Origin of the sequence: Janthinobacterium breve (assembly GCF_051380895.1) — a bacterium.
In the GTDB taxonomy this organism is placed as follows: domain Bacteria; phylum Pseudomonadota; class Gammaproteobacteria; order Burkholderiales; family Burkholderiaceae_D; genus Janthinobacterium.
The window spans coordinates 1-115343 of sequence record NZ_JBNYXY010000015.1; the positions used below are offsets into that span (position 1 = coordinate 1).

The window sequence follows — 115343 nt, forward strand, 5'->3', positions numbered from 1 at the left end:
TAACCGACCTCCTGAATGAAGAACGGCCCGGTCGAAAATTCGACCGGGCCGTCAAAGCCGTGCCTCAGCGTTACACTGTCCGGGTCTTGAAACGAGACCTTAACTGAACGGCATTAGCACCGCAGTGCCGCTTTTATCTTGCTTGAACGTCTTAGCTGACCATCGCCAGGCGCGGACCTGCTGCCGGGAAACGCTGCTCGATCGACGCGGCGATGCCGGTGGCGTCCAGGCCCACGCTTTTCAGCAACTGCACGGGGTCGCCATGGTCGATGAAGACGTCTGGCAAGCCCAGCATCAAAATCGGCTTGACGATGCCTTCGGCCGCCAGGGCTTCGGCCACGGCCGAACCGGCGCCACCCATGATGCAGCCCTCTTCCACCGTCACCAGGTAATCATGCTCAGCGGCAAGCTGTTTCACCAGCGCCACGTCGAGCGGCTTGACGAAACGCATATTGGCCACCGTCGCGTCGAGCTTCTCGCCCGCTGCCACGCTAAGCGCCACCATGGAACCGAAGGCCAGGATGGCGATGCGCTTGCCGTGGCGCTTGATCTCGCCCTTGCCGATCTCGATGCCCTTCAGTTCCGGCACGATGGCCACGCCGGCACCGGCGCCGCGCGGATAGCGGATGGCTGCCGGGCCCGGATAGTGGTAGCCCGTGGTGAGCATTTGGCGGCATTCGTTTTCGTCGGACGCGGCCATGATGACCATGTTCGGGATGCAGCGCAAGAACGCCATGTCGTAGTTGCCCGCATGCGTGGCGCCATCGGCGCCCACGAGGCCGGCGCGATCCAGCGCGAACGTCACGTCCAGGTTTTGCAGCGCCACGTCGTGGATCAGCTGATCGTAGGCGCGCTGCAGGAACGTGGAATAGATGGCCACGACAGGCTTCAAGCCTTCGCAAGCCAGGCCGGCGGCAAACGTCACGGAGTGCTGCTCGGCGATGCCGACGTCAAAATAACGGTTGGGGAACTGCTGTTCGAATTTCACCATGCCCGAGCCTTCGCGCATGGCGGGCGTGATGCCCACCAGGCGCTTGTCGTGCGCGGCCATGTCGCACAGCCAGTTGCCGAACACTTCCGTGTACGTCATCTTGGCCGGCGCCGTGGCCGGCTTGATGCCCTCGGCCGGATTGAACTTGCCCGTGCCGTGGTACAGGATCGGTTCCGCCTCGGCCAGCTTGTAGCCCTGGCCTTTTTTGGTGACCACGTGCAAGAATTGCGGGCCCTTCAATTGCTTGATATTTTGCAAGGTCGGGATCAGCGAATCGAGGTCGTGGCCGTCGATGGGACCGATATAGTTGAAACCGAATTCTTCGAACATGGTGGCGGGCACGACCATGCCCTTGGCGTGCTCTTCGAAGCGCTTCGCCAATTCCAGCACGGGGCCGGGCAAGACGGACTTGCCGACATTTTTGGCCGCCGCATAGAACTGGCCCGACATCAAACGCGCCAGGTGGCGGTTCAGCGCGCCCACGGGCGGCGAGATCGACATGTCGTTGTCGTTCAAAATCACCAGCAGGTTGACGTCTTCCTGCACGCCCGCATTGTTCATCGCCTCGAAAGCCATGCCGGCCGTCATCGAACCGTCGCCGATCACGGCGATCGCGTGCAGCGGGTCGCCCTTGATCTTGGCAGCCTGCGCCATGCCCAGCGCGGCCGAGATCGACGTCGACGAATGCGCCGTGCCAAACGTATCGTATTCGCTCTCGTCGCGCTTCGGGAAGCCGGAAATGCCATCTTTCTGGCGCAAGGTATGCATGCGCTCGCGCCGGCCCGTCAGGATCTTGTGCGAATACGTCTGGTGGCCCACGTCCCACACGATGCGGTCGTGCGGCGTATTGAACACGTAGTGCAACGCGACGGTCAGCTCGACCGTGCCCAGGTTGGACGACAGATGGCCGCCCGTCTTGGAAACGGAGTCGAGCAGGAAGCTGCGCAGTTCCTGCGCCAGCGGCACCAGTTGCGAGCGGGCCAGCTTGCGCACTTGCGCTGGTTCATTGATGGTTTCTAACAGTTTCATTTATGCCTTCCGCTGCACGACCAGGTCTGCCAGCTCGCGCAGGCGGCGTGCCTTGTCCCCGAATGGCGCCAGCGCCGCATGGGCGTCGCACCGCAATTGTTCTGCCAGGGCTCTCGATGGTTCCAGCCCCAGTATCGATACGTAGGTGGGCTTGTTGGCCGCCGCATCCTTGCCCGCCGTCTTGCCCAGGGTGGCCGAATCGGCCGTCGCGTCAAGCACGTCGTCGACCACCTGGAACGCCAGTCCGACGGCGCGCGCATAGGCGTTCAGCGCCGTCATCTCGTCTGGCGTCAAGTCCTTGCCCGCCAGCGCGCCGAGAATCACGGCCGCGCGCAGCAAGGCGCCCGTTTTGAGTTGGTGCATCTGTTCCAGCTGCGGCAGGCTCAAGGCCAGGCCGACGCTGTCGAGGTCGATCGCCTGGCCGCCGCACATGCCCGCGGAACCGGAAGCGTGCGCCAGCAGCTTGAGCATGGCCATCTGGCGCGCGGGAGGAATCGCCGCGCCGTCGGCCAGCAGCATGAACGCTTGCGATTGCAGCGCGTCGCCCACCAGCAGCGCCGTCGCTTCATCGTAGGCGATGTGCACGGTAGGCTTGCCACGGCGCAAGGCATCGTCATCCATGCAAGGCATGTCGTCGTGCACGAGCGAATACACGTGAATCATTTCCAGCGCGCACGCGGCGCGCGCCAGGGTATCTTGATCGGCATCAAACAGTTCGCCGGCCGCCATCACCAGCAGCGGACGCACGCGCTTGCCGCCGCCCAAGAGCGCATAACGCATGGCCGCGTGCAGCTTGTGCGGCACGGTGTCCGCCGAAGGCAAAAACTGGTCGAGCCGGCCTTCCACGCCGGACTGGGTCGCTTGCATCCAGTCGCCGAAGGTCACGCCGTCTTGCTGCATGCTGGCCGTCATAGCGCGGCCTCGCCGGCATCCACGAACGGTTTCAACATGTCGCCTTCCAATACTTTCACCTGCGCTTCGACGCTATCGAGCTGGGTGGCGCAATACTTGACCAGTTCCGAGCCACGCTGATACGCCGCGACCGATGCTTCCAGCGGCAACTGGCCCGCTTCCATTTGCGTTACCAGCTGCGCCAGTTCCGCCATTGCCTCTTCAAACGAGGCCGGCGCTGCGGCAGCGGCAGTTAATTTCTTCGACATAGACTCAGATCTCTTCGTGGCACGAGGGGTATGTAGGGAGACGCCGGGGACTCCCGGCCAGCATAGAAGCGTTATTTTAGAACAAACCACACTATTAAGTGAAAACTAAAGCGCAATCGGCGTGCTCAAAGGGAAAGACGTTGCCAGCTTGGCAGACAATTCTAGCGCAATCGCCCCCATCGGCCGGAAATTGCACGGTGAATGACAATGTTTCTCATTAATAGCGTATTTGCCGGAGGGGTTTGGCAATGCCGAGGCCGATCCGCGCTATAATCGCCGGTTCTGTCCGAAATACCGTTTCAACAAATTTGAATTCAGGTCTTTGCGGATTCTTTCTCTCTGTAGCGGTTGCCCAGGGATAGGCCTGGGGCACTGCTGACCGTTGTACATTTATGGGGGGTTGGGATGTCCGATCTGGCTACTCACGCCAAGCTGGCGCGTTCAAACGCGCAACTTCCGGTCCACGTCTATTTTGACGAAACGCTGTTGCAGCGTGAAATGCAGCAATTGTTCCAAGCCGGCCCGCGTTATGTCGGGCACGCGCTGATGGTGCCGGAAACCGGCGATTTTGCGACCCTGGCGTCTGAGAACGAAGGGCGCATGCTCGTGCGCAACGCCAATGGCATCGAAGTGCTGTCCAACGTGTGCCGCCACCGGCAGGCGCTGATGTTCAATGGCCGCGGCAATGCGAACCATATCGTCTGCCCGCTGCACCGCTGGACCTACGACCTCAAGGGTGAATTGATCGGCGCGCCGCATTTCCCCGAGACGCCGTGCCTGAACCTGTCGAAAACGCCGCTGCAAAGCTGGAACGGCTTGCTGTTCGAGCAAAATGGCTACAACGTGATGGAAAAATTGAAAGATTTGTCCGTCTCGAAAGACCTCGATTTTTCCGGCTATATGTTCGACCACGTGGAAATCCACGAGTGCGACTACAACTGGAAGACCTTCATCGAAGTCTACCTCGAGGATTATCACGTGGAACCGTTCCACCCGGGGCTGGGCAGCTTTGTCAGCTGCGACGACCTGCGCTGGGAATTCGGCAAGGATTACAGCGTGCAAACGGTGGGCGTGCACCGCGGCCTGCAGCAGGCCGGTTCGCCCGCCTATAAAAAATGGCAGGAGCAGGTACTGCAATTCCGCGGTGGAGAAGTGCCACCGTATGGCGCCATCTGGCTGACCTTGTATCCGAACATCATGGTCGAATGGTATCCGCACGTGCTGATCGTCTCGACCCTGTGGCCGGACGGCCCGCAAAAGACGCGCAATGTGGTGGAGTTCTATTACCCGGAGGAAATCGTGTTGTTCGAGCGCGACTTCGTCGAGGCAGAACGGGCCGCCTACATGGAAACCTGCGTCGAGGACGATGAAATCGCCCTGCGCATGGATGCGGGCCGCAAGGCCCTGATGGCGCGCGGCGAAAACGAAGTGGGGCCTTACCAGTCGCCCATGGAAGACGGCATGCAGCACTTCCACGAGTGGTACCGCAACAATATCGAACTGTAATGAGTAGGGGGCCGCATTGCGCGGCCTTTTTTTATCCCCGCGTTTTTCAGGAATCAAATGCAATCTTTGTGGATGCTGTTTGCCAGCTTTATGTTCGCCATCATGGGCGTGTGCGTGAAACTGGCGTCGGATTTGTATTCGACCTCCGAAATCGTCATGTACCGCGGCATCATCGGCATGACCGTCATGAGCTGCACGATTTTGTACCAGGGCGGCAGCTTTAAAACGACGATGCCGGGCCAGCATCTGTGGCGCGGCGTGGTGGGCGTGATCGCCCTGTGGCTGTGGTTTTATGCCATCGCCATCCTGCCGCTGGCCACCGCCATGACCCTGAACTACATGGCGCCCATCTGGATCGCCGTGATCCTGCTGGCCGGTGGCTGGTGGAAAGGCATGCAACAGGTCGAGTGGCCGCTGGTGGCGGCCATTGCCATGAGCTTTGTCGGCGTGACCCTGCTGCTGCAACCCGTGTTCGAGACGGACCAGGTGGGTGGCGCCGTCACGGCCTTGATTTCCGGCATGCTGTCAGCCCTCGCCTACTTGCAGGTGCGCAAGCTGGGCTTGCTAGGCGAACCCGAATACCGCGTCGTGTTTTATTTCTCGGTCGTCAATTTCCTGGCCGGCGTGATCGGCCATGTGGCCAGCGCTGGCGGCGGTCCCGTCATCTGGCACGCGCACACGAGCGGCTACGGCATCGGTTTGCTGGCCGCCATCGGCCTGTGCGCCACCATGGCACAGATGGCCATGACGCGCGCCTATCGCCTGGGCAAGACCCTCGTTGTTGCTAATTTACAATATACGGGCATCGTTTTTTCCAGCTTCTGGGGCGTGGTCATCTTTGGCGACCTGTTCGACTGGCATGGCTGGGCCGGCATCGGCATCATCCTCGCTTCCGGTATCGCAGCAACCTATTACAATACCCGCAACACGGCCCGTGGCGCCGCCATCGCGCGCACGGATCCCATCGCCAGCGAAGTGTAAGGAGTCTTTACCTTGTATACGACCTTGATCCAGGCCAACGAACTGGCCAGCCACCTGCAGGACAGCGACTGGGTGATTCTCGATTGCCGCCACGACTTGCTCAAGCCCACGGCCGGCAGCGACGCGTTTGCCGCCGGCCATATCCAGAACGCGCAGTTCGCCGATATCGACACGGCCCTGTCCGGTCCCAAGACGGCGCGCGGCGCGGACTTTACGGGCCGGCATCCCTTGCCCGACCGTACCGCCCTGCTGGCCAAGCTGCGCGGCTGGGGCATCCATGACGACACGCAAGTCATCGCCTATGACGGGCAAGGCGGCATGTTCGCCGCCCGCCTGTGGTGGCTGTTGCGCTGGGTCGGTCATCCGGCCGTCGCCGTGCTCGACGGCGGCCTGGCTGCCTGGGAGGCGCAAGGCTTGCCGCTGGTCACGCCGGTGGCACCCCGCCCTATTGGCAAGCTCACGGAAAAAGCCAGCCTGACGCGCACGGTCAGCGTGCAGGACGTCGTCGCCAACCTGGAAACCCAGGCCTTGAGCGTCATCGACGCGCGCGCACCTGACCGTTATCGCGGCGAAAACGAAACCATCGATCCCGTGGGCGGCCATATCCCCGGCGCGAAAAACCGTTTCTTCAAGGATAACTTGCAGGCGGACGGCCGCTTCAAATCCGCTAAAGAACTGGAGCAGGAATTCGCGGGCCTAATCAGCACGGCTGAATCTACTATCATGCAGTGCGGCTCCGGCGTGACGGCGTGCCACAACCTGCTGGCCCTGGAAGTGGCTGGCTTGCCTGGCGCGGCCCTGTATCCGGGGTCGTGGAGCGAATGGTGCGCCGATCCGGCACGGCCGGTGGTGACGGGGAATTAAAAAAATGGCGGACCATGCGGTCCGCCATTTTTTTCACCCTTGGATAACTACGCCGTTATCCCCAGCGCTTGATTCAGCTGCTCCAGTTCCGCCTGCCACGCCTGCTGGCTGGCCGGCTTCTGGTGGCGCGGCTTGCGGGCTAGGTCCTCGGCCAGCAATTGCTCCAGTTCGCACAAGCGCTCTAATTGCAGATCGACATCGGTTTGCGCTGGAGCAAGCGGTGAGTTTACCGGCCGCGCCACCGGCAACAACGCCTGCCCATCCTCAAGACTCAGCCGTGCATACGCGCTGGCCGCATCCGGCCACTCCTCCAGCTGACCATCGGCCACTACCCAAAAACGGTTGCACGCCGTCTCGATCAGGTCGCGGTCGTGCGACACCAGCAGGCAGCCGCCCGCAAAACCGCGCAGCGCTTGCCCCAGTTCCCCCTTGCCCTGCATGTCCAGGTGGTTGCTCGGTTCGTCGAGCAGCAGCAAGTGATAACTGGCCAGGGACAGCCCCAGGAACAGCAGCCGCGCCCGCTCGCCGCCGCTCAGGGTCGCCACCGTCTGGCCATGGCGCGCATACGGGAAACCGGCCGCAATCAAGGCTTGCTTGCGCGCCACCTGGCTGCGCGCCGCCTCGTTTTGCACGGCAAACGGATACAGCGCGTCGGACAGGTCGGCCCCGTCGGACAGCTGCCTGAGCGACTGGTCGTAATAGCCGATGTTCGCCGCCTTGTGATAACGCAAGTCGGGCCGTTCGTCCTGCGCCTGTATCGCCTGCCAGCACAGGCGCAGCAGGGACGACTTGCCGCTGCCATTGGCGCCCAGCAAGGCGACCCTGTCGCCCGGTTTCAGCCACAGCTGGCCGACCTGGAACAGCAGCGGCGAGGCGGGCAAGGCGCGCACGTCGAGGGAGTCCAGCGCCAGCAGCTGGTCGGCCGCCAGCGCCTTGCCGCGCAGGCTCAAGCGCCAGGGCGCACCATCGCTGACGAACGATTGCTCATCCTTCAATTTATCGATGCGCCGCTGCATGGTTTTGGCCTTGCGCGCCAGGTCTTCATTGTCATAGGTGCGGCCCCACAGGGCCAGGCGGGCGCTGCTGGCCGACAGGCGGTCGATTTCCTTCTGTTCGGCCGCATGTCTGGCGGCAGCGGCAATATCGGCTTCGGCCAGCGCCGCCAGCGCGGGGCCGCACGGCAAATCGAAATCGTACAGCCGGCTATCGCGCAAGATCCAGCTGCGCGTGGCCACGTTGTCGAGCAGGCGCTGGTCATGCGAGACGAGGATGAAGGCACCGCGCCAGCTCAGCAGGAATTGCTCCAGCCACAGCAGCGATGGCAGGTCGAGGTGATTGCTCGGTTCGTCCAGCAGCAGCACGTTCGGTTCCTGCAGCAGGGCGCGCCCCAACAACAGCCGCGTATGCTGGCCGCCGGACAGCGAATGCACGGGCACTTGCGCCGTATCAAGGTCAAAGCCCAGTTCGGCCAGCAGGCTGTCGACGCGCCAATGCAGCTCGGGCTGCTCCAGCACGGGCGCCAACAAGGCGTCGTACAGGCTCAGGCTGGCAAGTTCGGCCGGCAAGTGCTGCTCCACGTGCTGCAAGCGGCAGGCACGGGCAACATGGATGGTGCCGGACGTGGCCTCGCGCATGCCGCTGAGCAAGCCCAGCAAGGTGGATTTGCCGCAACCATTGTGGCCGATCAGGCCGATGCGGTCGCCCTGGCGCAAGGTAAAGGCGAGTTCGTTGAACAGGAAACCGTCGTGGGTATCCAGCTGTAAAGCTTGGGTAGAGATAAGGGTAGTCATGGCTCTTGTCTTTGTTCGGGATGCAAGCATCCGCGTTAACAGGAGCGCTAACGAAAACCGTGAGCCGAGAAAGGACTCTAGAGAAAAACTCTATTCAGGAGGGTGGCTTTGCTCTGGCCAGGTTATCGCAGCGCGATAGAACGTGGGCAAGAGCTGGCAAATGCGCTTAAAGAGCGTGCGCGCCACAAGGCGAGCAACAAGTTTTCTTCCATTAAATTTTCCTCCTTTCTGTACAAGTTAGTCAGAAAGGCAATACTACACGCACCAGGTCTGTGCATCAACCGCCGTGGCGCTTGTGCGTCAGGAACAGCACGATGCACACGCCCAGCGCGATCAACAGCACTTGCGGGATGGTTTCGCGCAAGGTGGCGCGGCGCTGCATCTGAGGCATCAGGTCGCTCAAGGCGATATAGATGAAGCCGGACGAGGCGAACACGAGCACGTAAGGAATCAGATTGCTGGCGCGGTCCAGGGTGAAATAGCCGAGCAAGCCACCGGCCACCGCCATCAGGCTGCACAGCAGATTGAAGATGTAGGCGCGCAAGCGCGAGAAGCCCGCATTGAGCAGCACGATGAAGTCGCCGATTTCCTGTGGAATTTCATGCGCGATGATGGCCAGGCCCGTCACCAGACCCAGTTTCGGGTCGGCCAGGAAGGCGGCGGCGATCAGGATGCCATCCGTAAAATTGTGCATGCCGTCGCCGACGAGGATCATCCAGCCGGCCTTGCCCGCTTCGTGCTTGTCGTGGCCGTGCGCATGGTGGTGGCCATCGCCTTCGTGGTGGTGCGAATGGCGCAGGATGGCGAATTTTTCCAGCATGAAAAAGGCCAGCAAGCCCGCCAGCAGGGTCGCGAACAGGCTGCGCGGATCGGCCTGCGACTCGAACGCTTCGGGCAAGGCGTGCAGCAATGACGTCGACAGCATGATGCCGACGGACAAGCTGACCATGCGCTCGACCACCTTGGACAGGAATGCAAACGAAAAGATCGCCGCCGCAGTAATGCTCAACACGCCCGCGAGCGTGGTCGCGAGCAAAATGGATATAAGGACGGGATCGATGATTTTCTTACCTCAAAATGGCGCCGGGTCACTGGCGCCCGCGATGCTGGCGTCTGGCCTGATGAATGCGTTGTTATCTATTATTTAATTTTTTGCGCGTCTGGCGGCAGCGTAGCGCGATGAAGATGCAATTGTACTGCATTGACGCGCACCGGGCATTTTACAGCCCGGTGCGCCTTTCGGTTCAACTTCTGGAAAATTTAACTATTCTCATGCTTTCGACGTCGGATAAAACCGTCGCGAGCGGCAGCGAATTGTGGCCGAGAAGCGGAACTGTACTGAAGTACAGTGAGCATCGCAGGCCGCAAGTCGCAACGCGCAGCAGGTTTAATCAGACGTCGTCACGCCACACCGTGTGTCTTGAACCAGGCCAGGCAGCGCGCATAGCCGTCTTTCGCATCGGCGGCCACATAGCTGGGGCGGTAATCGGCGTTGAAGGCGTGGCCCGCATCGGCGTAGACGACAAATTCCGACTTGTTGCCGCCCTTGGCCAGCGCGTCCTTCATCTTGGCGATCGATTCCTGCGTAATGCCCGTATCCTTGCCGCCATACAAGCCCAGCACGGGGACTTTCAAGCTGGCGGCAATATCGATGGGGTTGCTCGGCTGCAAGGGGGTCGGTTCGCCCACCAGGCGGCCATACCAGGCCACGCCCGCCTTGACGGCCGGATTGTGCGCCGCGTACAGCCAGGTGATGCGCCCGCCCCAGCAAAAGCCCGTGATGCCCAGGCGGCTTGTATCGCCGCCATTCTGTTTCGCCCACGCAACAACAGCATCGAGGTCCGTCATCACTTGCGCGTCCGGCGTCTTGGCGATAATGCCTTTCATCAACTCCGGGATGCTGGCCACCTTGGTCGCGTCGCCCTGGCGCACGAACAAATCGGGCGCCAGGGCCAGATAGCCCTGTTTGGCGAAGCGGCGCGCCATGTCGGCGATATGTTCATGCACGCCAAAGATTTCCGAAATGACCAGGACTACAGGCAAACCCGTCTTGCCTTCCGGCTGGGCCGCATACACGGGCACGGCCTGGCCATCGACCATGACGGTCACGCTGGCCGTGACGAGCCCGGCAGAATCGGTCTTAATGACGTTTTGCGCCGCCACGGGCAACACGGCCACGGCAAAGCCCGTCCCCAGCGCCACCTTCAGGAAACCACGCCGGCCATCCGGCCCTGACAAGCTGCTCTGGCCCAGCAAACTTTCACAATCGGTGATCATGTCGCTCATGCGTTTCTCCTGAAAATGTTGCGTTTAAATTTAGTGCGCTTCGTCCCAGTTTTTCCCAATTCCTACTTCGGCCGTCAGAGGTACTTTCAACGCAGCCACGCCGGCCATCAATTCCGGCAGCTTGCGCTTGACCAATTCCAGCTCCGCGTCCGGCACTTCCAGCACCAGTTCATCGTGTACCTGCATGATCATCTTCGTCTGCAAGCCGTCCGTTTCCAGCCAGCCTTGCACGGCGATCATGGCCAGCTTGATCAAGTCGGCAGCCGTGCCCTGCATGGGCGCGTTAATCGCCGCCCGTTCCGCGCCCTGGCGGCGCGGGCCGTTCGGTGAATTAATTTCCGGCAACCACAAACGGCGGCCGAACACGGTTTCCACGTAGCCGCGCGCCTTGGCTTGCTGGCGCGTGTCTTCCATGTACTGTTTCACGCCGGAAAAACGCGCGAAGTAACGGTCGATATAGCTTTGCGCGGCCGTGCGGTCCACGCCCAGGTTACCGGCCAAGCCAAACGCGCTCATGCCGTAGATCAAGCCGAAGTTGATGACCTTGGCGTAGCGGCGCTGCTCGCTCTGCACTTCCGCGGCCGGCACGCCAAAGATTTCAGCGGCCGTGGCGCGGTGAATGTCGATGCCGTCGGCAAACGCGCGCAGCATGGCTTCATCGCCCGAGATATGCGCCATGATGCGCAATTCGATCTGCGAATAGTCGGCCGAGACGATGTGGCTGCCTGGTGGCGCAATGAAGGCTTCGCGGATGCGGCGGCCTTCCGCGCTGCGGATGGGGATATTCTGCAAGTTCGGGTCGTTCGACGCCAAGCGCCCCGTCACGGCCACGGCTTGCGCATAGTTCGTGTGCACCCTGCCCGTGGTGACGTTGATCATCTTCGGCAATTTGTCCGTGTATGTCGATTTCAGCTTGGCCATGCCGCGGTATTCCAGCAGCACTTTCGGCAGCGGATAATCCTCTGCCAGCTTTTGCAGCACTTCTTCATCCGTCGATGGCGCACCCGTCGGGGTTTTCTTAACCACCGGCAACTTCAGCTTCTCGAAGAAGATTTCGCCGATCTGCTTGGGCGAACCTAAATTAAACGGCTGCTCGGCCAGTTCATACGCCTTCTTTTCCAGCTCGAGGATTTTCACGGCCAGCTCGGCCGACTGGATGTTGAGCAACTCGTCGTCGATCAGCACACCGTTGCGCTCGATCTTTTGCAAGACCACAGCCGTCGGCATCTCGATCTTTTCATAGATGAAGGTCAGCTTTTCATCGTTCGCCACGTTGCCCCACATATTATTATGCAAACGCAAGGTGATGTCGGCATCCTCGGCCGCATATTTCGCCGCCTGCTCCACTTCCACCTGATTAAACGTGATCTGCTTGACGCCCTTGCCGCACACATCTTCGAAAGGAATCGTCGTGTAGTTCAGGTGGCGCAGGGCAAGGCTGTCCATGTCGTGTTTCTTGTGCGATTCGAACACATACGATTCGAGCAGGGTATCGTGGGCGATGCCGCGCAACGTCACACCATGGTTGGCGAAGATGTGGCTGTCGTATTTGAGGTTCTGGCCCAGCTTGGGCTTGTTCGCATCTTCCAGCCACGGACGCAGTTTCGCCAGCACGTGTTCGCGCGTCAACTGGTCCGGCGCGCCCGCGTAATCGTGCGCCAGCGGAATGTAGCAGGCGGCGTGCTCGGCCACGGAGAGGGAAATACCGACCATTTGCGCCGTCATCGGTTCCAGCGAGGTGGTTTCCGTGTCCACGGCGCTCAAAGGCGCCGCATCGATCAGGGCAATCCATTTATCGAGCTGTTCGTCCGTCAGCACGGTTTCATATACGGCTTCCATCGCCGGGGCAGCATCGGCAAACATGTCGCCCGTGGTATTCGATACTGCACCAGTAGCCGCCGGTGCGCCGACAGGCGACATCGGCGGCGGCGTGGCGCCCAGTTCGCGCAGCAGGGCCTTGAAGCCGTAGCGGTTGAAGAAGGCCAGCAGCGCTTCCTTGTCCTCGTGTTTCGCCACCAGCGAATCGGCGATCGTTGTCATGTGGCCAGACAGATCACAATCGGTCTTGACGGTGATCAAGGCGCGCGCCTGCGGCAGCCATGGCAGGGCCGTGCGCAGGTGTTCGCCCACGGCGCCGCCCACCTTGGCCGCGTTTTCCATCACGCCTTCCAGGCTGTCGTACAAGGTCAGCCATTTGACAGCCGTTTTCGGGCCGCATTTCGACACGCCCGGCACGTTGTCGACCGTATCTCCGATCAGCGACAGATAATCGATGATGCGGTTGGGCGGCACGCCGAACTTGGCCAGCACGCCCGCTTCGTCGAGCTTTTCATTGCTCATGGTATTGATCAGGGTCACCTGGCTGTTGACCAGCTGCGCCAGATCCTTGTCGCCCGTCGACACCACCACGTTCATGCCGGCGGCAGCCGCCTGCACGGCTAAAGTCCCAATCACGTCATCGGCTTCCACGCCGTCGACCATCAAAATAGGCCAGCCCATGGCGCGCACGGCTTCGTGGATGGGTTCGATCTGCAGGCGCAGGTCGTCCGGCATCGAGGCGCGCGTGGCCTTGTATTCGGGATACATGTCGTCGCGAAACGTTTTACCCTTGGCATCGAACACGCAGGCGATGTAGGCGGCCGGGTAATCGGCGCGCAGGCGGCGCAACATGTTGACCATGCCGTGCATGGCGCCCGTGGGATAGCCGTCCGGGCTGCGCAGGTCGGGCAGCGCATGGAAGGCACGATAAAGGTAACTGGAACCGTCGACTAACAGCAGGGTGTTTTGCATAATGCCAATAAAATAAGGTGAGCCGCGCCAGCCGGGGAAACAGCGGCAGACGGGTGAAATATCGCCCAATTATCGCAGAGTTTAGGCCCTTGCCACCGGGGACACGGCCCGCGTTTTTTACGCTGTTTGCCACGGCTGGCGCCCCGCCTGGCCGCCCGGCCGGCGCCCGGGCCCTATTTCCGCTCATTTAAACAGCATTGCCTACCAGTTTGTTACAATGCCTTATAGATAAATTGACGGCAATACACCACTGCATGCGCTGCAGTCCCACACATGGAAGCGAACCTATCATGATGCGTACATCGACACTCTGGACATTCCTCGCCCTGCCCCTGCTGGCAGCTTCGGCCATTGCCAGCGCCCAGACGCCGGCCAAACCGAGCGAAGCGCCGCCACAACTCGAACGCATCGAGGAAATGGGCGAAGCGCCCATCACCGTGGCACCGGCCGCCGCCAAGCAGCAGATTACCGAGAAACGCGAAGCGGGCGTGACGTCCGAGGTGAAAGTCACCACGGGCGGCAGCACCTATTACATGAAGCCAGCCGCCGGCGCCGACCAGGCCAACGGCAACGCCCTGCGCGGCCCGCAATGGAAAGTGCTGGAATTCGACCTGGGCAAGAAGAAACAGAAACAACGCGATGAAGAGGCAGCGGATGCGCCAGCACCGCCCGCAGCAGCGAAGTAAGCAGCCACTCTCCTCTGCCCTGCCCCGGCCACCTGCTGGGCAGCCGGCTTTTTTTGACCTTTTAGACCATTCCTCTCTTTCCCATGGCAGTTTTTACCGCGCTACACCTGGACGATATCGGCCAGTGGATCACGCAGTTTCCACTCGGCAAACCTCTGGCGCTCAAGGGCATCGCGTCCGGCATCGAAAACAGCAACTTCTTCCTGAGCACGGAGCGTGGCGAGTATGTGCTGACGATCTTTGAGAATCTCAGCTTCGAGCAATTGCCGTTTTATCTGCAACTGATGCGTCATTTGGCGGACCGGGGCGTCTTGGTGCCCGCGCCGATCGCCAATGCCGATGGCGAACTGGTGACGGCCTTGCAAGGCAAGCCGGCCGCCATCGTCAGCAAACTCGACGGCAGCTCGCAGATGGCGCCGCAAGCCGTGCATTGCGCAGCTGTCGGCGCCATGCTGGCGAAGATGCACCTGGCGGGGCGCGATTTCCCCCTGCAGCAGCCGAATCTGCGGGGCCTGCAGTGGTGGAACGCCACCACGCCGCTGGTCTTGCACCACCTCGATGATGCCAGGGCGCATCTGCTGCGCGCGGAAATCCATTTCCAGGACGCCTTTGCTGCCTGCGATACGTATAAAGCCATCCCGCGCGGTCCCGTGCATGCCGACTTGTTCCGCAACAATGTCATGTTTGACGGCGAGCAACTGACGGGCTTTTTCGACTTTTACTTTGCCGGCTGCGAAACCTGGCTGTTCGATGTCGCCGTCACCGTCAACGATTGGTGCGTGGACCTGGCCACGGGCGTGCTCGACACGGTGCGCGTGCGCGCCCTGCTCGACGCCTACCGGGCCGTGCGCCCGTTCACGCATGAAGAACAGTCGGCATGGCAAGCGATGCTGCGCGCTGCCGCGCTGCGCTTCTGGCTGTCACGCCTGTACGATTATTACCAGCCGCGCGAAGCGGAAATGCTGACCCCGCACGATCCGGCGCATTTCGAACGCATTCTGCGCGAACGTATCGCCACACCTGCTCCGGAACTGTTTTAAACATGGAAAAATTACCTGCAAGTACAGGTTGGCAATGGGTGAAACAAGGCTTCTCCCTGTTTCGCAAGCAACCTGGCGGCATGTCGATGCTGTTTCTCGGCTATATGTTCTGCATGCTGGCCGTCAGCATCGTGCCCCTGCTCGGCCAATTGCTGCCTGTCATCCTGGTCCCCGTGTTTTCCGTGGCCTTCGTGCAAGGCTGCCTGAATATCGACCAGGGCAAGCGCGTCATGCCCAGCCTGTTGATCTCGGGCTTCCGCAAGCCGGCGTTTCCATCCCTGCTGGGCCTGGGCGTGCTGTACATCCTGATGGCCATCGTTGCCATCGGCGCCTCGACCCTGGTGGACGACGGCTTGCTGTGGCAACTGGTCACCGGGCAACTGTCGGAAGAAGCGGCGCGCACTGCCATCCCCGAATCGCGTCTGGGCCTGGGCATCCTCCTGGCCATCGTGCTGTATGTGCCGGCCGCCATGGCCTTCTGCTTTGCGGCGCCGCTGATCTACTGGCGAAAAACCGGCCTGGGCAAGTCGCTGTTCTTCAGCTTTTTCGCCGTCTGGCGCTCGCTGTCGGCCTTCATCGTCTTCGCCGCCACCTGGTTCGCCATCAGCGTCGTCACCAGCCAGTTGCTGGCCGTCATCTTTGGCCGCACGCCGCTGATGATGCAGGTGATGATGCCGCTGTCGATGCTACTCACCATCATCATGCATTGCTCGTTCTACGCCGCCTACCGCCAGATCTTCGGCGTACCCGTCGATGAGAGCAAGACGGTGTCGCTGGACAAGCAGTAATCCCACCAGCAAAAAAACTGGGGTCAGTCCTGACGGATTGGAATGCCTTCCATTGGAAGGCATTCCCCCAGGCGGGTCTGACCCCGGCATTCCTCAGCTAACTTAGCGGCCCAGGCGTTCCAATTTGGCGATGCCAAGATCGAGCACCTTCATGCCGTGCTGGCCAAAATTGATCTGCGCGCGCGCATTGCCGCCACCGCCTTCGATATTGACGATCACGCCTTCGCCGAACTTGGCGTGCGCCACCGATTCACCGATGCGCCAGCCGCCGCCCGTGGCTTTTTGCGCGATCTTTTGCGCAATCGCATTGTCCGAACCCAGGCTGGCCAGGCGCGGCGCCTCGTCCCAGGCCGACTTGCGGTTGCCAAACCAGTTCGCCTGCACCTTCGGCGACAGCCATTTCAGCGCTTCTTCCGGCAATTCATCGAAGAAACGCGACTTCATGTTGTAGCGCGTCTGGCCATGCAGCATGCGCGTCTGAGAAAAGCTCATATATAGCCGCTTGCGCGCGCGCGTGATGGCCACGTACATCAGCCGGCGTTCCTCTTCCACGCCGTTGTCTTCCTTCGAGCTGCTTTCGTGCGGGAACAGGCCCTCTTCCAGGCCAGTGATGAACACGTTGTCGAATTCCAGACCCTTGGCCGAGTGCACCGTCATCATCTGCAGCGCATCCTGGCCCGCCTGCGCCTGGTTGTCGCCCGCTTCCAGCGACGCGTGCGATAAAAACGCCGACAGGGGCGACATCACGGCCGGCAACGGCGCATCGGCATCCAGGATCTCGATGCCATCCTGGTTCACCACGGGCGCGCCCGACTGCGCCTGGGCGGCCGGCCCCAGATGGGCCGGTGCTGCCTGGCCGAAACCTTCTTCGGAAACGAACTGGCTGGCCGCGCTGACCATCTGTTCCAGATTTTCGATGCGGTCGGCGCCTTCCTTTTCATTCTGATAATGCTGCAGCAAGGTACTCGCTTCCAGCACCACTCTGACCATTTCCGGCAACGACAATTGCTGCGTTTCGAAACGCACGCCTTCGATCAGCTTGACGAAGCCGGCCAGCACACTGCCCGCCTTGCCCGCCACATAGGGCACGGACGCATACAGCGAGATGCCGTACTGTTCCGACGCGGCCTGCAATTGCTCGATCGAGCGCATGCCGATGCCCCGTGTGGGGAAATTGACCACGCGCAAGAACGCCGAATCGTTGTGCGGATTGTCCATCAATTGCAAATAAGCAATCGCGTGCTTGACCTCGGCGCGCTGGAAGTAGCGCTGGCCACCATACACGTGATAGGGAATGCTGGCTGAAAACAGCGCATGCTCGATCACGCGCGACTGCGCATTCGAGCGGTACAAAATGGCGATTTCACTGCGCGAGGCGCCATCGGCGATCAGGCTTTTCGCCTCTTCGATGATCCACTGCGCTTCCTGCAAGTCGGAACTGGCTTCGTACACGCGCACCTGCTCGCCATGGCCCGCGTCCGTGCGCAGATTCTTGCCCAGGCGCTTGCTATTGTTCGCGATCAACACGTTAGCGCTGTCGAGAATGTGACCGTGCGAGCGGTAGTTCTGCTCCAGCTTGATCAAGTTCTTGACCTGAAACTCGTGCTCGAAGGCGCTCATATTGCCCACGTTGGCGCCACGGAAGGCGTAAATGCTCTGGTCGTCGTCGCCTACGGCGAACAGGGCGCCGCAATCGCGGCTGCCGTGGCCGGCCAGCAACTTGAGCCAGTTATATTGCAGGTTGTTCGTATCCTGGAACTCGTCGACCAGAATGTGGCGGAAGCGCGCCTGGTAGTGCTCGCGCAGCGGCTGGTTGCGACTCAACAATTCGTACGTGCGCAGCAGCAATTCGGCAAAATCGACCACGCCTTCGCGCTGGCACTGGTCGTCGTAGATCTGGTACAGCTCGACCATCTTGCGCTCGTGCGCGTCGTACGCTTCCACGTCCGTGGCGCGCAAGCCCTGGTCCTTGGCGTTGTTGATGAAATACATCACCGTCTTCGGCGGGAATTTTTCATCGTCAATGTTATTTGCCTTCAACAAGCGCTTGATCACCGACAACTGATCCTGCGAATCGAGGATCTGGAAGGTCTGCGGCAAGGCGGCGTCGCGGTAGTGCGTGCGCAGCAAGCGGTTGCACAGGCCGTGGAAGGTGCCTATCCACATGCCGCGCGTGTTGATCGGCAGCATGGCCGACAGGCGCGTGAGCATTTCCTTGGCGGCTTTATTCGTGAAGGTCACGGCCAGGATGCCGGGCGGCGATACCTGCTGGGTCTGGATCAGCCACGCGATGCGGGTGGTCAGCACGCGGGTCTTGCCCGAACCGGCGCCAGCCAGGATCAGCGCATGCTGGGCCGGCAAGGTGACGGCAGCCAATTGTTCGGGATTGAGGTTGTGAAGAAGATTTTGCATCCGGTGATTATACCGGCATGGCTAAAAATACTGTGCATTTGTCCAGCGGTCGCGCCAGTTTTCCATGTGCGCGCTACAATCGGCGTCCCGACACAGCGGCCTGTATCCCATGACACCACCCACTCACCTCGACGGCGCCCGCGTACTGGCCTGGGCCTGGTCCGACCTGCCCTTCGGCCACGTCGCCGCCGACGATGACGCCGGCCCCATCGCCGTCCACGGCCTGGCCGTCTGCCGCTACGGCGACGAGGCGCGCGTCTACCGTTTCAGCTGCGATGCGCACTGGGAAACGCTGCAAGATGAGGTGTATGCCAGCGTGGACGAGGCCAGGCAGCAGTTGCCGGCGCAATACCGCGCCGTGGCCGCCGTGTGGAACACGCCGTGAGTTACGCCATTCGTGCAGCCACCAGCGCCGACCTGCCCCTGCTGGCCCAGGTCGAGCTTAGCGCCGCGGCCCTGTTTGCCCAGGCCGGCCCCGGACTGGCGTGGCTGGCGCAAGGAGAACCCTTGCCACTGAGCACCTTGCAGACGCTGCAGCAGCATGGCGGTGTTTGGGTAGCCGCCGATGACCAGGACAGGCCATCGGGTTTCCTGGCTGCCCAGCCACTCGACGGCCAGTGGTTTATCGTGGAATTGTCCGTTGCACTGCCGCATCAACGGCAGGGCCTGGGCGCGCGCCTGCTCGACGCGGCGGCGGCCCATGCCCAGGCGCTGGGCTGCGCCTGCCTGACATTGAGCACGTATCGCCACCTGTCATGGAACGCGCTCTACTATGCGCGCCACGGTTTCAGCGAAATCGAGGCCGCGGCGCTGGGCACGGGTCACGCGCTCAAGCTGGCGCACGAAGCGCAGGACGGGCACGACCCGGCGCTGCGCTGCCTGATGCGCAAGCCACTGGCCCGCTGACTCAGCGCACCAGCTTTGCCTTGCCTTCGCTGAGCGCCTGGGCGATCACCTGGCGCGTGGTCTTGTCGGCCGCTTTCGATGCCTTTTCCTGCTGGCGTCCCAGCACTTCCATTTGCTTGCCCAGGGTTTCCATCGGCTTGCCGCGTTGATCCATCTGGCGCGACAGCGCGTCCGCCTTGGCCGCTTCGACCTCTTGCTTGGCAGTAATGCGGTCGTTGACCTCTTCCATGGCGTCCTGCGCATCTTCCATCTGCTGCTGCAAACGCGCCACGTCGCGCACTGCCGCGCGGCGCGCCGTCTCCGTGCCAGCCTGCGCCTGGCGCCGCGCCGCCTCGCCCAGCTTGCGGCCCAGTTCCTGCTGCTGGCGGCCCAGCGTTTGCAACTGCTCCGCATCGCGCGTGCCGCCATTCGCCTGCGCCTGGCCATGGGCACCCATCTTGCTGCCCAGTTCGCCCATCGCCTTGCCATGCTCGCTCATCTGCTTGCCCAGGCCGCTCATTTCCTGCCCCAGTTGCTGCGACGGTTTCCAGGCGTCGCGCACGCGGGCCAGCAGCGCGGCATCCTGCATCACATAGTTCTTGCCCTGGTCGCGGAACCACAGGAACTGCCCCTTGAGCGAGTGCTGCAACTGCTTGATCTGCTGGCCATCGACATCGGTGCCGGCCATGGTGACGCTGTCCTTGCTGCTGTCGACGAGCGCATAACCATCGCTGCTGCCCATGGAAATACTGATTTGTTTGCTGGGCGGCGCGGGCGGCGCAGGTGGCGCTGGCGGCTCGGGTGGCTGCACGGCCAGCGCACTGCCGCCAAGCAGGATACCGGCCAGGCTGAGGATCAAACGGTGGGAAGTGGACATGGCTGCCTCGTGTGTATGGTTGGAGCGTCTACTCTAACCAGGCACGGCGGGCGGCTCCAGCGCGGTGCGACAGGCTGCAAAAAGGCGCGCCTGGACGGCAGGCTTGCGCGATGAATGGCAAAGCACGGGTAAAAAAAGGAGGCCAGGGGCCTCCGTAAAGCCGCTGTGGTACAGCGACGAGAATCACGATAAGCGCTGGCGGCCGGCACCGCCAGCGCCGTGCGATGAATTGCCGGGATGAAGGGTCAGGCGACAGCCATGCCCGATGGATGGCAAACGCGGCGGCAAAAAAAACGGAGGCCGCAGCCTCCGCAAAAACGCCGTGATACGGCGTATCTGACATCAGTACAGCACGACGGAGCGGATCGATTCACCGCTCTTCATCAAGTCGAAACCCTGGTTGATATCTTCGAGTTTCAAACGGTGCGTGATCAAATCATCGATATTGAGCTTGCCTTCCATGTACCAGTCGACGATCTTCGGCACGTCCGTGCGACCGCGCGCGCCGCCGAAAGCGGAACCTTTCCACACGCGCCCCGTCACCAGCTGGAATGGACGGGTGGAGATTTCCTGGCCGGCTGCCGCCACGCCGATGATGATGGACTGGCCCCAGCCCTTGTGGCAGCACTCGAGCGATTGGCGCATGGTGGTGGTATTGCCGATACATTCAAAACTGTAGTCGGCGCCGCCGTCCGTCAGTTGCACGATGGTGTCGACCACGTTTTCCACCTCGTTGGCGTTGACGAAATGCGTCATGCCGAACTTGCGCGCGATGGCCTGGCGCGCCGGGTTGATGTCCACGCCGATGATTTTATCGGCGCCGACCATCTTCGCCGCCTGGATCACGTTCAGGCCGATGCCGCCCAGGCCGAACACCACCACGTTGGCGCCCGCCTCGACCTTGGCAGTAAACAGCACGGCGCCCACGCCCGTCGTCACGCCGCAACCGATGTAGCAAACCTTGTCGAATGGCGCGTCTTCGCGAATCTTGGCCAGGGCGATTTCCGGCACGACGATGTAATTCGAGAAGGTGGACGTGCCCATGTAGTGGAAAATGGGCTTGCCGTCGATGGAAAAGCGCGAGGTCGCGTCCGGCATCAGGCCGCGGCCCTGCGTGGAGCGGATCGACTGGCACAGATTGGTTTTCTGCGACAGGCAGAACTTGCACTGGCGGCATTCCGGCGTGTACAGGGGAATGACGTGGTCATCCTTTTTCAGGCTTTTCACGCCCGGGCCCACGTCGACGACGATGCCGGCGCCTTCATGGCCCAGGATAGCCGGGAAGATGCCTTCCGGGTCGGCGCCCGACAGGGTGTAGTAATCGGTGTGGCAAATGCCCGTGGCCTTGATCTCGACCAGTACCTCGCCCTCGCGCGGGCCGGCCAGGTCGACTTCTTCGACGCTCAAAGGTGCGCCCGCCTTCCATGCAATCGCTGCTTTGGTTTTCATGTGTGTCCTGTCAGTTATGGGATATGGCGCGCATTGCCTGCAATAGGCGCCAGCATCTGTCCATGATAACAAGGCACGCACCGGTGTGCCACACCGGCGCAAGCGGTTTACTTGGTTTTTGCCCTGTTCAGGAATGCGCCATGCAGGCCATTCAGGGTTTCCTCGGCCAGCAGCAGCTGGCTGGCGATCTCATTGATCTTGCGGCGGCTGGAGCGGGCATGGTCGCGCAGCACTTCGAAGGCCGTGTTGCGGTCCGTCTGGAACTTGCCCATCAGCAAACCCACGGCCAAACTCGTTTCGCGGCCGGCGGCCAGCGCCGCGTTCAGGTTCAGCTCGGTGCGACGCAGCTGGCGGATTTCATCGGCGCGCGCCAGGCCCGCTTCGAAGGCGGGCATCAAGCGGCCTTCATCGACGGGTTTCACCACGTAGCCGACGGCGCCGTAGGCGGCCGCCTGCTTGCCCGATTCGCTGTCGCCACTGCCGGACAGGAACATGAACGGCACGCCCGTCTCGCCATGCAGGCGCTTGGCAAGTTCCAGGCCGGACATGCCCGGCATGTGGATGTCGAGCAAGGCCAGGTCCGGCTCGCGCTGGGCGACCATTTGCAGCGCCACTTCGGCCGAATTGGCCAGGGCCGTCTCGTAGCCGGCATGGCGCAGGACTTCGCCGAGGAACTCCAACAGGAGCTGGTCATCGTCAACGATCAGGATAAGGCGTTTCGCGGCGGCTGGCTGACTCATGGGTAAAGGAACCTCGGTAATGAATGATGCTCTTATTATATGCCGATTATTCGCCCAAATCAGCCCCCCGTGCCCATGCTCACGCCACAAACATTTGATTAAATTGCTGCACTGCAATAGTCACATCGTCCGCCTGGGAGACCTTGCTCAATACGTTGCCAAATACGCTGCTGATGGCCGCCACCATGTCGGCGCCACGCGCGATCAGCGGCGCCGCGTTCTCGGGCGTCATGCCGCCGATCACCACGCACGGCAAGCTGATCTCGCGTTTGGCTTGCAGCACGATATCGAGGGGCGTCGTCACCGGGTACTTTTTCACCAGCGAAGGGTAAAAACCGCCGAAGGCCACATAGCTGGCGCCGCCGGCCTCGGCCGTCCGTGCCAGGGCCATATCGCCATAACAGGAAGCGCCGACGATCTTGCCTGCCCCCAGGCGCGCGCGCACCTGCGCCACGGAAGCGTCCGTACCGCCCACATGCACGCCATCGGCGTCGAGCTCTTCGCACAGCTCGATAAAATCGTTGATGATGAAGGGCACGCCATACTTGCGGGCCAGGGCCAGCAAGGCGCCCGCCTGCTCGCGCCGTTGGTCCGCCTCGGCGCTCTTGTGGCGATATTGCAGCAGGGCCACGCCTTCCTGCAAGGCTTGCTCGCTCACGTCGAGCAGGCGGTCGGTGTCATCCCAGTCGGGGGTGACCAGATACAGTCCACGCATGATGTTTTCCTTAGTCATTGAATCGTTGCGGTATCAGCTGACCTGGCGCAATCGCATACGCGCCGGCCAGGGCCGCATGGCAATAGCTTTGCGCCAGCGCAAGCGCTTCCGCCAGCGGCTGGCCCAATGCCATACGCGCCGCGATGGCGGAGGCTAACGTACAGCCGCTGCCGTGGAAGGCGCCGGGCAGGCGTGGCCAGCGCCATGTCTGCTCCCCGCCTCCAGCATCAAGCCAACGGTTGAGCACTTCCTCACCGTCGCCATGCCCGCCCGTCACCAGCACGTTCTTGCAGCCTTGCGCGCGCAAGTGTCCTTCGCCACCGAGAGCCAGCGCTTCGGGGCCGTTCGGCACGATCACGGTCGTCAGCGGCAGCAAGGGCGCCAGCACCAGCACGGCATCACCCGTGCTGAGCACGTCGCCATGGCCGCTGGCCAGCACGGGGTCGAGCACGACAGGTAAATCCGGCCGGGCCAGCCGCAATTGCGCGATCAGTTGCGCAATTGCGGCCGCATTCGCGGCGCTGCCCGGGATGCCGATTTTCACGGCGCTGATCACCATCTTGTCGATCAGCGCCTGCGCCTGGCGGCGCAGCAATTCCGGCGCCACCGGTTCGACAGCAAACACGCGGTCGTTGTCCTGCACCGTCAGCGCCGTGATCACGGGCAGCGCATGCGCGCCCTGCGCCGCAATGGCCACGATATCGGCGGCCAGGCCGGCGCCGCCCGACGGGTCGAGGCCGGCAAACACCAGCACAACCGGACGACACGGCAGACGCTGTTGCACCATCACGCCAGGCGGCCCGCCATCGGCGACGACGGCGAAGCGGCGAATTTACGGGGCATGCGTCCCGCCAGAAACGCTTCGCGTCCGGCCCGCACGGCCAGCTTCATCGCATGCGCCATGCGCACGGGGTCGCGCGCGCCGGCAATGGCCGTGTTCATCAGCACGCCATCGCAGCCAAGCTCCATGGCAATCGCCGCATCGGACGCCGTACCCACGCCTGCATCGACGAGCACGGGCACTTTCGCCTGGTCTATGATCAGCGACAAATTCCACGGATTCAAGATGCCCATGCCCGAACCGATCAGGGATGCCAGCGGCATGACGGCCACGCAGCCAATATCTTCCAGAATCTTTGCCTGGATGGGGTCGTCGCTGCAATAGACCATCACGTCAAAGCCATCCTTGACCAGCGCTTCGGCGGCGATCAGCGTTTCCGGCATATGCGGAAACAGGGTCTTTTCATCGCCCAGCACTTCCAGTTTCACCAGATTGCGTCCACCCAAGAGTTCCCGCGCCAGTTGCAAGGTGTAGACGGCATCCTTCGCGTTGTAGCAGCCGGCTGTGTTCGGCAAAATCGTGTACTGGTCGGGCGGCACGAAATCGAGCAGGCTGGGCGCGTTAGGGTCTTGCCCGATATTCACGCGGCGTATCGCCACCGTGATGATTTGCGCTTCCGCAGCGTCCGTCGCTTCGCGCGTCTGCGGCAAGTCCTTGTACTTGCCGCTGCCCACCAGCAAGCGCGATTGGTACTGTTTGCCTGCGATGGTCAGCAGGTCGTCATTGTTATTACTTGTCATTGCTTTTTCCTTAGTCTAGCCGCCGCCGATGGCGCGGACGATTTCCACTTGGTCTTGCACCTGCAAGACCTGTCCAGGCCACGCCTTGCGCGGAACGACGTTGCGGTTGACGGCCAGCGCCAGCGCCTGGTTTTCCAGCGACAGCGCGGCAATCAGTTGATCCAGGGTTTGCCCCGGCGGCACCTGATGCGGCGCGCCGTTGAGCGTGATGGATATCAATGCAGGCATCACGCTCTCCTTCAGACCTTGCGGTACAGCTCGGCGCCGTTCTTGATGAACTCGATGGCCTTGATTTCCATGCCCTGCTTGAGCGCCTTGTCTTCCGCGATGCCCATGCCGGCCGCGTATTCGCGCACTTCCTGCGTGATCTTCATCGAGCAGAAATGCGGGCCGCACATGGAGCAGAAATGCGCCACCTTGGCCGAATCCTTGGGCAAAGTTTCATCGTGGAATTCGCGCGCCTTGTCCGGGTCCAGGCCGATGTTGAACTGGTCGTCCCAGCGGAATTCGAAGCGCGCTTTCGACAGGGCATTGTCGCGGATTTGCGCGCCCGGATGGCCCTTCGCCAGGTCGGCCGCGTGCGCCGCGATTTTATACGTGATGATGCCGTCCTTGACGTCGGCCTTGTTGGGCAGGCCCAGGTGTTCCTTCGGCGTCACGTAGCACAGCATGGCCGTGCCATACCAGCCGATCATGGCCGCGCCAATGCCGGACGTGATGTGGTCGTAGCCGGGCGCGATGTCGGTGGTCAACGGCCCCAGCGTGTAGAACGGCGCTTCGCCGCACTGCTCCAGCTGCAAGTCCATGTTTTCCTTGATCAGCTGCATGGGCACGTGGCCCGGGCCCTCGATCATCACTTGCACGTCGTGCTTCCAGGCAACTTGCGTCAGTTCGCCCAGGGTTTTCAGTTCGCCCAGTTGCGCTTCGTCGTTGGCGTCGTAGATGGAGCCGGGGCGCAAGCCGTCGCCCAGCGAGAACGAGACGTCATACGCCTTCATGATGTCGCAGATATCTTCGAAATGCGTGTACAGGAACGATTCCTGGTGGTGCGCCAGACACCATTTCGCCATGATGGAACCGCCGCGCGAGACGATGCCGGTCAGGCGCTTGGCCGTCATTGGCACGTAGCGCAGCAGCACGCCCGCGTGGATGGTGAAGTAATCGACGCCCTGCTCGGCCTGTTCGATCAGGGTGTCGCGGAAGATTTCCCACGTCAGATCTTCCGCCTTGCCATTGACCTTTTCCAGCGCCTGGTAAATGGGCACGGTGCCGATGGGCACGGGGCTGTTGCGCACGATCCATTCGCGCGTTTCATGGATGTGCTTGCCGGTGGACAAGTCCATCACATTGTCGCCGCCCCAGCGGATGGCCCAGGTCATCTTTTCCACTTCCTCGCCAATCGACGAGGTGACGGCCGAGTTGCCGATGTTCGCGTTGATTTTCACCAGAAAATTGCGGCCGATAATCATCGGTTCGACTTCCGGGTGGTTGATGTTGGCGGGAATAATGGCGCGGCCGCGGGCGATTTCCTCGCGCACGAATTCAGGCGTGATTTCGGCCGGGATGCTGGCGCCAAACGACTGACCCGGGTGCTGGCGACCCATCAGTTCGGCCAGGCGTTCGCCCATGGGACCGGAAGCCTTGAGCTCGCGCAAGTATTCCTGGCGACGCATGTTTTCGCGGATGGCGACGAACTCCATTTCCGGCGTGATGATGCCCTGGCGCGCATAGTGCATTTGCGTCACATTCTTGCCGGCAATGGCGCGGCGCGGCTTGCGGTGCAGGTTGAAGCGCAGCTCGGCCAGTTTCGGGTCCGCTAGGCGGGCGATGCCGTAGTCGGAGGTGGGGCCGGGCAATTCTTCCGTGTCGGCCCGCTCCAGGATCCACGGCAGGCGCGGCGTATCGAGGCCCGAGCGGATGTCGATGTTCACGTCCGGGTCCGTGTAGGGCCCGGACGTGTCGTAGACGTAGATCGGTGGATTCTTTTCGCCGCCGAACGACGCTTCCGTGTCGGACTGGCTGATCTGGCGCATGGGCACGCGGATGTCGGGGCGGCTGCCTTCGACGTAAATCTTGCGCGAATTGGGCAGCGGCGCGATGGCGGCTTCGTCGACCGTGGCGGTGGCGGAGAGGAATTTCGGGTTGGCGTTCATTTTGGCTCCTTGGCTAGACTATTTTTAAGCCTGGAGCCAGCTAAGGAGGTTCGGCTGCGCGCACGCGGAAAAGCGTGGTGCGTTCATCCTAAAGCTTCCCTTCGCTGGCATTATCCAGATCAGGTTCGGAGGGTATTTCTCACCCGCGCTTGCACTGTGTTTCCACAGCGAAAGGCAGGACCCCTAGCGTTTGCCGCCTTGCGGCAGCGAGCCAATTATACGCGGTTCGCGCCGCGTGGCCAGATGATTTCTTGGTTTGTCGTCTATGTGCATCTGCTGCAATGCAGCAGATGCCAGCACGCTTATTTCTTCTTGCCCCAGCGCCAGCTGGTCGGTTCGCCCTTCAGCTGGCAGATGAAAATGAGCACGGCAACGACGGCCACTTCATACACGATGTAGCCGACCAGCATGGTTTGAGGGGGAAACAGGAAGGCGCCGCAGGCGAACAGCGCCAGCGCGGCCAGAAACACCAGCCAGCCCTGCCAGGTGATGGGCAAGCCCCAGCCCCAGCCATAGGTCTTGGCGGGGAACCAGTAGTGGGGTGGTGATTTGTCTGCCATGGTGCTTTCCTTGTCGATATCGATAGCAACAAGTATAAATCAGGCGCTTCGATGGCGCTCCGTGACATCGAGGCCGATGCCGCGGTAGCCGATGAAGCGGCTGCCATTGTCGAACATCGGTTCGCCGCTGACTTGCAGGTACTGCGTGCTGCCATCGAGGTTGGCGCGGCTGTAGATGAAGTCGAGGAAGGGTTCGCGCGCGGCAATTTTTGCGTCGAGCGAGGCGCGCTCGGCCGCGTTCCAGCGTTGCGGCTGTTCTTCGCTGCCGATGCCCAGCATTTCGGCCACGGGGCCGGAAAAGCGCGTCAGATTGCCCTGCGCATCCTGTTCCCAGTACCAGTCGGACGACAGCTCCGTGAAGCGCTGGAAGCGCGCTTCGCTTTCGCGCAACTCCGCCGTGCGCTCTTCCACCATCTGTTCCAGCGACTTGTTGTATTCGGCCAGCTTCTGGTACAGCAAACGCACTTCCAGCATGTTGTGGATGCGCGTCTTCACTTCCACCAGGTCGAAGGGCTTGCTGACGAAATCCTTGGCGCCCGCCTGCAGCGCGCGCAGCTTGTGGCCGGGCTGGGCCGTGATCACCAGCACGGGCAGATAGCTGCCCGCCTCGATGTCGCGCAAGCCTTCCATGACTTCGAAGCCATCCATTTCCGGCATCTGCAAGTCGAGCAGGATCAGGTCGTAGCGGTGCTGCTGGTGCAGCGCGTGCACGGCTTGCGGGTCCATGGTGGACGTAATGCGGGTGTAGCCGGCATTGCGCAGCATCTGTTCCAGCAGCATGACGTTGGCCTCCTGGTCGTCAACGATGAGGATGCTGGCGTTCAGGATCTCGGTGGCTTGAAGCATGGCGGTATTCCTAAAATGAAGTGCTGAATTAGCGTACTGCGTGAGTGTCGTCGGCCAGGCCATGCGCGGCCGCATGGTGCAGGGCCACGTCGAGCGCCTCCATGAATTCGACGACCTTGATCGGCTTGGTCAGGTAGCGGAAGAAGCCCGCCTCCAACCCTTTTTCTATGTCGCGCGGCACTGCATTGGCCGACAGCGCCATGACGGGAATATGACTGGTCAGCGGATCGTCGTGCAGGATGTGCAGCGCGCCGTAGCCGCTGATGCCGGGCAGGTTGATATCCATCAAGATCACGTCCGGCTGATACGTGCGCGCCAGATCGATGCCCAGGTGCGCATCGATGGCGGTCAGCAGTTTCAAATCGCTGCGACGGGCGATCAATTGCTCCACCAGTGCCAGGTTGGCCGGATTGTCTTCCACGTACAGCAAGGTGCGCTGGCTTTCCTGGTCTTCCTGCACCACGGGCAGCACTCCACCCTCTTCCAGGTGCAGTTCCGGCGCGCGCGAGGCTTTGAATTCCACCCAGAAGGTAGTGCCCAGGCCCACCGTGCTGTCGACGCCAATCTGGCCGCCCATTAGTTCGACCAGCTGCTTGGTGACGACCAGGCCGATGCCCGTGCCCTCTTCCGTGCTGCTTTCCTGGCCCAGGCGGTTGAAAGGCTGGAACAGCTGCGCCATCTGCTCGGCATCCAGGCCGGCGCCGGTGTCGGTGACGCTGGTGCGCACCTTGTCGCCGTGCTGGCGGCAATCGACCTTCACGCTGCCGCCGCTCTGGTTGTATTTGATGGCGTTCGACAGCAGATTGATCATCACCTGTTTTACGCGCGTGCGGTCGGCATGCACATAAAAGGCCTTGCCGCAGCGGGGGAAATGCATGCTGATGCCGCGTTTTTCCGCCTGTGGCGCGATCATCGCCTGGCAATCCTGCAGCACGTCGAGCAAGGACATCGCCTCTTCCGACATGGTGACCTTGCCCGATTCGATCATGGCCAGGTCGAGGATTTCATTAATCAAACGCAACAGATACCAGCCGCCCTTGAGGATCTGGTCGATCGAGCGCTGCTGCGGCAAGCTGGGCGCCGGCGTCTCGGATGCCATCAACTGGGCAAAGCCCAGCACGGCGTTCAAGGGCGTGCGCAATTCATGGCTCATGCTCGACAGGAATTCGGACTTCGCCAGGTTGGCCTTTTCCGCCGCCTCGCGGGCTTTTTCCATCTCGATATTCGTGTCCTGCAAGGCCTGTTCAAATTGCTTGCGCTCCGTGACATCGCGCGCGGCGGCAAACACGCCCTGCAGCTTGCGGTCGCGGTCGTGGAAGGTCGAGGCGTTGTAGGAAACAAAAGTCTGCTTGCCGTCACGCGCCAGGGCTGTCAGCTCGTAATTGGTCAATTTTCCTTCACGCAACACGCGCACGATGGCTTCCTCGGCCCGTTCCGGTTCCGTAAAGTAATTTTTGCATGGCGCGCCGATCAGCTCGTCGCGGGTGCAGCCCGTCAACGCTTCCATCTGCTGATTGACGTCGCTGATGATGCCGCGCGGGTCCGTCGTCATCAAGGCATCGATATTCGATTCGATCAGCGAGCGCGTATAAAACTGCTGGTCGCGCAAGCGCTGGTCCAGCAGCGCCTGTTCCGCCTCGACCTGCTTGCGCGCCGTGTTATCGGTGCCGATCAGCAAGTAGCCGATGACCTTGCTCTGCGCGTCGCGCAGGGCCGTCACGGAGACGATGGCGGGGAAGCGGCTACCATCCTTGCGGATATAAGTCAGCTCATAAATGTCTTCGATGCCGCGCATAGCCTTGAACACCAGCGCTTCGACGCCGGGCGTGATGACAGTGTCGAGTTCAGCACTGAGGGCGGCGGCGCGCGCGATAATTTCTTGCGCGTCGGAAATACCGGCCGGCGTCAGCTTGTCGACCACGTCGCTGGCTTCATAGCCGAGCATGCGTTCGGCGCCCACATTGAAAATCTGGATCACGCCCTGGGCATCGGTGGCGATGCAGGAGAAATTGGCGCTGTTGAAGATCGCATCCTGCAAGGCGCCCGCCTTGAGCAGTTGGCGTGGCAGGCTGGCCGCCACCGTGCGTCGGTACAGTGCCACCAGCAGCATCAGCAGCAGGAAGGCCAGCGCGTCAATGGCGCATGCCGTCTCGAACGGCGCGCGCCAGGCCAGCACGCCGACGGCCAGCAGCACGACGGCGCTGAACGAAAATGCCAGCGCCATGGGCCAGCGCGAGGGTGCGCGCGGGGGAGTGTTTTCGACAGATTGCATGATGAGCCTGGGCAATGACAACGATAAAAAGGGAAATGCGGTATTAGGAACCCTGACGCTGGCGCACGTCCGATAGCAGGCGCGTGAATTCCTTCTTCACCACGCCATAGCATTCGCACACATGGCCTTCGAGCCCGGCGCGGTCCAGCACGGAAATATGGCCGCGCCGGTAACTGATGAAGCCGCGCGCCTGCAAGCGCCCGGCCGCTTCCGTCACGCCTTCGCGGCGCACGCCCAGCATATTGGCGATCAATTCCTGGGTCATGGTCAGTTCGCGGCCCGGCAAGCGATCCATGGTCAGCAGCAGCCAGCGGCACAGCTGCTGTTCCACCGTATGGTGGCGGTTGCACACGGCCGTCTGCGACATTTGCGTGATCAAGGCTTGCGTATAGCGCAGCAGCAAGCGCATGACGGGGCCGGCGCGGTCGAATTCTTCCATCAGCAAGTGCGCCTTCAGGCGATAGCCGACACCGCCCGTCTGCACCACGGCGCGGCTGGGGGTCGAGTTGCCGCCCATAAACAGCGACACGCCCACCACGCCCTCATTGCCCACGCCGGCAATTTCCGACGAACCGCCGTTTTCCAGCAGGTAATGCAGAGAAACGATGGCGGTGGTGGGAAAGTACACATGCTGCAGCTTGTCGCCCGAGTCGTAGATTACGTCGCCCAGCAGCATGGAGACTTGCTCCAGATGGGGGGCCAGGCGCGCGAAATCGGCGTCGAGCATGGCGGCGAGCAAATGATTTTAATTCGGGTTGTGTAGCTGGGCATGCGGACTCGACATGGGCAGGATTCCTGGTTTCCAGTCGTCAGCTAGGAGATAAATGAAAGACGTCCGAACGAGGGCCGCCATATGCTGGAGCCTAACACGGCGTTTGCACAATGATGCGACTATATTTCTTGCGGGTCTGGTTGTCTGTTCGCCAGCGAACGGACAGCCACGTGCCCCGGGCCCTACAGTCAGTCACTGCCAGGACTGCCGGATCATGGATCGGCACCGGCGCTGCCTACCGGACGCCATCATGCAATCATTCTTCAAACGCATTTCCATTTCCGTTTCCACCTCGGCCCTGATCACGCTGGCGGTCGGGCTGTGCCTGACGGCCCTGTGCTACGCCTCGGCGCGCCAGATCGAGTCGGAAAGTACCCGGCGGCTGCTGCAGTACTACGCCAGCGCTCACGCGCCGGGAGCGGCCCTGCTGCCGGCCAGCGGCATGAGCCTGGACGCCAACCATCGCGGTTCCCTGTACGTGCTGCTGGGCGGATTACTGTCGAGTCTGCTGGCAACGGCGTATGTGTTTCAGCTGGTGTCGCGCAATTCGGTGATTGCCCGCATCACGGGCGAACGCACGGCGGCGCTGCAGTTTGCCAACTTGCGCCTGTCCGAAGACATCGCCGCGCGCATGCACAATGAAAAGTCGCTGCGTTTGCGCGAACGCATCATCGAAGTGTCGGCCAATGCCGTCATTCTGTGCAGCGCCGATGCGCCGGGCTTCCTGATCGAATACGTCAACCCCGCCTTCGAGCGCATCACCGGCTATGCGGCCGGCGAAGTCATAGGCCAGCGCCTGGAAGACTTGCAGGGTCCCGAGCAAGGGCGGCAAGACATGCATGAGATTACAGCCGCCCTGCGCGAACAGCGCGAAGGCAAGGCCATCGTACGCAATTTCCGCAAGGATGGCAGTTGCTACTGGAGCGAACTGTTCGTCGCGCCCGTGCGCGAAGATGGCGATGGCCCCGTCAGCCACTTTGTCGTAGCGCAATACGACATCAGTACCGTCATGCGCTTCGAACAGGAGATGGAATTCCAGGCCAGGCACGATATCCTCACAGGCCTGGCCAACCGGGCACTACTGCGAGAACGGCTGGAGCAGGCGATGGCCGTGACGCGCCGCAGCGACCTGCCCCTGTGGGTGGTATTCATCGACCTCGACCGTTTTAAATTCGTCAACGATACCCTGGGCCACGACGCCGGCGACCAGGTGCTGAAAAACGTGGCCAGGCGCCTGCGCGACGCCACGCGCGAAGTCGACACGGTGGCGCGCCTGGGCGGCGACGAATTCGTGCTGCTGTTGCCCCAGCATGGCACTGGCGAACCGGGTGCCGCCATCCTGCAGCGCATCCTGGACGCCGTAGCACAGCCGCTGCAACTGGGCGAGTATGAATTCATTCTCAGCTGCTGCATGGGTGTGGCCGTGTATCCCGACGACGGCCAGAATGCCGACACCTTGATCAAGCATGCCGACATCGCCATGTACCGCGCCAAGGAGCAGGGACGGGGCCAGTGGCAATTTTATGCATCCAGCATGAATGAGGGTACCCTGGAGCGGCTGGGACTGGAAAGCGAGTTGCGCCACGCCCTGGAGCGCGGACAGTTCCATCTCGAATACCAGCCCCAGCTGGATCTGGCCAGCGGCGCGGTGGTGGGCATGGAAGCGCTGTTGCGCTGGCAACATCCGCAACTGGGGCGCATTCCGCCTGCCAGCTTTATCGGCCTGGCCGAGGAAATGGGCTTGATCATCGCCATCGGCGACTGGGCCCTGCGCACGGCGTGCGCACAGGCACACGCCTGGCAACTGGCCGGCCATGGCCCGCTGCGCCTGGCCGTCAACTTGTCGGCGCGGCAATTCAAGCAAAGGAATCTGCTGCACGCGGTGGCGCAGGCACTGGCCGAGACCGGCCTCGATGCCGCCCATCTGGAACTGGAATTGACGGAAAGCATGGTCATGCATAACGTGGAGCAAGCCACGGCCATCATGAGCAAGCTGAAGGGACTGGGCGTGCAACTGTCCATCGACGACTTCGGCACCGGCTATTCCAGCCTGGCCTACCTGCGCCACTTCCCCATCGACGTACTAAAAATCGACAAGACCTTCGTCAGCGACATCACGCACAGCGACGACGATGCGGCCATCGTGCGCGCCATCATTTCGCTGGCGCACAGTCTGCGCCTGAAAGTCATCGCGGAGGGCGTGGAAACGGCGCAGCAACTGGCCTTCCTGCGCCAGCACGGCTGCGACCAGATGCAGGGCTACCTGTTCAGCCGCCCGCTGACCGCCACCGCCTTCGAAGCGCTGCTGCACGAAGGCAGCATGCTGGCCGCTGCTTAAAACGCGTGACGCAAGCCGATGTTCAGCGCGCGGTTGCCGCTGCCCACCTCCGTGGCATTGCCCACCATATAGGCGGCATCGTTGCGGTTGCGGATATGCGCGTAGGCCAGATACACCTTGCTGCGCGTCGACAAGGCGTACGTGGCGCCAATGGCCAGCTGCTGCGCGTCGCGGTTGGCCGCGTCGCGGTCATCCTTGTGGATGAAAGAGGCCAGCAAGGTGGTCGCGCCCAGCGGCACGGACACGCCGACGATGGCGTCGCGGCTGTCGCTCGACTGGGCCGGCGCCTGCGCTGCGCCATACGGGTTTTCCGCAAAGAACATGCTGCTGCCGTCGCCCGTGTTGCGGCCATAACCGGCAAACGCGGTGGCCACGCCGAAGTTGTAGTTGCCGGCCAGAATGGTGTTGTTGACGTCGGCCTTGCCGAATTCGCCGCCCCGGCTCTGGCGTGCCAGGCGCAGGGTCAGGGGACCGTTGACATAGCCCAGGGCCAGGCCCAGCGAACGTTGATCTGCCGCAATCCCCGTGTGTTCGCCAGCGCCGACCATGACGGTGCCCGTCACGCCGCGCCATTCCGGCGAGGTGTAGCGCACGGTATTGTCGATGCGCGTGGCCGAATAGCCGGCCAGGTTGGTCGACGCACCGGCCATGCCGCCCTCGAACGGGTCGGCCACGTCCGTCAGCGCCTGGCTTTGCAGGTTGTACTGGCGGCCCACGGTCAGCATGCCCAGCGGGCTGCTCAGGCCGACAAAGGCCTGGCGGCCGAACAACTGGCCTGCCTGGTCGGAGCGGCCCGTATCGCTCAACAAGCCTGCTTCCAGCGTGAACACGGCTTGCCAGCCATCGCCCAACGACTCCGTGCCGCGCAGGCCCAGGCGCGAGCCGGCCGACACGCCACTGGTGAGCTTGCTGATGCCGCGTTCCTGCACCAGGGCCGCGTCCATCAAGCCATACACATCGACGGACGACTGGGCGTGGGCGGCAGGCGGGGCGCCCAGGGCGGCGATGGTCGACACAAGGCCGACGGTGATCGAGATTGTTTTCATGCTGGTTTCCTTGTAAAAGCCAAACCGGGAAAGCGCGCGGCCATGGCACAGCCACAGGCGGTCAGGCGCTGCGGGACGTGCCGTATCGAAAGACGACGGGCCAGATAACAACATTCCTGGCTAAGCTGTGGCGGCGCGGCCGGTCAAGACGAGGGCGCGCGGTAGTCCGCCGTGAATGGTGCACCGCTGGCGGTGCGCGTGGCTCAGGCGCCCTGCCCGAAGGGGACGCTCTGAGATGGCTGGCATCGCAGATGCACTGGCCTTGTGACGCGGACGGGAGCTGGCATGAAGTAGATGCAACTGCGTCTGCTGGCGCCGTCCGCAAAGATGGGGCAGGAGGCGCCGAGGCCAGCATTATAACATCGGCAGCGTTTTACTCCCCGTTCTGTTGCGGGAAAACGGCCCGCAAAGCCGCCAAAACACTGAAAAAGGCCGCATGCCACGCTGCAGGCGATGCCGCGTCATCTATAATGGTTCCTTTTGCCAATCACACGCCAAATCATGGAATTAGCCAAGTCTTTCGAGCCCGCCGACATTGAACAATTCTGGCGCACCGAGTGGGAACAGCGCGGTTACTTTACCGCCACCCTCGATGCGGGAAAACCTTCCTTCAGCATCCAGTTGCCGCCGCCGAACGTCACCGGCACCCTGCACATGGGCCATGCGTTCAACCAGACCATCATGGATGGCCTGACCCGCTACCACCGCATGCTGGGCCACAACACGGCCTGGATTCCCGGCACCGACCACGCGGGCATCGCCACGCAAATCGTCGTGCAACGCCAGTTGGACGCGCAAAAGATTTCGCGCCATGACCTGGGCCGCGAGAAATTCGTGGAAAAAGTGTGGGAATGGAAAGAAAAATCCGGTTCCATCATCACCGGGCAAATGCGTCGCCTGGGCGCCTCGGCCGACTGGCAGCGCGAATACTTCACGATGGACGAGCCACGCTCGAAAGTCGTCACCGACGTCTTCGTGCGCCTGTTCGAGCAAGGCCTGATCTACCGGGGCAAGCGCCTGGTCAACTGGGACCCCGTGCTGGGCACGGCTGTCTCGGACCTGGAAGTGGTGTCCGAAGAAGAAGACGGCTCCATGTGGTACATCAAGTACCCGCTGGTCGATGGCAGCGGTTTCCTGACGGTGGCCACCACGCGTCCTGAAACCATGCTGGGCGACGTGGCCGTGGCCGTCGATCCGACGGACGAGCGCTACCTGCCACTGGTGGGCAAGATGCTGAAACTGCCGCTGACCGACCGCGAAATTCCCATCATCGCCGACGAATACGTCGACAAGGAATTCGGCACGGGCTGCGTCAAAATTACCCCAGCGCACGACATGAACGATTACGCCGTGGGCCAGCGCCACAAACTGGCGCAGATCGTCATCCTGACGCTGGACGCGAAGATTACCGACGACGCGCCGGAAGCGTATCGCGGCCTGGACCGCTTCGCCGCGCGCAAGCAGATCGTCGCCGACCTCGATGCGCAAGGCTTGCTGGAGCAGGTCAAGCCGCATAAACTGATGGTGCCTCGCGGCGACCGCACGGGCGTCGTCATCGAGCCGATGCTGACGGACCAGTGGTTTGTCGCCATGAGCAAACCGGCCCCGGAAGGCACCTTCTTCCCAGGCAAATCGATCGCGGAAACGGCGCTGGACAAGGTCGCCAATGGCGAAATCAAGTTCGTGCCGGAAAACTGGAGCACCACCTACAACCAGTGGCTCAACAACATCCAGGACTGGTGCATCTCGCGCCAGCTGTGGTGGGGCCATCAAATCCCGGCCTGGTATGACGACAAGGGCAATATTTTTGTTGCCAAGACGGAAGCTGAAGCGCAAGCCAAGGCCCTGGCCGCCGGCAGCACGGGCCCGTTGAAACGCGACGACGACGTGCTCGACACGTGGTTCTCGTCGGCTCTCGTGCCGTTCTCGACCATGGGTTGGCCTGAAGAAACGCCGGACATGAAGGCTTTCCTGCCGTCGTCCGTGCTGGTGACAGGTTTCGACATCATCTTCTTCTGGGTCGCGCGCATGGTCATGATGACGGCGCACTTCACGGGCAAGGTGCCGTTTGAAACCGTCTACGTGCACGGCCTGGTGCGCGATTCGACAGGACAGAAAATGTCCAAGTCGAAGGGCAACACGCTGGACCCTATCGACCTGATCGACGGCATCGACCTGGAAGGCTTGATCGTCAAGCGCACCACGGGCCTGATGAATCCGCGCGACGCGGAAAAGATCACCAAGGCAACGCGCAAGGAATTCCCGGAAGGCATTTCGGCCTACGGCACGGATGCCGTGCGCTTCACCATGGCCAGCTATGCATCGCTGGGCCGCAACATCAATTTCGACCTGGGCCGCTGCGAAGGCTACCGCAACTTCTGCAACAAGATGTGGAACGCCACCCGTTTCGTCATGATGAATACGGAAGGCAAGGACTGCACCCCGAACGAGGCCGACCTGTCGCAAGCGGACAAGTGGATCATTTCCCTGCTGCAAAAGGCGGAACTGGACGTGGCCAAGGGCTTCGAAGATTTCCGTTTCGACAACATCGCCGCCACCATCTACAAATTCGTCTGGGACGAGTATTGCGACTGGTACCTGGAAGTCGCGAAAGTCCAAGTGCAACAGGGCACGGAAGGCCAGCAGCGCGCCACCCGCCACACCCTGCTGCGCGTGCTGGAAGTGGTGCTGCGCCTGGCCCATCCGATCATCCCGTTCGTCACGGAAGCCCTGTGGCAAACCGTGGCCCCATTGGCTGGCAAGACGCTCAAGCCAGAGGGTGATTCCATCATGATGCAGCCGTACCCGATCGCCAACACCGACAAGATCGACGAGTCGGCCGAAGCGTGGATGCAGCAGTTGAAAGCCTTGACGGATGCCACGCGCAACCTGCGCGGCGAAATGCAAATTTCTCCTTCCGTGCGCGTGCCGCTGATCGTCGAAGCGGGCAATGCAACGGAAAAGGCCGCGCTGGCTTCGTACGCACCCTACATCCAGTCGCTGGGCAAGCTGGCCGAAGTGCAGATCGTCGATGCGTTGCCGGACTCGCCTGCGGCCGTCGCCATCGTCGGCACCACCAAGCTGATGCTGAAAGTGGAAATCGACGTGGCGGCCGAACGCGAACGCCTGGGCAAGGAAATCGCCCGCATCGAAGCTGAAATTGCCAAAGTAAATGGCAAATTAGGCAATGAAAGCTTTGTCGCGCGCGCCCCGGCTGCCATCGTTGCACAAGAAAACGAGCGCTTGCTCAGTTTTTCGGCGACAATTGAAAAACTGCGCGAACAGTTTGCTAAACTAGCCAGCGCATAAGGCAAGTTTGGAAGGATTGCGCGGCGTCATCCGTGACGCCGCGCAGCACTGCTGGTCTTGCCTTGGTATATAAACTGTTCGTGACCCGATCAAAAAAACCATAGGAGACTAGCGATGCATACACTATTCAAAGCAAGCGTCACAGCAAGCATCATGGTGGCCGCCCTGGCCATCGCCGGCAGCGCCAGCGCGCGCGACGACAATCACACCCCAGTGGGCACGTGGAAAACCATCGACGACGCCACCGGCAAGCCGAAATCGCTCGTCGTCATCACGGAAAACAACGGCGTCTTGCAAGGCAAGATCGACAAGCTGTTCCGCGGCCCGAATGAAGATCAAAACCCCAAGTGCGACAAGTGCACGGGCGCCAACAAGGACCAGCCCATCATCGGCCTGGTGATCCTGTCCGGCCTGAAATATGACGGCAAGGAATGGACGGGCGGCGAAATCACGGACCCGGCCAATGGCAAGACCTACAAGAGCAAGGCCGAACTGACGGAAGGCGGCAGCAAGCTGCAAGTGCGCGGCTATATCGGCGTGCCGATGTTTGGCCGCTCGCAGACGTGGGTGCGCGAAGAATAAGCAGCGCCCCCAGCCCTATCGAAGCCGGCCCTGCGCCGGCTTTTTTACGTCCACCTGCGCCACACCTGTTGTTTTCCAGGCCGAATTCCTCTTCTTTCAAGGTATTTCCCTATGTGGGGAAGCTAAGCGCGCCAGCGCACATACCTCCAGTTTCCTAAATGAAATAGTGCATGCCAGTGACGCCATCGCCCAGTAGCGATGGGCGGCATGGCTCTGCTGGATGACCTCATCCGCGGATGCCCGGCAGTGACTGCCATGCACAAAGGAAACACATGAACCTCTTCAAACGATATCTGAACCCGCTGCTCGTCGCGGCAGGTTTGCTGGCCATGGCCGCCCTGGCCGGTTGCGGCGGCGGCGACCAGGGACGCGATCCCATCCTCGGCTTGCCGGGCGCCACCCTGTCCAGCCTGGCCGTCACGCCAGCCACGGCGACGGTCGCCATCGGTGCCGGCCAGCAATTCACGGCCATCGCCACGTATAGCGACGGTTCCGCGCAAGACGTCAGCGCCAAGGCGGCCTGGACGTCGGCCACGCCGGCCAGCGCGACCGTCAATGCCGCCACGGGCATGAGCAGCGGCATCGCTGCCGGCACCTCGAACATTGCTGCCGCGTTCGGCGGCAAGAGCGCCAGCGCCGTGCTGACCGTCACGCCAGCGACCTTGCTGTCGATTGCCGTCACGCCGCAAAACCCTGTCATCCCCGTCGCCGCGACGCGCCAGCTGGCCGTCCTTGCCACGTATTCGGATGGCAGCACCGTGAATGTCACGGCCAGCAGCAGCTTCCTTGCGGCCACGCCCGCGTTCGCCACCGTTGCCAGCGGTGGCCTGGTCACCGGCGTTGCCTTTGGTAACAGCGTCATGAGCGCCAGCTTCAACGGCAAGACGGCCAGCACCACCGTCACCGTGCCTGCCCTCGCCCTGGTCAGCATCGCCGTCACGCCGGCTACCGCCAGCATCGCTGTCGGTGCTCAGCAGCAATTCGTTGCCACCGCAACGTATTCGAACAATTCGAACGCCATCGTCACGGCCGGCGCCAGCTGGACTTCGGGCACCGTTGCCACCGCTAGCGTGCTGAACACGGGCGTCGCCACCGGCATCGCCACCGGCACCAGCAACATCACCGCCACGGCCGGCGGCCAGTCGGGCAGCGCGCTGCTGACTGTCACGGCAGTGGCCATCCCGCCCGTATTCAACTCGATCATCCTGGGCCGCGCGGCACCGTTCGGCGTGCTGGCCGGCACCTCGATCACGAACAATTCGGGCGGCACCACCCTGATCACGGGCGACGTGGGCGCGCCATCGCAGACCACCGATCCGACGCAGGCGGCCGGTTTTACCAACTACAAGTCGGGCGCCATCCTGGCCGGCGCCATGACGGATTTGCAAGCGGCGATCACCGATGGCAATAGCCGGACCTGCGACGTCAGCTTTGCCGGCGGCATCGATCTGGGCGGCCAGACCTTTGGTCCCGGCGTGTATTGCTATGCAGGCGCCATCAGCATTACGGGCACCCTGACACTAAACGGTCCCGGCGTGTACATCTTCCGCACGGCATTGACCCTGGATTCGACCGTCAATTCCATCGTCGCCCTGAACAATGGCGCCACGGCCGACAACGTCAGCTGGCTGCCTGTCGGCCCCACCACCTTGGCCGCCAACAGCGTCTTCAAGGGCAATATCCTGGGCCAGTCTGCCGCCATCACGGTAGGCGACAACACGACCCTGCTCAATGGCCGCGTGCTGACGGCTGCCGCCGTCACCCTGCGCAACAACCAGATCACCAAATAATCGGGACATGACCATGACTATTGCACACACACTGGGCGCCCTGAGCGTGATGGCCGGCGCCTTGCTGGCGGCGCAAGCGGCGCAAGCGCAGGACAACACCTTCATCAATCCGGACTGGGCCAACAGCGCCTGGTACCTCGGTGCGGGCGTGGGCCAGTCGCGCGCCACGATCGACGAGCCACGCCTGCGCGCCAGCCTGGCCGCGAATGGCGAAAGCGTCACCGCTTTTACCAAGGACCAGCGCGACACGGGCTACAAATTGTTTGTCGGCCGGCAGCTGAACCAGTATTTCGCCGTGGAAGCGGGTTACTTTGACCTGGGCAAGTTCGATTTCAAGTCGACCACCAGCGGCAATGGCGTACTCAACGGACAAGCGGCCTTTCGCGGCGTGAACCTGGACTTGCTGGGCCAGCTGCCGCTGTCGCAGCGTTTTTCCCTGCTGGGCCGGGTCGGCATGCACTACACCAAGACGAACACGGAGTTCAGCGGCAATCGCCTGCTGGGTTCGACGAATACGCATGCCAGCGAGCGCAAGCTCAACGCCAAGCTGGGCCTGGGCCTGGAATACAAGTTCAGCGAAGCGCTGGCCCTGCGCGGCGAAGTCGAGCGTTATCGCTTGAACGACGCCGTCGGCAACCGCGGCGATGCGGACCTGTATTCCGTCAGCCTCGTGTACAAGCTGGGCCGCCCGGCCAGCGCCACGCCCGCCTACCAGCCGGCGCCCGAAGTCGCCCCTGTCGTCGCCATGCCGGCGCCCGTCGTCGTGGCCGCACCGGCACCTGTCCCCGTGGCGGAAAAAGTGTCGTTTGCTTCGGAGGCATTGTTTGATTTCGATCAATCGACGCTCAAGCCGCAAGGCAAAGCCGCGCTGGACCAGTTGCTGGGCCAGCTGACGGGCATGGACCTGGAAGTCATCGTCACGGTCGGCCATACGGATGCCGTCGGTTCCGACGCCTACAACCAGAAACTGTCGCAGCGCCGCGCCGAAGCCGTCAAGGCTTACCTGGTAGCGCAAGGCGTGGAAACGCACCGCGTCTACACGGAAGGCAAGGGAGAAACGCAACCCGTAGCCGACAACACCAGTGCCGCCGGCCGCGCCAAGAACCGCCGCGTGACGGTGGAAGTGGTGGGCACGAGAAAAGTCATGCGCTAAGTTTCATGCGCACGTAAAAAACCGGCTTGCGCCGGTTTTTTTACGTCTGGCGCAAGGCCACCGCCGGCTTGCGGTGATGCTTGCTCAAATGCCTGTCGAGGCTGTTGGCGAACTGCTGCCGGTCGGACTGGCTGAAGGCGGCCGGGCCGCCCGTGTCCACGCCGCCGCTGCGCAATTCTTCCATGAAGGCGCGCATCGTCAGTTGCTGGGCGATATTGTCCTTCGTGTAAAACTCACCGCGCGGATTCAAGGCATAGCCGCCCTTGGTCAAGACATCGGCCGCCAGCGGAATGTCGCCCGTGATGACCAGGTCGCCAGGATTGAGCAAGCGCACGATTTCCTGGTCGGCCACGTCGGCGCCGGACGGCACTTGCACGGTGCGGATAAAACGCGAGGGAGGCACGCGCAAACCCTGGTTGGCCACCAAAGTGAGCGGTAACTCCAGGCGCTCGGCGACTCTGTATAAAATTTCCTTGATAACCACGGGACAGGCATCGGCGTCGATCCAAATTTGCATACCCGGCATGCCCGGCCTTCCCTCGTCCGCCATCACAGTTCCCACGCTTCGCCGCCGGGGCCCATGCGCGGCGCGCTGACGCCGAAGTGCAAATAGGCGGCCGGCGTGGCCACGCGGCCACGCGGCGTGCGCTGCAAAAAGCCTTGCTGGATCAGGTATGGTTCCAGCACGTCTTCGATGGTATCGGCCGCTTCGCCGATGGCAGCCGCCAAATTCCCTATGCCGACGGGGCCGCCGCCGAACTTGAACAGCACGGCTTCGAGCAGCTTGCGGTCCATCACGTCAAAGCCGGCGGAATCGACGTCGAGCATGGCCAGCGCGCGGTCGGCCACCACCTTGGTGATCTCGCCATTGCTTTTGACTTCCGCGAAATCGCGCACGCGGCGCAACAGGCGGTTGGCGATACGGGGCGTGCCGCGCGCGCGCTGGGCGATCTCGTGCGCGCCTTCCGGGTCGATCGGCGCTTTCAGCAAGGCGGCGCTGCGCGTAACGATCTTGGTCAATTCGCTCGTGTTATAAAACTCCAGCCGCGCGACGATGCCGAAACGGTCGCGCAGCGGGTTGGTCAGCATGCCGGCGCGCGTAGTGGCGCCGACCAATGTAAATGGTTGCAAATCGAGCTTCACGGAACGGGCAGCCGGGCCTTCGCCGATCATGATATCGATTTGATAATCTTCAAGGGCCGGATATAAAATCTCTTCCACGACAGGCGACAGGCGGTGGATTTCATCGATGAACAGGACATCATTCGCTTCCAGGTTCGTCAAAATCGCCGCCAAGTCGCCCGGGCGCTCCAGCACGGGACCGGAGGTCTGGCGCAGATTCACGCCCATTTCACGCGCGATGATGTGCGCCAAGGTGGTCTTGCCCAGGCCCGGCGGGCCGAACAGCAAGGTGTGATCGAGCGCTTCCTTGCGCTGGCGCGCGGCCGTGATGAAGATTTCCAGCTGGTCGCGGATCTTTTCCTGTCCCACATATTCATCAAGTTGCTTGGGGCGCAAGGCGCGCTCGATGGCTTCTTCGTTATGCGAGATGGGCGCCGCGTCGATGATGCGCTGTTCCGTGAAGCTGTCGGTCTGAATGCTCATGCCTTATCAGCCTTTCGACAGCGCTTTCAGCGCCAGTTTGATGCCGTCAGAGACACTGCTGCCGGCAGGCACGTTCTTCACGGCAGCCAGCGCTTCCTTGTCCGAATAGCCGAGCGCCACCAGGGCGTTCAAAATGTCCGATTTCGCATCGGGCGCCGCATGCGCGCCGCCAGCGCCGATGTCGGCCCCCAGCTTGCCCTTCAATTCCAGCAATAGCCGTTCCGCCGTCTTCTTGCCGATGCCCGGTACTTTCACGAGACGGCCGGAATCCTGCAGGGTGATGGCCTGCGCCAGGTCGGCAATCGTCATGCCGGACAGGATGGACAAGGCCATGCGCGCGCCCACGCCCGTGATCTTGATCAACTGGCGAAATACGGCCCGCTCGGCGGCATTGCCGAAACCAAACAACAGATGCGCATCTTCGCGGATGGCCTGGTGCGTGAACAACACGACTTTTTCGCCCACGTGGGGCAAGTTGTAAAACGTGCTCATCGGCACATCGACTTCATAGCCGACGCCCTGGCAATCGACCAGCAATTGTGGCGGATTCTTTTCAAGCAAAATACCGGAGAGACGGCCTATCATCGCGTGTTCCTAATGAAATTAAATTGTAAACAAAAGCTTGCTGGAGTATTGCGGCTGTCAGGCCATGTTCAGGGCAAGGCAGTCGCAACTATCCGACGAGGCGGCCGCGCTTCATACGCAAGCCCTGCAATTGGGGCGCCAGCGCGCCGATCATGGCCAGCGCATCGATGCTGTTGGCGTGGCAAATGGCCACGCCCAGGGCATCGGCCGCATCCGTGCCGGGCAAGCCGGGCAAGGATAACAGCCGGGACACCATCTCCTGCACCTGCTCCTTGGCCGCCTTGCCGTGGCCCGTGACAGCCTGCTTCACTTGCAGCGCCGTATATTCGGCCACCGACAGGTCGGCATGCACGAGCGCGCAAATGGCCGCGCCGCGCGCCTGGCCCAGTAGCAGGGTCGATTGGGGATTGACGTTGACAAACACTTTTTCAATGGCCGCGCAATCGGGCTGGTAGGTGCCGACGATTTCGCTCACGCCCTGCAGGATGATCTTCAGGCGCGGCGGCAATTCCCCTTCGGAACCCGTCTTGACGGTCCCCGACGCGATATAGCGCAGCTTGTTGCCGTGTTTTTCAATGACCCCAAAGCCGGTGGTGCGCAGGCCAGGATCGATGCCAAGAATAATCATCGCCAGATTCTATAATGAATACGGCAGGCACCGGTGAATAACCGATGCCTGCCGTTTAAGTTACCGCTCGCTTGGGGTCAGACCCGCCGGGTCTGACCCCAGCCTTCATCAATGACGGAAGTGACGCGTGCCTGTGTACAACATCACGACGCCGCGTTCGTCCGCCGCGTCAATCACTTCCTGGTCGCGCATGGAGCCGCCCGGGTGGATCACGCAAGTCGCGCCCGCGTCGACGACGACGTCGAGGCCGTCGCGGAACGGGAAGAAGGCGTCCGACGCCACCACGGAGCCCGTCAGCGACAGGCCCGCGTTTTGCGCCTTGATGGAAGCGATGCGGGCCGAGTCGATACGGCTCATCTGGCCAGCACCTACGCCCAGGGTCATGTTATTGCCGCAGAAAACGATGGCGTTCGACTTGACGAATTTCGCCACTTTCCAGGCGAACATCAGGTCGGACAATTGCTGCGGCGTAGGCTGCAGCTTGCTGACCACGCGCAAGTCGCCGATACCGACGTTTTTCGCGTCCGGCGATTGCACCAGCAAGCCGCCACCCACGCGCTTGAAGTCCATGGCATTGACGCCGGAACCCAGCGGGATTTCCAGCATGCGCACGTTCTGCTTGCTCGACAGAATCTGTTTCGCTTCGGCGGAGAACGACGGAGCGATCAGCACTTCGACGAACAGCTTGGCGATTTCACCGGCCGTGGCACCGTCGAGTTCCGTGTTGAAGGCGATGATGCCGCCAAACGCGGAAGTCGGGTCCGTCTGCAGGGCGCGCGCATACGCTTCGGCCACATTCTTGCCCAGGGCGACGCCGCATGGGTTCGCGTGCTTGACGATCACGCAGGCGACGCTTTGCTCGAAACCGCCCAGGCTCTTCACGCATTCCCAGGCCGCATCGGCATCGGCGATGTTGTTGTAAGACAATTCCTTGCCTTGCAGCTGGCGGTAGTTGGCCAGCGCGCCATCGATGGTGACGAGGTCGCGGTAGAAGGCGGCGCTCTGGTGCGGGTTTTCACCGTAACGCATGTCTTGCACTTTCTCAAATGCAACATTCAATACTTGCGGATAGGTGCCGCGCTCAGCGTGCACTTTCGTCGGGCCCAGGCTGGTCAGGTAGTTGGTGATGGCGCCATCGTATTGCGCCGTGTGCGCAAAGACTTTTTTCGCCAGCATGAACTTGGTGTCGTAGCTGACCGTGCCGGCCGTACCATCGGCCGAGCGCAACTCCGCCAGCACGGCGTCGTAGTCGGTCGGATCACAGATGACGACCACGTCCTTGTGGTTCTTGGCTGCCGAACGCAGCATGGTCGGGCCGCCGATATCGATGTTTTCGATCGCGTCTTCCAGTGTGCAATCGGCCTTGGCGACCGTGCCCTGGAACGGATACAGGTTGACCACCACCATGTCGATGGTTGGCATGTCGTGCTCGACCAGTTTCGACATGTGCTCAGGGAAATCGCGGCGCGCCAGGATACCGCCATGCACTTTCGGGTGCAGGGTTTTCACACGGCCATCGAGCATCTCCGGGAAACCCGTGTAATCGGCAACTTCCGTGACGGGAACACCGTTGTCTGCCAGCAATTTGGCGGTGCCGCCGGTGGACAGGAGGTTGACGCCGAGTGCGGACAGGGCGCGGGCGAATTCGAGAACGCCGGTCTTGTCGGAAACGGAGAGGAGAGCTTGTTTGATCATGGCTGTGGCTAGGTGGTTAAGTGTTCTTGGCGAATGGCGCAGTTCAGTCCTCAGACGAAGACTGCTGCGGCGGATTCAAATCTTGGCGTCACTTGCATGCCGGCATTACAGCAAACCGTGCTCCTGCAATTTCTTGCGCAGGGTATTGCGGTTGATGCCCAGCATCTGCGCGGCGTGCGACTGGTTGCCATCGGCGCGTGTCATCACGACTTCCAGGATGGGCTTTTCCACGGTCAGCACGACCATGTCATAGATATTCGATGCTTGCTGTTCGCCCAGGTCATTGAAGTAATCTTCTAGACTTTTCTGTACGACTTCCTGAATGCTTTCTTTGCTCATTTTTATGCTTCAACCGGCTGAACACCTGACCATCCGCTGCCGCGCCGCTCATGCGGTCCGCCTGCTGCCGTCTTGCCTCGGTGTTGTAATTAATATTGCATGACGCTCTGTATATAGGCGCTCGCCCTTGTACTGCTGGTAACTGATTTACCCTGCTTGTTGCTATCTGCTCATGCTGCCGTGGCCGTAAGTTTGATCACATCGAGCAGACCACTTTCACTGGATTCGGAGAGGCGGTATTGTAACCGTTCGCCAAATTTCCATTGCGACTCAAAAAATTGATCGACGGCCAGCAACTGCGCGTCCGTCGACTCCAGCAAGTTCATCTGCTGTCGGAACGCTTCGCCGCCTTCCAGGTCTTTTACATACCAGCCGATGTGCTTGCGCGCCGTGCGCACGCCCAGAAATTCGCCATAAAACGCGTAATGGGCGCGCAAATGCTCATCCATCAAGGTACGCACTTCATCCACGTAGGGTGCCGGCAGCAAAGTGCCGGTGCGCAAGAAATGGTCGATCTCGCGGCAAATCCACGGCCGGCCCTGCGCCGCGCGGCCGATCATGACGGCATCGGCGCCCGTTTGATCGAGCACAAAGCGGGCTTTCTGTGGACTGGTAATGTCGCCATTGGCCACCACGGGTATGCCCACCGACGCTTTCACGGCGGCAATCGTTTCATATTCGGCATCGCCCTTGTAGCCATCGGCGCGCGTGCGGCCGTGCAAGGTCAGCATCTGGATGCCGGCTTGCTCGGCGATGCGGGCGATTCTCAGGGCATTCTTGTTTTCGCGGTTCCAGCCCGTGCGAAATTTCAGGGTGACGGGCACGTCGACGGCGTTGACGACGGCATGCAAGATCTTTTCGACCAGGCTTTCGTTTTGCAACAAGGCTGAACCGCACCAGCTGTTGCACACCTTCTTCACGGGGCAACCCATGTTGATGTCGATGATCTGCGCACCCCGGTCCACGTTGAACTTGGCGCAATCGGCCAGGTCTTGCGGATCGGCACCGGCGATTTGCACGGCTTTCGGCTCCATTTCGCCCTCGTGGTCCGTGCGGCGCGCGCTTTTTTCCGTCGCCCACAGGCGCGGATTCGACGCCGCCATCTCCGACACGGCATAGCCGGCGCCCAGCTGCTTGCACAACTGGCGGAAAGGCCGATCCGTCACGCCCGCCATGGGAGCGACGAAAACGTTGTTGCGCAGAATGTGAGGGCCGATTTGCACTGAAGAACCTGGAATGGACGGGGGAGCCTGCTATTTTAACCGATTCCCTGCCTATTTAATAAGCACTATTTTTTTGTTTCAGTGCGCCAGAGTGGGCGCCACGCTTGTGCAGCACAACAAAACGGACCGCTGGCGGCCCGGTCCGGCAGTTCGCCCGGACTGTTAGCTCAGCTCGTCCATTGCGGGCACGCTCAGGTGGTCGATGTCACCCCAGTGCTCTAATTGCAGCTTGCCATCCGCATACAAGAAGCGGTTGACGCTGGCATTTTGAACCTGGAAGTCGCGCGGACTGTCGAGCGTCATGCCGACCGCCTCGCGATAAGCGCACTCGAGCACGCCACCGTGGGCCACGATGGCAATCGTCTGGCCGTCATACTGCCCGGCCCAGCGGGCGATGGCGCCGTTCGCGCGCGCATAGAACTGGCGGAAACTTTCGGCTTCGCGCTCGCCCGACGGCATCACGGCATCGATCTGCCGCGATTGCCACTGCGCATACTCATGCGGATAGCGCGCGGCGATGTCCGCATACAGCAAGCCTTCGAAGGCGCCATAGCAGCGCTCGCGCAGCAAGGGATCGGTCTGCACGGGCAACTGGTTCATGTTCGCCACAGCGTGCGCCGTCTGCTGCGCGCGCTGCAGATCGCTGGCGATGATGGCGGCCAGCGGTGCATCCGCCAGCGCCTGCCCCAGTGCCGCCGCTTGCGCCAGGCCCGCCTCGTTCAAGGCGATGTCGATATGGCCCTGCAGGCGGCGGCCCGCATTCCAGGCCGTTTCGCCATGGCGTATCAATAAGATCGTGGTGCTCATGCTTTATTTCTTCAGGGTAAGTGCCAGCTCGGGGTTGAGCGAGTAGGCAACGACGAGCTGTGCTTCGTCGAGGATATGGCCGTACATGGCGGCATGCGCTTGCTGCCCCGTAAAACGCTCGGGCAAGGCAAGGCGCGGCACGTCGAGCGCATACAGGCGGAAAATGTAATGGTGGATGCGCTCGTCATTCCACGGCGGGCACGGACCATCATAGCCGTAATAATCGCCGGCCATGTCAGGATCGCCCGCAAACCAGCCCGTGTAATCGTTGAGGCCCTGGCGCAATTGCAGCCCAGAAACAGTGCCGGCGGCCTTGCCGCGCGGCGTGATGCCGCTGGAAAATTCACCGGCGGCAATCGAGCGCATGGCCGACGGCAAGTCGAGCAAGCTCCAGTGATAAAAGTCGCCGCGCGACGCCGTCAGCGGCAGGGCCTGGTCATCGCGATTGGCCAGGCTGGCGTCTTGCGGCGCATCAGGGTCGATGCAGAACAGGGCCTGCGACTCGGTGCCGTTCGGCACCTCGTCCCAGGCCAGATGGGGATTGCGGTTGCCTGCAAGGCGCACGCGGCTGGCCGGCTCGATCTCGGCAAACGCATACTCGGCCGGCATCAAGCCGCCATCACGAAACGTCTCGCTCCACAATTTCATCGCTTGCTCCCCTTTATAATTAAAATTTCAGCAATAAACCGTAGCGAGCGGCAGCCAGTTGTGGCCGAGAAGCGCAACTGTGCTGAAGCACAGTGAGCATCGCAGGCCGCAAATGGCGACGCGCAGTAGGTTTATTTGGCATTCACTTGCAGCCAGAACGTGACGGGGCCATCATTCGTCAGCGACACCTGCATGTCGGCGCCAAACTGCCCCGTTTGCACGGTCGCATGGCGGTGGCGCGCCTGCTCCACGAAATGCGTGAACAGGCGCAAGCCGTCCTGTGGCGCGGCCGCCGGCGTAAACGACGGGCGCGTGCCGGACTTGGTGTCGGCGGCCAGGGTGAACTGGGGCACCAGCAACAAGCCGCCGGCCACGTCCGTCACGCTGCGGTTCATCTTGCCCGCCTCGTCGGCAAAGACGCGATAGCCGAGCAATTTGCTCAGCAAGGCGTCCGCTTCCTTCTCCGTATCACCCCGCTCGGCGCACACGAGCACCATCAGGCCGGCGTCGATGGCGCCGATGGTGGCGCCGCCGACATCGACTTTTGCCTGCGTAACGCGTTGCAGCAGCGCGATCATGCCGCCAGGGTGACGCGCGCAAATTTGCGCTTGCCAACTTGCAACACGAATTCGCCTGCCGCCACTTGCAGCGCCTTGTCGCTGATAACGGTGCCGTCGATGCGCACGCCGCCTTGCTCGATCATGCGCATGGCTTCCGACGTCGATGGGCACAGGCCAGCCTGCTTGAGCAATTGCGGGATGCCCAGCGGCGCGCCAGCCAGGCTCACTTCCGGGATATCGTCGGGAATGCCGCCCTTCGAACGGTTGACGAAGTCGGCCAGCGCATCTTCCGCTGCCTGCTGCGAATGGAAACGGGCGACGATTTCTTGCGCCAGGGCAACCTTGGCATCGCGTGGATTGCGCCCGCCTTCCACTTCGCTCTTCAGCTGCGCCAGTTCGGCGATCGAGCGCCACGACAGCAGCTCGTAGTAGCGCCACATCATGACGTCGGAAATGCTCATCAGCTTGGCGAACATGGTGTTGCCCGGTTCCGTGATACCGATGTAGTTATTCTTCGACTTGGACATTTTTTCCACGCCATCCAAACCTTCCAGCAGCGGCATGGTCAAAATACACTGCTGCTCCTGTCCGTACTGCTTTTGCAGTTCGCGGCCCACCAGCAGGTTGAACTTCTGGTCCGTGCCGCCCAGTTCCAGGTCCGATTTCAGGGCCACCGAGTCGTAACCTTGCATCAGCGGGTACAGGAATTCATGCACGGAAATAGGAATGCCGCCCTGGAAGCGCTTGGTGAAGTCGTCGCGCTCGATCATGCGCGCCACCGTGTAGTGGGAAGCGAGTTGGATGATGCCGCGCGCACCCAGCGGATCGCACCACTCGGAGTTATAGCGGATTTCAGTCTTGCTGGCGTCCAACACTAAAGACGCTTGCGCGAAATACGTCATCGCGTTAATCTCGATCTGTTCCTTGGTCAGCGGCGGGCGCGTGACGTTGCGGCCCGAAGGGTCGCCGATCATCGAAGTGAAGTCGCCGATGAGGAAAATGACTTGATGGCCCAGGTTTTGCAGCTGGCGCATCTTGTTCAGCACGACAGTGTGGCCCAGATGCAAGTCGGGTGCAGTCGGGTCCAGGCCCAGTTTGATGCGCAGTGGAACACCGGTTTTCTCGGAACGTGCTAATTTTTGCGCAAATTCGCTTTCGATCAAGAGTTCGTCGACGCCACGCTTGGTAATCGCGAGGGCTTCTTGTACTCTGTCCGACAGTGGAAGTGCGGTCTGAGCGGCGTTAGCCTTTATAGGCGATGCGGTGGTGTTGATTTCCATAAAATTTGACTGTAGATCTCAAAATGGTAGTAGGTTTGCGGAGTTTGCTATAATGCTCGATCCCATCAATCTTGCCGTATGAAAACGAACCAAAATAACAATAACAAAGAGCATTAGTTCAGGTCACGTTCAAGGGCAAATTTTAACTGATTGCATGAACCCTATACATAAAATCACAGGCTCACGCTTGTACACACAGCTGACGACGACACGCAAGGCGCGCATTATTGGCGCGTCGGCAGTGCTGCTCGCCGTTGCCGCCTTCGGCGCTGTCGCTGTGTCTCCCATGGCACCGGACGCATCCGACTTGCCGGTCACGTCCATCGCCCAGAACCTGGAGATGCCTGATCTCGCCTCGCAAATTTCCGCGATGGAACAGGTAGACCAGAATTTCACCCACGAAGAAAAAGTCCGCGCTGGCGATACCCTCGCCACCCTGCTGACCCGTCTCGGCGTGGATGATACGGCGGCCGCCAATTTCATCAAGACCGACAAGATTGCGCGCGGCGTGATGTTGCTCAAATCGGGCAAGCGCGTGCAAGCGCAAACGTCCGAAAACGGCGACCTCAACTGGATGCGCGCCACCCTCGTCGATGGCACGGACAAATCAGTCAAGAACATCCTGATCACCCGCAAGGGCGACAAGTTCGTGGCCACGGAAGTGGCAGCCCAGCTGGAACGCCGCGTTGAAATGCACGCGCGCAAGATTACTTCCACCCTGTTCGCCGCCACCGACTCCAGCCTGGACGGCACCCGCCTGCCAGACTCGATTTCCGCGCAAATCGTGGAAATGTTCTCCACCAATATCGACTTCCGCTCCGACCTGAAACGCGGTGACTCGTTCAACGTGGTCTACGAAACGTTCTGGCAAGATGGCGAATTTGTCCGAGCGGGCCGCATCCTGGCCGGTGAATTCACCAACCGCGGCACGACTTACCAGTCCGTTTGGTTCCAGGACCCAGCCAGCAAGCAAGGCGGCGGTTACTACAGTTTCGACGGCAAGTCCCTCAAAAAAGCCTTCCTGAAATCCCCCCTCGAATTCTCCCGCATCTCGTCCGGCTTCTCCATGCGCGTGCACCCGATTTCCGGCAACTGGAAAGCCCACAAGGGCATCGATTTCGCCGCTGCAACGGGCACGCCTATCCGCGCCTCGGGCGACGGCGTGGTCGATACCGTCGGCAGTCAAAACGGCTACGGCAATGTTGTTGTTCTGAAACACTGGGCCAACTACACCACCGCCTACGCCCACATGAGCCGTTTCGCTTCGGGCTTGAAAAAAGGTCAAAAAGTGAGCCAGGGCGATGTGATCGGCTACGTCGGCACCACCGGCTGGTCCACGGGCGCCCATTTGCACTATGAATTCCGCGTCGGCGGCGTGGCACAAGACCCAAGCAAACTGAACGTCCAAGCCCAGGCGCCGCTGACGGCAGCCGAGCTGAGCCGCTTCCGCATGGTGTCCAATGACATGATGCACCGCTTCACCCTGCTGCGTCCTAACGACACGGCACTGGCTTCACGCTAAGCAATACTGCCCTCGGGCAACGAACAAAGGCACCGCCCATGCAGATGGCCGGTGCCTTTGTTTTATGTGCGCAGGAAAATGCGGCACAATGCATCCATCACTTACGCATTCAAGGAAACACCCATGCTGTATATCGGTTTGATGTCGGGCACCAGCCTCGATGGCGTCGACGGCGCCTTGGTCGATTTTTCCGACGATGGCAGCGTGCGCAGCCTGGACGACGCCTATATTGCCTTTCCCGCCAGCCTGCGCGCCGACCTGATGGCACTGCAAAGTGCCGGCCAGAATGAAATCGAACGCGAAGCGCTGGCGGCCAATCAACTCGTGCGCCACTACGCCGACTGCGTCACCATGCTATTGAGTAACGCTGGCATCGGCCCGGACGCCATCGTCGCCATCGGCGCACATGGCCAGACCATCCGCCACCGCCCCGAGCTGGGCTTTACGCGCCAGTTGAACAACCCGGCCTTGCTGGCCGAACTGACGGGCATCGATGTCATCGCCGACTTGCGCAGCCGCGACGTGGCGGCCGGCGGCCAGGGGGCGCCGCTGGTGCCGGCTTTCCATCAAGCCATTTTCAATGTCCCCGGCCACACGCGTGTGCTGGCCAATATCGGCGGCATCAGCAATATCAGCGTGCTGCACGCGGACGACACGGTAACGGGCTACGACACGGGCCCCGGCAATGCGCTGATGGATGGCTGGGTCTTGCGACACCTGGGCCAGCCGTACGACGCCAACGGCGCCTGGGCCGCCACGGGCAAGGTCATCCCTGCCCTGCTGGCAGAATTACTCAATGAAGCGTATTTTGACTTGCCGGCGCCGAAAAGCACGGGACGCGACCTGTTCCATGCCGACTGGCTGCAAGGCAAGCTGGCCAGGCATCCAGCCGCCCGGCCGGCCGACGTGCAGGCGACCTTGACGCAACTGACGGCCGCCAGCCTGGCGCACGCCATTGCGCGCGACGGGGCGCAGGCGGAAACGGTGTATGTGTGTGGCGGCGGCGCGCAGAACGCCAGCCTGATGGCGGCGCTGGCGCGCGAACTGCCGGGCATGGCGGTGGCATCGACGGAAGCGCTGGGCGTGGCGCCCAGCCAGGTCGAGGCGCTGGCGTTCGCCTGGCTGGCCTGGCGCTTCACGCAGCGCAAGCCGGGCAACTTGCCGGCCGTGACAGGCGCGCAAGGTTTACGAGTGCTGGGTGCGCTGTATCCGCGTTGAGCAGACCTAGAAACACAAATAGCGGATCATCGATCCGCTATTTTCTTACTTGCTCCGCTTAATACTTAAACGGAGAAGGACGAACCGCAACCGCAGGTAGAAGTAGCCGTTGGGTTTTTAATCACGAACTGCGCACCTTCCAGATCATCCTTGTAATCGATTTCCGCGCCGACCAGATACTGGTAGCTCATGGAATCGATCAACAGCTGGACGCCGTTCTTAACCATGGTGGTGTCATCTTCATTGACGATTTCGTCGAAGGTGAAGCCATACTGGAAGCCGGAACAGCCGCCACCCTGCACGAAGACGCGCAATTTCAGGTCGGGATTGCCTTCTTCTTCGATCAGCTGCGCGACTTTTTCAGCGGCGCTATCGGTAAAGATAATGGGTGAAGGGATCACATCTTGCATTTCAGCGACGGCATTCATATCGGACACTCCTACTAGAAAACATTAACTCATTATAGACTGTTGCCGCAAGTCGCGCTGCGGCCGCCGCCGATGCGGCTGGACGGTGTTGTTCCTGCTCACATTTCAGACACGGCCAGGTGCAGCACGGGGTCGGCGCTGTCGTGGCGACTGAGCTTGCCTTGCACCAAGGCGCCGCTGTGCATTTCCAGCACCTTGTAATAGACCTCTCCTACAATGCGGGCTTTCGGCTGGATTTCAAGCATTTCGGACACATACACGGGGCCATTGATCTCGCCGCTGACGACCAGGCTGGAGCAGCGCACCTCGCCATCGATGCGGCCCGCCTCGCCCAGCACCACGTACGTGGGCTCGCCTGCTTCGCCAGTGACATTGCCGCGCACATGGCCATCGATGCGCAAGCCGCCGCAAAACAGCAAGTCGCCCTCAATCCGCGTGGAGGCGCCGATCAGGGTGTCGATGGGGTTTTTCGCGTTGCGCTCGAACATGAACGTCATCCTGTCGGGGTAGGTGGCAGTCCAATTTAGCACAGGTCCGGCAAAAAGGCGCCGGACCTGCGCAAGCACGGCTGCCTATTTTTACGGCAGCAGGGCGATGTGTTGCAAACCGGCCGTTTCTTTCAAGCCAAACATCAAGTTCATGCACTGCACGGCCTGGCCCGATGCGCCCTTGACCAGATTGTCCTGCACCACCAGCACGATGACGGTATTGCCGCCTTCAGGGCGGTGCAAGGCCAGGCGCAGCATGTTCGAGCCACGCGTGGAGCGCGTTTCCGGGTGCGAACCGAACGGCATCACATCGACGAAAGGTTCATCCTTGTATTGCTCTTCGAACAAGGCTTGCAATTCCTCATTGCTGACATCCTTGTTCAGCTGCGCGTACAGGGTCGAGTGCATGCCGCGTATCATCGGCACCAGGTGCGGCGTAAAGGTCAGCGCCACTTTTTCGTCCGTGAAACGCTGCAATTGCGCCGTCGTTTCCGGCAAGTGGCGGTGGCCGGCCACGCCGTAGGCTTTGAAACTGTCGCTGCTTTCCGAGAACAGGATGCCGATTTCCGCCTTGCGGCCGGCGCCGGACACGCCCGACTTGCAGTCTGCGATCAAGCCGCCCGCGTTGACCAGGCCCGCCTTGAGCAGCGGGTAAAAGCCCAGCTGCATGGTGGTCGGGTAGCAACCGGGATTGGCGATCAGGCTGGCTTTTTTAATATCTTCACGGTTCAGTTCCGGCAAGCCGTACACGGCTTGCTCGATCAGCTCGGGCGCCGTGTGGGGAATCTTGTACCACTGTTCGAACTTGGCCTGGTCTTTCAGGCGGAAGTCGGCGGCCAGGTCGATGACTTTCACGCCGGCGGCCAGCAGGGCTGGTGCTTGCGCCATGGCAACGCCGTGTGGCGTGGCAAAGAAGACCACGTCGCACTGTTCCAGGTTGGCCTTGTCCGGCGAGGAAAAAGCCAGTTTGACGTGGCCACGCAGGGAAGGATACATGTCAGCAACGGGCAAGCCATCTTCCTTGCGCGAGGTAATCGCCGTCAACTCGACATCTGGATGGGTTGCCAGCAAGCGCAGCAATTCCACGCCCGTGTATCCAGTGCCGCCGACGATGCCAACTTTGATCATGTTCTTTCCTTGTGTATAGATTGCATAAAGATGAGGGGAAACGCTACCCCTGCGGGTTTTCCGCGTATTTTACAGCGCAACGGCGCATCCCGCTGAAATGCAAAAAAGCCGCAGGACCGAAGTCCAGCGGCTTTTCGACCAGCACCCGAAGGTGCTGTAGCGTAGAAATTAACGCTTCGAGAATTGCTTTGCGCGACGTGCTTTGCGCAGACCAACTTTTTTACGCTCGACTTCACGTGCATCGCGGGTAACGAAGCCGGCTTTCGCCAGTTCCGGTTTCAGCGCTGCATCGTAGTCGATCAGAGCGCGGGTGATGCCGTGACGAACTGCACCAGCCTGGCCCGACTCACCGCCGCCATGGACGTTGACTTTGATGTCGAAACGCTCGACATTGCCGGTCAGTTCCAGAGGTTGACGGATGACCATCAGACCCGTTTCGCGCGAAAAGTATTCGTTTGCTGGTTTGCCGTTAACAACGATCAAGCCTGTGCCAACTTTGATAAAAACCCGAGCCACTGCACTTTTGCGACGGCCGGTTCCATAATTGTAATTACCGATCATGTCAGTTCCTTAGAGAACAAGTGCTTTAGGTTGCTGAGCAGCGTGCGGATGGGAACCTTCCGCGTACACTTTCAGCTTCTTGATCATTGCGTAGCCGAGTGGGCCTTTAGGCAGCATGCCCTTGACCGCTTTCTCAAGCGCGCGACCTGGAAAACGCTGTTGCATTTTCTGGAAGTTGGTTTCATAGATGCCGCCTGGATAGCCAGAGTGACGGTAGTAAATTTTCTCAGTAGCTTTGGTACCGGTCACACGCAGTTTGCCTGCGTTGATGACGACGATAAAGTCGCCGGTATCGACGTGAGGAGTAAATTCTGGTTTGTGTTTGCCGCGCAGTCGGAGTGCCACTTCGCTGGCAACACGTCCGAGGACTTTGTCCGTCGCGTCAACCACGAACCAATCGCGCTGGACTTCATGTCCTTTAGCGGAAAATGTTTTCATGTTGACTTCCTAATAGATTACACGCTCAAATGGTGGTTCCGCCGATGTTGCTATGCGGACTCTGCCTTATTTACTTTTCCTGAGCGAACGGAAAGCCGACAAGTATAAGCGGCTTTGCCTTGCCGCGTCAAGCCACGATGCAGACCCGCTGCGGGCTGGCGGGCGGCACATGGACAGGCATTCCTCTATTACAATACAAAACGCTTACAATTTTCGGAGAGTACGATGGAATGCAAAGTCAGCTGGAATGGCCCGTCGGGCATGAGTTTTCGGGCAGAAACCGGCTCCGGCCACCTGGTGACCATGGATGGCGCGCCCGATGGCGGCGGCCACAACCTGGCGCCACGCCCCATGGAAATGGTCTTGCTGGGCACGGGCGGCTGCACCGCCTATGACGTGGTGCTGATCCTGAAACGGGGGCGCGAAGCCGTCAGTGGCTGCGAAGTGACCCTGAAGGCCGAGCGCGCCGACACCGACCCGAAAGTGTTTACCAAGATCCACTTCCATTTCACCGTGCGGGGCAAGGCCCTGAAACCGACGGCCGTGGAACGGGCCGTGACTTTGTCGCATGACAAGTATTGCTCGGCATCAATCATGCTGGCGAAAACCGCGGAAATTACGCATTCCTTCGAAATCATCGAGGAATAATCGGCACAATTTGCTTGGATGCAGCAGAAAACTGGGGTCAGACCCGACGGGTCTGACCCCGGCTCTTTTCTGCGCCTAAATATAGTAAGCCGTTTTTGTCATCACTTTACCCATCAGCCCCATCAGCGCCTTGACGGGCGCCGGGGTGTCGATGGCGCCTAATCTCTGGGCGGCGGCGCCATGTTCCACTTCGTCGATGGCCATCTGCTTGACGATGGCGCGCGACTTGGCGTCCTGCGGCGGCAATTCTTGCAAGTGGCTGGCCAGGTGCGCTTCCACCTGGCGCTCCGTTTCCACCACAAAACCCAGGCTGCGGCCATCGCCCATGCGCGCGGCAATGGTGCCCAGCGCAAAGGAACCCGCGTACCACAGGGGATTGAGCAGACTCAAGCGCGAGCCCAGCTCCGTCAGGCGCTGCGCCGTCCAAGCCAGGTGGTCTTCCTCTTCCCGCCCCGCTTCATCGAACTGGGCGCGGATGGCCGGGCTGTGCGCATAGCGCGCCTGCGAGTTGTACAGGGCCTGCGCGCAGACTTCGCCCACGTGGTTGACGCGCATCAAACCGGCGCTGTGGCGCTGCTCGGCCGCGCTCAGCGCCGCATCGGGCGCGTGCGCGGCCGGCGACGGGCGCGAGGCCGAAGCCACGCCCGCGATGACGCGCAGGGCCTTGTCGGCGCCAACAATCAAACGATCCAGGGGGTCAAAATGGCGGTTCGCGGTCATCGTGGCTATTCATATAAGGGAAAACATGAATTATAGGACGATCGGGGCCAGCCGTACCCACGCCGCGTGCAGGGTGAACGGGGCTTTATTGACTTGTGCGCGCTTTTTCCTGCTCGATCCAATCGACCACGGGACCCACGGCGTCCAGGCCGGACAGGCTTTTCGCCACGCCCAGGTTCAATGAAATCAGGAAAGAAATGCTATCGACGGGGATGTCCGGGCAATGCTCGGCAAACGCGGCGCGAAAACGCTCCGATTGCAGCACGCGCAAGACTTTCTCGCCGCTCATGAATTGCAGCACGCTGGCGATGCTGTGCCCGCCACCTATCGAGTGATAAATAAAACGGTTGTACTTTGCGTCGATCTGCTTGAAATCGAGGGCTTCTTCCGTCATCAGGCCAGCCAGGTAGTACAAGCCCAGGCTGACGCGGAAGAAACCGATGGCTTCGGCACTGGTCATGCCGGCGCGCGCCATGGCCAGTACCTTGTCCTGCATTGCCTGATCGATCGTTCGCATTGCGCTCTCCCGCGCCGTCCGCCGGCGCCCACCAGGCCAGCTTGCATGAAGATGCTGTTTTTTTCAATAGACCAAACGATATTTCCATCTTGCAAGTTACATTTTTTGCATGCTACTCTCGTTCTTCACCGTTGAATGGATGAAACACATGATTGAGGTCAAACACCTGGCAAAACGTTTCCGCATGCCGTCCCACAAGGGCAAGGGCGTGCACGTCAGCGATCCGCGCGAACATGAGGGCTGGTTTCACGCCGTGCGCGACGTCAGTTTCAGCTGCGCCCCGGGCGAAGTGTTGGGCCTGCTAGGTCCGAATGGCGCCGGCAAGACCACCACCTTGCGCCTGCTGTCGACGGCCCTGCAAGCGGACGCAGGCAGCGCCCTGGTGAACGGCATCGATGTGCTGCGCCAGCCGCTGGTGGCGCGCCAGAGCATCGGTTTCCTGTCCGGTTCGACGGGGCTGTATGGCCGCCTGACGGCGCGCGAGAACGTCGAGTACTTTGGCCGCCTGCATGGCATGCCGGCCGACAAGCTGAAACGCCGCTGCGACGAGCTGTTTGCCCTGCTGCAAATGGAGGAATACGGCAGCAAGCGGGCCGATCAATTGTCGACGGGCATGAAACAGAAATGCGCGATCGCCCGCACCGTCGTGCATGAGCCCCAAGTGGTGATCCTCGACGAACCGACGACGGGCCTGGACGTGATGTCGGCCAAGATCCTGCTCGACTTCATCGCCAGCTACAAGGCGCTGCGCGTGCCGCTGATCTTTTCCACGCACCATCTGCACGAGGTGGAAAAGCTGTGCGACCGCGTCTGCATCATCAACCGCGGCACCACCGCCTTCCATGGCACGGTCAAGGAACTGCGCCAATTGGGCGGCAGTGCCGATCTGTACGATGCCTTTGTCAGCGTCATCAACCAGGGAACCTGAGCCATGTGGACCATTTATCTGAAAGAGTTGCTGGAACTCACGCGCGACCGCAAGACGCTGATTTTCACCATCCTCATCCCCATCTTTGCCATGCCGCTGATCTTTGGTGGCTTCGCTTATGTTTCAAGCAATATGTTCAAGAGCGCCAAGACGGCAGAAATGCGCTACGCCCTGTTCGGCAAGGACTATTCGCCGGGCTTGAGCGCGCGTTTTGCGCAGCAGCACAACTTGCGCGAAGTGCCGCTGGCCAGCGAAACGGAGATCCGGCGCGCCATCGGCGACGACAGCATCAAGTTCGCCGTGGTCATTCCGCCCCATTTTGAAGAAGCGCTGCAGCAACATCAGCAAGCCAAGGTGACCCTGCATTACAACAGCGCCAGCACGGTCGACGTGACCCAGCAGCGGGTGCGCGACATTGTCGATACCTACAACGCCAGCCTGCGCGAAGGGGCGCTGTCGGCCCTGAACCTGAGCCCGGCCCAGCTGGCCTTTGCCCTGCACCCCATCGTGCTCGACAAGCAGTCGACGGCCAACGAGCGTGAGCAGATGGGTGCCATCGTCGGCGGCATGCTGCCCTATTTGCTGCTGATGGTGTGCCTGACGGCGGCCATGTACCCGGCCATCGACCTGGGCGCCGGCGAAAAGGAGCGGGGCACGCTGGAAACCCTGCTGCTGGCGCCCGTGCCGCGCAGCGCCATCGTGCTGGCCAAGTTCCTCGTGCTGTTTACCGTCGGCATGACCTCGGCCGTGCTGATGGTGGGCAGCATGGGCGCCCTGCTGGCCATCTTCGGCAGTTCACTGGAAGGCCACATGGCCATCATGGTGCGCAGCATCGGCTTGCCCGACCTGGCCATGGTGACCCTGATGCTGGTGCCGACGGCCGCCATCTTTGCCTCGCTGCTTCTGTCGATCTCGATCTACGCGAAAAGCTACAAGGAAGCGGCCGGCATGATCACGCCATTGATGCTGTTTGTCATCCTGCCTACCGTGGCGGCCATGCTACCCGGCGTCGAGCTGAACTGGATGTGGGCCATGGTGCCGCTGACCAACGTGTCGCTGGCCATGAAGGAACTGGTGAAAGGCACCATGGATTACCGCATGTTCGGCGTGATCCTGGCTTCGACCACGGTGATCGCGGGCGCGCTGCTGATGCTGTGCCGCTGGTGGTTTAACCGGGAATCGGTCCTATTCCGTAATTGATAGTCACGCGGCGCGCCCGCGGGGCAAAACAGCCTCCGATATGGCGCGCCATCCACCCCGCCCATCTGCACTCTGGGCACACGAAAATACCGTGTATCGCATGCAACTGCCCAGTACGTCTTAAATTCAATACAATGCCAGCATAGAGTAGCCCTGTAGCATCGGGCAGCAACGCATGAGTTAGGAGTTGTATGGAATTGCAGATCCGTAAATTGTCGAAGACCTACGCGAATGGCGTGGTGGCGCTGGATAACGTATCGCTGACGATACCGCCCGGGATGTTTGGCTTGCTGGGCCCGAACGGCGCCGGCAAGTCGACCCTGATGCGCACCCTGGCCACCTTGCAGGAATGCGATTCCGGCTCCATCTTCTTCGGCGACTATGACGTGCTCGACGACAAGGACGAGATCCGCCGCATGCTGGGCTACCTGCCGCAAGACTTCGGCCTGTACCCGAAAGTGACGGCCTACGAGCTGCTCGACCACTTCGCCACCTTGAAAGGGCTGTCGCAGCGGGCGCGCCGGCGCGAAGTTGTCGATGGCCTGTTGCAGCAAACCAACCTGTTCGACGTGCGCCACCAGCGCCTGGGCAGCTTTTCCGGCGGCATGCGCCAGCGCTTCGGCATCGCCCAGGCCCTGCTGGGCGACCCGAAACTGATCATCGTCGACGAGCCGACTGCCGGCCTCGACCCGCAGGAGCGCGTGCGCTTCCACAACTTGCTGTCCGACATAGGCGAAGACAAGACGGTGATCCTGTCGACCCACATCGTCTCCGACGTGGCCGACCTGTGCGCCAACATGGCCATCATCAACAAGGGCCATTTGCTGCTGTGCGGCAAGACCCTGGAACTCATCGACGAAGTCAGCTGCAAGATCTGGGCGCGCTTTGTCGAAAAGAAGGAGCTGGCCAGCTTTCAGCAGCGCCACGCCGTCATTTCCACACGCTTGCTGTCGGGCCGCACCTTGATCCACGTCTACAGCGACGATGATCCGGGCGACGGCTTCGAGGAAGCCATAGGCGACCTGGAAGACCTGTATTTCGCCACCATTGCCGGGCGCCACCGCGTCGCCCCGCAGTGCGACTGAGGGGGCGGCCATGTTTGCCATCGCCCGCTTTGAAGCGCGACAGCGGCTCAAGCTGCTGTCCACCTGGGTGTATTTCGTCATGTTTTTGGCGCTGGCCATGCTGTGGATGGCCGCCGCCGGCGGCGTCTTCAAGGAAGCGAGCATCAGTTTTGGCGGCAAGTTCCTGATCAACGCGCCCCGCTCGCTGGCGTTCACCTGCAGCCTGCTGGGCTGCTTCGGCGCCGTGGTGGTGGCCGCCATGATGGGCCGCTCGGTGCAGCAGGATTTCGAGTACGGCATGCAGCATTTCTTCTTCAGCGCGCCGATCAAAAAATACCAGTATGTCTTTGGCCGCTTCCTGGGCGCCTATCTGGTACTGGCCGTGGTGTTTTCCAGTATCGTGATCGGTGCGTGGCTGGGCGCCTGGCTGCCCGGCATCGACCCGGAACGGCTGGGCCCGCAACGCGCGCTGGCCTACCTGATGCCGTATGTGTTTACCCTGCTGCCGAACCTGTTCATCTTCGGCGCCATCTTCTTCGTCATCGCCGCCCTGACGCGGCGCATGTTGCCCGTGTACATCAGCTCGGTAGTCATGCTGATCGGCTACCTGGTGGCGCCCTCGCTGGCGCGCGACCTCGACTACAAGACCCTGGCCGCCCTGATCGATCCCTTTGGCACGACGGCGCTGATACGCCTGACGGAATACTGGCCAAACGCGGAGCGCAATACGCGCCTGGTGACATTAGAGGGCGTGTATTTGCTGAACCGCGCCATCTGGTCCGGCTTTGCCCTGGTGGCCTTGCTGCTCGGCTACTGGCGCTTCCAGTTCCACGCCACGACGGACGCGGGCGCCAGCAAGCGCCGCAGCGACGGTGACGTGCCGCTGCGCCTGTCGAACGCCTCACTGTCCACGCAGGAAGCGCCGGACTTCGCGCAGCGCAACCTGGCCACCCTGCTCGTCAAGATGAGCTGGCTGAACCTGCGCGAAACCATCAAGAACATCTATTTTGTCGTCATCGTGCTGGCCGGCGTGCTGACCATGTATGGCGGCGCGCTCGACATGGGCTCCATCTACGGCACGAATACCTATCCGGTGACGGAAAAGGTGCTGGAAATGGTCAACGCCTCGTTCGCCCTGTTCATGCTGATCATTACCACCTTCTACGCGGGCGAACTGGTGTGGCGCGAGCGCGAGGCGGGCACGCACTTGATGCTCGACGCCCTGCCCGTGCCGAACTGGCTGCCCCTGCTGTCGAAACTGTTTGCGCTGATCGGCCTGCAAACCTTGCTAAGCCTGGTCATCATGCTGTGCGGCATGTCAATCCAGGTGTTCAAGGGCTATTACCGCCTCGACCCCGGCCTGTATGTGGAATCGCTGTTCCTGTCGCACCTGCCCTATTACGCGCTGATCGCCGTGCTGGCCATCTTCCTGCAGGTGTTGATCAATCACAAATATCTGGCGTATTTCGCCATGATTCTGTACCACATCGCCAGCATCAGCTTTTCCTCGCTGGGCTTGGGCGACCCGCTGCTGCTGTACGGCAGCACGCCGGACTTCATGTATTCGGCCATGAACGGCGCCGACCACTATGTGTTGCGCGAGCGCTGGTACTTGCTGTACTGGAGCGGCGCGGCCGTCATGCTGACGGTGCTGTCGCTGCTGTTCTGGCCCCGCGGCGCGCAGGACAGCTGGCGCATCCGCCTGCGCCTGGCGCGCCACGACCTGACGCAAGGCGTGCTGGCCAGTTTTTCCGGCGGCGCCCTGATCTTCGTCGGCGCCGGCGCGGTGCTGTTCTACGTCTTCCACGTGGCCAACGATTACAAGTCCGAATTCGCCCGCGATGCGGACCGCGCCAGTGTCGAGCGCCAGTACCGCAAGTTTGCCGCCACGCCACAGCCGAGAATCACCGACGTGAAACTCGACGTGGCCATCTACCCGGCGCAGCGCACCCTGGCCGTCACGGGCCGCTATGTGCTGCAAAACAAGACCAGCCTGCCGATCAGCCACATTTTTGTGCAGCAAGACCCGACCTCCACCATGCGCCTGCGTTTCGATGCGCGCGTGCATCCCGGCCTCGATGACGGCAAGCTGGGCTTTTACAGCTATCGCCTGGCCGCGCCGCTGGCGCCCGGCGCCAGCCTGGGCCTCGATTTCGACATTTCCTATGCGCCACGCGGCATCTTCGGCCTGGGCCAGGACACGCCCGTGGTGGCCAACGGCACCTTCTTCACGAATGCCGTGCTGCCGCACATCGGCTACCAGCCGCAGCTGGAATTGACGGACCCGCGCGACCGCAAGAAACACGGCTTGCCCGCGCGCGAACGGGCCTTGCCGCGCGACGATGCACGGGGGCTGGCCGACAATTACGTCAGCAACGACGCCGACCGCATCAACTTTGACGCCACCGTCAGCACCGTCGACGGCCAGACGGCCATCGCGCCGGGCATGCTGGACAACGACTGGATCGCCAAGGGCCGCCATTACTTCCATTACACGATGGAGCAGCCGATCCTGAATTTCTACGCGTTCCAGTCGGCCCGCTACGCCGTCAGGCACGAGCGCTGGCAGGATGTGGCCATCGACGTGTATTACCATCCTGGCCATGAATACAACCTCGATCGTTTCGTGCGCGGCAGCAAGGAAGCGCTCGAGTACTACACGAAGAACTTCGGCCCCTACCAGCACAAAGTCTTGCGCATAGTCGAATTTCCCCGCTACGCCACCTTTGCGCAATCGTTTCCGAACACGATTCCGTATTCGGAAGGCCTGGGTTTCATCGCCAAGGTGGACGACAAGAATCCGAAAGATATCGACTATCCGTTCTACATCACGGCGCATGAGGTGGCGCATCAGTGGTGGGCGCATCAATTGGTCGGCGGCAACACACGGGGCGCCACCGTGCTCAGCGAAACCCTGGCCGAATATTCGGCCCTGATGGTGATGAAGAAAACCGTGGGGCCGGCCAAGATGCGCCGCTTCCTGCGTTATGACTTGAATCAATACCTGATGGGGCGCAGCGAAGAGCGCAAGAAGGAACTGCCGCTGGCCGAGAATGAAAACCAGGCCTACATCCATTACCACAAGGGCAGCCTGGCCATGTACTTGCTGCAAGACATCATCGGCGAAGACAAGGTCAACGGCGTGCTGCGCGAGCTGCTCAAGACCCATGGCCAGAAAGGCCCGCCATATGCCAGCGTGACGGCCCTGATTGCCGGCTTGCGCCAGGTCACGCCGCCCGAGCAGGCTTACCTGATCGACGATCTGTTCGAGAAAATTGTTCTGTTCGACAACCGCGCCCTGTCGGCCACCGCCACCAAACGCAGCGATGGCAAATACGTCGTCACCCTCAAGGTGCAGGCGAGCAAATTGACGGCAGGTGAACAGGGAGAGGAACACGACGCGCCCCTGCACGACTGGATCGAGATCGGCGTCGACGACGCGAATGGCCATCCGCTGCTGCGCGAACGCCTGCGCATGACGGCGCGTGAAGCAAGCTACACCGTCATCGTCAGCAGCCGGCCCGGCAAGGCCGGCATCGATCCCGACAACAAGCTGATCGACCGCAAACCCGATGACAATATGGTCACCGTCGAGCTCGAAGAACCATGACGAAAAATGGCCGCCCTGAACAGGCGGCCATTCTTCTATGCATCCACGTCAGGCCCAGGTATCAGGCTGCCGCGCAGCGCGTCACCAGGCTCAGGCTGATGCCCATTTCCGTCAGGTGCTGCATGTCGGTCAGGGTCAGGTCCAGCGGCGCGTCGACCGTGTCGTCGCCATTCAACTCCAGTTGCAACTCGGCCACGATGCGCGGCATGGTGAATGTGACGCCGCGCGAGCGGCATTCGGCCAGGTAGCTGCGTATGCGTGAGGGCAACACTTGCGCTTTGGACGCCTGTGCGATCAGTACGTCGAAGCCGGAATCGAGATGCACGCGGCCAGCGCCCTTCGCCTCGCCCTTGCGCCATTGCCGTTCCGGATCGGTGGGCAAGACTTCGAGGATGGATTTGAGCGTGGGGTCGTCCCCATGCACCGACAGCTTCACCATATTCATATTACAAGACTTTCTAGTCAGGACGCCGCCAGGACGACGGTGCGATCATCAGACAGACAAGTCTACGCAGGGAAGGCAAATATGTCCATACGGCAATATTTGATATCACCCTTTAATTTGTGCTATATCAACAACAGGCGGAACAGGATAGGTCCGCCTGCAACACATGATTACAGCGCCACGGCGCGTGCCTGCAAGGCGGCACGCACGCCGGCGCCATAGGCCGGGTCGGCCCGGTCGAAGTGCGCCAGCTGACGCTGCAAGGTTTCCGCGCGCACCTGGCTCAAGGGACCGGCCAGGTTGTCGAACAGGTTCTGTTTCGCCTGGACCGACATCAGACGGAACAGATTGCCGGCCTGCGTGTAATCGTCTTCCACGCCGCGCCCATCGTAGCGCGCCGCGCCGCCGTCGAGCGCCAGCGCCCCCTCGCCATGGCCCAGGCCTTGCGGCTGCGTGCCTGCCGCCGCCACGTTCGCGTAGTTCTGCGCCGCGCCGCCATTGTTGATCGCCATGCTGCCGTCGCGCTGCTGGTTATGGAAGGGGCAGCGGGCCGCATTCACGGGCAGATGCTGGTGGTTGGTGCCGACCCTGTACAGCTGGGCGTCGTGGTAGGCGAACAGCCGGCCTTGCAGCATCTTGTCCGGAGAGTATCCCATGCCCGGCACGGCGTTGGCGGGCGAAAAGGCTGCCTGCTCGACTTCCGCGTGGTAATTGTCCGGGTTGCGGTTCAGCTCGAAAATACCCACCGGCAGCAGCGGGAAGTCCGCGTGCGGCCACACTTTCGTCAAGTCGAACGGGTTCCAGCCCGTGCGCTGCTCCCATGCATCGAGTTGCTCCTGCGTCGCCACCTGCAGCTTGACTTCCCACTGCGGGAAATCACCGCGCTCGATGGCGCCGAACAGGTCGCGCTGGGCGTAGTCGGGATCGGCACCGGCCAGGCGGCCCGCTTCCGCCGCCGGCAGATTTTTGATGCCCTGGCGCGTCTTGAAGTGCCATTTCACGTACACGCGCTGGCCATCGGCGTTGATCAGGCTATACGTGTGGCTGCCGAAGCCGTCCATGTGGCGGTAACCGTCCGGCGTGCCGCGGTCCGAGAACAGCATGGTGACCTGGTGCAGGCTTTCCGGCGCATGGCTCCAGAAGTCGAACATCATCTCGGCCGATTTCAGATTGCTTTGCGGATCGCGCTTTTGCGTGTGGACAAAGTCGGGGAACTTGATCGGGTCCTTGATGAAGAACATGGGCGTGTTGTTGCCGACCAAATCCCAATTGCCTTCTTCCGTATAGAAGCGTACGGCGAAGCCGCGCGGGTCGCGTTCCGTATCAGCACTGCCGCGTTCGCCACCGACGGTGGAAAAGCGCGCGAAGGTGGCCGTCTGCTTGCCCACTTCGGCAAACAATTTGGCCTTGGTATAACGCGCGATGTCGTGCGTGACGGTAAAAGTGCCGTAGGCGCCCGAACCTTTTGCATGCACGACGCGCTCGGGAATGCGCTCGCGGTTGAAATGCTGGAGTTTTTCGATCAGGTGGAAGTCTTGCAGCAGCAGCGGGCCGCGGGGACCGGCGCTGATGGAATTCTGCTTGTCGGCGACGGGGATGCCCGAGGCGGTACTGAATGGCGGCTGTTGGCGCATGGCGGCTTTTCCTTCGTTGTTGACTAATAGATGCAGTGTAACGAGGTCAACAACAAAGGAAAAGCTAATTGATTTTATCGATGTGATAGATATTTACAATGAACAGCCATGGGCGTCGCATACGCCGCCCAATTGCGCCTGCAACTTCGCCGGCTGGCCCAAAAAGCCCCCGATATCGATCACGGACAACTTGCCGCTGCCATCGTCGAGCACGAACGTGGGAAAGCCCTGCCCGCCCACCTGCGCCAGCAAGGCGCGGCTGGCGTCGATGTGCTGCTGCGTGGCGGCGCCCGCCTGCTGCGCATATGCCGTTTGGAAAGCGGCGCCATCCATGCCCAGTTCTTGCGCCAGCGCCAGCAGCACGGGCAAGTCGGCGATGCGCAAGCCGTCCACGTAATGGGCGCGCTGCACGCGCTGCAGCATGTCCAGGCCCTTGCCGGCCAATACTTTAGCCGCCAGGATGGCCGTGATCGGCGGTTCGGAATCCATCATGGCCGTGGTGTCGTTCAGCAAGCCGTTGACATAGGCATCGCCAAATGGCTGGCCGGACAGTTGCTCGATGCGCCGGTCATGCGGCAAGACGTAGCCGCGCCATTCGGGCGTGATCCGGCGGCGATTGCTGCCCGTCATCATGCCGCCGCCGTGAAAGGCCACCGTCAGGCCGGGCACGGCGCGCGCCGCCTCGACCAGCGGCGCGGCGCCGTAGCACCAGCCGCACAGGGGATCGAAAATGTAGTGCAGTGTAGGCTTAACAGGCTCCTGGTTGCCGCTTACCATTTCATTTCACCTTTGGCCACTTTCGCGCTCGTTTCTAAAGCGCCTTCGAGGCCCAGGCTTGGGTAGTGCTGTTTCATGGCCTCGATCAGGGCGGCGGAATTGGCGGCCTTGGCCGTTTCCGCTTCGAACGTCACCAGGTAATCGCGCGTAAAGCCGATGCTGTCGGGCGTCAGGCTGGAACCGACCTTGAAGTGGCCGGGCACGACGGTGACAGGTTTCAGCGCGGCGATGCCATCGAGCGTCTTGAGCCAGTCCTGGCGCGATTGCAGGCTTTGCGTATCGGCGGTCCACACATGCAAGTTGCCAAACAGCACCACGCCGCCCACGACAGCCTTGATCGAGGGAATCCACACATAGGTGCGCGCTGGCGTCGGGCCGGCGATGTCCAGCGACTGGCCTTCCAGGGTGATGCGCTGGCCTTTCAACGCTTCGGGAATGACGATGCTGTGCGGCGCGTTGTCTTTCAGGATAGGACCCCAGTAGGCGACCTTGGCATCGGCCTTGCGGCGGATTTCCGCCACCGTTTCCGGCGTGGCGACGATTTTTGCCTGCGGGAAAGCGGCCTTGATCACATCGAGGCCAAAGTAAAAATCGGGATCGCTGTGGCTGATATACACGGTCGTCAGTTTCTTGCCGCTGGCGCGGATCTTCTCCACCAGCTTTTGCGCTTCGGCGCGCGAAAATTGCGCATCGATCAGCACCGCGTCATGCTTGCCCGCGACCAGCACGGAGGCGACAGGAAAGATGGCCGCTTCGCCCGGGTTGAATACGTCCAGGGTCAGGGGGGCGCTGGTGGCAGCCGAGGCGGCGCCGGCGGCAAACAGGGTGGAAACAAGAACGCTGCTGATGGATTTGGAGAACATGATGCGCCTTCACAAGATGATTGGGATGACTGCATCTTACGTTGCTCAATCCGGTAGAAAAACCCGATAAACCGCAATAGTTTATTGCACAATTCGATCAAATCGTCGATGTCATCGACAATTTCTCGGCCACCGTGTGCAGCCATTGCCCCGCCAGCACGCCATCCCACACGAGCAGCACCTGTTCGCTGCAATCGACGCTACCGGCCAGCTCGACCTGCAACAAATCGTGCGCGCGCACGGCGAAGTCGGGCAGATAGGCCAGCGCCCGGCCAGACTGCACGTAGCCCAGCAGCAACTGCACATCGTCGCTCCAGTAGCGGATGGTGCGCCCGGCCACGCCACGCCAGCCATCAGCATGACGGCCACGCTCTTCGCCGCACAGCAGCGAATGCGTGGGACTGGCAAACGCATGCGGCAAGACGCCCTGCATGCTGCAGGGCACGGACACAGACGCTGGCGGTACGCCGCGCGCCAGCACATGGCTGCGCCCGGCCGCCAGCAGCATGCGCATGCTGCCCAGTGCCGTGCATTGCCAGGCGGCAGGCCAGTCGCCACCGCGCTGGGCGATGGCTTCCTGCGTCACCAGTGCCGCGTGACAATCACCGCGCGCCAGGGCCGCCAGCGCCGCATCCTCGAACTGCGGTTGCAGACGCAAACTGGCTTGCGGATACGCGTCCAGCGCCGCCGCCAGGGTGTCCGCGTGGCGCCACAGCAGCAAGGCCGGGCCGGCGATGCGGGCGTCGATGGCGCCCCGCTCGCCCATCACGTCCAGCTGCGCCTGTTCGGCCAACGCCAGCAGGGTGTGCGCCCGCGCCAGCAGCAGGCGGCCATTGTCGTTGAGCAGCAATTGCTTGCCGCTCCGGTCAAACTGGGAGACGCCCATGTCCCCCTCCAGGCGGCGCAAGGCTTTCGACACGGCCGATGGCGTCAGGTGCAGTTCCAGCGCCGCCGCACCCAGCGTCGGCTGGCGCGCGGCGCTGCAAAACACGCGCAGGTCGCTGAGGCTCATGGTCATAATGATTTCCAAGCTGGACACAAAAAGTGAAAAATGGTTGCTGTACCGTCCATGATACCGCCTCTATCATCCTGACATTGCCACTTATCGCTTATCCCCATGCTGCGTTCCCTTGCCCTGTTCCTGTTTCTTATCACGTCCACCCTCGCCCACGCCGCGCCCCTGACCTGGGGCGTGCACGGCATGGTGCTGTTTGGCGGCAAGCAGGGGTTGTATGCTTCGCATCTGCCCATGTTCCATGCGCCGCACGATTACCAGGTGGTGCTGCAAGTACGGCTGGCCGACCCTGCCCTCGATGCGCGGCTGCGGGGGCAGCTCGACGGCAAGACGGCGCTGTGGACCCTGGCGCCGGAGCGCTTCGAGCTGGCGCGCTTGCTGCCCGCCGCGCCGCTGCCGCTGCGCCAGTTCCAGGCGACGGTGGTGCGCGGGCATTTCGAGAAGCATGGAAAGGCCGAACCCGGCTATGGCGCTGCCGCCATCATCGTCGAGCGCGTGCTGCTGATGCGCCAGCTGTCGCCCGCACCCGCCGTGAACGCCAGCGCGCGCTATCTGCAAGTGGGCGACGGCACGCAGCGCTTCCTCGTCAAGCGCATCGACAGCCGGCCTGACTTCGAGCATATCGTCGCCTGGACCAGCCCTGCCCAGGCGCCGCACGGCGACATCGTGGTAGCCAAGTCGGGCGTGCGGGAAACCCCGGCCGCCACCTTGCAACAGGCCTTGCGCTCGCAGCTGGGACAAACGGCCCGCTTGCGCGATACGCTGTATTTTTCTACCGAGGACGTGCGCTAAAGCCGCACCAGCATCCACCGCGTGGCGGTGTCACAAAACGTGTCACAGCGTCATGAGGGTGTCACATTGGATTGTTATCTTGCTAGCTCTTTCAAACCTAGCCGGATGAACCACATGACACGCAGAAAAATTTCCGTCGCTGGCTGCAGCGTCGCCATTACCCTGATGCTGGCCGCCTGCGGCAGCGACGCCAAAAAAGAAGACGTGGCGCCCGAAGCACCACCGAAAAACGTCATCTTCTTCCTCGGCGATGGCATGGGCCTGACCACCATGACGGCCGCGCGCATCTATTCGGTGGGCGAAGAGGGTGCGCTGACCATGGACACGCTGCCGGAAACGGCCTTCGTCAAGACCTTCTCGAACGATGCGCAAGTCACCGACAGCGCGCCATCGATGGCCGCCTACATGACGGGCGTCAAAATGAACAATGAAGTCATTTCCATGTCGGCCAACACGCTCGCCATCGATCCGGGCAAGGATGCCAACGGCAACAAGCTGGTCAACAAATGCGGCACCGGCAACGGCACGCCCGCCACCACCTTGCTGGAACTGGCCAAGGCCAAGGGCTACGCGGCCGGCGTCGTCAGCACGGCGCGCGTGACGCACGCCACGCCGGCGGCCACCTACTCGCACATCTGCCACCGCGACCTGGAAAACGATATCGCTGCGGCCCTCGTGCCAGGCGGCACGGGCTACAACAGCGCCCTGGGCACCACCGGCCTGGAAGTGGTACTCGGCGGCGGCGCGCAATTCTTTACGCCATTCAAGAACGGCGGCAAGCGTTCCGACGACCGCGATCTGGTGGCCGAGCTGAAAGCGAAGAGCTACACCGTCGCCAACAACGCCACCGACTTCAAGGCCGTCGATGCGGCCAAGACGGACCGCCTGTTCGGCGTGTTCACCTCCAGCCACATGAGCTACGACCTGGACCGCGATGCGGCCAAGGAACCTAGCCTGGCGGAAATGACCACCAAGGCCATGGATGTATTGGCCAAGAACAAGAAGGGTTATTTCCTGATGGTCGAAGGCGGCCGCATCGACCATGCGCTGCACGAAACCACGGCCAAGAAGGCCCTGCAAGACACCGTCGCTTTTGACAACGCCATCAAGGCCGCCATCGAAAAAGCCAAGCTCACCGACCCGACCTTGGCCAATACCCTGATCGTCGTCACGGCCGACCATGACCACACCCTGGTGCTGAACGGCTACGCCAAACGCACGGGCAAGACGGCTGCCGGCAACCCTGGCGTGCTGGGCCTGGTGAAGAACTACGTCACCGGCGCGGTCGAGAAAGACCTGGACGGCGCACCGTATTCGATCATCGGCTTCGGCAATGGCGAAAACCGCACGCAATCGAGCCGCGCGGCCATGGCCAGCCTCGATGACACCGTCACCAGCGCCAACTCCTACCATCAGGAAGCGGTGATCCGCACTGCGGTCGGCAATGAAACCCACGGCGGCACCGACGTCTTCCTGGGCGCCATCGGCAAGGGTTCGGAAACCTTCCTGGGCACCATCGACAACACCACAGTATTCGGCCTGGTCAAGACCGCCGGCGGTCTGTAATCCCCAAGAGACAAGAATTGGACAAGCACATGAAACTTGCATCGAAACCCGCCGCACTGAAATCGGCCCTGAAACTCTCCTTCCTGACCACGCTCGTGGCCGCCAGCGTCGCCAGCGCCTACGCCGCCGACGCCAAGAACGTCATCTTCTTCCTCGGCGACGGCATGGGTCCTTCCGTCGTGACGGCAGCGCGCATCTTCAAGTACAAGGAAGAGGGCAGCCTGAACATGGACAAGCTGGAACGCACGGCGCGCATCAAGACGTTCTCGAACGATGCGCAGACGACGGACAGCGCCCCATCGATGGCCGCCTACATGACCGGCGTCAAGATGAACAATGAAGTCATCTCGATGGCGCAGGAGACCATCGCCAAGGAACCGGGCCGCGACGCCAACGGCAACCTGGGCGTGGACAACTGCCCGGCCGGCGGCAAGAGCGTGCCCACCATCCTGGAACTGGCGAAAGCCAAGGGCAAGGCCGTGGGCGCCATCACCACCACGGAATTGACGCATGCCACGCCGGCGACGACCTTCTCGCACATCTGCAACCGCAATGCGCAATACGCCATCGCCGCGCAAACGGCGCCGGGCGGCGCCGGCTACAACGCAGCCCTGGGCGACGGCGTGGACGTGCTGATGGGTGGCGGACGCAACCACTTCACGCCATGGTCCGCCAGCAACAAGGGCGGCCGCGCCGACGGCCGCGACCTGCTGGCCGAATTCGCGGCCAAGGGCTACACCGTGGCCGCCAACAAGACAGAAATGGCAGCCGCGCCGAGCAACAAGAAGTTCATCGGCCTGTACAGCGCGAAGAGCCACCTCGACTATGAACTGGACCGCACCTCGTCCAAGCCATCGGCCGACGGCGCCAACCAGCCTAGCCTGTCGGAAATGACGCTGAAAGCCATCGACCTGCTGTCGAAAAACAACGCCGGCTACTTCCTGATGGTCGAAGGCGGCCGCATCGACCACGCCTTGCACGGCATCAATGCCAAGCGCGCACTGGTCGACACCATCGCCTTCGACGACGCCATCAAGGCGGCCATCGACAAGGTCAGGGAAACCGATCCAAAGCTGGAAAATACCCTGATCGTCGTCACGGCCGACCACGACCACACGCTGGCGTTCAACGGCTACGGCAAGCGCGGCAATCCTATCCTCGACATCAACCGCGGCTACAAGGATAACCAGCCGAGCAAGGATGAAGACGGCAATACCTACACCACCCTGGTGTTCGGCAACGGCCCGAACCGCCCTGACCTGCGCACCAACGTCGACAGCGCCACGGCCCTGTCCGACAATTACCTGCAAGAAACAGGCGTGCGCCTGGCCAGCGAAACCCACGGCGGCGGCGACGTCAAGCTGCTAGCCACGGGCGCCGGCGCCAAGGCCTTCAAGGGCACGCTGGACAACACCAAGGTATTTGACTTGCTGAAGGCGGCATTCGGCTTCTGATCTGCATCAACACGGTAACCCCACCGGGGCGGAAGGCAGTTTTGCCTTCCGCCCCCTTTGCACGATAAAGGCAACACCATGAAATCGACCCTGATCGCCGTCCTCCTCGCCGCCGGCTTTGCCGCCAGCGCGCAAGCCGCTCCTGCAACACCTTCTGCTCCCGCCGACCTGGACCTGGGCATCACCTATTACAGCCGCGTGCTGACGCCGGAAGGCGTGACGCGCGAAAGCCGCTACGAAGAAAAGATGTTGCGCCGCCCCGGCCACGTGTGGGTCGAGCGCGTGCTGGCGCCGTCGACGGACGCGCATGCGGGCCACAAGCATGGCGAAAATACCAAAGTAGCACTGAAGGCCACGCAGCATGAGCACAAGCACTTCAATCCCGTGCTGATTCCCCGCCACGTGATGCTGGAAAAGAACACCCTGCGCGTGGAATACATCGATGCACACGACAAGATCGTCGTCTCCATCCCCAAGGCCGAGTACGAAAATGTCAATTTCGACGGTTCCTGGGAAAACAGTTTTTATCTGCTGGACCCGAAACTGGTGGCCGCCATGCCGCTGTCGAAACAGGCATCGAACGTGACGGGCGCGCGCTGGCGCGAAGTGGAAAAAAATGGCGTGTTCCAGCGCATCCTGTGGGATGAGCAAAAGCAGATTCCCCTGGTCATCGAGAGCGGCGACCGCGCGAACACCTTCTATCGCAGGGTCGACGTCAAGCTGCAGCCGACCGTCAGCAAGGCGCAACCATGGGCGAATCTGCAAAACTACGCGCAGCGCGAGTATTCGGACTACCTGGACTAAGCCCTTGACCAGGTCCATGCCCGCTCGCTAGTATCGACAAGGTACAGCAACGGGAGCGCGGCATGGATGAACAATTCGAGAATGGTTTGCGCATGCGCAAACAAGTGATGGGCGACGCCTTTGTCGAGCGCGCCTTCGCCCAGGTGGACGCCTTCACGGCGCCCCTGCAAGACTTCGTCACGCGCAACGCCTGGGGTACGACCTGGTGCCGCGACGGCTTGGACTTGAAAACGCGCAGCCTGGCGACGATAGCCATGCTGACGGCCATGGGCCGCGCCCAGGAGCTGCGCGGCCACGTGCGCGGCGCCGTCAACAATGGCGCATCGATGTAGGAAATCCAGGAAGTGCTGCTGCACGCGGCCGTGTATTGCGGCATGCCGCTGGCCATCGACGCCTTCCGCTCGGCGCATGAAGTGCTCAAGGAAATGGGGCTGGTGACACCTGCCGCGCCGCCAGGCTGAGCATCGATGCATAAAATCGGGACGTAAAAAAAGCCAGGGAGCGATCCCTGGCTTTCGTCTGGCTGGCGCCGGATTACTCCGCTGCCGCTGCCTTCTTCGCCGGCGCCTTCTTGGCGGCCGGCTTTTTCACAGCCGCAGCCTTCTTCGCCGGCGCTTTCTTCACGGCCGCCTTCTTGACCGCCGTTTTCTTCGCTGGCGCCGCGCCTTCTTCGCCTTCCACCTCAGTGGCTGCCGCCTTGGGTTTTGCGCCCGGCTTGGCCTTGCGTTCTTCAAACTCGAAGCTCACTTTGCCATCCTTGCCGCGCACGAGGAAGGCCTTGAACGGGCGACGGGTACGCTGCGAAACAAAGCCCGGCAACAAGTCCGTCTTGCCATCGTTGAGCAGTTTTGCCATTTGTTCCGGCAAGATTTCCTGCTGCAAGATGATGCGGCCGCTGCGGAAATCGCACGTCTTCGGCTTGGCCATGCTGTGTTCGCACACATAGGCCAGGCCCATTTCATACACGCCGGCGTTGCACTTGGGGCAAGGTCCCACGGGTGTCTGGCCCGTGAAATCGACGCCTTCGCCATCTTCGCTTTCGTCGTTCTGGCCGAAATCGAATTCCAGCTTGAAATTCTTGATCTCTTCATCGCGTACGATGCGCAGGATGGCGGCGAACGGACGGCCCATCTTCGAACGGAAGCCTTGCAGCGGGCCGATGGTGCGGTCCTTCAGCAATTGTTCCACTTCGGCGATTTCGAACTGGCGCGAACCCGGCGTCTTGCTCATCGAGAATTCGCACTTGGTGCAGGCGAAACGACGGTAATTTTCCTTCACCACGCTGCTGCAATTCGGGCAGGGCGTTTCCAACGTAGCGTAATCGCCGGGAATCGTATCGTTGTCGTATTCCTTGGCGCGCTTGACGATGATTTGCGTCATCTGCGCGATTTCACGCATGAATTCTTCGCGCGAAATCTTGCCTTTTTCCATCTGCGACAGCTTGTATTCCCACTCGCCCGTCAGCTCCGGCGCCGTCAATTCATTGACGCCCAGGCCTTTGAGCAAAGTCATCAGCTGCGACGCCTTGGCGGTCGGGATCAGTTCGCGGCCTTCGCGGATCAGGTAGCGTTCCGTCAGCAAGCCCTCGATGGTGGCCGCGCGCGTCGCTGGCGTGCCCAGGCCCTTGCCAGCCATCGCGTCGCGCAGCTCGTCGTCGTCGATCAGCTTGCCGGCGCCTTCCATGGCCGACAGCAAGGTCGCCTCCGTGAAGCGCGCAGGCGGTTTCGTTACCAGGCCGTTGGCGTTGACGCTTTCCGTCTGTACTTTCTCGCCCTTGGCGACGGGCACCAGGTTGCCGTTGCCATTGTTTTCCTTGTCGGCGTCCGTCGACGCTTCCTTGCCGTAGATGGCCAGCCAGCCCGGATTGGTCATGACCTTGCCTTCAGTCTTGAACTGATGGCCCGACACTTCCGTGTAACGCGTGGTGACCTGGAATTCCGCAGGCGGGAAGAACACGGCCATGAAGCGGCGCGTGACCAGGTCGTACAATTTTTGTTCCGGCTCGGACAGGTTCTTCGGCGCGATCGTCGTCGGGATGATCGCGAAGTGATCCGAGATCTTGGTGTTATCGAAGATGCGCTTGTTCGGCTTGACCCAGCCCTTGTCGACGATCTGCTTGGCGAACTGGTGGTAGTTGCTGTTTTCCTTGACCGTTTCCAGCGCCTGCAGCACGGTCGGGATGTAGTCTTCCGGCAGGTGGCGCGAATCGGTACGCGGATACGTCAATACCTTGTGTTTTTCGTACAACGCCTGGGCCAGGCCCAGCGTGTTCTTGGCGGAGAAGCCGAAACGCGAGTTCGCTTCGCGCTGCAAACTGGTCAGGTCGAACAGGCCCGGCGCCATCGAGGTGGTCGGTTTCGATTCTTCCGTGACGATGCCTTGGCGGCCGCGGCAGGCGGTGGCGATCGAGTCGGCAGCCGTCTTGCTCCACAGGCGCTCGGCGCGCTTCTCGGGATCGTTTTCGTCCTTCTTGAACTTGGTGTCGAGCCAGCGGCCTTCATAGATGCCGGCCGCGCAGACGAATTCTGCGCGCACTTCCCAGAAGTCGCGCGGCACGAATTTCTTGATCTTGTCTTCACGTTCAACGACGATCGACAGCGTTGGCGTCTGCACGCGGCCCACGGTGGTCAGATAGAAGCCGCCTTCTTTCGAATTAAACGCCGTCATGGCACGCGTGCCATTGATGCCGATCAACCAATCGGCTTCCGAACGGCAGCGGGCTGCATCGGCCAGCGGCAGCATTTCTTCATCGCTGCGCAGGTGCGAGAAACCGTCGCGGATGGCGCCCGGCGTCATCGACTGCAGCCACAGGCGCTTGACCGGTTGCTTGGCCTTGGCGTTTTGCGCGATCAGGCGGAAAATCAGCTCGCCTTCGCGCCCCGCATCGCATGCGTTGATGAGGGTGGTGACGTCTTTACGTTTGATCAGCTTGTTTAATACTTTGAGGCGCGCTTCCGTCTTGGCGATCGGGTTCAGCGCGAAATACGGTGGAATCATCGGCAAGTGCGCGAAACTCCATTTGCCGCGCTTCACGTCGAATTCTTCCGGTACGGCGATCTCCAGCAAGTGGCCGACCGCCGACGACAGGACGTATTCATCCGATTCAAAGTACTCATCGTGCTTGGTGAAGCCGCCAAGCGTCTTCGCGATATCGTTCGCGACAGAAGGCTTCTCGGCGATGATGAGGGTTTTTGTCATATTTTTTGGTCTCGAAAAATGCTCTAGGATAGTTTCAGCATGCGCATCATACAGTGCATTGCCAGGCGCCGACGCTTTTGTCTGCGCAAGGCCCTGTGACTTGTGGTCTTGTCAAGCGGCCAATGATAAGCGCCTATTGAAGAATTCGGCAAGTTATCTGCAAGCAAGAATGCGCAGGCGCAAACACAACGGGCTAGCGTGTGCGCCGGTGCAGTACATAGTAAAGGGGATGGCGCGGCAGCGGCGCCAGGATCGGGCAGGCAGCGACAGTGGCCGCCAGCGACGTCTATATATTAGTGCAACAAGCGCGGCGGGAGGTCTTCGTCGTCGACGAATAAATCATCGAACATCAGGGCATCCGGTTCCTTGCCCTGGCTCCACAGCAGCATCAGCACGATGACTTTCAGCTTGCCCAGCGATACAGGCGCCTCGTCGAGCGCCAGCGCCCGTTCGATGACGATTTCGCGCTGCAGCGGCGAGAGCACCTTGGCGCTTTCCAAAAACTGGATGAAACCGATGGCGGCCGTGCCCAGCACGTCGCTTTCCTGCTTGACATAGAAGCGCGTGCCCTTGGAACTGGCCGTCAGGGTTTGCTCGACACCGGCCATGGCGTTCAAGTCCGTCAGCCAGACAAGCGCTTCGGAAATCTCCACGTCGTCGAAACCGACGGCCGACAGTTTGCGCGCCAGGACTGCCGGCTCGGGGCAGGCGTCGGGGCGATAGTAAGTCTCGTAGAGGTACACCAGGATATCGAACATGGCTCTACTCTATCAGCTAAGTTCGCTGCGACACAAGGGTGTGCGCCGACAAAGCGCGCCCGTGCGGCAAGGCCGCCACACAAGTGACAAGCTGTCATTTACAGCGTTGAAACAGTCCTCCCGGCAGGCGTTCGACCAGGCCCGCCAGCTCCAGCGCCAGCAACTCCCCCATCAGCACGCCCATGGCCAGGCCGCTGCGCGCGGCCAGGGTATCGGCATCGTGGGGATCGTGGCCCAGCGCGGCCAGCAGCGGCGTGTCCACGGGCGCCGCATCCTGCGCCGCCGGAATGTCCGCCGGCATCCCCAGCCAGGACAATTCCTGCAGCACGTCATCGGCCGACTCGACCAGCTTGGCGCCCTGCTTGATGAGCGCATGGCAACCCTTGGCCAGGGTGGCATGGATGGAGCCGGGCAAGGCATACACATCGCGCCCCTGCTCGCCGGCCAGGCGCGCCGTGATCAAGGAACCCGATTGCGCCGCCGCCTCGATCACCAGCACGCCGCGCGCCAGGCCGCTGATCAGACGATTGCGACGCGGAAAGTTACCTGGCATGGCCGGCAAGCCCAGCGCATATTCGCTGACGATGCAACCCTGCTCGGCAATTCTTTGCGCCAGATCAAGGTTGCGTCGCGGATACACCAGATCGGCGCCCGTGCCGATCACGGCCACGGTAGCGCCCGCGCCGCGCAAGCCACCCTCGTGCGCATGCGTGTCGATGCCCAGCGCCAGCCCGGAAATAATGGTCAAGCCCGCCGTGCTGAGGGCCTGCGCAAAGGCAGCCGCATTCTGCATGCCCTGCGCGCTGGCATTGCGGCTGCCGATGATGGCCACGCCGGGACGCGACAGCAGTTCCGCCCGCCCCCGTATATATAACAATAGCGGCGGATCGGCGATTTCCAGCAGCAGGGGCGGATACGCCGAATCGGCCAGGGTCAGCACGGCATTGCCGGGCCGCTGCAGCCACTGCAGGGTGAGCGCCAGCTGGCTGTTGGCCACCGGCTTGGGCGGCTGCACGATGGCACGCGCCACGCTGGCCGGCACCACCTCGCGCAAGGCCTCGAACGGCGTGGAAAAAATATTCGGCGGCAAGCCGAAGCGGGCCAGCAAGGCGCGCGCCGCCACCGGACCCACGCCGGGAAGATGCTGCAGGCGCAACCAGCCCGCCAGTTCCGTGGCCGCGTCTGCCGTCGTTGCAATTGCATGCATGACAACCTCACTGTGTACTGTGCCATCCCATGCTAGCGCCATGGCGCGCACGCGATACCGACGCGCGCAAGGATGCGTGCAATGGCGCTGCAAAACGGTCCCTCATCCACAGCGTCATGGGCGTCTGTGATAAAATTTCCCTTTGCAGCAAACGAATAGCGCACTGGCAAACGCATCTGCCGCGTCGTTGCGCCATACGCGCCCAACCGTAGCGTACTCAAAATAAATAGCCCTGCCATCGTCCGCATGGCCCAGGCATGAATAATCAGGCGCACCGGCGCCCACCTTAACCAGTCGAATCCGTATGTCCATATTAAATATCCTGCGTTACCCCGATCCTCGCCTGCACACGATCGCCAAGCCCGTCACCGAATTTGGCGAGCGCCTGCAAACCCTGATCGACGACATGGCCGAAACCATGTACGACGCCCCTGGCGTCGGCCTGGCCGCGTCGCAAGTGGACGCGCATATCCAGATGATGGTGATCGACATCACCGAAGAGAAAAACCAGCTGCAAGTATTCCTCAACCCGGAAATCACCTGGGCCAGCGAAGAAACGCAGGTCTACGACGAAGGCTGTTTGTCCGTGCCTGGCGTCTACGATGGCGTCGAGCGTCCGGCCCGCATCAAGGTGCGCGCCCTGGACCGTCACGGCAAGCAGTTCGAGCTGGAAGCCGATGGCTTGCTGGCTGTCTGCATCCAGCATGAGATGGATCATCTGCTGGGCAAGGTATTCGTCGAATACCTGTCGCCGCTCAAGCGCAACCGCATCAAGGCCAAGATGATCAAGGAAATCCGTGGTCTCGAGCGCGAAGCGAGCCTGCGCGCACAGAATCGCCGTTTCTAAGCCAGTATTTCAGTACTGCTGATAGACTAAGCAGCAACAGTAGTCGCCACACCACGCCAGCCTGGCGCCCTCCGGCGCAGGCCTGCGCACCTCACGTCAAGGAACCATATGAAAGTGATCTTCGCAGGCACGCCTGAATTTGCCGCCACGGCCCTGAAAGACTTGCACGAAGCGGGTTTTGAGATTCCGCTGGTGCTGACCCAGCCCGACCGCCCTGCCGGACGCGGCATGCAGATGCACGCCTCGGCCGTCAAGCAATACGCGCAGGAACACGGCATCGAAGTGCTGCAGCCGCTGTCCCTGCGCATGGACAGCAAGGACCCGCAGCGCGCAGCCGAGGCAAAGGCAGCCCACGAGCGCCTGCTGGCCACCGATTACGACGTGATGGTAGTGGCGGCCTACGGCTTGATCTTGCCGCGCAGCACGCTCGATATCAAACCTTGCATCAATATCCACGGTTCATTGCTGCCGCGCTGGCGCGGTGCGGCGCCGATTCACCGCGCCATCGAGGCCGGTGACGATGAAACGGGCGTGACCATCATGCAAATGGAAGAAGGCCTCGATACGGGCCCCATGCTGGCCATCGAGCGCACGCCCATCGAAGCGGGCGATTCCACCGCCAGCCTGCACGACAAGCTGGCCACGCTGGGCGGCAAGATGATCGTCGAGACCCTGCGCAAGATGCAGCAGCAGCCGCTCGAAGCCGTGCCGCAACCGGAAGCGGGCGTCACCTACGCGGCAAAAATCGCCAAGGATGAGGCGGCGCTCGATTTCAGCCAGCCGGCGCTGGAACTGGGCCTGAAAATCCGCGCCTTCAATCCGTTTCCCGGCGCCTGCGGCCAGGTCGATGGCGTGACCATCAAGATCTGGTCCGCCGAGGTAATTGAAGCGGACAGCAAGGAAGCGCCAGGCCAGGTGCTGGCGGCCGACGCCCAGCACGGCATCGTCGTGGCCTGCGGCAATGGTTCCTTGCGCCTGACGGAATTGCAAAAACCGGGCGGCAAGCGCCTGCCCGCAGTTGAATTCATCAAGGGCTTCCCGCTGGAAGGCAAACGTTTCGTTTAATTCACACCCCAACTAGCCCGGCGGCAAGCGCCCCGTGGACCAGCTGACCGCCCTGCGCGCCTTGCGCCGCGTCGTGGAACTTGGCAGTTTTACGGCCGCCGGCGCCGCGCTGGGCATTTCCCACTCCATCGTATCGCGCCAGATCCGCCAGCTGGAAAACCAGCTGGGCGCCCAGTTGCTCAATCGCACCACGCGCCGCTTCGCCCTGACGGCCGCCGGCCAGGAATACTATCTGGCCAGCCGCGACATTCTCGACGCGCTCGATGCGGCCGACCGCGCCATCGCCAGGCACCAGGCGCAGCCGTCCGGCAGCCTGCGCATCAATGCGCCGATGGCTTTCGGCACCCTGGAACTGGCCGCCTGGCTGCCCGATTTTACCCGCCAATACCCGCACATCCACATCGACCTCGTCTGCAATGACCGCATCGTCGACCTGATCGACGATGGCTTCGACGTGGCGCTGCGACTGGCGCGCGGCTTGCCCGATTCCACCCTGGTGGCGCGCCAGTTGGCCAGCAGCCGCACCTTGGCCATCGCTTCGCCCGCCTACCTGGCCCGCCATGGCCATCCGGCCACGCCACAAGACCTGATGCAGCACAATTGCTTGATGTACACATCGGGCGACAAGCCGGCGGAGTGGTTGTTCACGGATAGTGACGGCGCCACGCACAAGGTAGCCGTGCGCGGCAGCCTGCAAGCCAATACCAGTGTCGCCCTGCGCGAGGCCGCCGTGGGCGGCATGGGGATTGCCGGCGCGGCCGCCTTCATCGTGCGCGACGCGCTGCACAGCGGCCAGTTGGTCGAGATTTTACCCGGCTACACCTTGCGCCCACGCACCTTGTACGCACTGTATCCGCACAGCCGCCAACTGTCGCCGAAGGTCAGGGTCTTCGTCGATTTTGCCGTGCAGCACTATCAAGATCGCCACTGGGATTGATCACGACTGCTGCAGCGCCTTGCGCACGGCGCGAAACTGCTGCGTCAAGCCGCCGTAGCCCCAGGCCGCCTGGCGCGCGTCATGCACGTGGATGTAGCTGACGTCATGCAAGGTGCCGAGATATTCCTGCATGGCGGCGAACACGGCGGCGATATACGCGGCTTTTTCATCTGCCGTATTCGTTTCATCGCTGATCAGGATATCGAGGAAAAAACTGGCCTTGCCCTGGGCTTGCAGCGAGGGCCCGCCGACAAACCAGTGCGCCGCATCGGCATGGCTGATCGTCACCGACGTCAATTCGGGCGCCTTGTGCAGCAGCCGCGCCGTCAGGGCGCTCAGGGTGGCGGCGATGGCGGCCGACTGGCCCGCATCGGGCGCGGTGGACAAACGCAGGTTCAGAATGGGCATGGGATGCTCCGCAAGTGGATGAAGACCCATTCTAGGCAGACAGGATGAAAAGTGGCAGCCTCCGCCAGGCACAGGATCCGTGCAGTTTGTGCACCAATGCCTGCGCACATAAAAAAAGGGCTTGCCGCAGCAAGCCCTTTTTGCATCCAGCACCCTTGCCTAGCGGCGCTGCACCTTCATCAAACGTCCGCCCACGGACGACGACAGGCTGACCTCGAAACGCCCGCCGGCCGGCAAGGCGCTCACATCGACGCTGGCATTTCCACCCGTCAAGCCGCTGGCGACCACCGTCTTGCGGCCATCTGCGGCCACGTGCAGCACGGTCGCATAGGGCTCCGCTTGGGCATCCCAGACCAGCGCCAGCTTGCCGCTGCCTTGCGTTACCTCAAAGCTGCCATCGTTGGCGGCCTTGCTGCGGCGCGCCGAACGCTCCAGCCTGGTCAATGGCTTACCATTTGACAATACTTCCACGTCGCTGATATCGCCCGGGTTGGCGAAGCTGACGCGGAAGTGGCTCATGGCGCTGCCGCCATGGTCGGCCACGGTGACGGCATCGAAGGGCAAGTCGATAGTCGCTCCCGACGCCGTCAGGATGCGCAGGGTGTACGCCTGGCCACTGCCACTGGCGGCCGTGTCAACACGCGTGGACGAGGCAACGGCCGGGCGCAAGGCCACGCCAGCGGGCGTGATGCGCCCGGAAATGGTCAGGTAGCCATTCTCGGCCACGGACATGCTGGCGGCCAGCACATTGCCGCCCGTCACCTGCGTGCTGCGTTTTTCCAGGAATTGCTGCACCCGCGCATAGCTGTAATCGGAGAACCAGGCGCCGCTGCAATAGCTCATTACGTCCTTCATCGGCGTGCCGCCATAGACTGCCTTGCTCAACTGGCCAATGCTGCCAGCATAGCTACTGTTATACAGCGGTTGCGGTCCCAGATCGCCATTCGCATACGGGTAGTCGGTAGCCGCATTGGCCGGGCCGCCGCAGGCAACGTGGTACAGCGAATGGTTGTGGCCCAGCTCATGGACGAGCGTGGTCAGCCATTCAGGCCAGGCATTGCCAAACGGATCGACGGAGGCGATGCTGTTGAACCTGGCGTCCAGGCCGATGGCCGAAGTGAAGTAGTAGGTACTGCCAGGCGTGTTGATGTAGGCCAGGCCGGCGGCGCGTGTGGTAGACATTTTCGGCACGAAACCATAATAATAGGCACCGCTGTCTTCCAGCGCGCGCTGGCTGTCCAGCTTACCCAGGGTATCGCTCCACCAGCTGTCGGCCGTGCTGCTGCCCGGCATGCTCAGCGCAGCGTGCGTGGTGATGCTGATATTTTCCGCCGCATATGGATACACGCGCAGCAGCGCAGCACGGATCACCTCGGCGTCAGGCAGTTGCGCCACGCCATCATCCGTGCTCAAGGGCACGAGTACCAGGCGAATTCGGGCCAGGCTGGCCACCACTGGCGCCGCTTCCTGGCTCACTTGCACGCCGTCATTACCCACGGCTGTCACGCGCACGCGCACGCCGGGCAAGATCCAGCCAGCGGGCAGGATGGCACTGAAATTGCCGTTGAAACTGTAATCGCTTTTCGCCGTCGGCAAGACCGACGGACCGCTCATGCTGATGCTGCCCAGGTTGCTGCCATTGGCGGCGGTCGCAACCAAGGTCACGGCGGGACTGGCCTGACCTGCTTGCTGGGCCAGCACGGACACGCGCACGGCGGCCGGCTTGCCGCGCGTCAGGCGCAAGGCCGCATCGCTGGCGTTCAGGTTCAAGACTTGCGCGAAATCAATGCTACCCAGGGTAAAGGCCGACACCGTGCCTGCATTGACGGCAATGCGCGCAGCGGCCGACAGCATCACATCGCCCGTTGCCGAGCCTGGTGCAGACAACATCAGTTGGCTGGCACTGGCGCTGACGATGACGGCTGGCGTATTGCCCACCGAAGCCGAGCTGACCTGGTCAAGATTGCTGCCCTGCAGCGTCACCGACAAGGTCCCGCTGTTGACGACCGACGTGATCGACGTCACTGCCACGCTCGCCAAGACCTTGTACGCATCGCTGCTGATGACATCGTTGTACGGACCGCGCACCGTCAGCGCCCCCGATGCCGCACCCAAGGGCACCACCACGGTCACGCTGCCGGCAGTCTGGCTTTCCGGCGTCGCCGCCGCGCCATTGCCAAACTGCACCGCCGTCACGGCCCCCATGCCACCGCCCGCGATCGTCACGCTGGAACCGACGCCGCCCGTCAATGGCGCGACGCTGCCCACGCTCAATGGCAGGTACACATTGACGTTATAGCTGGTGGCCGCAGTGCCGCTGGCGCTGACCAAGCTCAAGGCGCCCGACACGGGCGCGCCCGGCATGACCAGGGTCACGCTGGTGTCGCTGGCGGCGCTGCTGGCAAGCGTCACGCCACCCACCTGGAAGGCCGTCACGCGGCTCAGATTGGTGCCCGTGACCACCAAGCTGCCACCAACGGCGACATTCGCCGCCGAAACGGCCGTCACGGCGGGAATCACGACAGGATTGCCCGAGGTGGTCGCCACTATGGTTTCGCCACCGCCCCCGCCGCCGCCGCAAGCGGACAGGCCCAGCATGAGAAACAATGCAACAAGCAAATGGTTTTTCATGGCTGGCATCCATGCTGATGCAGCGCGATGCCGGGGAGGACACGAGAGAAATGTGACATATCGGTGACTTTTGGTGAGAATTTAATTTCGAGGAACCAACATTATCGATCAATTCGATTCCACAAGACAACTATTAATGCTTTTGATTTAATTGGTTTTGATAATAATTAAAATACCTTCCTGGCAAACTTTATTTTCAGCATGATGGGCTTCATTCTGCATTGCCTTACACCACAATTATTTTCCTTTGCAGCTATTGCCATTCCATTCATGAAAAATAGTCGGAGCGGATACAAATAATGTGGAAATTTTTCCACAGCATAGAGGGCATGCCTTCCTGCCAACCTTGACGGAAGAATTAACATTTTGAGTATGCTTTTCAGGCATGGCACTTCAGGCGCGGCCGCGATGTTGCCACCGCAGCGCTGGCCGTGGCGCCGTTGTGTTGCTCGAACCACGGCAGACTGGCCTGCCACCGCTTTTGCTTAAAACCAAAGCAGCCTGATGCCGTATAATTTTAGACCCGGTGAAATCAGGCGATTGCCACCTTCTGCCTGCCCTACCCGGCTGGCACTCTCCGTCAGCTGATCCTGCTGACCCGCATCCGCCTCCTAAAGTCTTGTCGCCGCGCCGCCGCCCGTTTGCCTATTGAAAGCATGAAATGAACGATACCGTGATCCCCGCCATGTCCCCGACCGAAGCCACCTTGCGCGCCATTCTGGCGCAACGGATCATGATCCTCGACGGCGCGATGGGCACGATCATCCAGCAATACAAGCTCGACGAAGAAGCGTACCGTGGCGGCCCCGCCGGCCGCTTCATCGATTTCGCCGCGCCGGCCAACAGTGGCGCGCGCGAACTGTTCGTCAAGGGCAATAATGAGCTGCTGACCCTGACGCAGCCGCACATCATCCAGGAAATCCACGAGCGCTACCTGGCGGCGGGCGCCGACCTGATCGAAACGAATACTTTCGGCGCCACGACGATTGCGCAAGATGATTACCACATGGCCCACCTGGCCTATGAAATGAACGTGCAGGCGGCAAAACTGGCACGCGCCGCCTGTGATAAATATTCCACCCCGGACAAGCCGCGCTTCGTCGCCGGCGCCCTGGGCCCCACGCCGAAAACGGCATCGATCTCGCCCGACGTGAACGACCCGGCCGCGCGCAACGTCAGTTTCGACCAGCTGGTGGCCGCCTATCTGCAGCAGACGCAGGGCCTGGTGGAAGGCGGCGCCGACGTGCTGCTGGTGGAAACCATTTTCGACACCTTGAACTGCAAGGCGGCCCTGTTCGCCATCGACCTCTTCTACGAGCAAAACCCGCATGTCGTGCGCCTGCCACTGATGATTTCCGGCACCGTCACGGACGCCTCGGGCCGCATACTGTCGGGCCAGACCGTGCCCGCCTTCTGGAATTCCGTGCGCCACGCGAAACCGCTGACCATCGGCCTGAACTGCGCGCTGGGCGCCGCCCTGATGCGTCCGTACGCGGAAGAGCTGGCCAAGATCGCCGACACCTTCGTGTGCATCTACCCGAACGCGGGCTTGCCCAACCCCATGAGCGACACGGGTTTCGACGAGTTGCCAGCCGACACGTCCGCCCTGCTGCGCGAATTTGCCGACGCGGGCTTTTTGAACATGGCGGGCGGCTGCTGCGGCACCACGCCCGAACACATCGCCGCCATCGGCGAGTTGCTGTCGAAAAACACCCCGCGTACCGTACCAGCCCCGTCGCACGACTTGCGCCTGGCCGGCCTGGAACCGTTCGTCGTCAATGACGAGTCGCTGTTCGTCAACGTGGGCGAGCGCACCAACGTCACGGGTTCGAAAGCGTTCGCGCGCATGATTCTCAATGAGCAATACGACGAAGCCCTGTCCGTGGCGCGCCAGCAAGTGGAAAACGGCGCGCAGGTGATCGACATCAACATGGACGAGGCGATGCTCGACTCGCTGGCTGCCATGACGCGCTTTTTGAACCTGATCGCCTCCGAGCCCGATATTTCACGCGTGCCCATCATGGTCGACTCGTCGAAATGGTCCGTCATCGAGGCGGGTTTGAAGTGCGTGCAAGGCAAGGCCATCGTCAATTCCATCTCGATGAAGGAAGGCGAAGAAGAATTCCTGCGCCAAGCCAAGCTGTGCCGCCGCTATGGCGCGGCCGTGATCGTCATGGCGTTCGATGAAAAAGGGCAAGCCGACACCTTCGAGCGCAAGATCGAGATTTGCGCGCGCGCATATCATTTATTGCTCGATGCGCTGGACTTCCCGCCGGAAGACATCATTTTCGACCCGAACATCTTTGCCGTCGCCACCGGCATCGAAGAGCACAACAACTACGCCGTCGACTTCATCAACGCCACGCGCTGGATCAAGGAAAACTTGCCGTACGCGAAGATCTCGGGCGGCGTGTCGAACGTGTCGTTCAGTTTCCGCGGCAACGACCCGGCCCGCGAAGCCATCCATACCGTCTTCCTGTACCACGCCATCAAGGCCGGCATGACCATGGGCATCGTCAACGCGGGCATGGTGGGCGTGTACGACAACCTCGACCCGGAACTGCGCGAGCGCGTGGAAGACGTGGTGCTGAACCGCCGCGACGATTCCACCGAGCGCATGATCGAGATCGCCGGCACCCTGAAGGCGGGCGGCAAGGCCGAGGCGCAAACCCTGGTGTGGCGCGAAGGCACGGTGCAGGCGCGCCTGTCGCACGCGCTGGTGCACGGCATCACGCAATTTATCGTCGAAGACACGGAAGAAGCGCGCCAGGAACTGCTGCACAATGGCGGGCGCCCCATCCACGTGATCGAAGGCCCCTTGATGGCCGGCATGGACGTGGTCGGCGACCTGTTTGGCCAGGGCAAGATGTTTCTGCCGCAAGTGGTAAAATCGGCGCGCGTGATGAAACAGGCCGTGGCCCATTTGATTCCGTACATCGAGGAAGAAAAGCTGCTGGAAGAAAAACGCACGGGTATCGTCGCCAAGCCGAAGGGCAAGATCATCATGGCCACCGTGAAAGGCGACGTGCATGACATCGGTAAGAACATCGTCACGGTAGTCTTGCAATGTAACAACTTCGAAGTGGTGAACATGGGCGTGATGGTGCCGTGCTCGGAAATCCTGGCCCGCGCCAAGGTGGAAAACGCGGACATCATCGGTCTGTCGGGCCTGATCACGCCGTCGCTGGAAGAAATGGCGTATGTCGCCAAGGAAATGCAGCGCGACGAGCATTTCCGCATGCTCAAGATTCCCCTCCTGATCGGCGGCGCCACCACCAGCCGCGCCCACACGGCCGTGAAAATCGCCCACAATTACGACGGCCCCGTGATCTACGTGCCGGACGCCTCGCGTTCCGTTTCGGTGGCGCAATCGTTGCTGACGCCGGAGCAGCGCGACAAGTACGTGGAAGACATCGAACTCGACTACGCGCGCATCCGCGAGCAGCATGCCAACAAGAAGGCGCTGCCCATCCTGCCGCTGGCGCAAGCGCGCGCCAACAAGATGATTGTGCCGTTCGATGGCCCTTGCACGCCCGTGAAACCGAAGTTCATCGGCCGCCGCGTGTTCAAGAATGTCGACCTGGCCACGCTGGCCAACTATATCGACTGGGGCCCGTTCTTCCAGACCTGGGACCTGGCCGGCCCCTTCCCCGCCATCTTGACCGATGAAGTGGTGGGCGACGCGGCCACCAAGGTGTACGCAGAAGGCCAGGCCTTACTGAAAAAACTCATCGACGGGCGCTGGCTGACGGCCAATGGCGTCGTGTCCTTGCTGCCAGCCAATAGCGTCAATGACGACGATATCGAGGTGTACACGGACGATACGCGCAGTAGCGTGGCGTTTACCTACTACGGCATGCGCCAGCAGGGTGTCAAACCCATAGTCGACGGCGTGCAGCGGCCGAACCAGTGCCTGGCCGATTTCATTGCGCCGAAGGCATCGGGCGTGAAGGATTACATCGGCATGTTCGCCGTCACCTCCGGCCTGGGCATCGAGAAATACGAGAAGCGCTTCGAAGATGCGCACGACGATTACTCGTCCATCATGCTCAAATCGCTGGCCGACCGCCTGGCCGAAGCGTTTGCCGAATACCTGCATGAGCGCGTACGCAAGGATTTATGGGGCTATGTGCCGGACGAGAAGCTGAGCAACGACGACATGATCGGCGAGCAATATGTCGGCATCCGCCCCGCGCCCGGCTACCCCGCCTGCCCCGAGCATACCGTCAAGAAAGAGATGTTCGAGGTCATGCAGGCCGGGGAAACCGGCATGCTGCTGACGGAATCGTATGCCATGTTCCCCGGCGCGGCCGTCTCCGGCTTCTATTTTGCCCACCCGGAGTCGAAATACTTCGTTGTCGGCAAGATCGGCATGGACCAGGTGGAAGACATGGCCAAGCGCCGTGGCGCCAGCATCGAGGACGTGGAACGCTGGCTGGCGCCCAATCTGTCATGATAAGCACAAGGCGCGCGGAACTTATCGCGCGCCGCAGTGCACTAACGCAGTATGCCGGCCGGCATGCTGCATGCCCGCTCCGGCCCGTTCCCTAACTGGCCAAGGAGGATATATGGCAAGCAATTTCAAACTGAAACGCTGGCAAGATCAAGTGATCCTGTTGCTGGGCCTGTGGCTGCTCGTCTCGCCCTGGGCCTTTTCCTATCCCGAAGGCTCGCCGCAGATGATCAACGCCTTTGTCTCGGGCCTGGTGATCGCCGTGCTGGCCGCCTTCGACCTGTACAAGACGTATTTCTGGGCCGTCGTCGTCAACCTGCTGGTGGGCGTCTGGGTCGCCGCCTCGCCGTGGGTGCTGAGCCTGGCCGAACAGCGCGTCATCATGTGGAACGAGCTGCTCGTCGGTATCGCCGTCGTCATCCTGGCCCTGTGGGAATTGCGCACCGACCCCGAGCTGCACAAGCACTGGCCCGGCGCCGCCGTATAGCGGCGTTAAAAAACCCTGCCACGGCTAGGCGGTGCAGGGCTTTTACGAACAACACAGCAGATACGCGACCTCACAGCACCTGACATAAGCGTAGCGAGCGGAAGGGAGAGGTGGCTAAGAAGCGCAACCGTACTCTAGTACGGTGAGCATCGCAGGCCGCCTATACCGACGCGCAGTAGCTTAGGTCAGGTGCCCTCAGAGCGCATACCTGACCACATTGTCACTCCATTCGTAGGCCGCCATTTCCAGCTCCACCAGGTCGTCCGGCGACATGGCCAGCTCGCGCAAGGTCGGCACGATCTCGCCTTCCATGTCTTCGATGCGCTCGATGCACTCGGCCAGGCGCAGCAGGTCGCCGTAGAAGCCCTCGCGCGACAGCAGCGCTTCGGCCACTTCATCGATCACTTCGATCTGGCTGAGGATTTCCGACATCGGCACGCCGAACAGGGTATCCATCAGGGACATGATGCCGACCGTAAACGCGATATCGGCCGAGTGGGCGTGGTTCGGGCGCAGTTTATGCGCGAGCAGCTCCAGCAAACGGCCGCGCGTGGTGGCCAGCATCAGCAGCGGCGTCATGCTATGGCCGCGCTTGCTTGGCTCCGCGTACAGCATGATTTGCAGCCAGCGCTGCAATTGACGGCGGCCCAGCACGGTCACGGCCTGGCTCAGCGAATCGATGCGCTGACGCGCGCCCACGGCGGGCGTATTCACCAGACGCAACAGGTTCAGGGCCAGCGACACGTCGCGCTTGATGGCGCGCTCGATATCCATGTTGTCCGCGTCGGAGGTAACCAGAGTCATCAATTCCATGACGGCCAGTTGCGACGGCGACAGTTTTTTGCCCGTCATGATGGCGGGCTTGGCAAAATAATAACCCTGGAAATAATCGAAGCCCAGGTCCAGGCCAGACTTGAATTCTTCGCGCGTCTCGACCTTCTCCGCCACCAGTTTCTTCTGCTCCTGCTTGAAACGGGGGGCCAGCGCTGCCAGCACCTTCGGGTCAACCGTGCTCATGTCCATTTTGACATATTGCACAAGAGGCAACAACTGCTGCACTTGCGACGTATCGGCCACCACGTTTTCCAGCGCGAAGGTGAAGCCATGGTTCACCAGTTCGCTGATGCGCGCGCGCACTTCCGGCGTGACGGGCATCGATTCGACGATTTCCAACACGACTTTTTCACGCGGCAGGAAAACGAAGATGTCGCTCATGATCACGTCGGCATCGACGTTGACGAAACCGAGTGCGTCACCGATGACCTTTTCCATCCCCAGCTGGGAAGCGTGGGCAATCACGGACGCCGTGGCGGACAGGTCGCTGGTGATGTTGGCGGGACCGACCGGGGCGTTGCGGAATAGCAACTCATAGCCAAACAGGGCTTGATTGCGGTCAAGGATAGGTTGTCGACCCAGATAGAACTCGCGCACGCGCAAGGGTTTCGGGGTGATGTCGTTGCTGGAAATATCGATCATTAAGTCTTCATCAATCAGGTCGAGTGACACCGGCCGCGCGGCGCCCGCATCAAGGTTCACTATTGACAATACTTTAGCTGAATTTCGCCCGCGCTGTGGGTATTTTGGCAGCAATCAAGCGTATTATCGTCAACAAATTAGGCCACTGGCGTGTCTTGCACCATCCCGTCGACAAATAATTTCAATTCACCGGGCGCAAACGCCGTCCATTGCTCATTCGTCGTCAGCGGCTGGGTAACGATCACGGCCACGCGGTCCTGGGGCGTCGTCACCTGGGAAAAGTCCACGCTCAGGTCTTCATCGGAGAGTTTAGCAGTTGGAAACGGATGTTGTCGCACCAGATAGTGCAAGCTGGTCGAGCAATGGGCAAACAGCGCCTCGCCGCTCGACAGCATCATGTTGAAGGTGCCATGGGCCGCGATGCGGGGCAACAACTCCGCCAGGGCGGCATGCAGTTGCGGCAAGGCCGGCGGGGCGTCGCCAAAGCGCGCATGCAGCTCCTGCAGCAGATAGCAGAAGGCCAGTTCGCTGTCCGTACAGCCGACGGGGCGGTAACTGCCCGTCAGCACGGGATGGAATTGCTTCAAGTCGCCATTGTGGGCGAACACCCAGTAGCGGCCCCACAGTTCGCGCACGAACGGATGGCAGTTTTCCAGCGCCACCTGGCCTTGCGTGGCCTTGCGGATATGCGCGATGACATTGCGCGACTTGATGGGATAGCGTTTGATCAGTTCGGCCACGGGCGAGGCGATGGCCGCCTGGTGGTCGACAAAATGGCGCACGCCGGCACCCTCGAAAAAGGCGATGCCCCAGCCATCATGGTGGGTATCGGTCTGGCCGCCGCGCATGGCGAAGCCGGTAAAACTAAAGACAATGTCCGTGGGGACATTGCAATTCATTCCGAGAAGTTGGCACATGGTCTGTTTGCAGCAGGGTAATCCGGCCACCATACCATGCCGCCCGGCGGATTGGTATGGTGGCGATGGCCATCCGCCTAGTGCAACAGCACTGGCTGGCTCATGAGGGAATCATAACTGCCCAAAAATTCATCGATCTCTTCCATGCTGGGTTCGCTGGCGATCAATTCCGTGACCTCGCGGCGGAAGTTTTGCGCAAGGATGCCGGCGATAAAAGTTTCACGCTTGCCGCCCTTGTCGACGATTTCATAGCCGCCAAAGCGCAGGGCTTCCAGGTCGACGTCGGCGCCGAATTCCACGACGCTGTATTGTTCGCTGTTATAGATCAGGTTCATTTTGCATCCTTCGCTCAGGCAGGAGAAGCTCCTGCGGTTTCAGAACAGAGGTGGGGCTATACGGCGCCATTTCAAGCGCCATGCCACCCGGCGGGCTGCAGAGTTGTAACGAGATGCAAATGGCGACTGCGGTAAGTCGATCAGGAAATCATCAGGAAACCGTGTTCAGGAAACCTGTATGTCTGCTTGCAGCGCCAGCAGGGCATCGTAGGGACTGGCAGTGAGCCAGGTGCGCAATTGTTCGATGTGCGAGGCGTCGGCCAGGCTGATGAACAAGTGCGCGGGGGGATGGCGCAGCAGACGATTCAATGTTACACGCAATACGAGATTGCCGCTGCAGCACAGGCAACCGGGTGCAATGCGCAACAGTTGCAATGGAGACGATAGAGAAGAGGAAACTTGCTCGGCCAGGTCGGCCAGGATGGCGTTGCCATCGGCCAATCCCTCGAGGATCACGGCGGCCGGCTCGTCCGGCGCCAAGGCTTGCGCGATGGCTGCCTCGCGCCCGGCGGCGCGTCCACCGCTGACCAGGGTCAGCGGCGTCGGACGCCGCACGGCTGCCGTCACAGGTTTTTCTTGGCCAGCTTGCCCGGTTCGACGCCCAGCTGTTTCAGCTTGCGGTACAAATGGGTGCGTTCCAGGCCCGTTTTTTCCGCCACGCGGGTCATGCTGCCGCCTTCGCGGCCCAGGTGATGTTCAAAGTACATGCGCTCGAACGCGTCGCGCGCCTCGCGCAGCGGCAAGTCGAACGACAGGTTGTAGCCATGGCCTTCGGCCACCGCCGGTACGGCGATGCCTGGGCGCACCATCAGCTGTTGCGGCGCGCTGCCGCCAAAGCTGGGCACGGGATGGCTGCTTTCCTCAGCCACCACGGGTGCCACGGGACGCGGCGCCACGCTAGTCGCGCGCACGGTTTCCTGTGCCCGCGTCAAGCCTTGCTGGACTGCTTTCAGCAGTTTTTGCAGGGCAATCGGTTTTTCCAGGAAGTTCATGGCACCGATGCGCGTCGCCTCGACCGCCGTATCGATGGTGGCGTGGCCCGACATCATGATCACCGGCATGGTCAACAAGCCGTCGCGCTGCCATTCCTTGAGCAGGGTCACGCCATCGGTGTCGGGCATCCAGATATCCAGCAATACCAGATCCGGCGCACCGGCGGCACGCGCTTCACGCGCCTGCTGCGCATTTTCGGCCAGCTGGATAGCATGTCCTTCGTCGCCCAATATTTCCGAGAGCAACTCACGGATACCCATTTCATCATCCACTACGAGTATGTTTGCCATTCGTGTCTTGCCTTCCTCATTTCGCCGGCCCTCGCGCACAAGATGCACACGGCGGACAGCTATGATTTTATTAGTGTTTTAAATACTAAACCAGACCCTCACGCCAGGATTTCCTGGGCAGGAGTGTCGGGAGCTAACTTTAACAGCAAAATGACCACCGAAGCGCCATTGCCGTCGACCCGGTTCTCGATATCGATGCGTCCGCCATGTTCATCGATAATTTTCTTTACCATCGCCAGGCCCAATCCCGTACCGCGCGCCTTCGACGTCACATAGGGTTCGAAGGCGCGCGCCAGGATTTTTGGCGCGAAACCAGGGCCATTGTCGGTGATGGCCAGCCGCACGGCGATATTCACGCCACCGTCCGCACTACGATAATGAATTGCTTCCGTCCTTACGTCAATCCGCGGATGCGGCGAGTCCGGCGGCAGGTCGGCCATGGCGTCCTGCGCGTTCTGCAGCAAGTTATGGATCACCTGCCGCAACTGGGTCGGATCGCCCATCACCATCGGCAGATTCGGCGCCAGTTGCGGGTGGATGATGTCGCCATCGTCGCCGCGCAGGTACAGGTTCAGGATCTCTTCGATCAGTTCATTCAGGCGCAGCGGCGTAAGCACGGCCGGCGGCGTGCGCGCATAGTCGCGGAAGTCGTCGACCATGCGCTTCATCGCATCGACCTGCTTGACGATGGTGGTGGTGGCGCGGTTGAGCAGGTCGGCATCCGGCTGCTCCAGCTTGCCTTCGAGCTTCATCTGCAGTCGCTCGGCCGACAACTGGATGGGCGTGAGCGGATTCTTGATTTCATGCGCCAGACGGCGCGCCACCTCGCCCCAGGCGATCGAGCGCTGCGCAGAAATGACATCGGAAATATCATCGAAGACGACGATGTAGCCGCTGCCGGACTCCAGCGGCAGGCGCGAACCGCGCGCCAGCAGGGTGATGTCATGCTCGTCGGCACTACTGCCCAGGCGGCGTGGAATCTCGATCTGGCGCTGCCAATGCAGGCGCTGCTGGTTGCGGCCCGAGGCCGATTGCGCGCTTTGCGCCGTGAAGGCGCTGATGATGGCCGAGCCAAACTCTTCCATCCCAGCAATATGCGCCAGCGGCTGGCCCACCATGCTCATGCCCGCATGCTGCAGGATGCGCTCGACCGATTCATTGCAGGTCACCAGATTGAAATCGCCGTCGAGCACCATCACGCCGGCCGACATGTTCGCCAGCACCGATTCCAGGTGAGCCTTGGCGTTTTGCAGCGCGGCGCGGTTGCTTTCCACTGCCGTGCGCGCATCGAGCAGCTGGCGCGTCATGATGTTGAACGACTGCGTCAGGGTACCCAGTTCATCCTTGGTGGCGACGATGGGACGCGGCGACAGGTCCCCCTCGGCCACGGCACGCGTGCCTTCGGCCAACAGCAGCAGGGGCTGGGCCAGGTTCCCCGCGATCAGGAAAGCGCTGCCGATGGCGCCAAAAATGGCCAGCAGCAGGGTCAAGGTGAGGATTTCCATGTACATCTTGCGCAAGCCCACGCGCGCGACGAAACGTTCCTTGTATTCGCTGTAGGCGGCGCGCAGCACCTCGCCATTCGTCGCCAGCTTGGGCGGCACCGCTTGCAGCAGTTGCAGGTAGCGGGGCGAAACGGAGGGACCCGGCACGGCCACCAGCACGCGCAGGCGCAGGCTGGCCGCCGTTTCCAGCGATGCCGGCGTGCCCGCGCGGAAACCGCCGCCACCCGACTCCGTGCCATCGTCGTGCAACTCCAGCCCCCCTTCGGCGGAGGCATAGCCGGCCGGCGAAGCGGCTTGCACCAGCATGGGCGGCGTGGGCAAGTCAGCCGCGCTGTGCGGCCCGGCGCTGGCCAGCAGCACGCCGTCGCCGCTGACGATCATGACATTTTGCATGCCCTCTTCGCGCAGCAGGCTGGTCAGCACGGCCGGACCGGCCACCGGGTCGGCACCCAGTTCCTCGACCGCCTTGTGACCTCGGTGGTCCAGCTCGACCAGGGCCGCATCGAGGCCGGCACGGCCCAGCTCAATCCCCGATTCCAGCGCCGCTTCGATCTTGACGTTGAACCAGGACTCGATGGAGTGGGAAACAAATTGCACGGAGACAAGGAAAATCACCAGGCCCGGCAGGATGCCGACGGCGGCGAACAGCATCACCAGGCGTGTCATCAGCTTGGAGCCGAACTTGCCGCTCTTGTAGCGCGCGTACAGGCGGCCCAGGGAAATGCCCACCAGCGCCAGCAGGGATACGGCCACGGCCGCGTTCAGGCCCAGCAGCCAAGTGTAATAGCGGTCAAAAAAGCCGGAATTGTCGGAAGCCGACGCCAGCAGGAACAGCAGGATACTGACAATGCCGCCGCCCACCACCAGCAGATAGCGCAATGCTTGACTCACTACTCCGCCGTATACAAGAAGGTTTTTTTATTCGAAGCCAGGCGCCAGTCGCTGTTATTGAAGGCATTGACCTGTATCGGCTTGGGCAAGTAGTCGCGGTCCATGCCCATGCGCAAGGTGACGTTATATGTCTGTCCCACTTTCAGTTCGCCGCGCCGCGCCACCAGCCAGCGGCTGGGGCGGCGGATCAGAAACAGCGCATCGTCGAGGGTGGGGAAGCTTTGCTGCAAGCCACCGCCCGACACATGATACTGCCGCGTCAGCACATTGTAGGACAACTTGCTGGTCTGGCGCGCCACGATGGCTTTTTCATCGAACCAGTACCAGCGGGGCCGGGTCAGTTCGATTTCCGTCGTGAAATACAGCGGCACGCCATGCTGCACGGCATCATCGAGATCGTGATTGAGCTCGAAGGAATACGTGGCGGCCAGCTTGTAGCCCTCTTCGCTAGCCTCGATGTAGGCACGGGTGATCTCGACCATGTCGGCGGCATGCGCGCGTGGCATGCTACATGCCAGCATCAGCAGCAGGGCCAGGAGTCGGAAGAGTCGTGTTGTCACAAGTGTGCCGGTGGTGTCCGTAAGAAAAGGTTTGACGAATCGCTCAAGTCGCATTTTTTTGGAATAGCGCATAGAACAAGCCGTCATGGTCCTGCTCCGCGCTGCCAGTCGGCAACAGCTGGCCAGGCGCTGTCAAACGGGTCGCATTATTGCGCACCGCAAATGCCGCCGCCTGTGCCTCAGACTCCTGCGGCCACAATGAGCATGTCACGAACAGCAATTTACCATCGGGGCGCAGCATCTGCCACAGGTTGTCCAGAATTTTGGAGGAAAGTGTTGCAAGTTGGAACGCATCGCCCTTGCGGCGCAACCAGCGAATGTCGGGATGGCGGCGCACGATGCCCGAGGCCGTGCACGGCACGTCGGCCAGGATGCGGTCGTACTGCTGGCCGTCCCACCACGCGCTCGATTGCGCATCCTGCGCCTTCAAGGTGGCGTCCAGGCCCAGGCGCTCGAGGTTTTCCGCGATGCGCGGCAGGCGCTTGGCGTCCGCATCGATGGCCGTGACCTGCACATCGGCCAGTTCCAGGATGTGGCACGTCTTGCCGCCGGGCGCTGCGCAGGCGTCCAGCACGCGCATGCCATCTTGCAAGTCCAGCAGCGGTGCAGCCAGTTGCGCGCCGGCATCCTGCACGGAGACGACGCCCTGCTCGAAGCCGGGAATCAGCGCCACCCCGATGGGCTTGTCCAGCCGCACGGCAAACGGTCCCACCTGGCGCGCAGCAATGCCCGCCTCGGACAGCACGGCCAGATATGTCTCAACCGTGCTCTTGCGGCGATTCACGCGCAGGGTCAGTGGCGGCACGGCATTGCCGGCCGTCAGAATGGCTTGCCAGTCGCGCGGATAGGCCAGGCGCAGCGAATCGATCCACCATTGCGGATAATTCCATTGCGCCAAAGGTTGCTGCAGGGCTGCTTCCAGCAAGGACTTGCGCTCGCGCAAGAAACGCCGCAAAACGGCATTCACCATGCCCTTGGCATGCGCCAGGTCAGGGTGCGAGGTGGCCACCGTGACAGCCTGGTCAACGACCGTGAATTCTTCGTACGGCTGCTCGCCCGGCTCGGCCGACATCAAGGACAGCGCGCAGCACAGCAGCGCAGCGAGCATCGGCGGCTCGGGTGCCTTCGACGTCATCAGGCCAACCAGGGTTTCGCTGCGGCCCAGCTGGCGCATGGTGCGGTAGGAAATATCCTGGATGGCGCCGCGCGCCTGCGGATTGGCGCTCGACTGCGCAAACACCTTGGCCAGCGCCTGCGGCAGGGCCGTGCCCGTACGCACTTGCGCCACGGCATTGGCGGCACCCAGCAGGCAAAACGCCAGCGAGTCGGCGCGCAAATCGGGTTGGAAGCCTGGCTGCAAGACCGGTTTCAGGTCGGGATGGTAGCTGGGACGCAATTTCGGTGCGGCAGGGGCAGGAGCCTGGCCTGGCGCCGGCTTGGTTTTCAATTTCAGCGTGGGGCGCTTGTTCATAATTATCCGGTGTGGCTGCGCGCGGCTGGCGCCATGAAGGCAAATACGCGGCCGCGCGTCATCAATAAAGGGTCGATTGTAGCGTTTGTGGCGCCCTCTGGCCCAAGCGATTGCAGCGATATGGGCAATTTGCGGCAAAAAACTGCATATATACAAGCAGAATGCACCATGCTGATGTTTTCATGCACCAACATGGGCATGTTGTCCTGATAATATCGTGAAATGCGCCGGCGCGGGGACCTTGCCGGCAAGCGTATTGTTCCCGCCGGCAAACCAGTATAATTAACGCAGTCTGGGCGGCTTGGGTAATTGCCGTCCGTTTTGCTTTTTGATTCATTCTATTCATTCTTAACGCGGTTCCACCGCCATCCTGCTCATGCTCGCCCAACAGAAACAAGAAATCATCGCCCTGTTCCAGGCCGCCCTCGCTCCCGTCCTGGCCGGCACCTCGCTGACGCCATCCCTGGTGCTCGAGCGACCACGCGATGCATCGCATGGCGACGTCGCCTGCAACATCGCCATGCAACTGGCCAAGCAGCTGAAACAGAATCCTCGCGAACTGGCGCAAACCATCGTTACGGCCGTGCTGGCCAACCCGGCTGGCCAGGGCTTGATCGAGGCAGTGGAAATCGCCGGCCCCGGCTTCATCAACGTGCGCGTCTCTGCCGCCGCCAAGCAGGCCGTGGTGAAGACCATCCTGAGCGAAGCCGACAGCTATGGCCGCAGCACGGCAGGCGCCGGCAAGCAGGTCATCCTGGAATTCGTCTCGGCCAACCCGACCGGCCCGCTGCACGTGGGCCACGGCCGCCAGGCGGCCCTGGGCGATGCCCTGTCGTCGCTGTTCGATGCGCAAGGCTACAAGGTCACGCGCGAGTTTTACTATAACGACGCGGGCGTGCAGATCCAGACGCTGGCCAATTCCGTGCAGGCGCGCGCGCGCGGCTTCAAGCCGGGCGACGCCGAATGGCCCGAGTCCGCCTACAACGGCGACTACATCGCCGACATCGCCAACGACTTCAAGGCCGGCAAGACCGTGTCGGCCAGCGATGGCTTGCCCGCCACGGCGAATGGCAACGTGGAAGACATCGATTCGATCCGCCCGTTCGCCGTCACCTACCTGCGCAACGAGCAGGACATCGACTTGCAGGCGTTCGGCGTGAAATTCGACAATTACTATCTTGAATCGTCGCTGTACGCGGACGGCAAGGTCAATAGCGCGGTTGAAACGCTGGTCAAGGCGGGCCACACTTACGAGCAGGATGGCGCGCTGTGGCTGCGTACCACCGACTTCGGCGACGACAAGGACCGCGTCATGCGCAAGACGGACGGCACCTACACGTATTTCGTGCCGGATGTGGCATATCACCTGGTGAAATGGCAGCGCGGCTTCGTACAGGCCATCAATATTCAGGGCAGCGACCACCACGGCACCATCGCGCGCGTGCGCGCCGGCCTGCAGGCGGTCGACATGGGCATCCCGCAAGGCTACCCCGACTACGTGCTGCACAAGATGGTCACCGTCATGAAGGACGGCGAAGAAGTGAAAATCTCGAAACGCGCCGGCTCCTACGTGACCGTGCGCGACCTGATCGAATGGTCGGGTGGCGGCGACATCGCCAAGGGCCGCGACGCCGTGCGCTTCTTCCTGATCTCGCGCAAGGCCGACACGGAATTCGTCTTCGACGTCGACGTGGCACTGAAAACCACCGATGAAAACCCGGTGTATTACGTGCAGTACGCGCATGCGCGCATCTGCCGCATCCTGGAAAACTGGGGCGGCGATGCCAGCACGGTCGCCAACGTCGACCTTTCCCCACTGACGGCACCGACCGAAGCGACCTTGCTGGCGACCCTGGCCGCCTACCCGGAAATGCTGGCGCGTGCGCAAGCGGAACTGGGACCGCATCAAGTCGCCTTCTACCTGCGCGACCTGGCCGCCAACCTGCACAGCTTCTACTTCGCCGAAAAAGTGCTGGTCGAGGACGAAGCCGTCAAGATGGCCCGCCTGGCCCTCGTCATCGCCGCGCGCCAGGTGCTGCGCAACGGCCTGGCACTGATCGGCGTGTCCGCGCCAAACAAAATGTAATCGCGAAGGTCTAATCGTCAATGAATCATGCTTCCCGCTTCTCTTCGACCCGGCGCCAGCAGGGCAATACCCTGGTTGGCATCATCATCGGCCTGGTCATCGGCCTGGGCATCGCCGTGGTGGTCGCCCTGGTGATCACCAAGGGCGCCTCGCCCTTCACCGACAAGTCGGGCAAGGCCGGCAAGTCGGCCGAACCGACGGCCGGCCAGATCGCCGATCCGAACAAGCCGATGTACGGCAACAAGGAAGCGGCCAAGGAAGCGGCGCGCGACTTCTCCAAGGAGCCACGCGAAATCGTCACGCCGACGCAGCCAGCTGCGCCGGCGCCCGCGCCCGCCACCGCGCAGCAACCAAAGGCACCGCCGCCGGACGCGCTGCAGGAATTGATCGGCACCCTGAAGGACAAGCCGTCGCCGAAAACGCCGGCGGCCGCGCCGGCAGCGCAAGCCAAGGCCGACGTGAAGGAGGCCAAGGCTGATGCAGCCAGCGACAAATGGATTTATTATCTGCAGGCCGGCGCCTTCCATGACATGTCGGACGCCGAAAGCACGCGCGGCAAACTGGCGCTGCTGGGCTTCGAAGCGGCCATCAGCGACCGCAGCACCGATGCCGGCGTGCTGCACCGCGTGCGCATCGGGCCGTTCAACCAGCTCGAAGCGATGAACCGCGCGCGCACCAAGCTGTCTGAAAACGGCATCGATGTCGCCGTCGTCCGCAACCAAAAATAAGGAACCAGCATGCGTTTTCTGAAGAAAATCCTGTTCGCCGCCGCCCTGTGCACTGCCGCCATGGGCGCGTCGGCCTCGCCGGCCGAGCCGAAGAACGGCGTCGAATACGAAACCCTGGCCACGCCGCAGGCGACGGAATCGGGCAAGAAAATCGAAGTGACGGAATTTTTTGCGTATTACTGCCCGCACTGCAACGTGCTCGAGCCGCAACTGGCGGCCTGGGTCAAGAAGCAGGGCGACAATATCGTCTTCAAGCGCGTGCACGTGTCGCGCGATGACAGCGTGGCGCCGCAACAGCGTTTGTTCTTCACCCTGCAAGCCATGGGCCTGCTCGACAAGCTGCACACCAGCATCTTCCACGCCATGCACGTGGAGCGCAACCGCCTGGCCACCGACGACGCCGTATTCGACTTCGTCGCCAAGCAGGGCGTGGACCGCCAGAAGTTCATCGACACCTACCGTTCGATGGGAATCTCGGCCCGCGTGCGCCGTGCGGACGCCATGATGCAGGGCTACAACGTGACGTTCTGGCCCATGATCGCCATCGATGGCCGCTACATCACGTCGCCTTCGCAAGCCGATCAGGGCAGCAAGTCGGCCAAGAACGAAGAGCAGCTGAACGCCCAGGCGCTCAGCGTGATGGACGTGCTGGTCGCGAAAGCCAAAGCGGAAAAGAAATAAACATGGCCACTTCCCTGGCGCGCCCGGGCATCGCCTGATGCACAGCGTTTTCATCACGGGCGCGTCGAGCGGACTGGGCGCTGCCCTGGCGCTGCAGTACGCGCGCCAGGGCGCCCAACTGGGCTTGCTGGCACGCCGCGGCGAAACCCTGCAGCAACTGATCGCCTCCCTGCCCCACCCTGAACGCCACCGCGCCTATGCCGTCGATGTGTGCGACCACGCCGCCCTGAAAAGTGCGGCGCAAGACTTCATCGGCTACGCCGGCCGCATCGACGTCGTCATCGCCAGCGCCGGCGTGTCGTTCGGCACCCTGACCGAACACGCGGAAGACCTGGACGCCTTTGCGCGTTTGATGGCCATCAATGTCACGGCCACCGTTGCCACCTTCGCCCCCTTCATCGCCGCCATGAAAACCCAGGGCAGCGGGCGCCTGGTGGGCATCGGCAGCGTGGCCGGCATCCGTGGCCTGCCCGGCGCCGAAGCCTACAGCGCCTCGAAGGCAGCCGTCATCAGCTACTGCGAATCACTGCGCCTGGAACTCAAGCCGGCCGGCATCAAGGTCGTCACCATCACGCCCGGCTACATCGACACGCCGATGACGCGCCACAACGCCTACCGCATGCCCTTCCTGATGCCGGCCGAAAAATTCGCCGTGCGCGCCGCGCGCGCCATCGCCGACGGTGACAGCTACCGCGTGATCCCGTGGCAGATGGGCGTCGTTGCCAAGCTGCTGCGCGCGCTGCCGAATGCCGTCTACGACCGGGCCTTCGCGAATGCGCCGCACAAGGCGCGCAACTGAACTTACCACCATGACGAAGCACTCAGACCTGAACAGCGCGGCCATCGCCGCCCATTGCGCCACAGGCGCCGCCCACGTGGCCATCGAAGTGGTCGACGAAACCGGCTCGACCAACGCCGACCTGCTGGCCCGCTGCGCCATACTGGCCGGCCCCGCCCTGCGCGTCGCCGGCCAGCAGACGGCTGGGAGGGGACGTGCCGGGCGGCCCTGGGTATCGCAGCCGGACGCCAGCCTGATGTTCTCGCTGGCCTGGCGCTTCAAGGGACCGCTGCATCAGCTGGTCGGCCTGCCGCTGGCCGTCGGCGTGGCGCTGGCCGAAAGCATGACGGCGCTGGGCGTGCCGGTGCAATTAAAGTGGCCGAACGACCTGCTCAAGGATGGCCATAAACTGGCCGGCATCCTCGTCGAGACGCAGCAGGCGCCCGAGGGCAACGGCGTGTGGGCCGTCATCGGCTGCGGCATCAATTTGCTGATGCCCGACGCACTGGAACGGCAGATCGGGCGCAGCGTCTCGGCCGTGCCCTGGCTGGCGCAGATGGAGCGCAATACGCTGGTGGCGGCCCTGCTCAGCCGCCTGGCCGGCGTGCTGGCCGAATTCGACGACACGGGCTTCGCGCCCTTTACCGAACGCTGGAACCTGCTGCACGCCTGGCAGGGCCAGCACGTGAAAATCCTCGACAACGGCCAGTTGCTGCAGCAAGGCGTGGCGGTCGGCGTGGACCAGCTGGGCCGCCTGCTGCTGCGCACCGATGGCGGCCTGCAGGACATCATGTCCGGCGACGTGTCGCTGCGCCTGAGCGGGGAGTAAGCGCATGCTACTGCTGATCGACGCCGGCAATACGCGCATCAAATGGGCACTCGTGGCTACCGAGAGCGCCGTCGTCGGCGGCTGGCTGGCCAGCGGCGCCGTCACGCATGCGCAGCTCGACACGCTGGCCGCGCAGTGGGCCGCACTTTCCATCAGCGAAGCGCTGCTGTCGAACGTGGCAGGCAGCGTCATCGGTATGCGCCTGCGCGCCATGCTGCCGGTCGTTGTACGTGACTTTGCCTCGCTGCCGCAGCTGGCCGGACTGACGAATGGCTACCGCGCGCCGTCGCAACTGGGCTGCGACCGTTTTGCCGCCGCCATCGGCGCGCGGACGCTGGCGCCTGGCCAGGCGGTCATCGTCGCCAATTGCGGCACCGCCACCACTATCGACGCCATCACGGCCGATGGCGTTTACCTCGGCGGGATGATCTTGCCGGGACTGGGACTGATGGCCAGCTCGCTGGCGCGCAACACGGCGCAGCTGCCGCAAATCGCCGGCGACGCCATACTGCCGGCCGGCTTTGCCGACAACACGGACGACGCCATCCTCTCCGGCTGCCTGGCGGCCCAGGCGGGCGCCATCGAACGGGCCGTGCGCATGCACGGTGCCAGCGCCTGTTTATTGTCAGGCGGCGCCGCACCGCGTATCGCACCGGCACTGGCACTGGCGGTACCGCTGCAGCTGGTGGACAATATCGTCATGCTTGGCCTGCAGGCGGCCGCGCGCGCCGGCGCGGCAGGAAATCAAGGAAACCACGTATGCTGAAATTTGTCTTCTGGCTGCTGGCCGGCATCAACCTGCTGGTGCTGGCCATCGGCCAGGGTTATCTGGGCAGTTTTCGCAGCGAGACGCGCGAACCGGCGCGCCTGAAAAACCAGCTGCAGGCCAGCAAGCTCACCTTGCTGACGCAGGAGCAGGCCACGGCGCCCGCCGCGCCGCCGGCCACCGAGACAGCTGCCGCGCCGGCGCCGCCGCCATCATATGCCTGCACGGAGGTGGGCAATTTTCTGCTGGCCGACGGACGCCGCTTCGAGGCGCAGGTGGCGGCGCTGGACCTGGGCGATCGCCAGTCGCGCCGCAACGTGGCCGGCCAGGAGATTTCCAGCTACATGGTGTACATCCCGCCGCAGGGCAGCAAGGAAGGCGCCGACCGCAAGGCCGGTGAATTGAAACAGCTGGGCGTGACGAATTACTTCATCATGAACGAAGGCAGTCCGCTGCGTTGGGGTATTTCATTGGGTGTATTCAAGTCGGAAAACAGCGCGCAAAGCCAGCTGGCATCGCTCAACAAGCAGGGCGTGCACAGCGCCCGCATCGCGCCGCGCTACAGCACCAGCAAGCAGATGGCTTACCAGTTCCGCGACCTCGACGCCGCCACGCGCACGCGCCTCGAAAAGATCAAGGCGCAGTTCCCTGAACAGGAACTGCGCAACTGCAAATAAGCACCTGACTAAACCTACTGCGCGTCGCGCTTTGCGGCCTGCGATGCTCGCTGTGCTCCAGCACAGCTGCGCTTCTTAGCCACAAATCGCTGCCGCTCGCTACGGTTTTATCAGGCGCTTTGCGCCGTCAGGCGCGCCTATCGCTGGATCACGATAGGCTTGATACCAGTCGATTCCGGTAAATTAGCCGCCGCGCGTGCTGCCTCGGCACGGCTGGAGAACGGTCCGCCATACAGGCGGAACAGGTTACCGGCCTGCACCACCCCAAGCGTCCCCAGGGCCGCCGCGTATGGCGCCAGGCGCGAGCGCCCCGATTCTGCATTGTCGGCGCGCGAGTAGGCGCCCAGCTGCAAATAAAAGCCGCTGGCCAGCGCCGTCGGGGCAGGCATGGCCACCGTCGCATCGACGGGCAGCATCTGCGTCGACACTTCCGGCTGCACCACGGCGCCCGTTTCCACCGGCGTATCAATGGAGATAGCCACCACGGAAGGCACCGGCTTGGGCGCCGCGCGAGCCGCCAGGATGGCATCGATATCGGCCGGCAGCAACCGCTCGACAACCACCTGGTGGCTGCCCTTGCCCAGGAATCCCAGTTTCAGCGCCGCTGTGTAGGACACGTCGATCACGCGCGTGGCGTGGAACGGACCGCGGTCATTGATGCGCACGATCACCTGTTCGCCGCTGTCGATGCTCGTCACGCGCGCATACGACGGAATCGGCAAGGTCGGATGGGCCGCCGTCATCTTATACATATCGTAGATTTCGCCCGACGAAGTGCGCTGGCCATGGAATTTCTTGCCATACCAGGTGCCCGTGCCCTTCTGCTTGAACGGTTCGTTGTCGGTGATCGGCGTGTACGTTTTGCCGAATACGACATACGGGCGGTTCGAGCGCGTCGAATACGGCTCGTTGCGCACTTCCGCATCGGGCACGTCGCGCAGGTTGGCCGGCGGATTGTCGCCAGGGCCGTCATCCTTGTAGTAGCCGCCGCGCCCGGAGCCGGCCGCCGGCAGCGCCGGCAAGGTGGGATCCTGGCGCACGGGGGACTTGACCTTGCCGCCTGACGGCAGCGGCACGTTATTCGATGCGGGTTTTTGCGGCGTGGTGCCGCAGGCGGCCAGGGTCAGCAAGACCGCCAGGCTCAGCCCGCGCATGACGAAGGTATCGACAGGCGCGCGCATCAGGTCTGCACCAGCTTGCGATGACGCTGGATGCTCATCAGGATACCGGTGGCCACGCCCAGGGTCAGCAGAGCGGTGCCGCCATAGCTGAGGAAAGGCAGGGGAACGCCGACCACCGGCACGATGCCGCTGACCATGCCCATGTTTACAAACGCATACGTAAAGAAAATCATTGTTATCGCTCCTGCCAGCAGGCGAGTGAAAAAACTGGGGGCGTTGGCGGCGATCATCATCCCCCGTCCCACCAGCAGCAAATACATCAGCATCAGAATCAGATTACCCACCAGGCCGAACTCCTCCGAATACACGGCGAAGATGAAGTCGGTCGTGCGCTCCGGGACGAATTCCAGGTGGGCCTGCGTGCCGTGCGTCCAGCCCTTGCCCGTCATGCCGCCGGAGCCGATGGCGATGATGGACTGGATGATATGGAAGCCCTTGCCCAGCGGGTCCTTGGTCGGGTCGATCAGCATCATCACGCGGTCGCGCTGGTAATCATGCAGGTGCGACCAGGCGATCGGCAGGCAGGAAACAAAAGTGATCAGCAAGCCGGCCAGCACCTTCCACGACAGGCCGGCCAGGAAGATGACGGTAAAGCCGGCCGCCACCACCAGCAATGCAGTGCCCAGGTCGGGCTGGCGCGCGATCAGGTAAACAGGCACCACCAACAGCACGGCCGCCATCAGGAATGATTTCCAGCGCAGGGTGCCCGCATTGTGCTGGAAGAACCAGGCCAGCATCAGGGGCGTGGCGATCTTCAGGAACTCGGAGGGCTGGATGTCGATCACGCCGATATGCAGCCAGCGCCGCGCGCCCAGCTTGATGGTGCCGAACAGCGCCACGGCCACCAGCAATATCACCGATACCGTATACGCGGGCACGGCGATGCGCATCATCATCTGCGGCGTGACGTTGGCCGCCACCCACATGACGAAAAAGCACAGCAGGATGTTGCGCAGGTGGTCCTCGATCTTGCCGGGGATGCCGATGCTGGCCGAATACAGGGTCACCAGGCTGGTACTGAGCAGCATCAGGATAATGATCATCAGCGGCGGATCGAACACCGCCAGATAGGGTTTGGCGCGCCGCCACAGCGAACGCCTTTCGTTAATGGGCATGTGCTTCCTTATTGCCTTGGGGTCTGGCGCGCCGCCATAGCGAGCGCCTCTCGTAATAAGAAACGTTTCATTGTTGTCTTGCAGGCGCCGCCGGGGCAGCCTGCTCGTCAGTGATTTCTTCCAGGGTGCGCACTTCGTCGACATCTTCCTTGGGCACCTTGGTGGTGTCCTTTTCCTTGTCGCTCGGGCGCTTGCCCAGCAGGTAGTAGTCGAGCGCCTTGCGCGCGATCGGTGCAGCCACGCCGGCGCCGAAGCCCGCGTTTTCCACCACGATGGCAATTGCGATGCGCGGCTTGTCGGCCGGTGCAAAGGCCGTAAACAAGGCGTTGTCGCGCAGGCGTTCGGCCAGCAGCTTGGCATTGTACTTCTCGTTTTTCTTGATGCCCACCACCTGCGCCGTGCCCGTCTTGCCACCCACCGTGTACTGCACGCCAGCAAAGATGCGCGCGGCCGTGCCGCCCTGCTCGCTGGTCACGCCCACCATGGCGCGCTTGATGATGTCGATGTTTTCCTGCTTGAGCGCGATGCGGTAGCTTTCCTTCGGCACCGTCAGGGTGCGCGCACGCGTGGCGGCGTCTTCGATGATCTTCACCAGATGCGGTTTCATCACCACGCCGTTATTGGCCAGGTTGGCTGTCGCGTGGGCGATCTGCAGCGGCGTATAGGAATTGTAGCCGGAACCGTTACTCACCGAAATCGTGTCGCCGCCCACCCATTTTTTCTGCTGTGGCGTCTTGAAGCGGTTGCGTTTCCATTCTATCGACGGCAGCACGCCCGTCTTTTCATTATTCAGGTCGATGCCCGTCAGCTGGCCGAAACCGAACGGCTTCATGAAGTCGTGGATGGCATCGATGCCCATGTCGCGGCCCAGCTGATAGTAATAGGTGTTGCACGAGACGACGATGGACTTGTGCATGTCCACCGTGCCATGGCCGCCCACCTTGTCGTCGCGGAAGGTGTGGCCACCCAGGATGAAGAAACCAGGATCGGAGATCGACTGGCTCGGCGTGCGCTTGCCCAATTCGAGTGCGGCCAGCGCCATGAAGGGCTTGAAGGTCGAGCCTGGCGCGTAGGTGCCGGACAGGGGCCGGTTGACCATCGGCCGGTCCAGCGAGGTATTGAGTTCATTCCAGCTTTGCTGGTCAATGCCGTCGACGAACAGGTTCGGGTCGTAGCCGGGCTTGGAGACGTAGGCCAGGATGTCGCCCGTGGCAGGGTCGATCGCCACGGCCGCGCCGCGCCATTCGCCAAACGCTTCTTCGACCACTTTTTGCAGTTCGATGTCGATCGACAGGATCAGGTTGTTGCCAGGCGTCGCTGCCGTGCGCGACAGGGTGCGCATGGCACGCCCGCCGGCCGACACTTCCACTTCTTCGTAGCCGGTGGTGCCATGCAGCTGCTTTTCGTAGCTTTTTTCCAGGCCTTCCTTGCCGATATGGTCGGTGCCGTTGTAGTTGGCTGCGTCCTCGCCCTCATCGAGCGCCTTGGCTTCATTGCGGTTGATGCGGCCGATGAAGCCCACCACGTGCGACGCCACCTCGCCCATCGGATACTGGCGGAACAATCGCGCCTGCACCTCCACGCCGGGGAAGCGGAAACGCTGCGCCGTGAAACGGGCCACTTCTTCATCCGTCAAGCGCGTGCGCAGCGGCACGCTGACAAAATTCTTCGAGTCTTCCAGCAGCTTCTTGAAGCGGCGGCGGTCCTTGATGTCGATCTGCACCAAAGTCGACAGCTCGTCGATCACCGAATCGAGGCTGGCACTCAATTTCGATGGCGTGATTTCCAGCGTATAGGCCGAGTAATTGCGCGCCAATACCACGCCGTTGCGGTCGAGGATCAGGCCGCGCGTGGGCACGATGGGCACCACGGCGATGCGGTTGTCTTCGGCCTTGGTCGCGTAGTCCTCGTGCTTGATCACCTGCAGCCAGATGAAGCGCGCCAGCAGCAGCGAAAAGCAGACGAAGACAAGCGCCCCCAGGATGGTCAGGCGCATGCGGAAAAAATGCAGTTCGCGCTCGGTATTCTTAAGTTCAGTCATGGCAGGCGCCCGTCAAATCGGCCGGTTATGGTCGCGATCCACTGCACGGCGCTGCGGTGCCAGCAAGATCCACGTGACGATGGGCCACAGGGCGACGGCGACGAAGCTCTCGATGAAATTGAGCCAGCCGGGGAAACGGCCGGAGACGATCAGGCGCGTCAGCAATTGCAGCGCTTGGGTCAGCAGCAGCAGCGGCAGCACATGCAGCGCCTGCGTCAGGATGGGGAACCACAGCACGCGGCGGTGCATCATGATGGCGAAGTAAGACAGCAAGGTATAGGCCAGCGCATTCTCGCCCAGCAGGGTCGAGTCGTGCACGTCCATCATCAAACCCATGAAGAACGCCACGCCGATGCCGACCTTGCGCGGCTGGTGGATGCCCCAGAAGACCAGCACCAGGGCGACGAAATCGGGCACGCCGACGAACTGCCCCCATGGCAGCAGGTTCAGCAGAAAAGCGCATAGCAGGGAAAAACCGATGAACAGGGGACTGACCGGCAGCAGGATGTAATGCGGGCGGTTCATCGTGTCGCCTCCTTCGGTGGCACGGCGGCAGGTACCACGGCCGGTTTCGGCACGACGGCAGGCGTGGCTGGCGGTTTTGCCGCAGGTGTGGCGGCGGCGGGCGGCGTCGCTACGGCGGCCGGGTCCTTGATGGGTGCCATCTTGCCGGCGATCTTGCGGCCCGTCTTGACGTCTTCGACTGGCGGACGCGGTGGGATCTCCGGCGACGTCATCAAGATGAGCAGTTGGGTGTTGCGTTCGATGCCAGCCAGCGGCTGGCACACGACGCGGCCAAACGGACCGTGCGCATTGCGCTCGACCAGGGTCACGCGCGCCACGGCCAGGCCGGCCGGATACAGGCCATCGAGGCCCGAGGTAATGACGATGTCGCCGATCTGGATGTCGGCGGTGGGGGCCGTAAAGCGCAGCTCCATGGTGCCGGACTTGCCGCGGCCGATGGCCACGCTGCGCACGCCATTGCGCAGCAGCTGCACGGGAATGGCCTGTTCTTCATCGGTCAGCAAGGTCACTTCCGAGGTGAACGGGAACACGCGCGTGACTTGTCCCACCACGCCCAGGTTATCGATCACGGGACGGCCCAGTTCGACGCCATTCTGGATGCCCCGGTCCAGCACGATCTTGCGCGTGGCCGAATCGCGCGTGTCATATAGGACTTCAGCCATCAGGGTCTTGACGGGGACTCTTTCGCGCGCCTCCATCAATTTGCGCAAATGGTTGTTTTCAACGATATTGAGCTGCGCCTGCTGCATGATTTGTGCCGAGGCGATTTGTTCGTGCTTCAGGTCGCGCACCTGTTTTTCCAGGGAGGACAGCGAAGAAAAGTAGTTGCCGACGCCAAACGCCACGTCGCGCGGCACCAGGGCCGCCATCTGCACCGGATATAGCACGGTGCCGACTGCCTGGCGCACGGCCGTCAAGGCGTGCATACGCGAATCGACCAGCAACAGGGCGATAGAAATGCCGGCGAACACCATCATCTTGACGCGGGCGGAGGCGCCTTGTTTGAAAAGTGGCGGAGGACTGTATTCCATGACTTCCAATAATCAGGCCAGGCGCAGTGCGCCAACGTACAAGCCCCGGTCGAACGCCGGCGCCAAAACCAAAAAAAGGCCGGAGTTGGTTTCCGGCCCTTCTGTCAGATTATTCGTAGGAGAAGATCGAGCCGAGCTTGTCCATACGCTCCAGAGCCATCCCGGAACCGCGCACCACGCAGGTGAGCGGGTCCTCGGCCACCAGCACCGGCAGGCCGGTTTCCTCCATCAGCAGGCGGTCCAGGTCGCGCAGCAGTGCGCCGCCGCCCGTCAGCATCATGCCTTTTTCGGCGATGTCGGCGCCCAGTTCCGGCGGTGTCTGTTCCAGCGCGTTCTTCACGGCCGAGACGATGTTGTTCAGCGGATCGGTCAGCGCTTCGAGAATCTCGTTGCTGGAAATGGTGAACGAGCGCGGGATGCCTTCGGACAGGTTGCGGCCCTTGACTTCCATTTCCTTCACTTCCGAACCCGGGAAAGCCGAACCGATGGCCTTCTTGATGGCTTCGGCCGTTTGTTCGCCGATCAGCATGCCGTAGTTGCGGCGGATGTAGTTGACGATGGCTTCATCGAACTTGTCGCCGCCCACGCGCACGGAACCCTTGTAGACCATGCCGCCCAGCGAGATGATGCCCACTTCCGTGGTGCCGCCGCCGATGTCGACCACCATCGAGCCGGTCGCTTCCGACACCGGCAAGCCTGCGCCGATGGCCGCTGCCATCGGTTCTTCGATCAGGTATACCTGCGAAGCGCCTGCACCCAGCGCCGATTCGCGGATCGCGCGGCGCTCAACCTGGGTCGAACCGCACGGCACGCAAATGATGATGCGCGGCGAAGGACGGAAGAATTTCGAGTCGTGCACCATGCGGATGAACTGCTTGAGCATCTGTTCGGTCACGGTGAAGTCGGCGATCACGCCATCTTTCATCGGACGGATCGCTTCGATATTGCCCGGCACCTTGCCCAGCATCTGCTTGGCTTCCTTGCCGACTGCCTGAATGGTCTTCTTGCCATTCGGACCGCCTTCCTGGCGGATGGCGACGACGGACGGTTCGTCGAGGACAATACCGAGGCCGCGCACATAAATAAGGGTGTTGGCCGTGCCCAAGTCAATGGCCAGATCGGTGGAGATATACCTGCGTAAAAAACCAAACATGAGTGTCCTGTAGCGCATCGAGCTGCGCAAAAGCTGTTTATGGGGAGTTTCAAAGCGGGCGCTTTCAGGCACCCTGAAAATCCATGAAGGCGATTTTCCCGGGTTTCGCTTGGCGCTTGCGCAATCTTTTCTATGCTGCGGCAGCAGTCCATCAGCGCCGACAACGCATTAACCCGCCATTCTACCTTATAATTTGAATGCGATTTGCTCAAAAACCATGGAAAAGTGCGACTCTTGCGGCCGCGACTTACGCGGCATTCCTCGGCTTTTGTGAGCAAAAAAGCAGCAAATACCCGCGTTTTATCAAAACGCCAACTTAATACTCATGCGCGTCACTCCGCGCCATTCGCCATGTCCTTGACACTATCCGACGTAAAACGCATCGCCCACCTGGCACAACTCGAAATGGCCGACGATCAGGCCGTCACGTCGTTGGCCCAATTGAACAAGATTTTTGCACTGGCGGAACAAATGCAAGCCGTCAATACCGATGGCGTGGCCCCCCTGAGCCACCCGCTGGCCGCCCACATGGACCATATCGCCCTGCGCCTGCGCGAGGACGTCGCCACGGAACAGAACCGCCGCGACGCCTACCAAGCCGTGGCACCGAAAGTCCAGGATGGCCTGTACCTGGTGCCGAAAGTGATCGAATAACTAGTACCTGACATAAGCTACTGCGCGTCGCGATTTGCGGCCTCCGATGCTCACTGTGCCAAAGCACAGCTCCGCTTCTCGGCCACAACTCACTTCCGCTCGCTACGCTTCTGTCAGACGCTAGAACGGCGCAGTACACTAAAAACAACCTTGTCGAATAGATAAAAATAGAAACGCCATGCATACAAAATCCATCAAACAGCTGTCCACGCTTTTGCAGAACAAGGAAATTTCCGCCGTTGCACTGGCGACGCACTTCCTCGACCGCATCGCAGCGGACACTTCGAACGCCTTCCTGCACGTCGACCGTGCCCTGACCCTGGCGCAAGCTGCCGAGGCCGATGCGCGCATCGCCGCCGGCACGGCCACGCCATTGACGGGCGTGCCGATCGCGCACAAGGACCTGTTCGTGACAAAAGGCTGGCGCACCACGGCCGGCTCGAAAATGCTGGCCAACTACGCCAGCCCGTTTGACGCCACCGTGGTGGAAAAATTCCAGGCGGCCGGCATGGTCACCCTGGGCAAGGTCAATTGCGATGAATTCGCCATGGGTTCCGGCAACGAGAACTCGGCCTTCGGCGCCGTGCAGAACCCATGGGACAACGCGGCCGTGCCGGGCGGCTCCTCGGGCGGCTCGGCCGCCGCCGTCGCCGCCGGCCTCACGCCAGCGGCCACCGGCACCGATACGGGCGGCTCGATCCGCCAGCCGGCTGCTTTTTGCGGCATCACCGGCATCAAGCCAACCTATGGCCGCGTGTCGCGCTTCGGCATGATCGCCTTTGCCTCGTCGCTGGACCAGGGCGGCCCGATGGCCCGCTCGGCCGAAGACTGCGCCCTGCTGCTGACCGCCATGGCCGGCTTCGACGAACGCGACTCGACCAGCCTCGCCCCTGAACAGGGCGGCGTGGCGGAAGATTTTTCGCGCAGTCTGGATCAAGCTCTCACAGGCTTGCGCATCGGCGTGCCGCGCGAGTATTTCGGCGAGGGCCTGGCCAAGGACGTGGAAGCGGCAGTGCGCGGCGCGCTGGCGCAGTATGAAAAGCTGGGCGCCACCCTGGTCGACATCTCGCTGCCGAACACGGCCCTGTCGATTCCCGCCTATTACATGATCGCGCCGGCCGAAGCGTCGTCGAACCTGTCGCGCTACGACGGCGTGCGCTACGGCCACCGCGCCGCCGAGTACAAGGATTTGCAGGACATGTACAAGAAATCGCGCGCGCAGGGCTTCGGCCCGGAAGTACAGCGCCGCATCATGGTCGGCACCTATGTGCTGTGCCACGGCTACTACGACGCCTACTACCTGAAGGCGCAAAAGATCCGCCGCCTGATCGCGCAGGATTTCGATGCCGTATTAAATGGCCCGAACGCCGTCTGCGACGTCATCATGGGCCCCGTCGCACCAACTGTCGCCTGGGACCTGGGCGACAAGACGGACGACCCGGTGGCAAACTACCTGGCCGACATCTACACCCTGTCGACCAGCCTGGCCGGCCTGCCCGGCATGTCGATCCCTTGCGGTTTCGGCGCGGGAGACAAGAATGGCAAGCGCCCCGTCGGCCTGCAAATCATCGGCAATTACTTCGGCGAAGCCAAGCTGCTGAACGTGGCCCACCAGTTCCAGCAAGTGACGGACTGGCATACGCGCAGCCCTGCCGGCGTTTAAGAGCAGACCAAGAACAGATTTGCGCCGCAGCTAGCGGCGCCACCAAAAATAAGCGAGAACACTATGCAATGGGAAGTCGTCATCGGTCTTGAGAACCACGTGCAGCTCACGACCGAATCCAAAATTTTCAGCGGTTCGCCGATCAAGTACGGCGCCGACGCCAACACGCAGGCCAGCCCTGTCGACCTGGCCCTGCCAGGCGTGCTGCCGGTGATGAACAAGCAGGCCGTCGACCGCGCGATCCGCTTCGGCCTGGCCGTGGGCGCCACCGTCGCGCCGCGCTCGGTCTTCGCGCGCAAGAACTATTTTTATCCCGATTCGCCCAAGGGCTACCAGATCAGCCAGTTCGAAGACCCCGTCGTTATCGGCGGCGCCCTCACCTTCGGCTACGAAAAGGATGGCGAATTCGTCACCAAGACGGTGAA

Annotated in this window: 102 protein-coding genes, 1 pseudogene and 1 riboswitch (1 of these 104 running past the window's edge); of the genes and pseudogenes, 40 read left to right on the top strand and 63 right to left on the bottom strand. The window is 61.8% G+C overall.

The annotated features are described in order from the left end of the window. Positions 1-151: 151 nt before the first annotated feature. Genes dxs through ACQ4W0_RS26760 form a run of 3 tightly spaced genes read right to left on the bottom strand, consistent with a single transcriptional unit; the run spans position 152 to position 3180 of the window. A complete protein-coding gene (dxs, locus tag ACQ4W0_RS26750) occupies positions 152-2020 on the bottom strand; it encodes a 1-deoxy-D-xylulose-5-phosphate synthase (protein ID WP_436579512.1) in 1869 nt (622 codons plus the stop codon). After that, on the bottom strand, positions 2021-2932 hold the full coding sequence (locus ACQ4W0_RS26755) for a polyprenyl synthetase family protein (RefSeq protein WP_436579513.1): 912 nt from the start codon (positions 2930-2932) through the stop codon (positions 2021-2023). Next, a complete protein-coding gene (locus ACQ4W0_RS26760) occupies positions 2929-3180 on the bottom strand; it encodes an exodeoxyribonuclease VII small subunit (protein WP_010394784.1) in 252 nt (83 codons plus the stop codon). Before ACQ4W0_RS26760 ends, ACQ4W0_RS26755 begins: the two co-directional genes overlap by 4 nt. A gap of 405 nt (positions 3181-3585) precedes the next feature. Between ACQ4W0_RS26760 and ACQ4W0_RS26765 the strand changes: the two genes are divergently transcribed. The 3 genes from ACQ4W0_RS26765 to ACQ4W0_RS26775 are packed head-to-tail and all read left to right on the top strand — an operon-like array spanning position 3586 to position 6531. After that, positions 3586-4686 carry an aromatic ring-hydroxylating oxygenase subunit alpha gene (locus ACQ4W0_RS26765; RefSeq protein WP_101483854.1) on the top strand — a complete coding sequence of 367 codons (1101 nt, stop codon included), beginning with the start codon at positions 3586-3588 and terminating at the stop codon, positions 4684-4686. A gap of 57 nt (positions 4687-4743) precedes the next feature. Then, positions 4744-5667 carry a DMT family transporter gene (locus tag ACQ4W0_RS26770; protein WP_436579514.1) on the top strand — a complete coding sequence of 308 codons (924 nt, stop codon included), beginning with the start codon at positions 4744-4746 and terminating at the stop codon, positions 5665-5667. A 12-nt stretch (positions 5668-5679) separates the two neighbouring features. Beyond that, on the top strand, positions 5680-6531 hold the full coding sequence (locus ACQ4W0_RS26775; protein WP_436579515.1) for a sulfurtransferase: 852 nt from the start codon (positions 5680-5682) through the stop codon (positions 6529-6531). A 47-nt stretch (positions 6532-6578) separates the two neighbouring features. Here ACQ4W0_RS26775 and ACQ4W0_RS26780 read toward each other — a convergent pair whose 3' ends face one another. From ACQ4W0_RS26780 to polA, 4 genes are all read right to left on the bottom strand, one after another. Continuing rightward, a complete protein-coding gene (locus ACQ4W0_RS26780; RefSeq protein ID WP_436579516.1) occupies positions 6579-8321 on the bottom strand; it encodes an ABC-F family ATP-binding cassette domain-containing protein in 1743 nt (580 codons plus the stop codon). 277 nt (positions 8322-8598) lie between these two features. Continuing rightward, complete coding sequence (locus ACQ4W0_RS26785) at positions 8599-9357, bottom strand: ZIP family metal transporter (RefSeq protein ID WP_071079461.1); 759 nt, start codon at positions 9355-9357, stop codon at positions 8599-8601. Between the two features lie 365 nt (positions 9358-9722). Next, positions 9723-10607 carry a dienelactone hydrolase family protein gene (locus ACQ4W0_RS26790; protein WP_436579517.1) on the bottom strand — a complete coding sequence of 295 codons (885 nt, stop codon included), beginning with the start codon at positions 10605-10607 and terminating at the stop codon, positions 9723-9725. A 30-nt stretch (positions 10608-10637) separates the two neighbouring features. Next, complete coding sequence (gene polA / locus ACQ4W0_RS26795; protein ID WP_436579518.1) at positions 10638-13397, bottom strand: DNA polymerase I; 2760 nt, start codon at positions 13395-13397, stop codon at positions 10638-10640. 290 nt (positions 13398-13687) lie between these two features. On the opposite strand from polA, the gene ACQ4W0_RS26800 reads away from it, so the two are divergent. The 3 genes from ACQ4W0_RS26800 (at position 13688) to ACQ4W0_RS26810 (ending at position 15911) form a co-directional block, all read left to right on the top strand. After that, positions 13688-14083, top strand: a complete 396-nt coding sequence (locus tag ACQ4W0_RS26800; protein ID WP_436579519.1) for a hypothetical protein — start codon at positions 13688-13690, stop codon at positions 14081-14083. Positions 14084-14166: 83 nt separating this feature from the next. Next, positions 14167-15123 (top strand): homoserine kinase, encoded by a 957-nt coding sequence (locus ACQ4W0_RS26805; RefSeq protein WP_436579520.1) that lies wholly within the window; start codon positions 14167-14169, stop codon positions 15121-15123. 2 nt (positions 15124-15125) lie between these two features. Then, entirely contained in the window at positions 15126-15911 is a 786-nt protein-coding gene (locus tag ACQ4W0_RS26810; protein ID WP_436579521.1) for a BPSS1780 family membrane protein, read from the top strand. 102 nt (positions 15912-16013) lie between these two features. Here the strand turns inward: ACQ4W0_RS26810 and ACQ4W0_RS26815 are convergent, their stop codons facing one another. Next, positions 16014-18323: a UvrD-helicase domain-containing protein gene (locus ACQ4W0_RS26815; protein WP_436579522.1), complete on the bottom strand. Its 2310-nt coding sequence runs from the start codon at positions 18321-18323 to the stop codon at positions 16014-16016. Between the two features lie 109 nt (positions 18324-18432). Between ACQ4W0_RS26815 and ACQ4W0_RS26820 the strand changes: the two genes are divergently transcribed. Continuing rightward, the gene (locus tag ACQ4W0_RS26820) at positions 18433-18708 is read left to right on the top strand and encodes a hypothetical protein (RefSeq protein WP_436579523.1); all 276 of its coding nucleotides are present in this window, start codon (positions 18433-18435) and stop codon (positions 18706-18708) included. Then, positions 18705-19229: a GNAT family N-acetyltransferase gene (locus ACQ4W0_RS26825; protein ID WP_436579524.1), complete on the top strand. Its 525-nt coding sequence runs from the start codon at positions 18705-18707 to the stop codon at positions 19227-19229. Before ACQ4W0_RS26820 ends, ACQ4W0_RS26825 begins: the two co-directional genes overlap by 4 nt. A 1-nt stretch (position 19230) precedes the next feature. Here the strand turns inward: ACQ4W0_RS26825 and ACQ4W0_RS26830 are convergent, their stop codons facing one another. From ACQ4W0_RS26830 to ACQ4W0_RS26885, 12 genes are all read right to left on the bottom strand, one after another. Then, a complete protein-coding gene (locus ACQ4W0_RS26830) occupies positions 19231-20085 on the bottom strand; it encodes a hypothetical protein (RefSeq protein ID WP_436579525.1) in 855 nt (284 codons plus the stop codon). Between the two features lie 342 nt (positions 20086-20427). Next, positions 20428-21534 carry an S-(hydroxymethyl)glutathione dehydrogenase/class III alcohol dehydrogenase gene (locus ACQ4W0_RS26835; protein ID WP_436579526.1) on the bottom strand — a complete coding sequence of 369 codons (1107 nt, stop codon included), beginning with the start codon at positions 21532-21534 and terminating at the stop codon, positions 20428-20430. Positions 21535-21641: 107 nt separating this feature from the next. Next, on the bottom strand, positions 21642-22274 hold the full coding sequence (locus ACQ4W0_RS26840) for an ANTAR domain-containing response regulator (protein WP_071079471.1): 633 nt from the start codon (positions 22272-22274) through the stop codon (positions 21642-21644). A 79-nt stretch (positions 22275-22353) separates the two neighbouring features. Further along, positions 22354-22989, bottom strand: a complete 636-nt coding sequence (thiE, locus tag ACQ4W0_RS26845) for a thiamine phosphate synthase (protein ID WP_436579527.1) — start codon at positions 22987-22989, stop codon at positions 22354-22356. Between the two features lie 10 nt (positions 22990-22999). Continuing rightward, positions 23000-23776, bottom strand: coding sequence for a bifunctional hydroxymethylpyrimidine kinase/phosphomethylpyrimidine kinase (thiD, locus tag ACQ4W0_RS26850; RefSeq protein ID WP_436579623.1), 777 nt, complete (start codon positions 23774-23776; stop codon positions 23000-23002). Then, positions 23776-24570, bottom strand: coding sequence for a thiazole synthase (locus ACQ4W0_RS26855; RefSeq protein ID WP_436579528.1), 795 nt, complete (start codon positions 24568-24570; stop codon positions 23776-23778). The genes thiD and ACQ4W0_RS26855 overlap by 1 nt, the downstream gene beginning before the upstream one ends. 15 nt (positions 24571-24585) lie before the next feature. Next, positions 24586-24789 (bottom strand): sulfur carrier protein ThiS, encoded by a 204-nt coding sequence (gene thiS / locus ACQ4W0_RS26860; RefSeq protein ID WP_071079564.1) that lies wholly within the window; start codon positions 24787-24789, stop codon positions 24586-24588. 20 nt (positions 24790-24809) lie between these two features. Beyond that, a complete protein-coding gene (gene thiC, locus ACQ4W0_RS26865) occupies positions 24810-26723 on the bottom strand; it encodes a phosphomethylpyrimidine synthase ThiC (RefSeq protein WP_436579529.1) in 1914 nt (637 codons plus the stop codon). 79 nt (positions 26724-26802) lie between these two features. Beyond that, a riboswitch (TPP riboswitch) is annotated at positions 26803-26918 on the bottom strand. Between the two features lie 107 nt (positions 26919-27025). Further along, positions 27026-27283 carry a hypothetical protein gene (locus ACQ4W0_RS26870; RefSeq protein ID WP_436579530.1) on the bottom strand — a complete coding sequence of 86 codons (258 nt, stop codon included), beginning with the start codon at positions 27281-27283 and terminating at the stop codon, positions 27026-27028. 39 nt (positions 27284-27322) lie between these two features. Then, positions 27323-28129, bottom strand: a complete 807-nt coding sequence (locus ACQ4W0_RS26875; RefSeq protein WP_436579531.1) for a response regulator — start codon at positions 28127-28129, stop codon at positions 27323-27325. Positions 28130-28157: 28 nt separating this feature from the next. Further along, complete coding sequence (locus ACQ4W0_RS26880) at positions 28158-30401, bottom strand: PAS domain S-box protein (RefSeq protein WP_436579532.1); 2244 nt, start codon at positions 30399-30401, stop codon at positions 28158-28160. 43 nt (positions 30402-30444) lie between these two features. Further along, on the bottom strand, positions 30445-31128 hold the full coding sequence (locus ACQ4W0_RS26885) for a Crp/Fnr family transcriptional regulator (RefSeq protein ID WP_436579624.1): 684 nt from the start codon (positions 31126-31128) through the stop codon (positions 30445-30447). A 295-nt stretch (positions 31129-31423) separates the two neighbouring features. Between ACQ4W0_RS26885 and ACQ4W0_RS26890 the strand changes: the two genes are divergently transcribed. Then, positions 31424-33511 (top strand): putative bifunctional diguanylate cyclase/phosphodiesterase, encoded by a 2088-nt coding sequence (locus tag ACQ4W0_RS26890; protein WP_436579533.1) that lies wholly within the window; start codon positions 31424-31426, stop codon positions 33509-33511. On the opposite strand, the gene ACQ4W0_RS26895 is transcribed toward ACQ4W0_RS26890, so the two are convergent. Continuing rightward, the gene (locus ACQ4W0_RS26895) at positions 33508-34557 is read right to left on the bottom strand and encodes a porin (protein ID WP_436579534.1); all 1050 of its coding nucleotides are present in this window, start codon (positions 34555-34557) and stop codon (positions 33508-33510) included. The two genes, ACQ4W0_RS26890 and ACQ4W0_RS26895, sit on opposite strands and share 4 nt — an antisense overlap. A gap of 501 nt (positions 34558-35058) precedes the next feature. On the opposite strand from ACQ4W0_RS26895, the gene ACQ4W0_RS26900 reads away from it, so the two are divergent. The 4 genes from ACQ4W0_RS26900 to ACQ4W0_RS26915 all read left to right on the top strand — a co-directional run bounded on the left by ACQ4W0_RS26900 (position 35059) and on the right by ACQ4W0_RS26915 (position 41391). Next, entirely contained in the window at positions 35059-37866 is a 2808-nt protein-coding gene (locus ACQ4W0_RS26900; protein WP_436579535.1) for a valine--tRNA ligase, read from the top strand. A 114-nt stretch (positions 37867-37980) separates the two neighbouring features. Then, complete coding sequence (locus ACQ4W0_RS26905) at positions 37981-38448, top strand: DUF2147 domain-containing protein (RefSeq protein WP_436579536.1); 468 nt, start codon at positions 37981-37983, stop codon at positions 38446-38448. 272 nt (positions 38449-38720) lie between these two features. Further along, positions 38721-40238 (top strand): ice-binding family protein, encoded by a 1518-nt coding sequence (locus ACQ4W0_RS26910; protein ID WP_436579537.1) that lies wholly within the window; start codon positions 38721-38723, stop codon positions 40236-40238. Between the two features lie 13 nt (positions 40239-40251). Continuing rightward, complete coding sequence (locus tag ACQ4W0_RS26915) at positions 40252-41391, top strand: OmpA family protein (protein ID WP_436579538.1); 1140 nt, start codon at positions 40252-40254, stop codon at positions 41389-41391. Positions 41392-41431: 40 nt separating this feature from the next. Here the strand turns inward: ACQ4W0_RS26915 and ACQ4W0_RS26920 are convergent, their stop codons facing one another. The 11 genes from ACQ4W0_RS26920 to tyrS form a co-directional block, all read right to left on the bottom strand. Further along, on the bottom strand, positions 41432-41908 hold the full coding sequence (locus ACQ4W0_RS26920) for a YaiI/YqxD family protein (RefSeq protein ID WP_436579539.1): 477 nt from the start codon (positions 41906-41908) through the stop codon (positions 41432-41434). Positions 41909-41940: 32 nt separating this feature from the next. Then, positions 41941-42996 carry a Holliday junction branch migration DNA helicase RuvB gene (ruvB, locus tag ACQ4W0_RS26925; protein WP_219134989.1) on the bottom strand — a complete coding sequence of 352 codons (1056 nt, stop codon included), beginning with the start codon at positions 42994-42996 and terminating at the stop codon, positions 41941-41943. A 6-nt stretch (positions 42997-43002) separates the two neighbouring features. Next, positions 43003-43581 (bottom strand): Holliday junction branch migration protein RuvA, encoded by a 579-nt coding sequence (gene ruvA, locus ACQ4W0_RS26930; RefSeq protein ID WP_353658911.1) that lies wholly within the window; start codon positions 43579-43581, stop codon positions 43003-43005. An 88-nt stretch (positions 43582-43669) separates the two neighbouring features. Beyond that, complete coding sequence (gene ruvC / locus ACQ4W0_RS26935) at positions 43670-44209, bottom strand: crossover junction endodeoxyribonuclease RuvC (protein WP_353658912.1); 540 nt, start codon at positions 44207-44209, stop codon at positions 43670-43672. A gap of 108 nt (positions 44210-44317) precedes the next feature. Further along, the gene (gene purH / locus ACQ4W0_RS26940; RefSeq protein ID WP_436579540.1) at positions 44318-45904 is read right to left on the bottom strand and encodes a bifunctional phosphoribosylaminoimidazolecarboxamide formyltransferase/IMP cyclohydrolase; all 1587 of its coding nucleotides are present in this window, start codon (positions 45902-45904) and stop codon (positions 44318-44320) included. Positions 45905-46009: 105 nt separating this feature from the next. After that, positions 46010-46243, bottom strand: coding sequence for a helix-turn-helix domain-containing protein (locus ACQ4W0_RS26945; protein WP_008445162.1), 234 nt, complete (start codon positions 46241-46243; stop codon positions 46010-46012). A gap of 170 nt (positions 46244-46413) precedes the next feature. Further along, on the bottom strand, positions 46414-47466 hold the full coding sequence (gene dusB, locus ACQ4W0_RS26950; protein ID WP_436579541.1) for a tRNA dihydrouridine synthase DusB: 1053 nt from the start codon (positions 47464-47466) through the stop codon (positions 46414-46416). Between the two features lie 162 nt (positions 47467-47628). After that, entirely contained in the window at positions 47629-48273 is a 645-nt protein-coding gene (locus tag ACQ4W0_RS26955) for a histidine phosphatase family protein (RefSeq protein ID WP_436579542.1), read from the bottom strand. A 3-nt stretch (positions 48274-48276) separates the two neighbouring features. After that, positions 48277-48921, bottom strand: coding sequence for a YbhB/YbcL family Raf kinase inhibitor-like protein (locus ACQ4W0_RS26960; protein WP_436579543.1), 645 nt, complete (start codon positions 48919-48921; stop codon positions 48277-48279). A gap of 131 nt (positions 48922-49052) precedes the next feature. Continuing rightward, entirely contained in the window at positions 49053-49499 is a 447-nt protein-coding gene (gene dtd, locus ACQ4W0_RS26965; protein WP_436579544.1) for a D-aminoacyl-tRNA deacylase, read from the bottom strand. Further along, positions 49496-50761 (bottom strand): tyrosine--tRNA ligase, encoded by a 1266-nt coding sequence (tyrS, locus tag ACQ4W0_RS26970; protein WP_436579545.1) that lies wholly within the window; start codon positions 50759-50761, stop codon positions 49496-49498. Before tyrS ends, dtd begins: the two co-directional genes overlap by 4 nt. Positions 50762-50915: 154 nt before the next feature. Here tyrS and ACQ4W0_RS26975 point away from each other — a divergent pair, with 154 nt between their 5' ends. Beyond that, positions 50916-52283, top strand: coding sequence for a M23 family metallopeptidase (locus ACQ4W0_RS26975; RefSeq protein ID WP_436579546.1), 1368 nt, complete (start codon positions 50916-50918; stop codon positions 52281-52283). 123 nt (positions 52284-52406) lie between these two features. Next, the gene (locus ACQ4W0_RS26980) at positions 52407-53501 is read left to right on the top strand and encodes an anhydro-N-acetylmuramic acid kinase (RefSeq protein ID WP_436579547.1); all 1095 of its coding nucleotides are present in this window, start codon (positions 52407-52409) and stop codon (positions 53499-53501) included. Positions 53502-53566: 65 nt separating this feature from the next. On the opposite strand, the gene erpA is transcribed toward ACQ4W0_RS26980, so the two are convergent. The 5 genes from erpA to rplM all read right to left on the bottom strand — a co-directional run bounded on the left by erpA (position 53567) and on the right by rplM (position 56544). Further along, complete coding sequence (gene erpA, locus ACQ4W0_RS26985; protein ID WP_029496047.1) at positions 53567-53929, bottom strand: iron-sulfur cluster insertion protein ErpA; 363 nt, start codon at positions 53927-53929, stop codon at positions 53567-53569. A gap of 98 nt (positions 53930-54027) precedes the next feature. Further along, a complete protein-coding gene (locus ACQ4W0_RS26990) occupies positions 54028-54417 on the bottom strand; it encodes a bactofilin family protein (RefSeq protein ID WP_102123170.1) in 390 nt (129 codons plus the stop codon). A 90-nt stretch (positions 54418-54507) separates the two neighbouring features. Next, positions 54508-55545 carry an N-acetyl-gamma-glutamyl-phosphate reductase gene (argC, locus tag ACQ4W0_RS26995; protein WP_436579548.1) on the bottom strand — a complete coding sequence of 346 codons (1038 nt, stop codon included), beginning with the start codon at positions 55543-55545 and terminating at the stop codon, positions 54508-54510. Positions 55546-55713: 168 nt separating this feature from the next. Beyond that, complete coding sequence (gene rpsI, locus ACQ4W0_RS27000) at positions 55714-56106, bottom strand: 30S ribosomal protein S9 (RefSeq protein WP_010393285.1); 393 nt, start codon at positions 56104-56106, stop codon at positions 55714-55716. A gap of 9 nt (positions 56107-56115) precedes the next feature. Beyond that, complete coding sequence (gene rplM, locus ACQ4W0_RS27005) at positions 56116-56544, bottom strand: 50S ribosomal protein L13 (RefSeq protein WP_010393282.1); 429 nt, start codon at positions 56542-56544, stop codon at positions 56116-56118. A gap of 225 nt (positions 56545-56769) precedes the next feature. Between rplM and ACQ4W0_RS27010 the strand changes: the two genes are divergently transcribed. After that, positions 56770-57192, top strand: a complete 423-nt coding sequence (locus tag ACQ4W0_RS27010) for an OsmC family protein (protein WP_071079492.1) — start codon at positions 56770-56772, stop codon at positions 57190-57192. Between the two features lie 75 nt (positions 57193-57267). On the opposite strand, the gene coq7 is transcribed toward ACQ4W0_RS27010, so the two are convergent. Both coq7 and ACQ4W0_RS27020 read right to left on the bottom strand, forming a co-directional pair. Next, on the bottom strand, positions 57268-57912 hold the full coding sequence (coq7, locus tag ACQ4W0_RS27015; protein WP_436579549.1) for a 2-polyprenyl-3-methyl-6-methoxy-1,4-benzoquinone monooxygenase: 645 nt from the start codon (positions 57910-57912) through the stop codon (positions 57268-57270). A gap of 85 nt (positions 57913-57997) precedes the next feature. Beyond that, the gene (locus tag ACQ4W0_RS27020) at positions 57998-58429 is read right to left on the bottom strand and encodes a hypothetical protein (protein ID WP_436579550.1); all 432 of its coding nucleotides are present in this window, start codon (positions 58427-58429) and stop codon (positions 57998-58000) included. A 148-nt stretch (positions 58430-58577) separates the two neighbouring features. Here ACQ4W0_RS27020 and ACQ4W0_RS27025 point away from each other — a divergent pair, with 148 nt between their 5' ends. The 4 genes from ACQ4W0_RS27025 to ACQ4W0_RS27040 all read left to right on the top strand — a co-directional run bounded on the left by ACQ4W0_RS27025 (position 58578) and on the right by ACQ4W0_RS27040 (position 65231). Then, complete coding sequence (locus tag ACQ4W0_RS27025; RefSeq protein WP_436579551.1) at positions 58578-59357, top strand: ABC transporter ATP-binding protein; 780 nt, start codon at positions 58578-58580, stop codon at positions 59355-59357. 3 nt (positions 59358-59360) lie between these two features. After that, positions 59361-60557 (top strand): ABC transporter permease, encoded by a 1197-nt coding sequence (locus ACQ4W0_RS27030; protein ID WP_436579552.1) that lies wholly within the window; start codon positions 59361-59363, stop codon positions 60555-60557. A 191-nt stretch (positions 60558-60748) separates the two neighbouring features. Next, positions 60749-61642: an ABC transporter ATP-binding protein gene (locus ACQ4W0_RS27035; protein WP_436552938.1), complete on the top strand. Its 894-nt coding sequence runs from the start codon at positions 60749-60751 to the stop codon at positions 61640-61642. Between the two features lie 10 nt (positions 61643-61652). Then, the gene (locus ACQ4W0_RS27040; RefSeq protein WP_436579553.1) at positions 61653-65231 is read left to right on the top strand and encodes an ABC transporter permease/M1 family aminopeptidase; all 3579 of its coding nucleotides are present in this window, start codon (positions 61653-61655) and stop codon (positions 65229-65231) included. A gap of 61 nt (positions 65232-65292) precedes the next feature. Here ACQ4W0_RS27040 and ACQ4W0_RS27045 read toward each other — a convergent pair whose 3' ends face one another. The 5 genes from ACQ4W0_RS27045 to ACQ4W0_RS27065 all read right to left on the bottom strand — a co-directional run bounded on the left by ACQ4W0_RS27045 (position 65293) and on the right by ACQ4W0_RS27065 (position 69968). After that, a complete protein-coding gene (locus tag ACQ4W0_RS27045; protein WP_436579554.1) occupies positions 65293-65676 on the bottom strand; it encodes a hypothetical protein in 384 nt (127 codons plus the stop codon). 170 nt (positions 65677-65846) lie between these two features. Beyond that, on the bottom strand, positions 65847-67310 hold the full coding sequence (locus ACQ4W0_RS27050) for a catalase (protein ID WP_436579555.1): 1464 nt from the start codon (positions 67308-67310) through the stop codon (positions 65847-65849). 93 nt (positions 67311-67403) lie between these two features. Then, complete coding sequence (locus tag ACQ4W0_RS27055) at positions 67404-68087, bottom strand: DsbA family protein (RefSeq protein WP_436579556.1); 684 nt, start codon at positions 68085-68087, stop codon at positions 67404-67406. After that, a complete protein-coding gene (locus ACQ4W0_RS27060) occupies positions 68081-68950 on the bottom strand; it encodes an MBL fold metallo-hydrolase (protein ID WP_436579557.1) in 870 nt (289 codons plus the stop codon). The genes ACQ4W0_RS27055 and ACQ4W0_RS27060 overlap by 7 nt, the downstream gene beginning before the upstream one ends. Before the next feature lie 97 nt (positions 68951-69047). Continuing rightward, positions 69048-69968, bottom strand: coding sequence for a LysR family transcriptional regulator (locus tag ACQ4W0_RS27065; RefSeq protein WP_436579558.1), 921 nt, complete (start codon positions 69966-69968; stop codon positions 69048-69050). 99 nt (positions 69969-70067) lie between these two features. On the opposite strand from ACQ4W0_RS27065, the gene ACQ4W0_RS27070 reads away from it, so the two are divergent. From ACQ4W0_RS27070 to pcaC, 5 genes and pseudogenes are all read left to right on the top strand, one after another. Next, complete coding sequence (locus ACQ4W0_RS27070) at positions 70068-70757, top strand: hypothetical protein (protein ID WP_436579559.1); 690 nt, start codon at positions 70068-70070, stop codon at positions 70755-70757. A 114-nt stretch (positions 70758-70871) separates the two neighbouring features. After that, positions 70872-72323 (top strand): alkaline phosphatase, encoded by a 1452-nt coding sequence (locus ACQ4W0_RS27075; RefSeq protein WP_436579560.1) that lies wholly within the window; start codon positions 70872-70874, stop codon positions 72321-72323. A gap of 29 nt (positions 72324-72352) precedes the next feature. Beyond that, positions 72353-73777: an alkaline phosphatase gene (locus ACQ4W0_RS27080; protein ID WP_436579561.1), complete on the top strand. Its 1425-nt coding sequence runs from the start codon at positions 72353-72355 to the stop codon at positions 73775-73777. 78 nt (positions 73778-73855) lie between these two features. Continuing rightward, positions 73856-74581, top strand: a complete 726-nt coding sequence (locus ACQ4W0_RS27085; RefSeq protein WP_436579562.1) for a hypothetical protein — start codon at positions 73856-73858, stop codon at positions 74579-74581. A 62-nt stretch (positions 74582-74643) separates the two neighbouring features. Beyond that, positions 74644-75042 (top strand): annotated as a pseudogene (pcaC, locus tag ACQ4W0_RS27090) (4-carboxymuconolactone decarboxylase). A gap of 73 nt (positions 75043-75115) precedes the next feature. Here the strand turns inward: pcaC and ACQ4W0_RS27095 are convergent. The 3 genes from ACQ4W0_RS27095 to dprA all read right to left on the bottom strand — a co-directional run bounded on the left by ACQ4W0_RS27095 (position 75116) and on the right by dprA (position 79744). Then, entirely contained in the window at positions 75116-77779 is a 2664-nt protein-coding gene (locus tag ACQ4W0_RS27095) for a DNA topoisomerase III (RefSeq protein ID WP_436579563.1), read from the bottom strand. A gap of 293 nt (positions 77780-78072) precedes the next feature. Next, on the bottom strand, positions 78073-78537 hold the full coding sequence (locus tag ACQ4W0_RS27100) for a Smg family protein (RefSeq protein ID WP_436579564.1): 465 nt from the start codon (positions 78535-78537) through the stop codon (positions 78073-78075). A 94-nt stretch (positions 78538-78631) separates the two neighbouring features. Beyond that, entirely contained in the window at positions 78632-79744 is a 1113-nt protein-coding gene (dprA, locus tag ACQ4W0_RS27105; protein WP_436579565.1) for a DNA-processing protein DprA, read from the bottom strand. Positions 79745-80048: 304 nt separating this feature from the next. Here dprA and def point away from each other — a divergent pair, with 304 nt between their 5' ends. The 3 genes from def to ACQ4W0_RS27120 all read left to right on the top strand — a co-directional run bounded on the left by def (position 80049) and on the right by ACQ4W0_RS27120 (position 82593). After that, complete coding sequence (def, locus tag ACQ4W0_RS27110) at positions 80049-80591, top strand: peptide deformylase (protein ID WP_436579566.1); 543 nt, start codon at positions 80049-80051, stop codon at positions 80589-80591. Positions 80592-80699: 108 nt separating this feature from the next. Next, positions 80700-81656 (top strand): methionyl-tRNA formyltransferase, encoded by a 957-nt coding sequence (fmt, locus tag ACQ4W0_RS27115; protein WP_436579567.1) that lies wholly within the window; start codon positions 80700-80702, stop codon positions 81654-81656. A 34-nt stretch (positions 81657-81690) separates the two neighbouring features. Further along, positions 81691-82593: a LysR family transcriptional regulator gene (locus tag ACQ4W0_RS27120; protein ID WP_436579568.1), complete on the top strand. Its 903-nt coding sequence runs from the start codon at positions 81691-81693 to the stop codon at positions 82591-82593. Here ACQ4W0_RS27120 and ACQ4W0_RS27125 read toward each other — a convergent pair whose 3' ends face one another. Together ACQ4W0_RS27125 and ACQ4W0_RS27130 are read right to left on the bottom strand one after the other, a co-directional pair. Beyond that, positions 82594-83001, bottom strand: coding sequence for a tautomerase family protein (locus ACQ4W0_RS27125; RefSeq protein ID WP_436579569.1), 408 nt, complete (start codon positions 82999-83001; stop codon positions 82594-82596). 159 nt (positions 83002-83160) lie between these two features. Then, positions 83161-85632 (bottom strand): IPT/TIG domain-containing protein, encoded by a 2472-nt coding sequence (locus ACQ4W0_RS27130; protein WP_436579570.1) that lies wholly within the window; start codon positions 85630-85632, stop codon positions 83161-83163. 661 nt (positions 85633-86293) lie between these two features. On the opposite strand from ACQ4W0_RS27130, the gene metH reads away from it, so the two are divergent. After that, a complete protein-coding gene (gene metH, locus ACQ4W0_RS27135) occupies positions 86294-90088 on the top strand; it encodes a methionine synthase (RefSeq protein WP_436579571.1) in 3795 nt (1264 codons plus the stop codon). A gap of 112 nt (positions 90089-90200) precedes the next feature. Then, positions 90201-90572 (top strand): SPW repeat protein, encoded by a 372-nt coding sequence (locus tag ACQ4W0_RS27140; protein WP_436579572.1) that lies wholly within the window; start codon positions 90201-90203, stop codon positions 90570-90572. Positions 90573-90767: 195 nt separating this feature from the next. Here the strand turns inward: ACQ4W0_RS27140 and ACQ4W0_RS27145 are convergent, their stop codons facing one another. The 8 genes from ACQ4W0_RS27145 to rsmB all read right to left on the bottom strand — a co-directional run bounded on the left by ACQ4W0_RS27145 (position 90768) and on the right by rsmB (position 99010). Beyond that, a complete protein-coding gene (locus tag ACQ4W0_RS27145; protein WP_436579573.1) occupies positions 90768-92048 on the bottom strand; it encodes an EAL and HDOD domain-containing protein in 1281 nt (426 codons plus the stop codon). Positions 92049-92185: 137 nt separating this feature from the next. Then, positions 92186-92965, bottom strand: coding sequence for a class II glutamine amidotransferase (locus tag ACQ4W0_RS27150; RefSeq protein WP_436579574.1), 780 nt, complete (start codon positions 92963-92965; stop codon positions 92186-92188). Between the two features lie 77 nt (positions 92966-93042). Beyond that, positions 93043-93300, bottom strand: coding sequence for a BTH_I0359 family protein (locus ACQ4W0_RS27155; protein ID WP_436579575.1), 258 nt, complete (start codon positions 93298-93300; stop codon positions 93043-93045). Between the two features lie 165 nt (positions 93301-93465). Next, complete coding sequence (locus ACQ4W0_RS27160) at positions 93466-93867, bottom strand: GTPase (RefSeq protein ID WP_436579576.1); 402 nt, start codon at positions 93865-93867, stop codon at positions 93466-93468. Then, positions 93864-94583, bottom strand: a complete 720-nt coding sequence (locus ACQ4W0_RS27165) for a response regulator (protein ID WP_426074620.1) — start codon at positions 94581-94583, stop codon at positions 93864-93866. Before ACQ4W0_RS27165 ends, ACQ4W0_RS27160 begins: the two co-directional genes overlap by 4 nt. A gap of 98 nt (positions 94584-94681) precedes the next feature. Beyond that, the gene (locus ACQ4W0_RS27170; RefSeq protein ID WP_436579577.1) at positions 94682-96979 is read right to left on the bottom strand and encodes a sensor histidine kinase; all 2298 of its coding nucleotides are present in this window, start codon (positions 96977-96979) and stop codon (positions 94682-94684) included. Further along, positions 96979-97485: a DUF4390 domain-containing protein gene (locus tag ACQ4W0_RS27175; protein WP_226939765.1), complete on the bottom strand. Its 507-nt coding sequence runs from the start codon at positions 97483-97485 to the stop codon at positions 96979-96981. The genes ACQ4W0_RS27170 and ACQ4W0_RS27175 overlap by 1 nt, the downstream gene beginning before the upstream one ends. Before the next feature lie 97 nt (positions 97486-97582). Then, positions 97583-99010, bottom strand: a complete 1428-nt coding sequence (gene rsmB / locus ACQ4W0_RS27180; RefSeq protein ID WP_436579578.1) for a 16S rRNA (cytosine(967)-C(5))-methyltransferase RsmB — start codon at positions 99008-99010, stop codon at positions 97583-97585. Positions 99011-99386: 376 nt separating this feature from the next. Between rsmB and argS the strand changes: the two genes are divergently transcribed. Genes argS through ACQ4W0_RS27215 form a run of 7 tightly spaced genes read left to right on the top strand, consistent with a single transcriptional unit; the run spans position 99387 to position 105555 of the window. After that, positions 99387-101096, top strand: a complete 1710-nt coding sequence (gene argS, locus ACQ4W0_RS27185; RefSeq protein WP_436579579.1) for an arginine--tRNA ligase — start codon at positions 99387-99389, stop codon at positions 101094-101096. A gap of 20 nt (positions 101097-101116) precedes the next feature. After that, positions 101117-101824: an SPOR domain-containing protein gene (locus ACQ4W0_RS27190; protein ID WP_436579580.1), complete on the top strand. Its 708-nt coding sequence runs from the start codon at positions 101117-101119 to the stop codon at positions 101822-101824. A 9-nt stretch (positions 101825-101833) separates the two neighbouring features. Beyond that, positions 101834-102505 (top strand): thiol:disulfide interchange protein DsbA/DsbL, encoded by a 672-nt coding sequence (locus tag ACQ4W0_RS27195; protein ID WP_436579581.1) that lies wholly within the window; start codon positions 101834-101836, stop codon positions 102503-102505. A gap of 37 nt (positions 102506-102542) precedes the next feature. Next, positions 102543-103304 carry an SDR family oxidoreductase gene (locus ACQ4W0_RS27200; protein WP_436579582.1) on the top strand — a complete coding sequence of 254 codons (762 nt, stop codon included), beginning with the start codon at positions 102543-102545 and terminating at the stop codon, positions 103302-103304. Between the two features lie 10 nt (positions 103305-103314). After that, entirely contained in the window at positions 103315-104112 is a 798-nt protein-coding gene (locus ACQ4W0_RS27205; RefSeq protein WP_436579583.1) for a biotin--[acetyl-CoA-carboxylase] ligase, read from the top strand. 4 nt (positions 104113-104116) lie between these two features. Next, positions 104117-104878 (top strand): type III pantothenate kinase, encoded by a 762-nt coding sequence (locus ACQ4W0_RS27210; RefSeq protein ID WP_436579584.1) that lies wholly within the window; start codon positions 104117-104119, stop codon positions 104876-104878. Further along, positions 104872-105555, top strand: a complete 684-nt coding sequence (locus ACQ4W0_RS27215) for an SPOR domain-containing protein (protein ID WP_436579585.1) — start codon at positions 104872-104874, stop codon at positions 105553-105555. The genes ACQ4W0_RS27210 and ACQ4W0_RS27215 overlap by 7 nt, the downstream gene beginning before the upstream one ends. A 137-nt stretch (positions 105556-105692) precedes the next feature. Here the strand turns inward: ACQ4W0_RS27215 and ACQ4W0_RS27220 are convergent, their stop codons facing one another. From ACQ4W0_RS27220 to ACQ4W0_RS27245, 6 genes are all read right to left on the bottom strand, one after another. Beyond that, positions 105693-106736, bottom strand: a complete 1044-nt coding sequence (locus ACQ4W0_RS27220; protein WP_436579586.1) for a septal ring lytic transglycosylase RlpA family protein — start codon at positions 106734-106736, stop codon at positions 105693-105695. Then, positions 106736-107851 carry a rod shape-determining protein RodA gene (gene rodA, locus ACQ4W0_RS27225; protein ID WP_436579587.1) on the bottom strand — a complete coding sequence of 372 codons (1116 nt, stop codon included), beginning with the start codon at positions 107849-107851 and terminating at the stop codon, positions 106736-106738. Before rodA ends, ACQ4W0_RS27220 begins: the two co-directional genes overlap by 1 nt. Positions 107852-107918: 67 nt before the next feature. Beyond that, positions 107919-109892, bottom strand: coding sequence for a penicillin-binding protein 2 (gene mrdA / locus ACQ4W0_RS27230; protein ID WP_436579588.1), 1974 nt, complete (start codon positions 109890-109892; stop codon positions 107919-107921). 12 nt (positions 109893-109904) lie between these two features. Beyond that, positions 109905-110417 carry a rod shape-determining protein MreD gene (mreD, locus tag ACQ4W0_RS27235; protein WP_099379984.1) on the bottom strand — a complete coding sequence of 171 codons (513 nt, stop codon included), beginning with the start codon at positions 110415-110417 and terminating at the stop codon, positions 109905-109907. Continuing rightward, positions 110414-111448, bottom strand: a complete 1035-nt coding sequence (mreC, locus tag ACQ4W0_RS27240; RefSeq protein WP_436579589.1) for a rod shape-determining protein MreC — start codon at positions 111446-111448, stop codon at positions 110414-110416. Before mreC ends, mreD begins: the two co-directional genes overlap by 4 nt. 109 nt (positions 111449-111557) lie before the next feature. Further along, the gene (locus ACQ4W0_RS27245; protein ID WP_010393186.1) at positions 111558-112601 is read right to left on the bottom strand and encodes a rod shape-determining protein; all 1044 of its coding nucleotides are present in this window, start codon (positions 112599-112601) and stop codon (positions 111558-111560) included. A gap of 351 nt (positions 112602-112952) precedes the next feature. On the opposite strand from ACQ4W0_RS27245, the gene gatC reads away from it, so the two are divergent. From gatC to gatB, 3 genes are all read left to right on the top strand, one after another. Continuing rightward, the gene (gene gatC, locus ACQ4W0_RS27250; protein WP_436579590.1) at positions 112953-113255 is read left to right on the top strand and encodes an Asp-tRNA(Asn)/Glu-tRNA(Gln) amidotransferase subunit GatC; all 303 of its coding nucleotides are present in this window, start codon (positions 112953-112955) and stop codon (positions 113253-113255) included. Positions 113256-113433: 178 nt separating this feature from the next. After that, positions 113434-114918 carry an Asp-tRNA(Asn)/Glu-tRNA(Gln) amidotransferase subunit GatA gene (gene gatA, locus ACQ4W0_RS27255; RefSeq protein ID WP_436579591.1) on the top strand — a complete coding sequence of 495 codons (1485 nt, stop codon included), beginning with the start codon at positions 113434-113436 and terminating at the stop codon, positions 114916-114918. A 48-nt stretch (positions 114919-114966) separates the two neighbouring features. Then, positions 114967-115343, top strand: partial view of an Asp-tRNA(Asn)/Glu-tRNA(Gln) amidotransferase subunit GatB gene (gatB, locus tag ACQ4W0_RS27260; RefSeq protein ID WP_436579625.1) — the 5' end (the start) only. It continues 1099 nt past the right edge of the window; the window shows 377 of its 1476 coding nt (coding positions 1-377); its start codon is at positions 114967-114969; its stop codon lies beyond the right edge, outside the window.

Excerpts from the sequence above, each read along its gene's own strand:
- dxs (WP_436579512.1), bottom strand. The coding sequence starts at position 2,020 with ATGAAACTGTTAGAAACCATCAATGAACCAGCGCAAGTGCGCAAGCTG.
- ACQ4W0_RS26755 (WP_436579513.1), bottom strand. The coding sequence starts at position 2,932 with ATGACGGCCAGCATGCAGCAAGACGGCGTGACCTTCGGCGACTGGATG.
- ACQ4W0_RS26760 (WP_010394784.1), bottom strand. The coding sequence starts at position 3,180 with ATGTCGAAGAAATTAACTGCCGCTGCCGCAGCGCCGGCCTCGTTTGAA.
- ACQ4W0_RS26765 (WP_101483854.1), top strand. The coding sequence starts at position 3,586 with ATGTCCGATCTGGCTACTCACGCCAAGCTGGCGCGTTCAAACGCGCAA.
- ACQ4W0_RS26770 (WP_436579514.1), top strand. The coding sequence starts at position 4,744 with ATGCAATCTTTGTGGATGCTGTTTGCCAGCTTTATGTTCGCCATCATG.
- ACQ4W0_RS26780 (WP_436579516.1), bottom strand. The coding sequence starts at position 8,321 with ATGACTACCCTTATCTCTACCCAAGCTTTACAGCTGGATACCCACGAC.
- ACQ4W0_RS26790 (WP_436579517.1), bottom strand. The coding sequence starts at position 10,607 with ATGAGCGACATGATCACCGATTGTGAAAGTTTGCTGGGCCAGAGCAGC.
- polA (WP_436579518.1), bottom strand. The coding sequence starts at position 13,397 with ATGCAAAACACCCTGCTGTTAGTCGACGGTTCCAGTTACCTTTATCGT.
- ACQ4W0_RS26800 (WP_436579519.1), top strand. The coding sequence starts at position 13,688 with ATGATGCGTACATCGACACTCTGGACATTCCTCGCCCTGCCCCTGCTG.
- ACQ4W0_RS26805 (WP_436579520.1), top strand. The coding sequence starts at position 14,167 with ATGGCAGTTTTTACCGCGCTACACCTGGACGATATCGGCCAGTGGATC.
- ACQ4W0_RS26810 (WP_436579521.1), top strand. The coding sequence starts at position 15,126 with ATGGAAAAATTACCTGCAAGTACAGGTTGGCAATGGGTGAAACAAGGC.
- ACQ4W0_RS26815 (WP_436579522.1), bottom strand. The coding sequence starts at position 18,323 with ATGCAAAATCTTCTTCACAACCTCAATCCCGAACAATTGGCTGCCGTC.
- ACQ4W0_RS26820 (WP_436579523.1), top strand. The coding sequence starts at position 18,433 with ATGACACCACCCACTCACCTCGACGGCGCCCGCGTACTGGCCTGGGCC.
- ACQ4W0_RS26830 (WP_436579525.1), bottom strand. The coding sequence starts at position 20,085 with ATGTCCACTTCCCACCGTTTGATCCTCAGCCTGGCCGGTATCCTGCTT.
- ACQ4W0_RS26835 (WP_436579526.1), bottom strand. The coding sequence starts at position 21,534 with ATGAAAACCAAAGCAGCGATTGCATGGAAGGCGGGCGCACCTTTGAGC.
- ACQ4W0_RS26840 (WP_071079471.1), bottom strand. The coding sequence starts at position 22,274 with ATGAGTCAGCCAGCCGCCGCGAAACGCCTTATCCTGATCGTTGACGAT.
- thiE (WP_436579527.1), bottom strand. The coding sequence starts at position 22,989 with ATGCGTGGACTGTATCTGGTCACCCCCGACTGGGATGACACCGACCGC.
- thiD (WP_436579623.1), bottom strand. The coding sequence starts at position 23,776 with ATGGTGCAACAGCGTCTGCCGTGTCGTCCGGTTGTGCTGGTGTTTGCC.
- ACQ4W0_RS26855 (WP_436579528.1), bottom strand. The coding sequence starts at position 24,570 with ATGACAAGTAATAACAATGACGACCTGCTGACCATCGCAGGCAAACAG.
- thiC (WP_436579529.1), bottom strand. The coding sequence starts at position 26,723 with ATGAACGCCAACCCGAAATTCCTCTCCGCCACCGCCACGGTCGACGAA.
- ACQ4W0_RS26870 (WP_436579530.1), bottom strand. The coding sequence starts at position 27,283 with ATGGCAGACAAATCACCACCCCACTACTGGTTCCCCGCCAAGACCTAT.
- ACQ4W0_RS26875 (WP_436579531.1), bottom strand. The coding sequence starts at position 28,129 with ATGCTTCAAGCCACCGAGATCCTGAACGCCAGCATCCTCATCGTTGAC.
- ACQ4W0_RS26880 (WP_436579532.1), bottom strand. The coding sequence starts at position 30,401 with ATGCAATCTGTCGAAAACACTCCCCCGCGCGCACCCTCGCGCTGGCCC.
- ACQ4W0_RS26885 (WP_436579624.1), bottom strand. The coding sequence starts at position 31,128 with ATGCTCGACGCCGATTTCGCGCGCCTGGCCCCCCATCTGGAGCAAGTC.
- ACQ4W0_RS26890 (WP_436579533.1), top strand. The coding sequence starts at position 31,424 with ATGCAATCATTCTTCAAACGCATTTCCATTTCCGTTTCCACCTCGGCC.
- ACQ4W0_RS26895 (WP_436579534.1), bottom strand. The coding sequence starts at position 34,557 with ATGAAAACAATCTCGATCACCGTCGGCCTTGTGTCGACCATCGCCGCC.
- ACQ4W0_RS26900 (WP_436579535.1), top strand. The coding sequence starts at position 35,059 with ATGGAATTAGCCAAGTCTTTCGAGCCCGCCGACATTGAACAATTCTGG.
- ACQ4W0_RS26905 (WP_436579536.1), top strand. The coding sequence starts at position 37,981 with ATGCATACACTATTCAAAGCAAGCGTCACAGCAAGCATCATGGTGGCC.
- ACQ4W0_RS26910 (WP_436579537.1), top strand. The coding sequence starts at position 38,721 with ATGAACCTCTTCAAACGATATCTGAACCCGCTGCTCGTCGCGGCAGGT.
- ACQ4W0_RS26915 (WP_436579538.1), top strand. The coding sequence starts at position 40,252 with ATGACTATTGCACACACACTGGGCGCCCTGAGCGTGATGGCCGGCGCC.
- ACQ4W0_RS26920 (WP_436579539.1), bottom strand. The coding sequence starts at position 41,908 with ATGCAAATTTGGATCGACGCCGATGCCTGTCCCGTGGTTATCAAGGAA.
- ruvB (WP_219134989.1), bottom strand. The coding sequence starts at position 42,996 with ATGAGCATTCAGACCGACAGCTTCACGGAACAGCGCATCATCGACGCG.
- ruvA (WP_353658911.1), bottom strand. The coding sequence starts at position 43,581 with ATGATAGGCCGTCTCTCCGGTATTTTGCTTGAAAAGAATCCGCCACAA.
- ruvC (WP_353658912.1), bottom strand. The coding sequence starts at position 44,209 with ATGATTATTCTTGGCATCGATCCTGGCCTGCGCACCACCGGCTTTGGG.
- purH (WP_436579540.1), bottom strand. The coding sequence starts at position 45,904 with ATGATCAAACAAGCTCTCCTCTCCGTTTCCGACAAGACCGGCGTTCTC.
- ACQ4W0_RS26945 (WP_008445162.1), bottom strand. The coding sequence starts at position 46,243 with ATGAGCAAAGAAAGCATTCAGGAAGTCGTACAGAAAAGTCTAGAAGAT.
- ACQ4W0_RS26955 (WP_436579542.1), bottom strand. The coding sequence starts at position 48,273 with ATGAGCACCACGATCTTATTGATACGCCATGGCGAAACGGCCTGGAAT.
- ACQ4W0_RS26960 (WP_436579543.1), bottom strand. The coding sequence starts at position 48,921 with ATGAAATTGTGGAGCGAGACGTTTCGTGATGGCGGCTTGATGCCGGCC.
- dtd (WP_436579544.1), bottom strand. The coding sequence starts at position 49,499 with ATGATCGCGCTGCTGCAACGCGTTACGCAGGCAAAAGTCGATGTCGGC.
- tyrS (WP_436579545.1), bottom strand. The coding sequence starts at position 50,761 with ATGGAAATCAACACCACCGCATCGCCTATAAAGGCTAACGCCGCTCAG.
- ACQ4W0_RS26975 (WP_436579546.1), top strand. The coding sequence starts at position 50,916 with ATGAACCCTATACATAAAATCACAGGCTCACGCTTGTACACACAGCTG.
- ACQ4W0_RS26980 (WP_436579547.1), top strand. The coding sequence starts at position 52,407 with ATGCTGTATATCGGTTTGATGTCGGGCACCAGCCTCGATGGCGTCGAC.
- erpA (WP_029496047.1), bottom strand. The coding sequence starts at position 53,929 with ATGAATGCCGTCGCTGAAATGCAAGATGTGATCCCTTCACCCATTATC.
- ACQ4W0_RS26990 (WP_102123170.1), bottom strand. The coding sequence starts at position 54,417 with ATGTTCGAGCGCAACGCGAAAAACCCCATCGACACCCTGATCGGCGCC.
- argC (WP_436579548.1), bottom strand. The coding sequence starts at position 55,545 with ATGATCAAAGTTGGCATCGTCGGCGGCACTGGATACACGGGCGTGGAA.
- rpsI (WP_010393285.1), bottom strand. The coding sequence starts at position 56,106 with ATGATCGGTAATTACAATTATGGAACCGGCCGTCGCAAAAGTGCAGTG.
- rplM (WP_010393282.1), bottom strand. The coding sequence starts at position 56,544 with ATGAAAACATTTTCCGCTAAAGGACATGAAGTCCAGCGCGATTGGTTC.
- ACQ4W0_RS27010 (WP_071079492.1), top strand. The coding sequence starts at position 56,770 with ATGGAATGCAAAGTCAGCTGGAATGGCCCGTCGGGCATGAGTTTTCGG.
- coq7 (WP_436579549.1), bottom strand. The coding sequence starts at position 57,912 with ATGACCGCGAACCGCCATTTTGACCCCCTGGATCGTTTGATTGTTGGC.
- ACQ4W0_RS27020 (WP_436579550.1), bottom strand. The coding sequence starts at position 58,429 with ATGCGAACGATCGATCAGGCAATGCAGGACAAGGTACTGGCCATGGCG.
- ACQ4W0_RS27025 (WP_436579551.1), top strand. The coding sequence starts at position 58,578 with ATGATTGAGGTCAAACACCTGGCAAAACGTTTCCGCATGCCGTCCCAC.
- ACQ4W0_RS27030 (WP_436579552.1), top strand. The coding sequence starts at position 59,361 with ATGTGGACCATTTATCTGAAAGAGTTGCTGGAACTCACGCGCGACCGC.
- ACQ4W0_RS27035 (WP_436552938.1), top strand. The coding sequence starts at position 60,749 with ATGGAATTGCAGATCCGTAAATTGTCGAAGACCTACGCGAATGGCGTG.
- ACQ4W0_RS27040 (WP_436579553.1), top strand. The coding sequence starts at position 61,653 with ATGTTTGCCATCGCCCGCTTTGAAGCGCGACAGCGGCTCAAGCTGCTG.
- ACQ4W0_RS27045 (WP_436579554.1), bottom strand. The coding sequence starts at position 65,676 with ATGAATATGGTGAAGCTGTCGGTGCATGGGGACGACCCCACGCTCAAA.
- ACQ4W0_RS27050 (WP_436579555.1), bottom strand. The coding sequence starts at position 67,310 with ATGCGCCAACAGCCGCCATTCAGTACCGCCTCGGGCATCCCCGTCGCC.
- ACQ4W0_RS27055 (WP_436579556.1), bottom strand. The coding sequence starts at position 68,087 with ATGGTAAGCGGCAACCAGGAGCCTGTTAAGCCTACACTGCACTACATT.
- ACQ4W0_RS27060 (WP_436579557.1), bottom strand. The coding sequence starts at position 68,950 with ATGTTCTCCAAATCCATCAGCAGCGTTCTTGTTTCCACCCTGTTTGCC.
- ACQ4W0_RS27065 (WP_436579558.1), bottom strand. The coding sequence starts at position 69,968 with ATGACCATGAGCCTCAGCGACCTGCGCGTGTTTTGCAGCGCCGCGCGC.
- ACQ4W0_RS27070 (WP_436579559.1), top strand. The coding sequence starts at position 70,068 with ATGCTGCGTTCCCTTGCCCTGTTCCTGTTTCTTATCACGTCCACCCTC.
- ACQ4W0_RS27075 (WP_436579560.1), top strand. The coding sequence starts at position 70,872 with ATGACACGCAGAAAAATTTCCGTCGCTGGCTGCAGCGTCGCCATTACC.
- ACQ4W0_RS27080 (WP_436579561.1), top strand. The coding sequence starts at position 72,353 with ATGAAACTTGCATCGAAACCCGCCGCACTGAAATCGGCCCTGAAACTC.
- ACQ4W0_RS27085 (WP_436579562.1), top strand. The coding sequence starts at position 73,856 with ATGAAATCGACCCTGATCGCCGTCCTCCTCGCCGCCGGCTTTGCCGCC.
- ACQ4W0_RS27095 (WP_436579563.1), bottom strand. The coding sequence starts at position 77,779 with ATGACAAAAACCCTCATCATCGCCGAGAAGCCTTCTGTCGCGAACGAT.
- ACQ4W0_RS27100 (WP_436579564.1), bottom strand. The coding sequence starts at position 78,537 with ATGTTCGATATCCTGGTGTACCTCTACGAGACTTACTATCGCCCCGAC.
- dprA (WP_436579565.1), bottom strand. The coding sequence starts at position 79,744 with ATGCATGCAATTGCAACGACGGCAGACGCGGCCACGGAACTGGCGGGC.
- def (WP_436579566.1), top strand. The coding sequence starts at position 80,049 with ATGTCCATATTAAATATCCTGCGTTACCCCGATCCTCGCCTGCACACG.
- fmt (WP_436579567.1), top strand. The coding sequence starts at position 80,700 with ATGAAAGTGATCTTCGCAGGCACGCCTGAATTTGCCGCCACGGCCCTG.
- ACQ4W0_RS27125 (WP_436579569.1), bottom strand. The coding sequence starts at position 83,001 with ATGCCCATTCTGAACCTGCGTTTGTCCACCGCGCCCGATGCGGGCCAG.
- ACQ4W0_RS27130 (WP_436579570.1), bottom strand. The coding sequence starts at position 85,632 with ATGAAAAACCATTTGCTTGTTGCATTGTTTCTCATGCTGGGCCTGTCC.
- metH (WP_436579571.1), top strand. The coding sequence starts at position 86,294 with ATGAACGATACCGTGATCCCCGCCATGTCCCCGACCGAAGCCACCTTG.
- ACQ4W0_RS27140 (WP_436579572.1), top strand. The coding sequence starts at position 90,201 with ATGGCAAGCAATTTCAAACTGAAACGCTGGCAAGATCAAGTGATCCTG.
- ACQ4W0_RS27145 (WP_436579573.1), bottom strand. The coding sequence starts at position 92,048 with ATGATCGATATTTCCAGCAACGACATCACCCCGAAACCCTTGCGCGTG.
- ACQ4W0_RS27150 (WP_436579574.1), bottom strand. The coding sequence starts at position 92,965 with ATGTGCCAACTTCTCGGAATGAATTGCAATGTCCCCACGGACATTGTC.
- ACQ4W0_RS27155 (WP_436579575.1), bottom strand. The coding sequence starts at position 93,300 with ATGAACCTGATCTATAACAGCGAACAATACAGCGTCGTGGAATTCGGC.
- ACQ4W0_RS27165 (WP_426074620.1), bottom strand. The coding sequence starts at position 94,583 with ATGGCAAACATACTCGTAGTGGATGATGAAATGGGTATCCGTGAGTTG.
- ACQ4W0_RS27175 (WP_226939765.1), bottom strand. The coding sequence starts at position 97,485 with ATGCCACGCGCGCATGCCGCCGACATGGTCGAGATCACCCGTGCCTAC.
- rsmB (WP_436579578.1), bottom strand. The coding sequence starts at position 99,010 with ATGAACAAGCGCCCCACGCTGAAATTGAAAACCAAGCCGGCGCCAGGC.
- argS (WP_436579579.1), top strand. The coding sequence starts at position 99,387 with ATGCTCGCCCAACAGAAACAAGAAATCATCGCCCTGTTCCAGGCCGCC.
- ACQ4W0_RS27190 (WP_436579580.1), top strand. The coding sequence starts at position 101,117 with ATGAATCATGCTTCCCGCTTCTCTTCGACCCGGCGCCAGCAGGGCAAT.
- ACQ4W0_RS27195 (WP_436579581.1), top strand. The coding sequence starts at position 101,834 with ATGCGTTTTCTGAAGAAAATCCTGTTCGCCGCCGCCCTGTGCACTGCC.
- ACQ4W0_RS27200 (WP_436579582.1), top strand. The coding sequence starts at position 102,543 with ATGCACAGCGTTTTCATCACGGGCGCGTCGAGCGGACTGGGCGCTGCC.
- ACQ4W0_RS27205 (WP_436579583.1), top strand. The coding sequence starts at position 103,315 with ATGACGAAGCACTCAGACCTGAACAGCGCGGCCATCGCCGCCCATTGC.
- ACQ4W0_RS27210 (WP_436579584.1), top strand. The coding sequence starts at position 104,117 with ATGCTACTGCTGATCGACGCCGGCAATACGCGCATCAAATGGGCACTC.
- ACQ4W0_RS27215 (WP_436579585.1), top strand. The coding sequence starts at position 104,872 with ATGCTGAAATTTGTCTTCTGGCTGCTGGCCGGCATCAACCTGCTGGTG.
- ACQ4W0_RS27220 (WP_436579586.1), bottom strand. The coding sequence starts at position 106,736 with ATGCGCGCGCCTGTCGATACCTTCGTCATGCGCGGGCTGAGCCTGGCG.
- rodA (WP_436579587.1), bottom strand. The coding sequence starts at position 107,851 with ATGCCCATTAACGAAAGGCGTTCGCTGTGGCGGCGCGCCAAACCCTAT.
- mrdA (WP_436579588.1), bottom strand. The coding sequence starts at position 109,892 with ATGACTGAACTTAAGAATACCGAGCGCGAACTGCATTTTTTCCGCATG.
- mreD (WP_099379984.1), bottom strand. The coding sequence starts at position 110,417 with ATGAACCGCCCGCATTACATCCTGCTGCCGGTCAGTCCCCTGTTCATC.
- mreC (WP_436579589.1), bottom strand. The coding sequence starts at position 111,448 with ATGGAATACAGTCCTCCGCCACTTTTCAAACAAGGCGCCTCCGCCCGC.
- ACQ4W0_RS27245 (WP_010393186.1), bottom strand. The coding sequence starts at position 112,601 with ATGTTTGGTTTTTTACGCAGGTATATCTCCACCGATCTGGCCATTGAC.
- gatC (WP_436579590.1), top strand. The coding sequence starts at position 112,953 with ATGTCCTTGACACTATCCGACGTAAAACGCATCGCCCACCTGGCACAA.
- gatA (WP_436579591.1), top strand. The coding sequence starts at position 113,434 with ATGCATACAAAATCCATCAAACAGCTGTCCACGCTTTTGCAGAACAAG.